This window comes from Camelimonas lactis (assembly GCF_004342915.1).
In the GTDB taxonomy this organism is placed as follows: domain Bacteria; phylum Pseudomonadota; class Alphaproteobacteria; order Rhizobiales; family Beijerinckiaceae; genus Camelimonas; species Camelimonas lactis.
In genome coordinates, this window is record NZ_SLWL01000010.1 from 56843 (window position 1) to 172185 (window position 115343).

Sequence of the window (115343 nt, forward strand, 5' to 3'; positions counted from 1 at the left end):
TGCGGCGGCCCTGACGAAATTCTGGTTGAGCGCGACCGAATTTCGCTCGGGGCGCTGGCAAGCGCCGCCAGATGCGCTAACAGGTGTGGCGAAGCACAGTTTTCCAGCGGACGCATCGCGCCCGCCGCCATCACGTTCAACAGGAGTAGTTTTCCATGAAGCTTGAAGGCATCACCGCCCTCGTCACCGGCGGCGCGTCCGGTCTTGGCCGCGCCACGGCGGAGAAGCTGATCGCCGGCGGCGCCAATGTCGTCATCGTTGACCTGCCGACCTCCGACGGCGCCAACACGGCGAAGGAGCTGGGTCCCAGGGCGCAGTTTGCGGCCGGCGACGTCACCAGCGAAGCCGACATGCAGGCGGCGATGGATCTCGCCAACGCCAGCAACAACCTGCGCGCGGTTGTGCACTGCGCCGGTCGCGGCGGCGCCCTGCGCATCCTCGACAAGGCCGGCAACCCCGGCGCGCTCGATCACTATGAAATGGTGGTGCGCATCAACCTGATCGGCACCTTCAACGTGCTGCGTCTGGCCGCCGCCGCCATGGCGAAGAACGAGCCGGTGGGCGAAGAGCGCGGCGTGGTGGTCAACACTGCTTCGGTGGCGGGTTATGAGGGCCAGATCGGTCAGATCCCGTACGCCTCCGCCAAGGCCGGCATCATCGGCATGACCATTGTCGCCGCCCGCGACCTGGCTAACCGCGGCATCCGCGTCAACACCATCGCGCCTGGCATCTTCGACACGCCGCTGCTCGGCCGTCTGCCGGAGCCGGTGCGCCAGTCGCTGGGCGCCAGCGTGCCGTTCCCGCAGCGTCTCGGCACGCCGCAGGAATTCGCCCTGCTGGCCTCGCACATCATCGAAAACCCGATGCTCAACGGCGAAACCATCCGCCTCGACGGCGCCATCCGCATGGCCCCGCGCTGAGCGCCACGGCTGACAGCGCAGGCTGACAGGGCAGGGCGTACCGGCGAACCATACGTTGCCAGGAAACGCCCCGACCGCCGGAAACCGGAAACGCCGCCTTGCGCGGCGTTTCTTTTTGTCCGCCCCCAAAAAGCGTTCCGCCGCCCCTGGTCCCGCCTGCAGCCGGTGGCCGGCGCCAGCCTGGCCATGACGCGGGGTGGAACGGGCGGCGCGCCTGGCGGCGGGGCGCCTCCTGCCTGGCGGAGCCAGCCGCTACAGGCTGGCGGCAATCTCGTAGGAGCGCAGCCGGGCGGCGGGGTCATAAATCGCCGCCGCCACAATCAGTTCATCGGCCCCGGTGCGGCTTACGATGCTTTCCAGCTGCTGGCGCACGCTATCGGCGGCGCCGACCGCCGCGCATGACAGCATGGCGGTTACATGCGCTTTTTCATGCGGCTGCCAGTAGCTTTCGATGTCGTCGATGGGGGGGCGCAGCTTGCCGCGCGTGCCCCGGATGAGGTTGACGAACTGCTGCTGCGGCGAGGTGAACAGGCGCACGGCCTCCGCGTCCGTATCCGCGGCGATGACATTGACGCCTACCATGACATGCGGGCGATCGAGCTGGGCCGAAGGTTTGAAACGCTCCCGGTAGATCGCGACCGCCTCTTCCAGCGCCGCCGGGGCGAAATGCGAGGCGAAGGCGTAGGGCAGGCCCAGCACGGCCGCCAGCTGCGCGCCATAAAGGCTGGAGCCCAAAATCCACAGGGGCACGTTGGTGTCCGTGCCCGGCACGGCCTGGATCACCTGGTTTTCCTGCAACGGTCCCAGCAGCGCCTGCAACTCCAGCACGTCCTGGGGAAACTGGTCGGAGCTGCTGGCGTTGCGGCGCAGCGCCTGCAAGGTGCGCTGGTCAGTGCCGGGCGCCCGCCCCAGCCCAAGGTCGATGCGGCCAGGAAACAGCGTCTCCAGCGTGCCGAACTGCTCGGCGATCACCATCGGCGAATGGTTGGGCAGCATGACGCCGCCGGCGCCGACCCGAATCGTTTGCGTGTGCGCCGCCACATGTCCGATCACCACGGAGGTGGCGGCGCTGGCGATGCCGACCATGTTGTGGTGCTCGGCCAGCCAGAAGCGCCTGTAGCCCCATTTTTCTGTGTGCTGCGCCAGTGAAACCGTGTTGCGCAGCGCGTCGGCGGCCGTCGATCCCTCGGGAATGAAGGCCAGGTCCAGAACGGACAGGGGAGGCAAGGGCAAGGCGTTCTCCTGCGGGCGTCTTCGCCGGAAAGCAGCATGGACCTGGTCGTCGACCCGGGCATGCGCTGGAGAAGAATTGGTTCAATGGAACCGGATGGTTCCCGGTCTTTTGAAACTGAAACGCGTTCATCAGGAGGGCGAGGGCCGCTCCGTGAACGCGCTCCAGCCCGTTCGCGGAGCCGGTCACGTCAAACAGGCGCCACCAACATCGGTTGGACAGGCTTCCTTAACAAGAGTGGTCCTGAAAATAACTGCCCTGATGACGGGAGGCGCGCCCCGGCCCGCCGGGCGTATTGCGCCGGCCGGAAAACGGTTGTTCCATGGGCAAAATGATTGCCAGCGCACGGCGGTCCGGATGCCGCGCGCGCTTTTCAGGAAGCGGATGCGCCGGCGGCGGCTTCGCGCCTGACACACGGGATGGGATGGATGCGCAGAAGGCAGTGGATTGGCGTCGACCTGGATGGAACCCTGGCGCACTTTGACGAGTGGCGCGGCGTGGAGCACATCGGCGAGCCGGTGGGGCCCATGGTGGAGCGGGTGCGGCGCTGGCTGGCGGAAGATCGCCTGGTGAAAATCTTCACCGCCCGCGCCTCGGTCGATGAACCGCTGCGCGGCGAGATCATCGCCCATATCCACGCCTGGCTGGAGCGGCAGGACCTGCCCCGTCTTGAGGTGACCTGCGTCAAGGACCTGTGGATGCGCGAACTGTGGGACGATCGCGCCGTGCAGGTCATCCCCAACACGGGCGTGTCAGTCGCCGATGAGCTTGAAGCCGAGCGCCTGGCCCGCACCGGCAAGCCCTGAGCAGGCGCGCGCTCTGGCCAGACGGCGGCGCCTGGGCAGAATTCGCTTCAAACAGGAAACTGAGGCGGTTTCCAGTCTATGGTGACCGGCGCCAGTCATCGCGCCTCGCGGAATTGTGGGAGAACAGCACATGCAGGACAAATCCCGTCTCGACCGGAAAGTCGCGCTCATCACCGGCGCCAACGGCGCGATCGGCCGGGCCACGGCGGCGGTTCTCGCCAGCCGCGGCGCCGCCATCGCCGCGGTTGATATCCCGGGAACGGATTTCAGCGGTTACGCCGGTCTGTTGCCCACCGGCGCGCGCCTGTTCACCGCGACGGCCGACGTGACCGACGAGGCGGCGGTGGCGGCCATGGTCGCGGCGACCACGGCGGAGTTCGGCCGCATCGACATCTTCTTCAATAACGCCGGCATCGAGGGGCCGGTGAAACCGGTCGATGGGCTCTCGCTCGCCGAGTTTCGCAAGGTGATCGACGTCAACGTCATTGGCGTCTTTCTTGGCCTGAAATACGTGCTGCCGGTCATGTACGGGCAGGGCGCCGGCAGCGTCATCAACACCTCCAGCGTCGCCGGCCTGACGGGCTCGCCTGGCCTGTCCGCCTACACCACCTCCAAGCACGCGGTCATCGGCCTCACCCGTTCGGCGGCGGCCGAGGCCGGCCCCAGGGGCGTGCGCGTCAACAGCGTCAATCCCGGCCCCATCGAAAGCCGGATGATGGCGTCGATCAACGCCGGCCAGGCCGCCGACGCGGCCGCCGCCCACGAGCGCACGGCGCGGGCAATCCCCGCTGGCCGCTATGGAACGCCGGAAGAGGTCGCCGAGCTTGTCGCCTTCCTGGCGTCCGATGGGGCGGCCTTCTGCAACGGCAGCGTCTACAGCGTCGACGGCGGCCTCAACGCGGTGTGACCCGGCCGGCTTCCGGCCCGGCTCCGCGGCGCCCTGACCGCCGCGACGCCAAAAAAATCTGGGCGCTCCAGTTGATGGAGCGCCCGGTTTCCGTTCTGGCGCGTCGTGCGCTTGCGGGTTTCCCGCGCTTCAGGCGGGGCTGGTCTGGCTTGGCCTGACCGGCCCCGACCTGGGCGCCAGACGCTCCGGCCGGGCTTATTGCCCCTGCTTCACCGCGTTGGCCGACAGCAGCGGTCCTTCCGGCTGCCAGCCGTCGCCCCGGAACACCATGACCTGCATGTCCTCGATCGGCAGGTGGTCGGTGGGGGAGGTGTTCATGACGACGCCAGGCAGCAATACATCCGGGCGGAAGTCCTTCAGGTTGCTGGCGACCTGCATGATGTTCTCGCGGCTCAGGTTATCGCCAGCCGCGCGCAGCACGTGCTCCAGGGTCTGGGCCGCGGCGTAGGCGTAGATCGGCAGGGTGCTGTCCCGGTCGAGATCAGGGAGATATTTCTCCATGAACGCCTTGAACTTCTTCATGCCGGGCTCGCCCTGCCACTTCGGGTCAGACGCATCCATGATGTAATTGGCGGTGATGGCGCCCTGGGCGTTGTCCAGCCCGGCGGGAACCAGCACGGTCTTCTTGGTGGAGGCCACGTTGTTGAGGATGTGGACCGGCTTCCAGTTCAGTTCACCCATCTTGCGAATGGCCTGGGCGGCGAACTTCGGCGTCGACAGGTTGACGAAGAGGTCCGCTCCCGAAGCCTTGAGCTTCACCATCTGCGAGTCGACCGTCGCGTCCGACAGGTCGTAGGGCGCCTCGGCGACGATCATCGAAACCTTGTCGCCCAGCCCTTCACGGAAGCCCTTGTAAATGTCCTTGCCGTATTCGTCGTTCTGCACCAGCACGGCGATTTTGGCGTTCGGGTGTTTTTCCTTGATCAGCCGGGCGTAAATCCGGCCTTCGGTGGCGAACGCGGGGTTGAACGGGATGGTCCACGGGTAAGTTTTGGGATCATCGCCAAATTTGGTGCCGCCGGATGACAGCATCAGGTGCGGGACCTTTTTGGCGTTGACGTATTTCAGGATGGCCGTGTTCGAGGCCGTGCCGAGCGTCTGCCAAAGAAACAGCACTTCGTCCTTTTCAAGCAGCTTGCGGGTCTGCTCGACCGCCTTCGGCGGGCTGTAGTGATCGTCGTAGGAAATGAAGCTGATCTTGCGGCCGTTAACGCCGCCATTGTCATTGAGCATGCGGGCGTAGGCGTCATGCACCTTGCCCACAATGCTGAACGATGAGGCCGGACCGCTGTACGGCACGAAATTGCCCACCTTCACCTCGGTGTCCGAGGCGCCGGGGCCATACGTCTTCTCCGCCTGGGCGTGAAGAGTCGCGGCGAGGGCGAAAACGCCGGAAAGGGCGATGGTGGCGAAGCGGCGCGAAAGCTGCGCGCGGGTCGTCATGCTGGTCACCTGGTTCCTCTGGTAGCGGCGCGATTTTTTTTGTTCGGAATGGCCGTGGGTCCCCCTGTTCGCGCCGGGAGCATGGATAGCAATGTTCGCCGCCGGTCGCGACCACGCGCCCGGATGCACGTTGTCGCGCGCAGGCCCGGCGCAGAGCACAGCGGCCGACGCCAGACGTTGCGGGAGCCTGCCGACATCGCGCGAAAGGCTTGCGCTGGCCGTCCTGGCTGTCAAAATGCCGCCGGCCGGGCCAGCGTTCGCCCGGCGCCGTCAGCAGGCGCGGGGCCGCGCCGGTTTGAACGGACAACAATATTTGCCTGGCCGCGCCAGGTGATCCGGGTGCGCCGCATCCGGCTTCAGGGGGGAAGCAGTCGCATGTTCAGCCATCTCACGGTCGGCAGCAACGACCTGGAAAGGTCGCGGAAGTTCTACGACGCGGTGCTGGCGCCCATCGGCGTGGCGCCGGGCGTGGTCGGCCATCTGCACACCACCCGGGTGTTCTACAACCACAACGGCGCCATGCTGATCCTCACCGGGCCGCTGAATGGCGAGCCCGCCACCGTCAGCAACGGCGCCACCATCGGCTTCGCCGCCGCCAGCCCGGAGCAGGTCGACGCCTGGCACGCCGCCGGCGTCGCCAACGGCGGCGTGACCTGCGAGGATCCGCCTGGCCTGCGGGAAACGCCGCTGGGCGCCTTCTATCTGGCCTACCTGCGCGATCCGGACGGCAACAAGCTGTGTGGCTTCCACGCGGTTGGAAAATGAGCCGGCGGCTGGCCGCGTTTTGAAAGAACAGCCATGAACGAAGATGCGACGATCGGGAACAGCGCTTCCCGGAACGCTGCTTTGGCGGGCCCGGGTGGCCGGCCGCTGGTGAACCCGCCGGCGGCGCAGTTGCTGGGTCGTCGCGTCATCTCCTACGATCCGGAAGCCGGGCGCGGCGCCTATGTCTATGTGGCGCGGCCGGAATTCTGCAATCGCCACGGCACGGTGCAGGGCGGCGTCCTGGCCGCCATGCTGGATTCCGCCACGGGCTTCACGCTGATCGAGAGCCTGCCCGACGGGCTCACCGCCGTGACCCGCGACCTCAACACCCGCTTTTTGAAGCCCGCCTCTCCGGGAGAGATTTTCGCAGAGGCGCGGGTAACCCAACGCGACGAACGCGGCGCTCAGGTGGAAGGCGAGCTGCGCAGCCCCGAAGGGGTGACGCTCGCCACCGCCGTCGCCGTCATGCGTTTTGTCCGGCGCGGCTGATCGCTCTCACGCCGCCAGGCGCGGATGCCCGTTCTCCGCCTGCGGCGGGCGTTGAGGGCTGGCCGCCTTCCGGCCGCCGGAACAGCATTTCCCCAAAATGCCCGCACGCAGAAAATCCTGCCGCCATCCGGCATGGAAAGCGCAATTATTCCAAACTGTTCCTCCTGTGCCAATAGCGGTTGACCAGGCGCCGCCGGCGTTTTCTCATGGCGTTGGTCATCACGATCCGCGGGCATTTGACATCAGCAGCTTGCGCCGCGTCACCAAACGCTAAAGCTCCGCTTTTCCGCATCGCGGCAGGGCGGATCGAGCTGGAGCAGTTCCATGCGCCATCATTTTGCTTCCCGCAGCCACGCGCTGCCCCTGCGGTCTCCCTGTCGTCGCCCACTGGCGATGTGCTGTTGTTGACGGTGTTTTGCCGGCCTGATCCTGCCGCCGCCTCACCGGGCGGCCCGCGCAGGCCCATGACGGTCCGGCTGCCGTAACAGCCCTCTGGCGTGCGCGGCCGAAGGCGCCCCACGCCTGTCCCTTCCCATCTCTGCAGATCCGCCGCGTCGGTCGCTCCGGCGCAGGGAGGCTTCATGTCTGTTTCATTTCCATCTTCCGGGGCGGCCATCGCCAGTCCCGGCGCCGGGCCAGCGGCGTTCATCATCGAAGTTGGCGGCGCGGCCGCCGGCATCGTCGCCGCCGATGGCGTCCGGTTTCGTTTTCACGCCGCCGGACCACGTTTCCAGCCGCTTGACGGCCAGATTTTTCGTACGCCGGGCGACGCCGAACGGGCGGCCCGGCGCGTCATCAACAGCCGCCAGCCCGTTCGGGGTCACGCGGCGCCTGCAAGGGAGGCGCGCCGATGAGCGCTCTGCGACTGGTCGCATTCAGCGGCAACACCCATCGCCCTTCGAAGACCCGCGCGCTGGCGGAGGCGGCGATCGCCGCCGTCGCCCGCCGTCAGGCGGTCGATCCCGAATTGTATGACCTGGTGGATATCGGCCCCGGCGTCGGCGCCTTCAGCCGCGGCAAGCTGCCGCTCGCCGGCCAGGAGGTTCTGGAAGCCATCGAAGGCGCAGACGCGCTGATCATTGGCACGCCGGTCTACAAGGGCTCGTTCATCGGCCTGCTCAAGCACCTGATCGACTTCGTCGATCCGGCGGCCCTCGCCGGCAAGCCGGTGCTGCTCGCCGCCACCGGCGGCGGCCACCGCCACGCGCTGGTGGTGGAGCACCAGTTGCGGCCGCTGTTCGGCTTCTTCAGCGCCCTCAGCGTGCCCACGGCCGTCTACGCCGCCGACGCTGACTTCACCGACGGCGCCCTTACCGCGCCGGACGTGCGCGCCCGGCTGGAGCAGGCCGCCGGCGAATTGGCTGCTTTGGCCAGTCGCCCCACGAGCTTTGCCGCCCCACAGCCGGTGGCCAACGGCCATCTCACGCCGCCCCGCGCTGCCGGCGCACGCCTCACCGCCCTTTCATGAGCAGGCCTGGAGACAGCATCATGTTGAACAAACGCCGTTTTCTCGCCGCCGTCCTGGGCGCGACCGCCCTTGTCGCCTCTGGCCCGGTCTTCGCCGCCGAAAAGGCCGCCGATGAGGTGCGCATCGGCTTCCAGAAGGCCTCGGTTTCCATCGTCGCCCGCCAGTCCGGCGCCATCGAGAAGCGCCTGAAGGCGCTGGGCGTCCAGAACGTCAAATGGGTCGAGTTCCAGTTCGGGCCGCCCCTGCTGGAGGCGCTGGGCGCCGGCGCCATCGACTTCGGCGCCGTTGGCGACACACCGCCGGTCTTCGCCCAGGCCGCCGGCGCCAAAGTCGTCTACGCGGCGGTCAGCCCGGCGTCGAAGCACGCCATCCTGGTGAAGAATGACTCCCCCATCAAAAGCGTCGCCGACCTCCGGGGCAAGCGCGTCGGCATTCCCAAGGGCTCCAGCGCCCACAATCTGACCGTGCAGGCGCTGGCCGCCAATGGTCTGAAATTCAGCGACATCCAGCCGGTGTACCTGTCGCCGTCCGATGGCGTCGCCGCCTTCGCCCGCGGCTCCATCGACGCCTTCGCCGTCTGGGACCCGTTCTTTGCGCTGGTGGAGCTGAAGCAGGGCGGTCGCCCGCTGACCGGCCTCGAAAAGCTGCCGCCGACCAACGCCTTTTACCTCGCCAACCGGGAGTTCGCCGAAAAACACCCGCAGCAGCTGCAGGCGGCTCTGGAGGAGATCGGCAAGATCACCGACTGGGCCGGCGCCAACCGTCAGGCCGTGGCCGAGGCTTCGCAGAAAGCCACCGGCATCGATGCGGAAGGCAACCGGCGCGCCATCGACCGGGCGGAATATTCGCTACGGCCGCTCACCGAGGTGGAGGTGAAGCAGCAACAGAAGGTGGCGGACGCCTTCTTTGAACTGGGTCTGATCCCCCGGCAGATCACCATCAGCGACGCGGTCTGGACGCCGCCGCAGCAAAAGGCTGGCCGCTGAGCGGCGCGTGAAAACGGAGCAAAGCCATGTCTGACAAATCCGTCATCTCCCCCGCCGTTCCGCTGTCTGGCCATGACCCGCTGAACTTCTTCTGGTTCATTCCCACCCACGGCGACGGCTCCTATCTCGGTTCCGAAACCCAGCAGCGCCCGTCGGATTTCGGTTATTTCCGTCAGGTCGCCCAGGCCGTGGACCGTCTCGGCTACCAGGGCGTGCTGCTGCCGACCGGCCAGAACTGCGTCGATTCATGGATCACCGCCGCCGGCCTCGCCGAGGCGACGGAGCGGTTAAAGTTCCTTGTCGCCCTGCGGCCGGGCGTCACCAGCCCGTCCTTCGCCGCCCGCCAGACGGCGGCGCTGGACCGCCAGAGCAACGGCCGGCTGCTGCTGAACGTGGTGGTGGGCGGCGTGCCGCTGGAGCTGGGCGGCGACGGCATTTTTCTCAATCACGATGAGCGGTATGAGCAGGCGGCCGAATTCCTGACCATCTGGCGGCGTCTGGTTGCCGGCGAGACGGTGAATTTCTCTGGCAAATACTACCGGGTGGAGAACAGCCGGCTCGATTTCCCGCCGGCGCAGGAGCCGCATCCGCCCCTGTATATTGGCGGCTCGTCCGACGCCGGCGTCGAACTGGCGGCGGATCAGACCGAGCTGTATCTGACATGGGGCGAACCGCCGGCGCAGGTGGCGGAGAAGATCGCCCGGGTTCGCGCCGCCGCGGCGCGGCGCGGCCGCAGCATCCGCTTCGGCATCCGCCTGCATTTCGTCGTGCGCGAAACCACAGAGGAGGCCTGGGAGGCGGCGAACCGGCTGATCAGCAAGGTTTCCGACGAACAGATCGCCTTCGCCCAGGAGCGTCTGCGCACGGTCACCGATTCCGTTGGCCAGACCCGCATGCTCGACCTGCACCAGGGCCGGCGCGACCGGCTGGAAGTGTCGCCCAATCTGTGGGCCGGCGTTGGCCTGGTGCGCGGCGGCGCCGGCACCGCTTTGGTCGGCGACGCCAGAACCGTGGCCGAGCGGCTGCGTGAATACCAGGCGCTGGGTGTCGATACGGTGATCGGCTCCGGCTATCCGCATCTCGAAGAATCGTACCGGGTGGCCGAACTGCTGTTTCCCGAACTGGGAATCCAGCGGCCCGGCGCGACCTGGCGCCGGGGCCTGGCCAACGAGTTCGCCGCCGGCGCCGGCGTCGGCCCTGTCGATCTGCGGGCGGCGGCGTCATGAGCGACGCGACCCTCAAACCAGTGGCGACGGCGGCGGCCGGCGCCGTCGCATTTCCACCGGAAGCCGCCCTCGCTCCAGCCGCGGGCGAGCCGGCGGCCGCGGTGAAAACCACCCGGTCCCGCGCCACCCTGACCGGACGCATCGCCAACGGCAACCTGATCGGCTGGGTCGTGCCCGCGCTCATCGTCGTGATCTGGGAGACCCTGGCTCGCGCTGGCTATCTGCAACCCAATGTCCTGCCAGCGCCTTCGGCGATCGTCGCGGCGGCGATCCGGCTGACCGCCTCCGGGCAACTGCCGGAGAGCATCGGCGTCAGCACCCTGCGCGCCCTGGCCGGCTTCGTGGTCGGCGGCGGCATTGGTCTTGCCCTCGGCCTCGCCAATGGCCTGTCGCGGCTGAGCGAAAAGCTCACCGATACCAGCCTGCAAATGGTGCGGAACGTGCCGCATCTGGCGCTGATCCCGCTGGTCATTTTGTGGTTCGGCATTGATGAGGGCGCCAAGCTGTTCCTGGTGGCGCTGGGGGTGTTTTTCCCCATGTACATCAACACGCTGCACGGCATTCGCAATGTCGATCCGCAACTGGTGGAGATGGGCCGCATCTACGGCATGAAACAGGGCGAACTGTTCTGGCGGGTCATCCTGCCGGGGGCGCTGCCGTCGATCTTCGTCGGCCTGCGCTATGCGCTTGGCATCATGTGGCTGACGCTGATCGTCGCCGAAACCATCGCCGCTGAATCCGGCATCGGCCACATGGCGATGCAGGCGCGCGAGTTCCTGCTGGTCGACGTGGTGATGCTGTCGATCATTATCTACGCGCTGCTCGGCAAGGCCGCCGACAGCATCGCCCGGCTGCTGGAGCGCCTGTCGCTGCAATGGCACCCGGCATACCGGAAGTAAGGAGGGCTCCAATGGCCATTCACACCGCGACCTCGCGGCGTCAGGCAGCGGCTGCTCCTGTCTATGCTGGCGCAGCCGCCAGGCCGCAGGGCGGCGCGTCCGTCACCCTGCGCGGCCTCGCCCGCGCCTTCGGCGACAAACAGGTGCTGCGCCACGTCGATCTGCATATCCCCGCCGGCCAGTTCGTCGCCATTGTCGGCAAGAGCGGCTGCGGCAAGAGCACGCTGCTGCGCCTGATCGTCGGCCTCGACCAGCCGACAGGCGGTCACATCGCCCTGTCAGGCGCCCCCGGTGGCGAGGAAGAACCGGGCTCCAGCGGCGTGCGCATCATGTTTCAGGAACCGCGCCTGCTGCCGTGGGAGCGCGTGCGGGGCAATGTCGAGGTGGGGCTGGGGCGCGATCTGCCAAAGGCGGAGCGCCAGGCCATCGCCACCCGGACCCTCGAAGCCGTGGCTCTTGGCGACAGGGGCGGGGAGTGGCCCTCGGTGCTGTCCGGCGGCCAGAAGCAGCGCGTCGCTTTGGCCCGCGCCCTCGCCAGCGGCCCGCGCCTGCTGGCGCTGGACGAGCCGCTCGGCGCCCTCGACGCCCTGACCCGCATCGACATGCAGCGCCTGATTGAGAAGGTGTGGCGCGAGCAGGGTTTCACCGCCATTCTCGTCACCCATGACGTGGGCGAGGCCATCGCGCTGGCCGACCGTATCCTCGTCATCGATCAGGGAACCATCGCCGCCGACCTGGTGGTCGCCAGCCCGCGCCCGCGCCACCGGGGCGATCCCGAACTCGCCGCGCTGGAAGGCCGCATCATCGACGCGCTGTTCAACGACCAGGCGGCGGGGATCTGAGCCGGGCCGGGGGCAGGGCGGCCAAAGTGGGTCAGGACAGGCGGCGTGGACCAGGCGTGGGTGGGGACAGGCGGCGGCCAGAACAGCGGAAACCGCGCCGGCCCAGGGGGCGCCTGTCGTCGGCGCCGCTGTCGCCGGCCCGGCGAGGCTTTACACCGCGCGCCGGGTAACTATCGTGCCGTGGCAACGACCGGCGCGCCCATAACATTGCGCCGGCGGAGGAAACCGGAGCGCATCATGAACACCACCCGCCGTTCATTCCAGACCGGTCTGCTCGCCCTTGCCGCCGGCGCATTCGCGCCATCGATTCCGTCGGCTTTCGCCGCCGGCAAATCTGGCCCGGGCGTCACGGCGACCGAGATCAAGCTGGGCCAGACCATGCCCTACAGCGGCCCCGCGTCCGCCTACGGCAATATCGGCAAGGCCGAAGCCGCCTATTTCAAAATGGTCAACGATAATGGCGGCGTGAATGGCCGCAAGATCAACCTGATCAGCCTTGACGACGGCTATTCGCCGCCCAAGACCGTGGAGGCGACCCGTCGCCTGGTGGAGCAGGAGGAAGTCTTCGCCATCGTCGGCGCCCTTGGCACCGCGCCCAACGCCGCCATTCATAAATATCTCAACAGCAAGGGCGTGCCGCAACTGCTGATTTCCAGCGGCATCAGCAAGTTCAACGATCCTAAGAACTTCCCGTGGACCATGGCGGCGCTGCCGAATTATCTGAACGAGGCGCGCATCCTCGCCGTATACGCCATGCAGCAGAAGCCAGGCAAGAAAATCGGCTTGCTGATGGCCAATGACGATCTGGGCCGCGACGCCCAGGCCGGCATTCGCCAGGCGCTCGGCAAGGACGCCGCCGGCCTGCTCACGGTTGAAAGCTACGAGCTGACCGACACCAATGTGGATTCGCAGATCCTGAAGTTGAAGGCTGCGGGCGTGGAGACGCTGATCACCTACGCCTCGCCCAAGTTCGCGGCCCAGACCATCCGCAAGCTGAAGGAAATGGGCTGGCAGCCGACCCATCTGCTGTCGAGCATCGCCGCGTCCGTCGCCGGCGTGCTGGAGCCGGCGGGACTGGACAACAGCGTGGGCGTCATCTCGGTGACCTACGCCAAGGACCCCACTGATCCGGCCTGGGACAACGATCCGGGCATGAAACGCTGGAATGCGTTCATGGACAAATACATGCCCGGCGCCAACAAGGGCGATCTCAATTACACCACCGGCTATTACATCGCCGATTTCGCCACCCGGCTGCTGAAAGCCTGCGGCGACGAACTGACCCGCGAGAACCTGATGAAACAGGCCGCCAATGTGCCAGGCTGGGAGTTCGACACCCTGATCCCAGGCGTCAGGGCGCAGACCTCGCCCACCGATTTCGCGCCGCTGAAGCAGATGCAGATGATGGTGTTCGACGGCAAACGCTGGAAGCTGACCGGCGGCCTGCTCGGATAAAGACAGGCCATCGCCGCGCGGTAAAATCCACACATGGCGCGCGCCTGGGCTCCGCAAGCCGGACCAGCCCGGGAGCGCGCCAGGCCCCGATCCCGACGCGCGGCGGTCGGGGCTGGCCAGTTGAAGGATCCCAGCCGCAGTTCCGCCGCATGGACCCGCGCCCTTACAAATCCACCACCGGCGCCAGCGGGGCGTTTTTCTTCACCGATTCGATGCCTTTCTCGCGGCTGGCGGCGCTTTCGTAGGTTTCGCTGGTGCCGATGATCTGCCCGTTGGCTGCTTTCAGGTTAAAAATGTGCTTGCCGCTGGTGGTTTGCTTGCGTTCATAACGGTTGTCGTCCGGCGCATTGGTCTGCACGGACTGGATGCCGTTAATGGCGCTGGCGCGCTGTTTGTAGCCTTCGCTGGCGAGGATGTTTTGTCCATTGGCCGCTTTCAGCCGGAAACGGTATTCGCCAGCCTTGTCGACGTAGACTTCAAATTTGGCCGCCATCGTCGTATCTCCGGTTTTTGCCGGGCGTGCGTCGCAGCTTCATGCTTTTCGGCGCAACGCCCTTGCCGTTTCCAGATCATCGTCAATTGCAGGGCGTCATGACAAGGGCGCTATACCGTCGAATGCGGAAAATTCGCGTGCGAACGGCGCTTTGTTGCTTCACATAAAGCTGAGGTCAAAAGTCAGGCGGAATAATTTTCGCGAACAACGCCAGCAGGCCAGCGCCTACCGGTTCGTCATCGCCACGACATGGGCGGCGATGGCGAGGCAGGCGGTGAGGCCAGGGCTCTCAATGCCGAACAGGTTCACCAGACCGGGCGCGCCATGTTGTGCGGGGCCATCAATGCGGAAATCCGGCGCCGGCGCGCCGGGTCCGTGCAGCTTGGGCCGCACGCCGGCCCAGGCCGGCGCCAGCGCGCCCTCCGGCAGCCCTGGCCACCAGACGCGGATGGCGGTTTCGAACAGCGCCGCGCGCGCCGGATCCACCGGCGCCTCGTCCGCCGATTGCGCCCATTCCACATCCGGCCCGAAGCGGAGCTGGCCGCCGAGATCCAGCGTGGCGTGCACGCCAAGGCCGGCGGCGACGCCGGTGGTCGCCGCGCCGGTGGGGTAGATCAGCCGCGAAAACGGATTGCGACCGGTAAGGGCGAAATAATTGCCCCTGGCGAACCATTGCCGGGGCTGGTTGCACGCCGCGAGCCCGGCCGTCCGCTGCGCCAGCGCCGGCGCCCCATGGCCGGCGGCGTTGATGACGATGGGCGCGGCCAGCTCCGTCTCCGCGCCCCCGGCGTCCCGGGTCCTGACCCGCAGGTTCTCCCCGTCACGGGCAATGCCAATGGCTTCGGCGCCGAGGGCGATGGCCCCGCCAGCGGCGGTCAGATCACCGGCCAGCGCCTGCATCAGGCCGTGTGCGTCAACAATGCCGGTGTCGCCGCACAGGAGCGCCGCCACGCAGGCGACCTCCGGCTCCAGCCGGCGCACGGCGGCGGCGTCGAGCAGGGCGATGTCGCGAACGCCATTGGCCCTGGCCCGCGCCAGCAACGCCGGCAGGGCGGCGGCTTCATCGTTATTGCTGGCCAGCAGCAGCTTGCCGCAAAACCGCGTCTCCACGCCGGCGTCGGCGCAATAGCGCGCGAGCAGCGCCCGGCCCGGCGCGCAGAACCGCGCCTTCAATGAACCGGGCTGGTAATAGACGCCCGCGTGCAGCACGCCGGAATTGCGCGATGACGTCTCGCGGCCGATGCCCGCGTGGCGTTCGAGCACGATGGTTTCATGGCCGGCCAGAGCCAGCTGGCGGGCGATGGCCAAGCCAACCACGCCGCCGCCGATGACCACCGCGTCCGTACGATATGCGCTCATGTCGCCTTCATGTGGTTTTCAGGCGCCGCCCGGTGTATGCAGCAGCGCGCGCTCAAAGCGCATTCTTGTCAAAGCGTATTCCTGCAGGAGACAGGCGTGACCGCCACGACCATTTATGGCATCCGCAATTGCGACACCATGAAGAAGGCGCGGGCCTGGCTCGACGCCCACGGAGTCGCTTACGCCTTTCATGATTACAAGACCGCCGGCGTTGACGCGGCGACCGTGAGCGGCTGGGCGCAGCAGGTCGGCTGGGAAAAACTGCTGAACCGGGCGGGCGCGACCTTTCGCAAGCTGCCGGAAAGCGACCGCGCCGATATCGACGCTAACCGGGCCATCGCCCTGATGCTGGCCCAGCCGTCGATGATCAGGCGCCCGGTGCTGGTTCAGGACGGGCGCATCATCGTTGGCTTCAAACCCGAACTCTATCAGGAATTCTTTGGCGCATGACCGGGACAGGCTCCGCCACGCAGCACACTGGGGAAGCGCCCGTCCGTGTCGCGGCGCTGTATCATTTCACCCGCTTCGCCGATCACGCGGCGCTGCGCGAGCCGCTGGCGCGCCTGTGCTGCGGCCTTGGCGTCAAGGGCACGCTGCTGCTGGCGCGTGAGGGCATCAACGGCACGATCGCCGGCTCCGACGCCGCCATCGCCCAGGTCATCGACCACGTGCGGGCCCTGCCAGGCTGCGCCGGGCTGGAGGTCAAATATGCACGCGCCGGGGTCATGCCTTTCTGGCGCATGAAGGTGCGGCTCAAGAGCGAAATCGTCACCATGGGCCAGCCGGACATCGACCCGCTGCAGGACGTCGGCGCCTATGTGGAGCCAGAAGACTGGAACGCGCTGATCGCTGATCCGGAAACCATCGTGATCGACACCCGCAATGATTACGAGGTGGCGGTGGGCGCGTTTCGCGGCGCCATCGACCCGAAAACCCGGACGTTTCGCGAATTCCCGGCGTGGTTCCGCGCCGAACGTGAACGCCTGCTGGGCGCGGGCAGGCAGCCCAAAGTGGCGATGTATTGCACCGGCGGCATCCGCTGCGAAAAGGCCACCGCCTTCCTCAGGGCCGAAGGCGTGGAACAGGTTTTTCACCTGAAGGGCGGCGTCCTGAAATATCTGGAAACCGTGCCGGAGGCCGACAGCCTGTGGGAGGGCGACTGCTTCGTCTTCGACCAGCGCGTCACCGTGCGCCATGGTCTGGCCCCCGGCGACTACACCTTGTGTCACGCCTGCCGCCGGCCCCTGTCGGCCGCGGATCGCGCCACGCCGCAATATGTGGAGGGCGTCAGCTGCGCCGCCTGCCATGATGAACTGGACGACGCCCGCCGGGCGGCCCTGGCGGAGCGCCAGCGCCAGGAACTGCTGGCGCGCAAGCGGGGCGCTGCGCACCTGGGCGCCGTGCAAGAACAGCAGCCAAAGCAGCAACAGCCAAAGCAGCAGGACCCAAAGCAGGACGCGAAGGCCGAGCCCGGCGAAAGCTGAACCAACCTATTCGGGTTGGCGCCGGCCAATGCGCGCCAGCACGATCACCGGCGCCATGCCGACCAGCACGATGAGCAAGGCGGCGAGGGCGGCGTCCTCATAGGAGCCGCGCGCCGCTTCGCCATAGAGGTGCGTGGCCAGCGTCTCCATGTTCAGCGGCCGCAGCAGCAGCGTCGCCGGCAGTTCCTTCATGCAATCCACGAACACCAGCAGGCCGGCGGAGGCGAGAGCGCTGGTCGACAGCGGCAGGTGCACGCGCCGGAATACCCCGGTGACGTTTTCGCCGAGGCTGCGGGCGGCGTGGTCGAGCGAGCGCGGGATGCGGCTGAAGCCGGCGTCAACCGAGCCGGTCGGGATGGCGAGAAACCGCACCGTATAGGCGTAGCACAGCGCCGCGCCCGAGCCGATCAGCGCCAGCCCCGTGGCGACGCCGAGCCAGGTCTGCGCCGACTGGTCGATCCAGCGGTCCAGCGCCGCCAGCGGAACCAGCACGCCAATGGCGACCACCGTGCCTGGCATGGCGTAGCCGATGGTGGACAGGCGTTGCAGCAACGCCGTGAGGCGCCCTGGCGCGGCGCGGGCCGCTGAGGCCACCGCCAGGCCCAGCGCCAGGGTCGTCAGCGTGGCGACAGCGGCGAGCGCCACCGTCGTTACGGCCTCGGTGAGAATGTTCGCCGACAGGCCGGCGAAGCGGAAGCGCTTCCATGCTTCAGCGGCCAGATAGCTGGCCGGCGCCAGAAAGCCGACGACGACCGGCAGGGCGCAGAAGGCGGCGGCGGCGAGGCCAGCCCCGGTTCCAAGCCGGCCGGGAGCCAGGCTGCGGGCGCGCTGCGGGCTGGTCCAGTAGCGCTGGCGTCGCCGCGCATGGCGCTCCGCCATCACCAGCACCAGCACGAAGGCCAGCATCACCAGGGCGATCTGCGCCGCGCCGGCCAGATCCGAGCGGGTGACCCAGGTGGTGTAGATGGAAATGGTCAGCGTGTTGACGCCGAGAAACTCCGAGGCGCCGATGTCGTTCAGCGTCTCCATCAGCGCCAGGCTGACGCCCACGGCGATGGCGGGGCGGGCCAGCGGCAGCGCCACCCGCCAGAACACCTGGCCGCGCCGCGTCCCCAGGGTGCGCGACGCCTCGACCAGATTGGCGGCCTGGGTCAGGAACATCGCCCGGCTCGTCAGATAGACGTAAGGATACAGCACGAAGCCGAGCAGGATGATGCAGCCGGTCATCGAGCGGATATCCGGCAGGCGGAAGTCGCGCGGGCTGGCGTAGCCGAGCAGCCAGCGGATGCTTCCCTGCACCGCGCCGAGCGGATGCAGCAGGTCGAGATAGGCGTAGGCGACGATATAGGTCGGCGTCGCCAGCGGCAGCAGCAGCGCCCACTCAAAGATGCGCCGCCCTGGAAATTCATGCGCGGTGACCAGCCAGGCCGTGACGCAGCCAAGCACGGTGACCATGACGCCGACGCCGGTCAGCAGGATCGCGGTTTGCAGCGCCGCGTCGGGAATGACGTGCGCCAGCAGGTGCGGCCACAGGCCGGCCGAACCCCGCGCCGCCTCCCGGACCAGCGCCAGCGCCGGAATGGCGACCAGCAGCGCGGTGAGGGCCGCGCCCACAATCCAGATGCGCCCGGGCGCCCCGGCAACGCGCCGCAGTCGCAGGGCCATGGGGCTACGCAGGCGCGCCTGGCTGGCGGGCGCCGGCGGCGCGGCGCGGGTGAGAACGTCTGTCATGGCTAAATGCAGCGGCCGCGGCCGTCGTCGCGTCCTTCTGGTGGTCCAGGGGCCGGATTATTTGTCGAAACCGATTTCCTCGGCCATCTGGCTCGCCTGCTTGCGGCGTTTGACCACCTCGGTCAGCGGGATGGGGTCGACCTTCAGCTCGCCGAAGGTGGCGACGATCGGGTCGAGCTTCGCGCCCGCCTTCACCGGGTATTCGAAATTGGCCTCGGCGTAGATTTTCTGGGCGTCGTCGGAGACCAGATATTCCATCAGCCGGATGGCGGCTTCCTTGTTCGGCGCGCGCCTGGCGAGGGCCGCGCCGCTGACGTTCACCTGCGTGCCGCCGTTTTCAAAGGTCGGCAGGATCACCTTGATGGCCTCGCCCCAGGTCTTCTGGTCCGGTCCGCCCTTTCCGGAGCGCATCAGGCCGACATAATAGGAATTGCCGATCCCGATCTCGCAGACGCCGCCAAGAATGTCCTTGGCCACCTCGCGGTCGCCGCCGCCCGCCTTGCGCGCCAGATTGTTGCGCAGGCCGGTTAGCCAGGTCTTCGTCGCTTCCGGCCCGTGATGCGCCATGTAAGCGGCGAACAGCGCCGTGTTGTAGGGATGCTGGCCGGAGCGGATGCAGATTTTGCCCTTCCATTTCGGGTCGGCCAGATCCTCATAGCGGATGGCCTTCAGGTCGAGATCCTTAGCCGCATAGAGCACGCGGCCGCGCGCCGAGAAGGCGAACCAGTTGTTGTCGGGATCACGCAGGGCGGCCGGCACGGCGGCGTCCAGCACCGCCGATTTCACCGGCTGGGTCAGGCCCTTCTGCGCCAGGTCGGCGAGCCGGCCGGCGTCAACGGTCATCAGGATGTCGGCGGGCGAACTGGCGCCTTCGGACGCCACGCGCTCGGCCAGCCCGTCCTTCAGGAAGACGGTGTTGACCTTCACGCCGGTGGACGCGGTGAAAGCCTCCAGCAGCGGCTTGATCAGGCCCGGCTCACGGGTGGTGTAGATGTTGACCTCGGCGGCCATGGCGCCGGCGACGCCGCCCAGCAGCATGACGCCGCCCAGCAGGACGGAGCGGATCGAAACACTCTTCTTCATGTTGCCGTCTTCCCGACCGTTTCCAGTAAAAGCATGTCAGTTTCAAATGTAGAATCATTCAAAACTGGCCAATGTTCTCGCGTTGCGCGCAACATCGACGCCCATCCTTCCTGAAACACATGACGGCGCTGCTTTCAACGCATATCTATTCCACCATGGTCAAATCGCGGGGAAGACCATGGCGCCATCGGGCGAAACAGCGACGGAAAGCGTGTCGCCTGGCCGCGCCGGCGCATGGCCCATGACCCGCATGACCAGGGGTTCGCTGACGCCGGCGACCCGCAGGGCCAGTTCCTCCACGTCGCCGAGGAATACGCTGCCGGTGACCTGCGCCGCCGCGCCGGCCCCTGGCGCCGCGACCTGGAGCGCGTGGCGGCGGATGCAGACGACGGCGCCCTGGCCGTCAGCCAGCGTGGTGGGGAAGGCGCCCAGCGGCGTCGCGACCTGGCCGCCGCGCGCCTGGCCCGCGAGCCTGTTGCAGGGCCGGAAGAACTCGGCGACGTAAAGCGAGCAGGGCCGGTCGTGGATGTCGCGGCCGGTTCCGGTTTGCGCCACCCGCCCATCCTGCATCAGCGCCACCCGGTCGCCGGCCGCCAGCGCCTCTTCGGGATCATGGGTGACGATGATCGCGGCGGTCCCAAGATCGCGCAGGATCGCCAGGGTTTCGGCCCGCACCCGGTCGCTCAGGCCCCGGTCCAGGTTGGAGAATGGCTCGTCCATCAGCAGCAGCACCGGCTGCGGGGCCAGGGCGCGCGCCAGGGCGACGCGCTGCTGCTCGCCGCCGGACAGCGTGTGCGGATACCGCCCGGCCATGCCGGCGACGCCAATGCGCGCCATCACCTCCGCCGTGCGCCGCCGGGCCTCGGCCTTTGGCAGCCGCCGCAGGCCGAACCCGATGTTGTCCGCCACCGTCAGATGCGGAAACAGCGCGTAATCCTGGAACATGAAGCCGATATGGCGGTCTTCCGGCTCGACGAAAACGCCAGGGCCGGCGATCTCCGCGCCATTCAGCACGATCGAGCCGGCGTCCGGCGCATCGACGCCGGCGATCAGGCGCAGCAACGAGGATTTGCCGCAGCCCGACTGGCCAACCAGGCAGATGATCTCGCCGGGGGCCAGGGTCAGGGAAACCGCATCCAGCGCCTGCCTGCCGCCGAAGCGGCGCGACACGCCGCGCACCGCCAGCATGGGCGGGGCTTCAGACAGTTCCATTGCTGGCGGATTGGCCTCTGGCACGTGGTGCTTCCTGAAATTCGGGTGACCTGCGCCGGATAGGGCAGCGCGTCCGCCGGGGCAAGAGCGGGCTGGCAAGACATGAGCCATTCCGGCCAGCGGCGTCCGGTTCCATGGGGCGAAGGCGTGGATGCCCGCAACACCGCCAGCCTACGCCTGAAACGCCGCGTCGACCGGAATTTGCATGCCATTGGCCAGGGCGTTGGTCTGGGAGGCGAGGCCGATGATCGCCAGCAACTCGCCGTGCTGCGCGTCGCTCATTCCTTTGGCTCTGGCGGCGGCGGTGTGGGAGTGGACGCAATAGGCGCAATTGTTCGCGGTGGAGACAGCGATATAGATCATCTCCCGCGTCAGCGGATCGAGGGCGCCAGGCGCCGTCATGATCTGTTTGACGTCGCCCCAGATGCGCGCCAGCAGCGGCGGATTGTTGGCCAGCGCCAGCCAGAAATTGTTGATGAACGATGACTGGCGGACAGCGCGGATATCGTCGAGCACCGCCCGCGCCTCGGGAATGCCGTCAGCTTCTTCGACGGTGAGCAGCCGGATCGTCGCCATGGTTGTCGTCCTTGCGGGTTCTGAAGGGGGCGGGCAAGGGCGCCCGCTCCGGGCCTTACCTTATGCTGGCGCCGCGCCGTGTGAACCTCCGCCTGGCTAATGGGCGAAAATGTCCGCGTCGGCGTCCTCGCCGCCGGCCAGGGCGGCGCGGACAAGCTCTGCGCCGATGCGCGAGAAGGTGACGCCGTTGCCGCCGTAACCCATCAGCGAGAAAATCCGCGGCGTTCCCGGCAGGGGGCCTATCAGCGGCAGGCCGGTGGTGGTGTCGCCAAAGCTGCCGGCCCAGCGAAATTCCGGCGTCGGATCAATGTCCGGCAGCAGCTTCGCCAGTTTCTCGCTGATCCGGCGGGTTTTTTCGCCGGTCAGCGCGTCGCGTCGCGCCTCGTCGGCGAAATCCGCGTCCTCTCCGCCGCAGATGACGCGCCCGTCGCTGGTGGCGCGCAGATACAGATACGGGTCGGACGCCTCCCAGATCAGCGCCTCCCCAGGCCACAGGGCGCTTCGGGGCTGCGGCCGCGTGGCGATGGCCCAGGTGGAAATGATCCGATGCCGGTCCTTCGGCGCCATGTCCGGCAGTTCGTAACCGGTGGCGAGAACCACGTGTTTCGCCGTGATGGTGCGGCCGGATTCCAGCGCCACCTCGACACGGTCGCGGTGGCTGGCGGCGGCGTTCATCTGCTCCGGGGCGAAGAAGCGTGCGCCGCGCTGGCGCGCCGCGCGCAGCAGGCCGGCGGTCAGCCGCAGCGGATCAAGCGCTAGATTGCCTGTCGAGAGGATGGCCCCGGCGCGCGCCATGCCAAAGCCCGCCTGCAATTCCGATGCGGTGAGGTAGCGGGCCGGCAGGCCGGCGGAGGCGCGCGCTTCCGCTTCGGCGCGCAGGGCGGCGCCGGTGAGCGCGTTGCCAGCAAGATACAGCGTCTGGCGCGGCTGCATGCGGCAGGCCAGCCCGAGCGTCCCGATATGGTCGCGCAGATTGCCCACGGCGAGACGGGCGCGACGCCAGGCGCGCACGGCTTTTTCCTGGCCGATCATCCGGGTCAGCCTGGTCAGCGGCGTATCAATCTCGAACTGGATCAGGGCGGTGGTGGCCGGCGTCGACCCCAGCATGGGTCCGCGCCGGTCGATCATCGCCACCTCGTGGCCGGCCTCCGTCAACGCCTCGGCGACCATCGCCCCGGAAATACCCATGCCGACGACGAGCACTTCCGTTTTCATGTCGCGCCGCAACCGCCGGCAGGCCGGCCGTGGCGGCGGGTCGGCCAGCCACACCGGATCGCCAGAACGCAGGTCAAGTTTACGCATCAACGCCCCCCATGGCGCGACCCGGCCCGAGACGCGGTGACGCCGGATCACGCGCCGTTCCAGGCTGGTTCGCGTTTGTCCCAGGCGGCCCGCCGGCGCATTTTCCGGGCGGGCGCCTCATTTCCAACGCGCCGGCCCCGGCGCGGTTCCGCCTGGAACCTCCCGTCTCGCCGGACATTTCCCAACTGGATGGGCAGGGACAGGGGGAGCAGGACGTGGAGCGGACCGGTCTCAAATTTGGCCCCCTGGCGCCGGACAGCCTGCATGTCTGCGTCGACATGCAGACCCTGTTCAGCGACGGCTACCCGTGGGCCCTGCCCTGGTTCGGGCGCATCCTGCCGGGGCTTGAGGCCTTGTGCGCCCATCGCCCGGCGCAAACCATTTTCACCCGCTTCATTCCGGCGTCCAGGCCTGGCGAGGGACGCGGCGCCTGGGCGCGCTATTACCAGCGCTGGGCCGCCGTCACGCTGGCGGAAATCGGCGCCGGAGCCATCGACCTGGCCCCGGCGCTGCGCCGTTTTGTTCCCCCAGCCCGGGTGGTGGACAAGCATGTCTATTCGCCGTGGCTGGAAGGCGGGCTGGACGCGCTGCTGCGCGACAGTGGCGGCGACACGCTGATTATCTCTGGCGGCGAAACGGATATCTGCGTCATGGCGACGGTGATCGGCGCCATCGACCGGGGCTACCGGGTCGTGCTCGTGGCGGATGGCGTCTGCAGTTTTTCCGACGAGACGCACGACGCCATGCTGAAAATGTTCGCCCGGCGCTTTTCCGAACAGCTTGAGGTCTGCCGGATCGCTGATGTGCTGGACGCCTGGCGCCGGTGACGCCGCCGCTCGCGCCAACCAGGAAGGCCATGCTAACGATGCGGATATCCCTCCGGCTGCGGTGTCCCCATGCGAGCGTTCCGGTGTCTCCCCGCGTTTTCTTCCCTGGCGTCGCAGAGGTGGCTGCGCCTGTGGCCGACGCTTGCCGCCAGCCTTGCGCTGCTGCTTGCCGCAAACCCGGCGGCCCAGGCGCAGACCCAGGCCAAGGCCCAGACCCAAGCCCAGGCCCAGGGCTTTTCTGGCGTCTGGCAGGCTGAACTGGTCGATGATTTTGGCCGGCCACAGCGCTGCGTGGTGGAGCTGTCCGCCACCGGCAGCATCATGGGTGGGTTCATGGCCTCCGCACGCGGCTGCGCGGGAGATTTGATGAGCCTGTCCCGCTGGCGGGGTCGTGGGCGGGAGCTGGTGCTCGTCGACATCTCCGGCGCCACGCTGGCGGTGCTGCGCGATCGGGGCGAGGTCCTGTCCGGCCGCATGACCTCGGGGCGGCCGCTCAGGCTGTACGCAGGGGCGGGGCGAGCGCAGGCCGTGGCGCCGCGGCCCGGTTGCGCCGTCTATTATGGCCAGTCATCGCGTTGCGCCGACGCGCGCGATCTGACAGCGCCGGCTTTGGCTCCAGGACAGCAGACCAGCCTGCGGATCGTCTCGCTTGCCAATGTTCGGGTTGCGCCGTCATTTTCCGCCGCCCTGGTCGGCCAGGCTCCGGTCAACGCCTGCCTGCAGACCGACGCTTGCCTGCGCCAGCCCGACGGATCGCAATGGTGTCGCGTCCAGCTTGATGGACGCACCGGCTACATCACCAAGCTGTTTGAGCGCGACGGCCGCCGTTTCATCCTGTTTTCCAACGGTTGCGTCCCCGGTCGGCGGGAGTAACCTCGGCGCCCACATCTGAGGCGCTGACTGGCGGGCTCTATCCGAAGGTCGGGCTCTATCCGAAGGTGAAGGCGTAGGCTTCCACGCCCGGATCCAGAAAGCGGATTTCGAAGGTGTGCGGCGTTACATCGCCCTTCTGGCGCACCAGCTGGTAGAGCCGGTTTTCCGTCACCGTTCCGGCTCCGGCGGCGTCGATGTCGACGCCATGGCTGTCGCCGGGGGGCTTGCCGTCGATGGTCACCACGAAGCGCACCGGTTTGCCAGCCGGGCCCGGCCCCAGCACCAGATGCAGGTCGCGGGCGCTGAAACGGTAGCGGATGGCGCCGCCGCTGGCGTCGAGCCGGGCGTGTTCGGCGCCGACAGTCCATGCCCCGTCCAGGCCCCACTGGTTGGTCTGCGGCTGCGGCGCCTCGTAGACGCGTGAGGCGTCGGCGGTGAGGCCGCCGGCCGGGGCAAAGTTCTCCGCCCGTTTGTAGCCCAGATAAGTCTCCTGGGAGCGCAGATTGCCGACATCCGGCGCCGCCTCGGCCCCCGCGCCCGTGGCCGTGACCGGCGCGCCGGCCATGACGACGCCGCTGGCGCCGGCCTCGCGCAGCAGGTCCTGGATGGCCTGCTCGGTTTCGGCGTACTGGCCTTCGCCAAAATGCCGGTAACGGATGTGGCCGCTGGCGTCGATCAGGTAATGCGCTGGCCAGTATTCATTCGAGAACGCCCGCCAGATGGCGTAGTCATTGTCCACCGCCACCGGATAGACGACGCCGAAATCGCCGATGGCCTTGCGGACGTTGGCGAGGTTCTTCTCGAAAGCGAACTCTGGCGTGTGCACGCCGAGGACCACCAGCCCCTGATCGCGGTATTTCGCCGCCCAGGCCCGGAGATAGGGCATGGTGCGGATGCAGTTGATGCAGGAATAGGTCCAGAAATCCACCAGCACGACCTTGCCGCGCAGCTGTTCGTTGGTCAGCGGCGGCGCGTTCAGCCAGTCGGTCGCGCCAGCAATGGCCGGCGCCGGGCCCAGGTCGGGCAGGGCGCTCCTGAAGGGCTGCGTGGCGCCAGGCGCGGGGGCGGGCGTAGGGGGGGAGGTGGTTTTGCCGGTGTTCTTGTCCGGATAGGTGGTGCGCACCACGCTGTCCGATGGCTTCGGGCGGAAGCGGTCCACCACCGCCTGTTCCAGTGTGGCGGTGCTGGTGTAGGAGAGGCGCGACAGCAGCCCCGTGTCGAGGCCCAGGGCGATGGCGGCGACGCCCGCCAGCACCGCGACGCCCAACCCCTGGCGGACGCGTTCGCCAATCGCCGGCGCGCGCTTCAGCCGGTCGAATATCCGGCCGCCGGCCAGCAGGGCGAGGGCGATGGAGGTGGCGGCGCCGGCCGCATAGGCCAGCAGCAGCAGGGTCGTGCCGGCGTTGGCGCCGTTGAGCGCCGCCCCCGTCAGCAGCAGCCCAAGGATTGGCCCGGCGCACGGGGCCCAGAGCAGGCCGGTGGCGACGCCCAGCGCCAGGGACGCGGCGACGCCTGATCCCCCGCCAGCTCCAGACCTGTTGAGCAGGCGCTCGCCCAGCCGCACCACGGGGCGCGTCGCAACGGCGGCGAGGCGCGGCGACAGCAGGCTGAGGCCAAAAACCGCCAGCAGCGCCATGGCGACAATGCGGCCATATTCGTTGGCTCGCACCGCCCAGCCGCCGCCAATCGCCGCCAGCGACGCAACGAGGGCGAAGGTGATGGCCATGCCGGCGAGCATGGGCAATGTGCTGCGCAGGAACGGCTGCCCGGCGCGGGCGAACACAAAGGGCAAAATTGGCAGGATGCAGGGGCTGATGATCGTCAGCACGCCGCCGAGAAAAGCGATGACCAGCAGCGTCGTCATGAGTGTTCCCCCCAGGAGCCGCAAAGGGCGCGCCGCCGGCCGGCCGCGCCGGCCCATGACGGAATGCCCGCAATCTTGCGCGGGAGCAATCTTGCGCGGGATTGGGGTAAAAATTGGCTGTTCCAGGCGCGTCGCGCCCCCGGGGCGGTGGTTTTCGTTCAGGACCGCGCCTGTCGCCAGGCCGCTGGGTGACAACGGCGCGTCCCGCCTTGGGGCGGTCTGGAATGCAGCGCCAACCCGAATGCAGCGTCATGTCGCGGGGCCGGAAGCCGGCTTTCGCGCCGCCGGGTTTTGTTTCCCGCCGCGGATCAGGCATATTGGGGAAGTGATGACGTTAGCAACAGCTGGCCCACGGGGGCGAGCCACGCCCCTGCGTGGCGCTGCGGCGCATTCCCTGCGTGGGGCGCCGGCGGCTGGTCATGCGCTTTCGCTTCTGTGCGACGCCTGCTCCCCGCGCGCCTTGCTGGAAACCCTCCTGAAGGCGGGTGCAACGGCTGGGCGGGGCGCGGTTTTCACCCTGGTTGGCCTTGTCTGTCTGGCGCTCATGGTGACGCCCGCCGCCGCGCTTGACGCCTATGATGGAAGCGCTGGTCAGGGCGCCGCGCTGCTTGAGATGGCCAGCGACGGCTCGGGACGTCCTGACATCATCCATGCCGGTCATGATCACGCCAGCCCCGACGTCAACAGCCCTGACCTGCATGGGGCGCACCATTGCTGCCATAGCCATGTGACGCCGGCCCAGTCATGTCGCAGCGTCGCCCCGATCGCCATGCGGCATTTGACCTGGCGCGTCGGCGACAGCGACGGCCCGCCGCCGCGTGGTCCGGCCCCGCCGCTGCGTCCGCCCCGCGCCTGAATTCCTGAACAGACCGTCGCAAGCGCCCCGGGAGTGATCGGGCGCCTGCGCTGTCGCGCGTCGCCTTTGTCGCGCGCTCCCCGGAGTACGTCCGGAGATGCGAACGTATATTGGCTTAAAATCGCGTTATTTCAGTAGGATATGGCAAGTTCCTGATCACGTTTCGAGCTTGCCTGAGGCTGCGCCCGCCGCCGGCCGTCAGGAATTTCCGGATGAACCGCCGAATTTTGTTTGCGTCCAGCGCCGTGCTTGCGGCCGGCGCGCTTGCATTCACGCTCCCCAGCGTCCTGCCCCCGGCCTGGCGCGCCGCGCCTGCATGGCCCGCCGCCGCGGCCTGGGCGAGCCCTGGCCATGACCATGGTCCACCCCGGACGCAGGGGGCGGGCAAGGGTGAGGCGGCGGGCGGCCAGGCCGCCGGCCACGATCATGACGACGAGGGGCTGGTGCACATGACGCCCGGGCAGGCGGCCGCGCACGGCGTCGGGGTCGTCGTCGCCGGCCCGGGCGTTCTGACCATGGCGCTGACCGCCCCAGGGGTGATCGCGCCGGACAGCGACCGCATCGCCCGCATCGCCGCGCGGGTCGTTGGCACGGTCGCCGTGCTGAACAAACGGTTGGGCGATGCGGTGGAAAAAAACGAAATCGTCGCCGAACTCGACAGCCGCGAGGTGGCCGAGGCGCGCAGCGAATATTTCGCCGCCCTGACCAATCTGGAGTTGCAGAAGACCCTGTTTGCCCGTGAGCAGGAATTGTGGAGCCGGCGCGTCTCCGCCGAGCAGCAATATCTGCGCGCCCGCAATGCGTTGCGGGAGGTGGAGCTGCGCGTCGAGCTGGCGGCCCAGAAGCTGACGGCGCTGGGGCTCGCGCCAGACGATGTGGCGGCCTCGCGCAACGCCGGCCCCGACGCGGCCCAGTCTTTCCAGCGCTATCCATTACGCTCGCCGATCAGCGGCCGGGTGGTTGAGCGGCGCGTTGACCTGGGAGCGCCTGTGGGCGGCGAGGGGCAGGAGAAGGAGCTGTACGTCATCGCCGACCTGTCGAAGGTCTGGATCGACCTGGCGATTCCGGCCGATGAACTGTCCCGCATCCATGAAGGGCAGCAGGTGCGCGTCGCCGCGCAGGACGGCGCGGCGAGCACCGGACGGGTGATCTTCGTCAGCCCCATGCTGACGCCCGACACCCGCTCCGCCCGCGTCATCGCCGAACTGGACAACGCAGGGCTGCGCTGGCGTCCCGGCGCCTTCGTCACCGCCCGGGTGACCATCGGCGAGGAGCCTGTCGGGCTGCGCATTCCGCGCGCCGCCGCGCAAACCATCAATGGTCGCCCGGCGGTGTTCGTCCAGACCCCGGAGGGTTTCCGCATCAGGAATGTCGCCCTGGGGCGGGACGACGGCGTCCATGTCGCCGTGACGTCGGGGCTGGCGGCGGGCGAGCGGGTCGCCGCGCAAAACGCCTTCCTGCTGAAAGCCGAGCTCGGCAAGGCCGAAGCCGAACACGCCCACTGAGGAGATCACGCATGATCGCGCGCATCCTCGCGTTCTCCGTCCGGCGTCGCTGGCTGGTGGCGCTGCTGACGCTGCTGGTCGCCGCCTTCGGCGCCTGGTCGGCGTTGAAGCTGCCCATCGACGCCACCCCTGACATCACGAACAACCAGGTGCAGATCAACGCCCTCGCGCCGGCCCTGTCGCCGGAGGACGTGGAGCGGCAGGTGACGTTCCCCCTGGAAACCGCCCTGTCCGGCATTCCCGGGCTCGCCAGCACCCGCTCCCTGTCCCGCAACGGCTTCGCCCAGATCACCGCCGTGTTCAGCGACGCCACCGATCTGTATTTCGCCCGCGCCCAGGTCAACGAACGCCTCGGCGAGGCGCGCGGCTCCCTGCCGCCCGGCGTCGAGGTCCAGATGGGGCCTGTCACCACCGGCCTCGGCGAAATCTTCATGTGGACGCTGCACATGAGCAAGCCGGACGGCCGGCCGGAAACCGACGGCAAGCCCGGCTGGCAGGCGGATGGGAGCTTTCTCACGCCTGAAGGTGAGCGGCTGGCCAGCGACCTGGACCGCGCCGCCTGGCTGCGAACCCTGCAGGACTGGGTGATCCGGCCGCAGATGCGCGCCGTGCGCGGCGTCGCCGGCGTTGACTCCATCGGCGGTTATGTCCGGCAATATCAGGTGCGGCCCGATCCGGCGCGCCTGGCGGGGCTTGGCCTGTCCTTCAGCGATATCGCCGCGGCGCTCGCCGCCAGCAACCAGAACCGGGGCGCCGGCTATGTAGAGCGGGGCGGTGAAGGCTATGTGGTGCGCTCCAGCGGCCGTTTGACCAGCATCGCGGACATCGGCGCCGTGGTGGTGACCACCCGCGCCGGCGTGCCGGTGCGCATTCGCGATGTGGCGACGGTTGGCGCGGGGCAGGAGCTGCGGGTGGGCGCCGCCTCGGAAAATGGCCGCGAGGCGGTGGTGGGCACGGCGCTGATGCTCATCGGCGGCAACAGCCGCGATGTGGCCGCCGCCGCTGGCGAGAAGTTGCGCGAGATCGCCAGGCTGCTGCCGCCGGGCGTGGAGGTGAAGCCGGTGCTGGACCGCACCACTTTGGTGGACGCCACCATCCGCACCGTCGCCAGAAACCTCACGGAAGGGGCGCTGCTGGTGATCGCCGTGCTGTTCCTGATGCTCGGCAATATCCGCGCCGCCGTGATCACGGCGCTGGTGATTCCGCTGGCCATGCTGATGACCATGACCGGCATGGTCCGCGCCGGCGTCAGCGCCAATCTCATGAGCCTCGGCGCGCTGGACTTCGGCCTGATCGTCGATGGCGCGGTGATCATCACCGAGAACGCCCTGCGGCGGCTCGGCCTGCGCCAGCACGAACTGGGCCGCGGGCTGGGGCTGGAGGAACGTCTCGCGGTGGTGCGCCAGTCAGCGGAGGAGATGATCCGGCCCACGGTTTACGGCCAGGCGATCATCATCCTCGTCTATGTGCCCATGCTGTCGTTCAGCGGCGTCGAGGGGCGCATGTTCACGCCCATGGCGCTCACGGTGATCATGGCGCTGGCCAGCGCCTTCGTGCTGTCGCTCACCTTCGTTCCGGCAATGATCGCCATCGTCATCTCCGGCAGGGTTCTGGAGAAGGACGTGGCGATTGTGCGCTGGCTGAAGGCGCTGTACCAGCCAGCCCTGGGCGCCAGCCTGCGCCGCCCGGTCATCACCCTGCTTGCCGGCGTCCTGCTGGCGGTGGCGGCCGGCGGCATGTTCCTGCGTCTTGGCCAGGAGTTCATCCCCCAGCTGGATGAGAAGAACCTCGCCATGCACGCCATGCGCATTCCCTCGACCTCGCTCAGCCAGTCGCTGGCGATGCAGCTGTCGGTGGAGCGCGAGATCAGCGCCCTGCCGGAGGTGGCGCTGGTGTTCTCCAAGACCGGCACGGCGGAGGTCGCCTCCGACCCCATGCCGGTGAACGTTTCCGACACTTTCATCATGCTGAAGCCGGAAGCGGAGTGGCCGGATCCGGAACTCGGCAAGGAGGCGCTGATCGCGAAAATCCGCGCCGCGGCTGAGACAGCGCCCGGCAACAACCTGGAGTTCACCCAGCCGATCCAGATGCGCTTCAACGAACTGCTGGCGGGCGCGCGCGGTGATCTGGCGGTGAAGGTGTTTGGCGATGATTTCGCCCGGCTGGCGCCGGCGGCCGAAGCGATCGCCGCGCAACTGCGGGCCACCCCGGGCGCGGTCGACGTGAAGGTCGAGCAGATTTCCGGTCTGCCGTTCCTCAACATTGACGTCGACCGGCAGGAAATCGGCCGGCTGGGTCTCAGCCTCGCGACGGTTCAGGATGTGATTGGCGCGGCGATCGGCGGCCAGCACGTGGGCCAGATTTTCGAGGGCGACCGGCGCTTCGACATTGTCATCCGGCTCGACGACGCCCTGCGCGCCGATCTGGAGGCGTTGAAGAACCTGCCGGTGGCCTTGCCCGCCGGACCGCCAACGCCAGCGGGCGCCTCCGGCGGGTCAGCCGGGTTGCGCTCCGTGCCGCTGCGCCAGGTGGCGCGGATCTCGGTTGAGGAAGGGCCCAACCAGATCAGCCGCGAAAACGGCAAGCGCCGCATTGTCGTCACCGCCAATGTGCGCGGTCGCGACATCGCCTCGGTGGTGGAGGACGCCCGTCAGCGCATCGCCGCCCATGTCGCCTTGCCCTCCGGCGCGTGGCTGGCGTGGGGCGGCCAGTTCGAGAACCTGGCCGCGGCCCGCCAGCGGCTGATGATCGTCACGCCCGCCTGCTTCCTGCTGATCTTCATCCTGCTGTTCCAGGCGCTTGGCTCGACGCGCGACGCCCTGCTGGTGTTCAGCGCCGTACCCTTCGCGCTCACGGGCGGCGTCATCGCCCTGTGGCTGCGCGGCATGCCGTTCTCGGTGTCCGCCGCCGTGGGTTTCATCGCCCTGTCGGGCGTGGCGGTGCTGAACGGCCTGGTGATGATCAGCCGCATCCGCCAGCTGGCGGAGGAGGGCGCGCCCATGCGCGAGGCGGTGTGGGAGGGGGCGCTCACCCGTTTCCGGCCGGTGGTGATGACGGCGCTCGTCGCCTCTCTGGGCTTTCTGCCCATGGCGCTGGCGACCGGGGCGGGAGCCGAGGTGCAGAAGCCGCTGGCCACCGTGGTGATCGGCGGCCTGGTCAGCGCCACCCTGCTGACCCTGCTGGCGCTGCCGACGCTCTACGTCCTGTTGGGCGCGGCCGGACGCAAGGCCGAAGCGCCGGCCACGGGCTGAGGCATACTCCGGGCGGGCGACAGCGCCGGCCCGGAGTGTTTCTGGCGTTCAGGTCTGGAGCGCTTTTCCAACCAGGCGGCGCCGTCTGGTTCGCTCAAAACAAGGAAAACAGGAGCAATTCCCGATCCATGCGGATCGGGAATTGCCCTAACGTCCCAGCAGATTGGTTTTGACCAGATCAACCACCTCATCGCCGCGCCCGCTCATCACCGCGCGCAGCATCCACAGGCCAAAGCCCTTCGCCTGCTCCAGCGCGATGGTCGGCGGAATCGACAGCTCCTGCTTCGCCGTCACCACATCCAGCAGCGCCGGGCCCTCGTGGGCGAGGATTTTCGCCAGGGCTTCGGGCAGGTCGCCGGGGTCTTCGACGCGCAACGCCATGATGCCCATGGCCCGGGCCATCGCGGCGAAGTCCGGGTTTTCCAGATCAACGCCTGTCTCGACGAAGCCGGCCGCCTTCATCTCCATGGCGACGAAGCCGAGCACGCCATTGTTGAAGATGACGACCTTCACCGGCAGTTTCTCCTGGGCCAGCGTGATCAGGTCGCCCATCAGCATGGTGAAGCCGCCATCGCCCGAGAGCGAGATCACCTGCCGCCCCGGCTGCGCCGCCTGGGCGCCGATGGCCTGGGGCAGGGCGTTGGCCATGGAGCCGTGAACGAGCGAGCCCAGCAGCCGGCGCTGGCCATTCATCTTCAGATAGCGCGCCGCCCAGATCGTCGGCGTGCCCACGTCGAAACTGAACGCCGCGTCGTCCGCCGCCAGTTCGCTGACCAGCCGCGCCACATATTGCGGATGGATCGGTTTGCGGCCCGGCGTTCCTTCGGCCAGGGCGTCGAGCCCGGCGCGGGATTTCACATAACGGGCGAGGCTGTCGTCCAGATGCTGGCGATCCTGCTTCGCCGCCAGGCGCGGCGACAGGGCGGCGATCGTCGCCTTCACGTCGCCGACCACGCCGAGATCCAGCTTGCAGCGGCGGCCGAGATTGGCCGGGCGGATGTCCACCTGGGCGATCACCGCGTCGTCGGGCAGAAACTGCTTGTAGGGAAAATCCGTCCCCAGCATCAGCAGCATGTCGCAGGTCTGCATCGCCTCATAACCGGAGGCGAAGCCGATCAGCCCGGTCATGCCGACGTCATACGGATTGTCGTATTCCACGTGTTCCTTGCCGCCCAGCGCATGGACGATGGGGCTCTTCAGCGTTTCGGCCAGCGCCATCAGTTCGGCGTGGGCGCCGGCGCAGCCGCGCCCGCAGAACAGCGTCACGCGTCTCGCGTCGTTCAGCAGGCCCGCCAGCCGGTCGAGCTCCGCCGGCGCAGGGGTGACGACGGGCGCGGGCGGCCGCAATCCGGCCTTAGGCGACACGGCGCGCGCTGGCGCCTCCTGCAGGGCGACGTCGCCGGGGATGACCACGACGGCGACGCCGCGTTGGCCAATGGCGGCGCGCACGGCGTTTTCCATGACATAAGGCATCTGCCTGGGATCGGAGACCAGCTCGCAATAGACGCTGCATGCGCGGAACAGGTCCTGGGGATGCGTCTCCTGAAAATAGCCGCCGCCAATTTCCTGGGAGGGGATTTGCGCCGCGATGGCCAGCACCGGCGTGCGGCTGCGCTGGGCGTCGAACAGGCCGTTAATCAGGTGCAGGTTGCCCGGCCCGCACGAGCCGGCGCAAACGGCAAGCTGGCCGGTGATCTGGGCTTCGCCCGACGCCGCAAAGGCCGCGACCTCCTCGTGTCGCACATGCACCCAGCGGATGCGCGCCCTGCGGCGCAGGGTCTCGGTGAGCCCGTTGAGGCTGTCGCCGACCACGCCATAGATGCGCGCGACGCCTGCCTGTTCGAGAGTTTCCACCATGAGGTCGGCGATGTTTCGGGTGGCCATCCGTATCAGTCCAGCAGGTTGGTGGGCGGATTGGCCCGTCAGGGGCCTTGCGGTTCCACAGACGTGGCCGCGCCCCGGGGGCAAAGGCGCGCCTGAAGGGGCCAGTGCGCCACCGCCGCGCGGCCGTGGCGCGTCCGCAGAAGGCTGCCGGGCCAGTCAAACCCATTTCCACGTCTCCGTCACGTCACGAAGCCGACGGAAGGTCCGCCGCCCGCGGGGCCGGCGTTGCATCGCATAAATATGATCGAACGGACTTTAACTGTCCGATCGGTAACTTTAAGCTGCCTGAACGAAGCCGTGGCGATCCGCCAGGCGGGACGCCAACAGATCTGGGAGAGAGGCGCATGACCGGGCAGGCCGCATTGACGCGGGCGGATAACGACCAGTTCCAGCAACTGGCCGTCCGCGTGCAGGACATGATCCGGCGCGCCATGAACGCGGACGTGAGCATCAGTGATTTCGGCGTGATGGAGGATGGTCACGCCGGCCTGACCTACGGGTTTGACGTGCGCGACTCTGACGGCGCCATGCGCGGCGGCCATATCCTGAAAATGGCGCCGGCCGGCGTCACCCGGCGCGGCAACACCGACGTCTACCGCCAGTACCCGCTGCTCCAGGCTTTGAAAGCGGAGGGGCTTCTGGTTCCTGAGGTTCCGTGGGCTTCGGCGGGCGAGGATTTGCTGGGCGCGCCGTTCATCGTCATGGAAAAGCTGCCAGGCCGCGTCTTCGTCGTCTGGGAGCCGCACGCCTCGTTCGCGGATGACCCGGCGACGGCGCGCTCAGTCTGGCTGCAGACCGCGACGCTGCTGGCCAGCGTCCACCGGATCGACTGGCGCACGGCGCTGCCGGACTGGGAGGCGCCGCGCCTGCTGCTGGAGGAGATCGACCGCTGGAAATCGGTGCTGCGCCATGCGGACAATCCGGCCTGGGCGGCGGCCGGGCAGGCGCTCGACGCCGCCCTGCGCGCCAGCCTGCCGGACCCGGCGCCCATCGGCCTGGTGCACGGCGACTACCAGCCGGGCAACATCCTGTTCGACAACGGCCAGGCGACCGGCATTATCGACTGGGAGCTGGCCTCCATCGGCGCCCAGGGGCTCGATGTGGGCTGGATGCTGATGATGTCGGACGGGCGGGCCTGGGACGCGGGCTGGCAGCCGGTGGCGCCGGTTTCCGGCGAGGACATCGTCGCCGCCTACGCCGCGGCCGGGGGGCCGGCGCTGGCCAATCTGGCCTGGCATCAGGCGCTCGCCCAGTATCGCCTCGGCGCCATCGCCTGCCTCAATGTCAAGCTGCATCGCACCGGCAGGCGCCGCGATGACCTGTGGGAGCGCTTCGCCCCCTCCATCGCAACCCTGTTCGGCCATGGCCTTCGCCTTGCGGAAGGCGCGGCGAGGTGAGCCCTCCCGTTCGCGATCATGGGATCGCCCACGCATCCTGAACAAAAGCCCCGGCGTCGCCGCCGGGGCTCCCGATAGCAGGCTTTGAACGTCAGCCTCAGGCGACGTTGCGCTCGCGATTGTCCCAATAGGGCTTGCGCAGGTCGCGCTTCAGGATCTTGCCCGCGCCGGACATTGGCAGTTCCGTGCGGATTTCAACGCTGCGCGGGCATTTGTAGCCGGCGATCCGCGCCTTGCAGAAGGCAATGACGTCGTCCTGGGTGGTTTCGGCGCCTGGCTTCAGCACGATCACCGCGTGCACCGTCTCGCCCCAGTGCTCATGCGGAATGCCGATGACGGCGCATTGCAGCACGGCGGGGTGCTGGGCGACGGTATTCTCCACCTCGGTGGAATAGATGTTCTCGCCGCCGGAGATGATCATGTCCTTGATGCGGTCGACGACGAAGACGAAGCCGTCCGCATCCATGTAGCCGCCGTCGCCGGTGTGCATCCAGCCGTCGATCACCGCCTTGGCGGTTTCCTCGGGCCGCTGCCAGTAGCCCATCATCACCGTGTCGCCGCGCACGACGATCTCGCCGATCTCGCCGCGCGGCAGTTCCCTGTTGCTGTCATCGACGATGCGTACGTCAACGCCGAAGGTGGCGCGGCCGGCCGAGCGGTGGCGGCCGATGTCGCGCGCCGCGCCCACATGATTGGCGGCGGAATTGCAGGTGGCGATGGGCGACAGCTCGGTCATGCCGTAGAGTTGCACGAAGCCGGCGCCGGGCAGGCGCGCCGCCGCCCTGTCCAGCACCGCCTCACTGATCGGCGAGGCGCCATAGACGATGCGGCGCACGCTGGAGAGATCGAACCCGGCGATGGCCGGGCTGTCGACCAGCATCTGGATCATGGTGGGCACCAGCAGCATCTCGGTCGCCTTGTGGCGCTGGATGAGGTCAGCCAGACCCTCCGGGCTGAACGACTTCAGAATGACGTTGCAGCCGCCGCTGATCAGCAGCGAATACATGGCGGCGCCATTGGCCAGGTGGAACATCGGCGCGGCGTGGATATACACCGTGTCCGACGCGAACAGGCCCTCGGCCAGGGCGTTCATGGCGTTGGCCACCAGATTGCCGTGGCTGAGCATGACGCCCTTGGAGCGGCCAGTGGTGCCGCCGGTATAGAAAATGCCGGCCAGCGCATCGCGATCGCACATGGCGTCGTCCACCGCCGTGGCCCCGGCCAGCAGGGCTTCATAGCCCGGGATGTCGGCCGGGGCGGGCGCGTCGTCGGCCCAGACCAGCGCCACGCCGGGAACCTGCGCCGCCAGTTCGCGCGCCGGCTGCTCGAACGCCGCGTCGATGAACATGATCTTCGCGCCGCAATCCTCCAGCGCATCGCGGTTCTCGGCGACGCTCCAGCGGATATTGAGCGGCACGATCACCGCGCCAGCCCAGGCGGTGGCGAGGTAAAGCTCAAGGTAGCGGCTGCTGTTCAGCGACAGCACGGCGACGCGGTCGCCCCGCTGCACACCCTGTTGCTGCAACACGCCTGCGAGTCTTGCGACGCGATCGCCGACCTCGCCCCAGGTGAGGGACCGGTCGCCGTCGATGACGGCGGTCCCGTTGCGATTGACCTGAAGCGCCCGGCGCAGGCCGTGGGTGATGTTCATGGTGCCTTCTCCCTCTGGCGTCCCAAACTGTTTTTGCGGGCCGTTATTGTTGCTGGTCGCTGGCTGGCCGCAGGCCGCGACCTTGTCAGGCGGTGTTGGCGATGCCCTCCGTCAGGCGCAACGCCATTTCGTCGGCGATCTGCTCCGGCGAGCGGTCGCCGTCTGGCTGGATCCAGTGTCCGATCCAGTTCAGCGCGCCGGCGATGGCGAAGGCGGTGAGCTTGACGTCGCAGGGGCGGATCGAGCCATCGGCGATGCCCTCGCTGATGAAGGCGCGGAAACCGGCGTCGATCAGCCGCTTGCCGGCGCGCACCTCACGCCGCGCCTCGGGCGACAGCACCCGGTCGTCGATGCGCACCAGGCACTGGCCGAAGTCCTGGGCCATGGTCAGGGCGTGACCGCGGATCAGCCCGCGCAGGCGGAACAGGCCATCGCCGTCCTGCTCCCGCATCCGGGTCAGCGCGCCCTCGGACAGTTCCTGACCGAGGCTGTAACACTCGACGAGGATTTCTTCCTTGTTGGCGAAATAGTTATAGAGCGCCGGCTTGGTGATGTTCAGCCGCTCCGCCACCTCGTTCAGCGAGGTGCGGTCATATCCCTGCTCCAGGAACAGATGCACCGCGACGCGCAGCACAGCCTCGCGTTTGATGTCCCGGGCGCGACGCCGGTCCTCGAAAGGCTCCCATGGCGACGTGATGTCTGGGACTTTCCTGCTCTTGGACCTGGTCATGTCAAGCGCCCGTTTCCTCTCTGCTGAATGGCGGGTCGACCGGAGGCCGCCGGTGGCAGAGTCAATATATTACCATTCGGTCATGTCAAGACTTGGCGATAACGCGGCCGCCGGGATGGGCCATGCGATCTGCCGTCTGCCGCAGCGGCATATCTGGACTTCGTAACGGCATCCTTGCCATGTTTGCTCCAGCGCCAGTTTTCCTGGCCATCTGCCGCAAGGCAGGGCGTGGATGACGGCGGGCGCATGAAGTGGGGGCGCCGGCGCGGCGCCCCAGAAAGACTTGGGGGAGGGCTGACAATGAAACGGCTGTTGCAGATCATTCCTGCGGTTGTGCTCGGGCTTGGACTGGCCGCCGCCCCGGCTGACGCCCGGAACTATCCCTGCTCGAAGGGCAAGGGCGGCGTCTCGCATTGCAGGAACGGCAAATTCATCTGCAAGGATGGCTCCATCAGCCAGTCGAAGCGCACATGCAGCCGCTAGATCCGCTTTGGCCGCCAAATGCGTGCGCCAGGCAAAACGCCAACGCCAGGCAAAACGCAGCGCCAGGCAAAACGCAGCGCCAGGATAGAAACAGCAAACAGCCGACGGAGCACGGGAGCCGGGCCGGCCCGCCGGCCCGATCTGCCCGGACTGGCTACTGTCAAAGCGGGTCTGCCAGTTGCAAGGATCGCCTGCTGCGTCTGCGCTCCTGGCGTGGGAACGGAGGACGTCAGGTCGTTGACGCCTGAGCGACCAAGCCCCGCCTGCGCCGCTGGCTCGGGCCTGGATGGAAACAGGCCGGAAACGGAAGAGAGTTTGCCGGACGGCCCTGCCGGACTGGCTGCTTTCAAAGCGGGTCTGTCAGCCGCAAGGATGCCTCAACGTCGCTGGTGCAGGAGCGGGAGCGGGACAAAGGCGTCAGGTTGCTGACGCCGGGGGCCGGCCAGCCAGGCTCTGCCCTTGCCTCGCGCCAGGATGGGCCCGGCCCCCAAAGCACCGGCGCCGGGTCCATTCGCCGGGCCGGCTGCTGTCAGGCCAGCCTGCCATTTGTGGGGAGCGCGACAGCGGTGACGCCTGCGCCCGTGATGCAGGAACCGGTCGCCCGGTTATGGTTGCGCCACCGCTTTTGCCGATCATGAATGGTGATGGAGGAGCTAAGCTTTAAGGCGGGCCATGCTCTCAATCCTGAAGCGCCCTGCGCCGCCCGGCAAAACGGCCCCGCGCGCGACCCACCTGTTGATTTCATCCTCAATGTTTACGCCGAGTTTCAGCAAAACGGTCCCGCGCGCGCGACCCACCTGACCCCGCGCGAACCCCAAGCTGGCCCGTCACCCCCGCCAGGTTCGCGCCTCTGCCAAGCCCATGATTTACAATTCATTTCCAGCGCATAACCCGCGCAAGGGTCGCGTCCCGGATCCACCCCGGCGTTGTTCGCGCAACCGGAAACAATTGCAACCTGCGCCCAGCAGAATAGTACTGGAGCCGTCGTCCCCCACGCGGGGGCGTGGATCGAAACTTCTGGGCGCCGGTCCAGATCATGGCCGGCGCAAGTCGTCCCCCACGCGGGGGCGTGGATCGAAACTTTTTCGGGCGCTGCGCTAAGTGGCACAACTACGGTCGTCCCCCACGCGGGGGCGTGGATCGAAACGACAAGCTCAAGCGTCCCGGACTGCAAAAGACTTTGTCGTCCCCCACGCGGGGGCGTGGATCGAAACTCGTCGAAGATGTCGCGCAGGTCGCCGAATGCGATGGTCGTCCCCCACGCGGGGGCGTGGATCGAAACTATTAGAGTTATCTGTGCGTTGAGTTGAGATGCGGTCGTCCCCCACGCGGGGGCGTGGATCGAAACTTGGATATGATAGCTCTTCTTGACGCTAACAACGGTCGTCCCCCACGCGGGGGCGTGGATCGAAACTCCGCGAGAATTTCGGAGAGCGGCGGTGGTTGATTGTCGTCCCCCACGCGGGGGCGTGGATCGAAACCACTGCCAAACGAAACTGTTCGTGCATGCTGCCGCGTCGTCCCCCACGCGGGGGCGTGGATCGAAACAGGCAAGCCGGGAAGCGTGCTTGCACCCAGTCAGGGAGTCGTCCCCCACGCGGGGGCGTGGATCGAAACGCGCCCAGCGCGCCTGTCGATGATGTCGAGATGGTCGCCCCCCACGCGGGGGCGTGGATCGAAACATCCCTGAGGAGATGGTGTCGGGCGCGACGCGCAAGTCGCCCCCACGCGGGGGCGTGGATCGAAACGCGTAAGTTGCGGATCGCCCTGTGTCGCCGGGCAGGTCGCCCCCACGCGGGGGCGTGGATCGAAACACCCAGCCCCGGCCGTCAATCGCCGGGACGGCGCGTCGCCCCCCACGCGGGGGCGTGGATCGAAACAGCGGTGGCGCCGTGCCGTTAAGCCGTCCCGCCAGTCGCCCCCCACGCGGGGGCGTGGATCGAAACAGGTTCGGATTGAGCCCGCTTTCCATCGTGGCCTGGTCGCCCCCCACGCGGGGGCGTGGATCGAAACAGGAATCCCCGCCGTATCTGATCGCCTATCCGGTCGTCGCCCCCCACGCGGGGGCGTGGATCGAAACGGGCTCAAGCAGCCGGCCGAGGGCGCGAAACTCTGTCGCCCCCACGCGGGGGCGTGGATCGAAACCAGCATGGCCAGCCTGCGGCCGATCTCGCCGGTGGTCGCCCCCACGCGGGGGCGTGGATCGAAACGCCATGAACACGGACATGGACGCGGCGTCGGCGAAGTCGCCCCCACGCGGGGGCGTGGATCGAAACAGCCGGATTGGAAGCGTCATCAGCGCGATGCCATGTCGCCCCCACGCGGGGGCGTGGATCGAAACCTCCGCCGCGCCCCTGTTGATCTCGCGACGTGCGGTCGCCCCCTTGGGGTGTGGATCGAAACGAGCAACTTGCGCAGGCATTCGCGCGGGTCATCGGTCGCCCCCCACGCGGGGGGCGTGGCTCATCCTGGCGGCGATCCTCAGGTCATTTCGAGGCGGTCATGGTTCAGGCTGGATTCGGCGCAGTCTGGCTGCCCAGGCCAGGGCCAGGCCCGCCAGGGCAATCGGGATGAACGACAGCCAGAGCACCGTGTTCCAGCCATAGGTCGTCAGCAACCCACCGGAAAGAAATGAGCCAAACGCCATCGTGCCGAAGACCAGGAAGTCGTTGAGGGACTGGACCCGGGTTTTTTCTTCCGGGCGGTGGCATTCAAGCACAAGCGCCGAGGCGCCGACGAAACCGAAGTTCCAGCCAACGCCAAGCAGCACCAGGGTGAGCCAGAAGTGGCCGACGTCAACGCCCGTCAGGCCGGCGGCCGCGGCGGCCGCTATCAGCAGCATGCCGGCGGCGACAACCCGTGCGACGCCAAATCGCGTGATGAGCTGGCCGGTGAAAAAGCTTGGCCCATACATGGCGATGACGTGCCACTGCAGGCCCAGATTGGCGTCTGTCTGGGAGAGGCCGCACATCTGCATCGCCAGCGGCGCCGCCGTCATGAGAAAATTCATCAGCAGATAGGAAACAACCCCGCAAACGACGGCGACAATGAAGCGCGGTTGCCGGGCGATGACGGCGAGCGGCCGTCCGCCTGAAGCTTCCTCCGTGGTTGACGCCGGCAGCCGGACGCTGGACAGCAGAAGCGCTGACAGGGCCGCCACAAGCGCCTGCGCCAGGTAGGTGGCCGCGAACATGTAGGGCGCCCAGATATCCATCGTGTAGGTGACGAGTTGCGGGCCGATCACGCCGGCGAACACGCCCCCGGCCATGACGGTGGACAGGGCGCGCGGCCGACGCGCGGGCGGGGCGCAGTCGGCGGCCGCGAAGCGGAACGACAGCACGACAGCGGCGTAGCCGCCGCCCAGGAATGTGGCGACGCAAAACAGCCAGAACGATCCATAGGCCACCGCCAGCGCGGCGATGAGGCCGGCGAGGACGCCGCATCCCGTCCCCGTCAGGAACGCCGTGATGCGGCCGTGCCGGCGGGCAATGACGCCGGCCGGCAGGGTGCAGATCGCCATGCCCACGACGAAAATGGAAATTGGCAGCGTCGCCAGCAGCGGGCTGGGCGCCAGCGTATGGCCGACAATCGCGCCGGTCGCATAGACGACGATGGCGTTGGCCCCGGCCAGCGCCTGGGCGATCGCCAGCTTCAGAACATTGCTTCGCTCGAAGCGATATGGGGAGGCTTCCGGCAGATCGGCGAGGGGGCTGGTTTTCGCGTGTGTCATGGGATCCCGGACAATGACCAGTTAACAAGGGCCTCTCGTGGGCATCGCGACACGGGGAGGCGCTGGCCGCATGGGGCGTTGCGCGATAATAGCCGCTGACGGCGGTGACTGTATTTCGACGGGGCGTCATTCTATATCGGGAATCCGCCAACAAGGAACGTCCATGTCCTGGGAGACAATAGCGCCACCGCCAGAAGCGCTGCCGCCGGACCCGATAACGGTTCGTGCCCAGACCATCCCGCCCCGTCATTATTTTCCCGAGCATTCCCACCTCTGGCATCAGCTGGTCTATGCGATAGACGGCGTGCTCGCGGTGCATGCGGAGGAGCGATCGTTTGTGATTTCGCCGGAGCAGGCGGTCTGGCTGCCGGCCGGCGTTGTGCACCGGGTTGGTTCGCTTCAAGGCGCCGAGTTCCGCAGCCTGTGGATTGCCGGGCGCGCTGGCGCCGATCTGCCGGCGGCGCCCGTGCTTTTTGGCGTATCGCCGTTGCTGCGGGCGCTGATTGTCGAGGCGGCGGCCATCGCCGCCCATGCGGATGAAGACGGTTACGTGGGCAGGGTGGCGCGGCTGATTCTCGACCAGCTGCGCCGCGCCACGCCGCTGCTGACCGCGCTGCCCTGGCCGCGCAGCAGGGCGTTGGGCGCACTGTGCGAGGTCCTGCACGCCAACCCCGCCGACGCCCGCTCCCCCGAAGCGTGGGGAAAAATGTTGGGTATGTCGTCGCGGACGCTGGCCCGCCGTTTCGAGACGGAACTCGGCATGAGCCTGCGCGCCTGGCGGCGACGCCTGCGCCTGTTCAGGTCGATCGAGCTGATGGGCGGCGGCTTGACGGTGACCCGCACCGCAATGGCGCTTGGATACAGCTCCACATCCGCGTTCGTCCATGCCTTTCGCATGGAGATGGGAAGCAGCCCCCAGTCATACATGTCCCGGCGCGGCATGGAAGCGTAGCGATGCCCCCCAATGCGGCTGGCTTTCCAGGCGGGCGCCGTCCACATGCCTGAAGGCAACGGCGTTCCACCGGCTGCTGTGCTGGGGGGCGTGCGCAGCAGCAGGGGATGTCATGCGCGGGGCGACGCACTCCCGGATGTCGACCACGATGATTTACAATCGTGGCGGCGTGGAGCAGTCGTCCCAGGTGGCGGAACCGCGGCGGGCGAGGAGAAACGCCTCAAGAGCGAAGCCGTCACAAGGGTGGTAATAACGCCTATTTTCTGGAAGATGAATTGACCGCAACCACTTGAAAAGTAAGTGGTGCCCAGGGACGGACCGGGCATCTGACGAAAAAAAATCAATAAAATCAATGGCTCTGTGCCCCGATCTTCCTCAGCTTTGTACCACCATGTTGGACCATCTGTCGACCGACAGGCTCCACAGTTTGGTTCCGCTTTTGGGAACCGCATCATTGCCGCTGAGCCGCGCGCCCTCCGATTTGCTGGCGCTGACTTCCCAATTCCGGTATTTCGCTATGAGTTCCTTGACTCAAGATAGAGTGTGGCAATAGCCTGTTATTGGGTGCGCGCGAGGGGACGTTTCAGTTGAGTGCTGCGTTTGACGAAGTCATCCTAGCTTTAGGCGATCCAGACACTGCAGAAAGTGGCGGCGCTCATAATCAGAAGGGAATCGAGTTTCAGAAGAATTGGGCGATCGTGAAAATGTTCGCTTTGAAGGAAGAGTCTGCTATCGATTTCCTTTTCCTGTTTGAGGCTATCCAAGACGTCGCGATACTAGATTCGACCTCAGATCCTACCAGAATAGAAGTATTTCAAATCAAAAAGAAAGATCGCATGGAATGGACGTGGTCGGCGCTTACTAATCTGCATACCCCCGACGATCCTTCCAAAAAGTCGACGGGCAAGGCCAAGAAGACGAAGCCGCTGGATGGAGTAGCCGATAGCCCACTCGGAAAGCTTGCTGCCTCACTCGCCAGTTTCAAGACCTTGGAACATACGGGGAATTTTATTTCCAACGCAGGATGCAATCTTGCGCTAGCTTCTGGCGGCAACGTAGCAACATCCCTCCCGAGTGCGCTATGCGAGCTACCCGCGCACTTTACTGATCTGCTTCAGGCCGCGCTCGACACTGTGTACAAGCGTGGCGGCGTGAAAGCTGACTTGTCGAAGATTAAGCTCGAAAAGGTCGATGTGCCTGTGGATGACGCGCAGACCTATACGATAGGCATTGTACACAAATACCTAGACAGGGTGAGTCCCTTGCACGCTGGACAGGCTCGGGCTTTCGTCGAGAGCTTGCTGGCTAAGTTGGGCCCGCTTGGAGCGAAGACGGCTAAGGCCAGAACAATAGAGGAAATGAGCGCGCGGCACGGCTATAGCTTGGAGCAGCTGAACGCTGCCTTGGGGGACCTCCAGCGGACCCCCGACATGGATTTCCATCTTAAGCAATGGCTTGACCGCCTTTCGAAGGAAAGGCTTGTATTCTGGGAGATTTCGCAGATACGCGCGGCAGCCGCCGCCATATTAAGCCGGAAGCTATTCGGGGGGTCTTTGCCTGCCGACGACGCGATCTCAGCGTGCTGCGATGAGTGGCTAGCAGTTAACAAACTTGAACCAAATCTCATGCCCTTTTTCGAAAGGGGGACTACGCATCTACGCGCGCGATTTCCCACGGCCAAGAAGGCCGAACTTCAAGCTCATTTTTTGTTGAAAGCGATCGAGCAATGCGTAGACCAGAGCTAGCGCGCCTCGTCAGGAGCCTGCGGACAAAGTCATATGAAAAACTTCAAATTCAAAAGTATATGGTTGCTCTCAGAAAGCGAGCAGCGGGCGAGGGAGGAGAGCTTCAGCCCGAAAAAGACGTTGCTGGTGGGGATGAATCACACCGGAAAATCGAGCCTAGTTAAGTCGCTTTTCACTGCACTCGGAGCGATTCCCACCGGCGAACTCGATCGATGGAGCAAAGACGCGGCGATTCTGGTCGAGTTTTCCATTGATGAGACAGGTTATTATGTTGTCCAGCAACGCAATCACCGTGGACTTTTCGACGCCGCCGGAAATCTGTGTTTCGCTTCCGCTAATGCGACCGACTGGGGCCGTAGATTTGCTGACCTCATTGGGTTCAACTTGGTTCTTGCCGACCAGCAATCAAATTCTGTGAGAGGAGATGCAAGAGCGTTCTTCCTACCCTTTTACATAAATCAGGATGGAAGTTGGCTCGCAAATTGGTCGACGTTTACTGCATTGCAGCAGTACAGGAAGCCGGTCGACTCCGTGCTTGAGTATTTCACAGGCGTCAAGCCGCCGGTGTATTATGAACTCAATTCGCAGAAGTTGGCCCGACAGAAAGAACTCGCCGAACTCAGAGGCGAAGAGAATGTCATCAAAAGCATTAGGGATCGGTTCTGCAAGATCGTGCCTGTTGATGGCCCAAAAACGATGCCGGACATCTTCAAGCAGGACATCGCACGGCTGACAGAAGAGATCACGGCGCTGAACGTAGAGCAGGAGAAGCTCAGGTATACCCTCGTACGGGAAAAGGAAGCTGCCGAAAGCCTTGACCTGCAAGTCCAAATGGCAGAGCAGGCTTTGGCTCATTATGACAGTGATGCCGTGTTTCTGCAAAGAGAGCCGCACGAGGTGCTGGTCTGCCCTATCTGTCATGCCGAGCATGACAAGAGCTTTCTGGACATTTTGCGCTATTCCGAGGATGCCCGTGTTCTTCGAAGTCTCGCTGTTCAATTAAAATCTGATTCTCGAAAAGCGGTTGAGATTTTGCAGAGTTCGAAGGGTCGTCTAAGGTTACTTGACGACAACTACAGCCGGATTTCGGCCATTCTTGAGACGCGACGGGGCGATCTGCGGTTGGACGATGTTGTTCGAGCCATGGGTGCCGAATCTGCGTTTACTGCCTTCGATGCCGAACTGGGTGAACTCGAAGCAAAGATAAATCCCTTGGTGACGGCGATCGATAGGTTAATGGCACAGCTTGACGAACTGGCCAGCCCAAAAAGGTCCAAGAATATCCTCTCTATTTTCCGGGCCTCTTATGCCACCGCATTGCATGCGCTTAATATGCCACCTGTTGAAACCAAGAAAATGAGGCTTAACAGTCGACCAAAGATTTCCGGGAGCGGCGGGCCAAGATCCATATTAGCGTACTATGCTGCCCTTTGGTTTACTTCTCGAAGTGAATACGGTTCGTTTTACATGCCTGTGGTCATAGATTCTCCGCAGCAGCAAGGGCAAGACACCGCGAACTTACCGATCATGATCGAGTACATCGCCAAGAAATTGCCAGATGATATGCAGATCATACTAGCCTCGGAAACGACGACGACGTCGAGTTTCGATAAGGTTATCCAACTCGATGAGGCCTATCATCTTCTCAAGGTAGATCAATACGACCATATCTACCGGTTCATGCGCCCATTCATTGATGCCATGTACGAAAATTTGCTCGGTAGTGAAGACCCAGACGATGAGACTCTAGAGTCGTAGCAGCCGTTTCGCTCCGGCGCCCTTCTCAAGGGGGAGCGGCTTTCCAGAGGTTCTCAGGAATGTTTTGGACCGTTGCCATGGACTGCCTTGCCTCAGGGTCAGAGGTGAGAGGCAATCCCGGAGTGGTCCCCCACGGCGCAAACCGCAGGGGACCCGCGTCTTAGGTCAGAGACGAACCCAGAGGGTCAGGCGATACCAGCGCTTGGCCCTCTTTTTTGTCCATGCCAGCCGTCGAAGGCCTCGATTGGCTAGCCGCTGTCTTCAACAAGGTCGCCATTGGGGCCAGGTTCAGTTGGACGGGGTCCGGTCCCATAGTCAGGCCGGCTTTTTCAAACGCTTGATGCTGTTCCCGGCCTGTGCCTGCCCCGAGGCCCAGCGACATAGCTGGTCCACGGTCTCGTTCTCTTGGACACCACTGTGCCCTCGGACCCACTCAAGGCGAACCCCTGGCCGCACGTCCAGCGCCGCCCAGAGTTCCTTAACCAGGTCATCGTTCGCCACGGGCTCCCGCTTGGAGGTCTTCATCCCGTTCTTTTCCCACTTGGCTCTCCAGGTGGTCGCTGCCCCAATGACATATTGGTTGTCGGAATAGACCGTGCCCGGCTCGTCGCCCTCGGGTATCTCCTTGATTGCCTTGAGAAGTCCGAACATCTCGGCGCGGCTGTTGGTCCGGGTCTCGCTGCCGCTGTTCCCAAGGACCGTGTAGCTCGTACCGTCCGGTCGCCTGACCAGGATTGCCCAGCCTGAGGGGCCGGGATTGCCAAGGCTGGATTGCGCCGCAAAGAGTTGGCTGCGTTAGGATTGGACGAAGGCGATCTCTGGTGATTTTGACCCAGGGGCTCCTCAGGAGACCGGTAGGGCTCACCATGTTCAGGGAGAGGGGCTGAGGCCTTATCGTTCTTAGTTAACCCCCCCGGTCCCCCAGCAGGCAGGAGGTGGCCCTGTGAGCGTTGATCGGGCCTATGATTATTGATCCTTATTCCTGATTTCCCTTCACAGCAGCGCGGAGAAGGATGCAGACATGGGAGCATGGCCATAGGGCATGAGCTACCTGGCGCTGTGATGCTGTAGGGGGCTCTACAGCTTGGCTGGTCTTGGATGGCTAATCCATCCCTGGCACAAGGTTCCACGGCCACTCACGGCCTTCTCCAGGTCACCACAGGACACCGCCCAGTGGCTTATGGTGCCAGTGGGGGTCTTCCTGATTGCACAGGTCGCCGCTGCCGTGCTGTTGTCGATCCCTTGGGGTAACCAAAGGGGCACACGATGAAGACTATTGCGCTGGCAACCTTGGGCCTGCTGGCCTTTACCGGGGCAGCTTCCGCCGCCTGCGACAGGTACGGCAACTGCTACAGTGGTGGGATCGGCTACAATGCCCGCACCGGGTCCCAGTGGAACTCCCACAGTTCCGGGTCCACCACCTACGGAACCGATAGTCGCGGCGACTCGTGGTCGTACAGCCGCGCTCGTGTCGTGGCGTCCACATGGAGCGCCTTCCGCCTGAGCAGGGTGTCGACCATGGCCCCGTTCCATTCTTCCAGCTTTCCCGCTTGGCGGAACTCCTGGTCGATCCTCAGAACATGGTCCCAGGTCGATGGGCTGCCGGGCTCGCCAGCAAATTGCGCGACCATCTCCGCATAGACGGTGCCAGCCAGAGCAACTATTTCACGATTGTTGAGCGTCAGGGCCGGGGAGCGCAAAGCCGCCCAGTGCGCTTCCACCTCGGCGGCGACAGCGGAGTGAGCTTCGCGGGCCTTGGCTGGGTCTTTGGTGCGGAGTGAGCGGCGCTCTTCACGCTTCCCCACGAGGGCTTGAAGGTCCTTTGGGACCACCCTGCGGAACCAGTACATGCCTGTCTTGGGATGTTTGAAAGGACGAGCCATCGAAAGGACCATTTGGACCACCCGGTTGTACCACTCGGGAGTCCTCAAGTCACTGATTTAGATGATTTCTTTGGTCCTTCAACCCCTTAGGGAAGTGGTGGTGCCCAGGGACGGAATCGAACCGCCGACACTGCGATTTTCAGTCGCATGCTCTACCAACTGAGCTACCTGGGCAACCGGTCCGCGGAGTGTTCGTCCGCGTTGGTGAGGCGCTTATAGGCGGGGGCGGTCCGGGTGTCCAGTGGGGCTGGGGTCGGAAACCACCACGCTATCCACAGAATGTCGTGCGTCTGCTGCGCTGCTGCGACATGGAAAACACGCCAGATTCCGTCTTTTGTCGGATGGACAGGTTCTAAGCCGTTCAGTTTCTTGACTTGTCGCCGCCTCGCCGGTAGCCGTCCACGCAGGTGGGCGGCAGTCGCAGGCCATGTGGACGGTCGCCTGGATCGGGCGCGCGCCGCAGGACCAAGGTGGCGCGCGTTCGCGGCGCAATCCGCGCCTGGCGCCGCGAAAATGTGGTTGCGATCGCGGGTATGCCTGTCCGGGCCGCCCGGTCGCGGGCAGGTTTCCGGTCCGGGCCGGATTGGGGCGTTCTTCACCCGGTGCGGTTGCCGCGTCGCGTGGAGGGGTGCGATGAAGTGGGGATCAGGGCCGGCCCGGCCAGTGCGGGCCGGAGCTCCCTGACGGGGCAAGGCTGAGGCCAGGGGTAAAGCATGAAGAAGGCATTCCGGATTGCGGCGTTCACCGCCGCTGTGACCATCAGCGTCAGCGCGCTTGGGCTCATTGCGTCGGGCAGCGTCGCCCGCGCCGCCGACCCGGTGCGCATTGGCGTCACCGTGTCCAGCACGGGCCCGGCGGCTTCCCTCGGCATCCCTGAGGCCAACGCCGTGGCGTTGCTGGCGAAGGAAGTGGCGGGTCATCCGGTGGAATACATCGTGCTGGACGACAGCACCGACACCACCAAGGGCGTCGCCAACATGCGCAAGTTCATCTCCGAGGAGAAGGTGGACGCGGTGGTGGGCTCGTCAGTGACGCCGGTCACCCTGGCCATGGTCGAGGTCGGGGCCGAGAACAAGGTGCCGGTCGTGTCGCTGGCCGCCAACGCCAAGATCGTCGAGCCGGTTGACGAGAAGCGCAAGTGGGCCTTCAAGACCCCGCAGAACGACCGTCTGATGGCGAAGGGCATCGCTGACCACATGGCCGCAAATGGCGTGAAGTCGGTGGGCTTCATCGGCTTCACCGACGCCTACGGCGAGGGCTGGCTGGAAGAAATCAAGCCGGCGCTGGAAGCCAAGGGCATCAGGCTGGTGGCCGTGGAGCGCTACAACCGCCCCGACACCTCGGTGACCGGCCAGGCGCTGAAGCTGATGGCGGCGAAGCCCGACGCCATCATGATCGCCGGCGCCGGCACCCCGGCGGCGCTGCCCGCCCGCACCCTGAAGGAGCGCGGCTTCAAGGGACCGATCTACCAGACCCACGGCGCCGCCAATAACGACTTCCTCCGCGTTGGCGGCAAGGATGTGGAAGGCTCGGTGCTGCCCGCCGGCCCGGTGCTGGTGGCCGACCAGCTGCCGGACAACCACCCGTCGAAGAAGATCGCCCAGAAGTTCATCAGCGACTATGAGGCCAAATACGGCAAGGGCTCGGTGTCAACCTTCGGCGCCCACATGTATGACGCCGGCCTGCTGCTGCAGGCGGCGATTCCGGCGGCCCTGAAGGTGGCGAAGCCTGGCACGCCGGAGTTCCGCGCCGCCCTGCGCGACGCCATCGAGAACGCGAAGGATGTGGTCTACACCCAGGGCGTCGTCAACATGACGCCCACCGACCACGTCGGTCAGGACGATCGCGCCCGCGTCATGGTGCAGATCAAGGACGGCGCCTGGAAGCTGCTGCCCGCCAGCAAGTAAGGCGCTGGCGCGAAACCGGCGGCGATATCGCCGCCGGCGGGCCCGGCAGGCGGGCCCCGGCGCGGCCGGGGCCTGATCGCGCTGAAGCGCCCGCCCGCCAGGGCATGGCGGCGTTTTCCCCTCGGGCCGCTCCGCCTGAGGGGAAAATGCTTTTGCCTGGCGTCACATGAAAGAGATCGAGCGCAGGACCCGGCCGGGCTTTGCGCTTCCCGCCGAGGTCCTGGTCCCCGCGACCTTCGGCCCCACAAGGAACGCGACGTGGACCTGTCGATTTTCCTGATCCTGCTTCAGGACGGCGTCATCAATGGCGCCATTTACGCCCTGCTGGGGCTTTCGCTCGTGCTGGTGTTCACGGTCACCCGCGTCATCTTCATTCCCCAGGGCGAGTTCGTCAGCTTCGGGGCCCTGACCCTGGCGCTGCTGGAACGCGGCCAGACGCCGGCGACCATCTGGCTGCTGCTGGCGCTCGGCGTCGTTTCGGCCGTGGCGCAGGTGTGGCAGGGTAGGCGCACGCTGTCAGCCCGCCGCGTGCTGGCCATCGCCGGCACGGATCTGGCGCTGCCTGCCGCCGTCGCCGCGGTCACCATGCTGCTGGCGCCCATGAAGCCGCCGGTCGTCGTGCAGATCGCCCTGACGCTGGCCATCATCACCCCGATGGGCCCTTACATCTACCGCATGGCGTTCCAGCCGCTGGCTGAAGCCTCCACCCTGGTGCTGCTCATCGCCGCCATCGGCGTGCACCTGGCGCTCACCGGCCTCGGCCTGGTGTTTTTTGGCGCCGAGGGCTCGCGCACCGAGCCGTTCTCCAGCGCCATGTTCGAAATCGGCTCGCTGCTGGTTTCCGGCCAGTCCCTGTGGATCATGGGCGTGACGGCGGCGCTGGTCGCCGCGCTGGGGGCCTTCTTCGAGCTGACGCTCACCGGCAAGGCCCTGCGCGCCACGGCGGTCAACCGCCTCGGCGCGCGCCTGGTCGGCATCGCCCCGTCCATGTCGTCGACCATCGCTTTCACGCTGGCCGGCTTCATCGGCGCCCTGTCGGGCGTGCTCGTCTCGCCGCTGACCACGATCTATTACGACACCGGCTTCCTTATTGGCCTCAAGGGCTTCGTCGCCGCCATCATCGCTGGCCTCGCCAGCTACCCCATCGCCGGGGCGGCGGCGATTCTCGTCGGCGTGGTCGAGGCGCTGGCCTCGTTCTGGGCGTCGTCGTTCAAGGAAGTGATCGTCTTCCTGATCATCATCCCGGTCCTGTTGTGGCGCACCTGGGGCGCGCCGGTCGTCGAGGAGGATGACCATTGAGCACGCCGGCTTCCACCGACAACGCCGCCGGTAGCGTTTCTGGCGCTGGCGTTGAAACCGCCCCGCGCGGGCGCGGCGCCCGCCTTGTCGCGCCGCTGGCCGCTCTTGCGGTCTCAGCGCTCATTCCGCTGGTCCCGGGCCTGCCGCAGTTCTGGATCACCCTGCTCAATTACATCGGCCTTTACGCCCTTGTGGCGATCGGCCTTGTGGTGCTGACCGGCGTTGGCGGCATGACCTCGTTCGGCCAGGCCATGTTCGTCGGCGCCGGCGCCTACACCACCGCCATCCTCACCACCCGTTATGGCGTCAATCCGTGGCTGGCCCTGCCGGCGGCGCTGGCGGTCACTGGCGTCTTCGCGTGGGGGGTGGGGGCGGTGACCCTGCGCCTCTCCGGCCATTACCTGCCGCTGGCGACCATCGCCTGGAACATCAGCTTCTTCTACATCGTCGGCAATCTGGACCTGTTCGCCAAATTCGACGGCATTTCCGGCATTCCGCCGATCGCCATCGGCGGCTTCGCCTTCAGCGACGGGCCGTCGCTGTATTATCTGATCTGGGGCGCGGTGGCGCTGGCGGTGATCGCCACGCTGAACCTGCTGGACTCGCGCGTTGGCCGCGCCATCCGGGCGCTGCGCGGCGGCGTGGTGGCGGCCGAGTCCTTCGGCGTCGACACCGGCCGGGCCCGCATTCTCGCCTTCGTCTACGCCGCGCTGCTCGCCGGCCTGTCCGGCTGGCTCTACGCCCATCTGCAACGGGCGGTGAACCCGTCGCCCTTCGGCCTCAACGCCAGCATCGAATACCTGCTGATGGCGGTGGTCGGCGGCGCCGGCTCCGTCTGGGGCGCGATTCTTGGCGCTGGCCTCGTCACCATCATTCGTGACCAGTTGCAGGACTGGCTGCCGTGGCTGATCGGGGCGCGGGGCAATTTTGAGGCGATCGCCTTTGGCGTCATCCTCGTGCTGCTGCTGCAAAACGCCCGCGACGGCCTGTGGCCGCACGTGCTGCGCCTGTGCAAGGCCCGCCCGGCGACCCGCTGCCACCACGCGGAAGCCGGCGAACTGGCGCCGCGCGCCCGTTCAGCCGGCGAGCAGCGCGCCGATGCGCCGGTGCTGGCCGTCAGAGATTTGCGCAAGCAGTTCGGCGGCCTGGTGGCGGTCAACGACCTGTCGTTCGCGGTAGGGCGTCGCGAGATCGTCGGCCTCATTGGCCCCAACGGCGCCGGCAAATCCACCACTTTCGATCTGGTCACCGGCGTCACGCCGCCTACCTCCGGCGACATCCGCTATTTTGGTGAGGAAGCGACCGGCGAGCGCGCCCGGGTCATCGCCCGGCGCGGCGTGGCGCGCACGTTCCAGCATGTGCGCCTGGCCGCTGGCATGAGCGTCATCGAGAACGTCGCCCTGGGCGCGCATCTGCGCGGCCATGCCGGGGCGGTGGGGGCGGTCCTGCGTCTCGACCGCGCCGAGGAAGCCCGCATCTTCGCCGAGGCGCACCGGCAGCTAGGCCGCGTCGGCCTCGCCGATCTGGCTGATCGTCCCGCCGTCAGCCTCGCCCTTGGCCAGCAGCGCATCGTCGAGATCGCCCGCGCCCTGTGCCTCGACCCGTCGATGCTGTTGCTCGACGAGCCGGCGGCCGGCCTGCGACACCGTGAGAAGAAGCAGCTGGCGGCGCTGTTGCGCCAGTTGCGCGACGAGGGCCTGTCGATCCTGCTGGTTGAGCACGACATGGACTTCGTCATGGGCCTGACCGACCGGCTGGTGGTGATGGAGTTCGGCTCCCGCCTGGCCGAGGGAACGCCGGAAGAGATCCGCAACAACCCCGCCGTGCTCGAGGCATATCTGGGAGGCGTGGCGTGAGCGCGTTGCTTCAGCTGGAAAAGCTTTCCGTGGCCTATCACGGCGTTGACGCCGTGCGCGGCGTATCCCTGTCGGCGCCGCGCGGCGCCATTGTCTCGGTGATCGGCGCCAACGGCGCCGGCAAATCCACCATGCTCAACGCCGCCATGGGCATCCTGCCGGCGCGCGGCCAGATCATGTTCGACGGCGCGCCCATCCACGGGCTGTCGGTGGAGGAGCGCTTCGCCCGGGGCATCGCGCTGGTGGCGGAAAAGCGCGAACTGTTCGCGACCTTGCCGGTGGAGGACAATCTGGCCCTCGGCCGTTTCCGCTTCCGCCGCGAGGGCCGGGCGGCGGCCCATGCGGCGCTGGAGGAGGTCTATGATCTGTTTCCGCGCCTGCGTGAGCGGCGGCGGCAACTGGCCGGCACGCTTTCCGGCGGCGAGCGGCAGATGCTGGCCATGGGGCGCGCCCTCATGGGCAAGCCGCGCCTGCTGATGCTCGATGAGCCAAGCCTCGGCCTCGCGCCGCTGATCGTGCGCGAGATTTTCCGCATCGTGGTGTCGTTGCGCGAGCGCGGCGTCTCCATCCTGCTGGTGGAGCAGAACGCGCGCGCCGCGCTGCAAATCTCCGACTACGGCTATGTGCTGGAAAACGGCCGCGTCTCGCTGGAAGGCCCCAGCGCCGCCCTGCAGGAGGACGCCCGCGTCGCCGCCACCTATCTCGGCTTCGGCGCCCAAGAGGATGGGGATGAGGATGAGAATGGGGAGGGGGACGACGACGACGGGGAGGCGTGAGCGCGCGCCCCAATGCGTCATGCCTGCGCGCGTCGCGGGCGACCACGTCTTACCCGTTTCCGTACATGGCGCGTTGCGGCCGCCGCTTGCTTGGACGGCCAGGACAGGCCCGACCAGGGCAGGCCCGACCAGGACAAGCCCTGTCAGAACAGGCCTTGCCATGACGGGGCGGGGTGTGACGGGTGGGCGTCCAACTGGCGTCCGGCATGCCAGGGCCCGGCTTCCATGCCCCAACGCGTCATACCCGCGCTTGTCGCGGGCATCCACGCATGGCGCCGGTCTGGAAACATCATTGAATCAACACATGAACTGTAACAGGAAATGTCCTGTATTTCATATGGTTGATGTAATATCCTAATCCAGTTTACCCGTCGACGACCTGTCGGACAGCGCTGTCTCCAGGGCCGGACGGTCCGGCGCGCCGACCATCCGCAGGGCGGAGCGGGCCATGGAATCGGCGATCTGCTCCGGCGTCAGCCGCCCGCTGCCGCGATACCAGGCGTGAATCCAGATGATCATCCCGGCGATGCCGAGGCACACGATGGCCGGGTCTTCCACGTCGAACACGCCTTCGCGCAGGCCATCCTTGATAATGTCGCGGACGATGCGGTCGAAGTCGCCCTGCATGTCGCGGATGCGCTGGTCCACGTCGGCGGGCAGATGGGCGACTTCCCGGCTGGAGATGGCGATCCACTCGTGCCGCTCGATCACCACCAGGGTGAAATCGTGCAGCAGGCGGAACAGCCGCTCGTCAGCCCGGCCCGGCAGGGCGGCGGCGTCGATCGCCACCTGCACCGATTCGCTGATGCCGCGCTCACAGATGGTCGCCAGCATGTCCTGTTTGCTGCGGAAGTGCTGGTAAATAAGGGTCTTTGAAACGGACAGGCGCTCGGTCAGCGCGTCCGTGGTGGTCGCGGTGTAACCATTGCGGAAGAACAGTTCGCCGGCGGCGCGCAGGATCAACTCCCGCTTGTAGAGCGCTACGTCGTCCTTCATCGCCGATGGCGTCGCCATGTCGTTGTCCCCTCCGGTCCTCACCACCTGCGCCAGGGCGTACCCGATGGTTCCTGCCTGCGCCTATCACGCTTTTTGTCGGAATCCTCAATGGCCCGCATTGCCATTGATGCTTTTTTCGCAGGCGCCGTCGACGGAAATCATCCGCCGGCCGTCGCCGGCCGTTTCGCCCGCCGCCGCCTCATTGGGCGCCGGCGACCGCCGGTCGTTGTTGCGGGCGGTTTTTGCCCGAAGGCTCTTGACCGCTCTTTGTACTGAGTAGTACCACTAACGGAACGATCCGTCCCGCATTTTGTTCGCCTGAACGAAAATAGCGGAAGCGGCCCGCCGGTGGGGCGTGTGCTGGCGGAAGAATTTTCGAAAACAGCAGGCGGGGTGGATTCTGGCTGGTCTTGCCGGGCGTCCGTCTGGCTGGCGACGCCCGGGATCAACCTGTGGCGGCGATTGAACGGGGAGGACGGCGTATGCCGGCATTCGAGTCGCGTGTGGTGGCGGCAGGGCCTGCCTATGAAGAAAACCGGGCGTTCATGCTCGACGCCATCGCGGAGATGCACGGGCTGCAAAAGCGCGCCCGCGACGCCTCTGCCGCCTCCGGCCCGCGCTTCGTCAAACGCGGCCAGTTGCTGCCGCGCGAGCGCCTGACCCTGGCGCTGGATGAGGGCGCGCCCTGGCTGGAGCTGTGCTCGCTGGCCGGCTATCTGCGCGATGTCAGCAACCCGGCCAAAACCGTGCCAGGCTGCTCCAGCATCGCCGGCATCGGCTACGTCTCCGGCGTGCGCTGCATGGTGGTGGTGGATGACGCCGGCATCGCCGCCGGCTCCGCCCAGCCCATGGGCGGCGACAAGATGCTGCGGCTTGAGGCCATCGCCATCAAGAACCGGCTGCCGTTCATCCATCTGGTCGAATCCGCCGGCGCCAACCTGCTTGGCTACAAGGTCGAGGACTTCGTCATCGGCGGCGGCCTGTTCGCCAACCTGGCCCGCCTGTCCGCCGCCGGCATCCCGGTCATCGCCTTGACCCATGGCTCATCCACCGCCGGCGGCGCCTACATGACCGGCCTTGCCGATTACGTCATCATGGTGCGCGATCGCGCCAAGGCGTTCCTGGCCGGCCCGCCGTTGCTCAAGGCGGCCACGGGCGAGGTTGCCACCGACGAGGAGCTGGGCGGCGCGGTGATGCACGCCACCGTCTCTGGCCTCGCCGAATATCTGGCCGAGGACGACGTCGACGGCGTGCGCATCCTGCGCGAACTGGTCGGCAATCTGGGCTGGACCCAGGGCAACGAACTGCCGGAAGGGCCGGCCCCCGCGCTCGATCCCGAGGAATTGCTCGGCCTGTTCCCAAGGGATCACAAGAAGCCGGTCGACATGCGCGAGGTGATCGCCCGCCTCGTCGATGGCTCGGAGATGATGGAGTACAAGCCGCTCTACGGCCCACAGACCGTCTGTGTCCAGGCGAAGCTGTTCGGCATGCAGATCGGGATCATCACCAACAACGGCCCGCTTGATCCCGCCGGCGCCAACAAGGCCACCCAGTTCATCCACGCCTGCTGCCAGAACGGCTCGCCGCTGATCTACCTGCACAACACCACCGGCTACATCGTCGGCACGGAGTCGGAGCGGGCCGGCATGATCAAGATCGGCGCCAAGATGATCCAGGCCGTGGCCAACGCCACCGTGCCGCAACTCACCGTGATGTGCGGCGCCTCCTACGGCGCCGGCAATTACGGCATGTGCGGCCGCGGCTTCACGCCGGATTTCGCCTTCTCCTGGCCGACGGCGCGCACCGCCGTCATGGGCGCGGAGCAGGCGGCGCTGACCATGGCCATCGTCATGGAGGACGGCGCGAAGGCGCGCGGCCTGCCGGTGGACGTGGAGGGCATCGAGACGATGAAGCAGAAGATCATCCAGACCTTCGAGAGCCAGATGTCGGCCTTCTACACCTCCGGCGCGGTGCTCGACGACGGTGTGATCGATCCGCGCGACACCCGCAACGTGCTGGGCATGGCGCTGTCCGTTTGCCTCTCGGGCCGTGCGCGTCAGGTGCGTCCGCTGACCTTTGGCGTGGGGCGCATGTAGGCCGGGTTCCTGTAATCCGCCTGTCCGCCGCGCCCGCTCCATGCGCGGCGGCGATCACAGGGCGGGCGCCGCGCGGCCAGATGGGCCCCGGCGTCCCGCCTGACCCTGGCGCTGGCGCGCCCCGAATTCGAGCCTGCTGAGGCCTCTGATGACGTCGATCACCACCCTTCTCATCGCCAACCGCGGCGAGATCGCCATCCGCGTCGCCCGCACGGCGCGCCAGATGGGCGTCGCCACGGTCGCCGTTTATTCCGACGCGGACCGCGACAGCCCGCACGTCAGGGCCTGCGACATGGCCATCGGCATCGGCGGCCTGACGCCGGCCGACAGCTACCTGGTCGCCGACAAGATCATCGAGGCCGCCCGCCGCGCCGGCGCCCAGGCGATTCATCCAGGCTACGGCTTCCTTTCCGAGAACGCCGGTTTCGCCGCCCGCGTCGCGGCCGAGGGGCTGGTGTTCGTCGGCCCGCCGGCCGCCGCCATCGAGGCCATGGGCGACAAGGCCCGCGCCCGCCGCCGCATGGCCGCCGCCGGCATTCCGGTGGTGCCCGGTTATGACGGCGAGGACCAGTCGCACGATCTGCTGCTTGGCGAGGCGGAGCGCATCGGCTTCCCGATCATGATCAAAGCGTCCGCCGGCGGTGGCGGCCGCGGCATGCGCCGCATTGACAGCGCCGCCGCCATGCCCGACGTCCTGAAGGGCGCCGCCTCGGAAGCGCAAAAGGCCTTCGGCGATGGCCGGCTGATCCTTGAGCGCGCGGTGATCGAGCCGCGCCACGTCGAAATCCAGGTCTTCGCCGATCGTCATGGCAATGTCGTCCACCTCGGCGAGCGCGACTGCTCGGTGCAGCGCCGCCACCAGAAGGTGATCGAGGAGGCGCCGTCGCCGGCGTTGAACCCGGAGCTGCGCGCCCGCATGGGCGAGGCCGCCGCCGCCGTGGCGCGGGAGATCGGCTATGTCGGCGCGGGCACCGTTGAGTTCCTGCTCGACCGTTCCGGTGAATTCTACTTCATGGAGATGAACACCCGCCTGCAGGTGGAGCACCCTGTCACTGAACTGGTCACCGGCTTCGACCTGGTGGAGTGGCAGCTTAACGTCGCCAATGGCGAACCGCTGCCGGTGGCCCAGGACGACATCCGCCTGAAGGGCCACGCCATCGAGGTGCGCCTGTGCGCCGAGGACCCGGCCGACGACTTCCTGCCGCGCACCGGCGAGGTCGCCCTGTGGGACCCGTCCCGCACCGTGCGCGCCGACGCCGCCCTCGCCAACGGCCTGACCATCAGCCCGTATTACGACTCCATGCTCGGCAAGCTGATCGTTCACGGCGCCACGCGCGAGGAGGCGATCGAGAAGCTGGCCCATGGCCTGGAGGCGACGGCGCTGCTCGGCGTCGCCAGCAATCGCGACTTCCTGATCCGCGCCCTGCGTCATCCGGCTTTCATCGCCGGCGACAAGGTTTCCACCGGCTTCATCGCCGCGCACTTCCCCGACAACCGCTCGCGCGCCGCCATCCCCGACGCTGCCGCCTGGGCGCTCGCCGCCTGGCTGGCCACGGCCGCCACGCCGCGCGCCGCCAGCTGGAGCAGCGCGTCTGGCGATAATTCCTGGCGCGGCTGGAGCAACGTGCTGCCGCTTGACCAGCCGTGGCGGCTGACCTGGAATGGCCCCGCCGGTCTCATTGACGACGCGACCCCGGGCGAGCGCCGCGGCCATATCGCGGCCGGTCGTGACGGCGCGACAGTGACCCTCGACGGCGCCGCCATCGTCATCACCGCCCGCCCGCCCGCGGCAGGCGAGGAGGCGACGGTGCTGGTGGACGGCGCGCCGGTGGCGCTGCGCTTCGCCTGGGCCGGCGACGACCTCTGGCTCAAATTGGGCGGGAGCGATTTCGCCTTCACGCCGAAGAGCCGCGTCAGCGCCGCGAAGGCGGCGGCGGAGTCCGGCGCCGACGGCATGTTGCGCGCGCCGATGAACGGCCGCGTCGTCGCCATTGCGGTGGCTGAAGGCGCGAAGGTGGAGCGCGGCCAGATGCTGCTGGCGCTGGAGGCGATGAAGATGGAGCACGCCATTGTCGCGCCGCGCGACGGAGTGCTGACCTCCGTGTCGGTTGCTGTCGGCGATCAGGTCTCCCCTGGCCAGATCATGGCCGAGATCGGCGACTGATCCGGCGCCTGAATACCCCTGGGGCCGATGGCCCGGGAACCAGAAGCACATGCCGGGCGACCCGGCGGGAGAGGGACCATGGCGGACAGTTTGCAGGCCGGGGAGCGGATGATTATCGAGCCAATCCCCAATCCCCATCTGACGCCGGAGCATCTCGCCTTTCGCGACGTGATGCGCCGTTTCGTCCAGACGGAGATCGAGCCCTACGCCAATGAATGGGACGAGGCTGGCGAATTCCCGCGCGAGCTGTACAAAAAGGCGTCAGCTGTCGGCCTGCTGCAGCTGGGCTTCCCCGAGGAATACGGCGGCGTCGAACTCGACCAGTTCTACGGCAATATCGCCAGCGCCGAGATGGCGCGGGCCGGGGTGGGCGGCGTCGGCGCCTCGCTGATGAGCCATACCATCGGCCTGCCGCCGGTGGCGATCGCCGGCTCTCCCGAACTGAAGGCGAAGCTGATCCCGCCGACCCTGGCTGGCGAGAAGATTTTCGCCCTCGCCATCACCGAGCCCTCCGGCGGTTCCGATGTCGCCAACCTGCGCACCACGGCGCGCCGTGACGGCGACCATTACGTGCTGAACGGCGAGAAAACCTTCATTACCTCCGGCATGCGCGCCGATTACATCACCGTGGCGGTGCGCACCGGCGAGGGCGGGCGCGGCGGCGTCTCGCTGATCGTCGTCGACACGGCGACGCCCGGCTTCTCGCGCACGCCCCTGCGCAAGATGGGCTGGTGGGCCTCCGACACCGCGACCCTGTATTTCGATAATTGCCGCGTGCCGGCCGAAAACCTGCTCGGCGAGGAGCACCACGGCTTCCGCATCATCATGCGCAATTTCAACAGTGAGCGCCTGTTCATGGCGGCCGGCTGCATCGGCCAGGCCCGCACCTGTCTTGAGGAGACGGTGAATTACGCCCGCGAGCGTCACACCTTCGGCAAGCCGCTGATCCAGCATCAGGTGATCCGTCACAAGCTGGCGGACATGACCATGCGCATCAACGCCTCGCAGGCTTATCTGGACCATTTGAGCTGGCGGGTGATGAACGGCGAGAGCCCGGTGGCGGATATCTGCCTGCTGAAGAACCAGGCCACCCAGACCATGGAGTTCTGCGCCCGTGAGGCGGTGCAGACCTTCGGCGGCGCCGGCTTCATGCGCGGTTGCAAGGTCGAGCGCATCTACCGTGAGGTCCGCGTCAACGCCATCGGCGGCGGCGCCGAGGAAATCATGCGCGATCTCGCCGCCCGCCAGCTTGGTTACTGAACTGGAGGCGGGCGCTGCGCTGCGCCCGCGACTGCGCCCGCGAACGATTGAGGAAACGGCATGACGGCAACCCTTCCCGCCACGACAGTCATCCAGGTCGAACGCAAGGGCTCGCGCCTCTATGCGACGATCAACGACCCGTCGACCCGCAACGCCATGACCCAGGGGTTGACCAATGACCTCAACGCCATTCTGGCCCTGGCGGAGCAGGACCGCAGCCTGCGCACGCTGATCCTGCAGGGGGCCAACGGCGCTTTCTGCGCCGGCGCTGATCTCAAGGGAACCAACAAGCAGCAGGGCGCGGCGGTGGGCGCTGGCGACGAGGACCCGCTTGAGGCCTCGAACCGGGCCGGCGGCGAGCTGTTCGCCCGCCTCAACGAATGCCCGCTCACGGTGATCGCCGTGGTTGATGGCCCGGCGTTTGGCGGCGGCTTCGGCATGGCTTGCTGCGCTGATATCGTCATCACCACGCCGCGCGCCCGCTTCGCCCTGTCGGAGACTGGCCTTGGCATCGCGCCGGCGCAGATCGCCCCGTTCGTGGTCAACCGCATTGGCCCGCGCCATGCCCGCCGGCTCGGCCTGGCGGGCACGCGGCTGAACGGCGCGCAGGCGGCGGAAATCGGCCTGGCTGATTTTTACTGCCCGGACGAGGCGTCGCTGAACGAAACGCTGACGTCGCTGCTCAATGATATCGGCCGCTGCGCCCCAGGGGCGAACGCCGAAACCAAGCGGCTGTTCCGCATCTGCCACGCCATGCCGCTGGAGGAATACCGCAAGGTGGCGGCGAAATCCTTCGCGACCTGCGCCCGTGGCGCCGAAGGTCAGGAGGGCGTGCGCGCCTTCGCCGAGAAGCGCCCGGCCGCCTGGGTGGAAAAAGTTTGAGATCCGCCGCCCGCGCCCCCTGAGGGCGCCGGCGGATCATGTGGATGGCCAGGCGATCGATCGGCCGTGGCGCGTGCGCACGGCGGCGTCCGCGGCTCGCATGGGTCGCCAGGGCGCATTCATTCTGGACAAGGGGCGTGATCCGCCTGAGCTTCAGGGAAAGCCAGGCCGGGTGAGCAGCCTGATGCAAGGTCAAGGGAGCAGGGACGATGTCCGGTAAAACGATCAGGATTGGCGGCGCCTCCGGGTTCTGGGGCGACACCAGCATCTCCACGCCGCAACTGCTGCGCGGCGGCGACCTCGACTATCTGGTGTTCGACTATCTGGCCGAGATCACCATGTCGATCATGGCCAGAGCCCGGGCCAAGGACCCAAACATGGGCTACGCCCACGACTTTGTCGGCGCCATCGCCCGCGAACTGCCGACCCTGTCCCAGAAAAAGATCAGGGTGATCGCCAACGCTGGCGGCGTGAATCCGGTGGCCTGCGCCCGGGCGCTCGAGGCGAAGATCGCCGAAGCCGGCTACGACCTGAAGGTCGGCGTCGTCACCGGCGACGACCTGCTTGAGCGCGCCAGCGAATTTTCAGACACCCGCGAGATGTTCTCCGGCGAGCCGATGCCGCCGAAGCTGTGGAGCATGAACGCCTATCTCGGCGCCTTCCCGGTGGCCGCCGCCCTGGCCGCTGGCGCCGACATCGTCGTCACCGGGCGCGGCGTTGACAGCGCGGTGACGCTCGGCGCCTGCATCCATGCCTTCGGCTGGACCCAGCAGGATCTCGACAAACTCTCCGGCGGCTCGCTGGCCGGCCATATCGTCGAATGCGGCGCCCAGGCCACTGGCGGCCTGCACACCGATTGGGAAGAGACGGGCGACTGGTCCAATATCGGCTATCCCATCGTTGAGGTGGCGGAAGACGGCTCCTTTGTCGTCTCCAAGCCGGAAGGCACCGGCGGCCTGGTGTCGGAAGCCACCGTCACCGAGCAGATGCTGTACGAGATTGGCGATCCGCGCGCCTATCTGCTGCCCGACGTCACCTGCGACTTCACCCAGGTGAAGATCGAACAGGCGGGCAGGGACCAGGTGCGCGTCTCCAACGCCAAAGGGCTGCCGCCGACCAATTATTACAAGGTGTCGGCCACCTGGCAGGACGGTTTCCGCGTCGGCATGTACCTGACCATCGGCGGCCTCGACGCCGCCCGCAAGGCCGAGAAGGTGGCCGACTCCGTGCTGCGGCGCGCTGAATCCATGTTCCGGGCGATGAACCTGCCGCCATTCACGGAAACCAGCGTCGAGGTGATCGGCGCAGAAGCGGCCTATGGCCCGCACTCGCGCGCCCGCGCCGCCCGTGAGGTGGTGCTCAAGCTCGCCGCCAAACACGAAAGCCCGAAGGCGCTGGAGATCATGGTGCGCGAGCTGACCTCATCCGGCACCTCGATGTCGCCGGGCATTACCGGCATGGGCGGCAACCGGCCCAAGGTGATGCCGGTGGTGCGCCTGTTCTCCTGCCTGGTCGACAAGGCGTCGGTGACCACCCGCGTCGAGGTGGCCGGGCAGGTGGTTCCGGCGCCGGAGGCGCTGCGCGGCGGCTTCGATCCGACGTCCCTGGGGCTCGACCCGTCGGGCCCGGAGAGCGCGCCAGGCCCTGACGCGCCGGTTGTGCCGCTGATCGCCCTGGCGTGGGGCCGCAGCGGCGACAAGGGCAACAAGGCCAATATCGGCGTCATCGCCCGCAAGCCTGAATATCTGCCCTATATCCGCGCCGCGCTGACGGCCGGGGCGGTCGGCGCCTTCTTCGGCCACTTTCTGAAGGGCTCAGTGGAGCGCTTCGAGCTGCCGGGAGCCCATTCCCTGAACTTCCTGCTGCACGACGTGCTGGGCGGCGGCGGCGTCGCCTCGTTGCGCAATGATCCGCAGGCCAAGGCCTACGCCCAGATGATTCTTGACTATCCGGTGCCGGTGACGCCGGAGATCGCCGCCAGCGTGCGGGCGGTGACGGAAAAGTTCCCGCCGGCGGTCATTGCCGCCTGAGGCGGCGCAAACAGGCCTGGCAAACACGCTTGCAGGAATGGATCGCGCCGGCACAATGGCTGGCGAAAACAGGCGCCCCGGGCTTCCGGGGCGTTCTCACAAATGACAATGACCGGGAGAACGCCCATGGCGACGCCACAGAACACCCTGACGCTCTGGCACTGCATGAGCGCGCGCTCGTTCAGGCCCCTGTGGACCCTTGAGGAAATGGGGCTGCCTTACGAGCTGAAGATGCTGCCGTTCCCGCCGCGCGTCTTCCAGAAGGACTACCTGGGGATCAACCCGCTCGGCACCATTCCGTTTTTCCATGACGGCGAGACGAAGATGACCGAATCCTCGGCCATCTCCCAGTATCTGGTGACGAAGTATGGCCCGACGCCGCTCAACGTCGGCATTGACGAGCCGGCTTACGGCGCCTTCCTCAACGCGCTGCATTTTTCCGAGGCGACCTTGACGTTCCCGCAGACCATCTTCCTGCGCTACACCCTGCAGGAGCCGAACGCCGGCCTCGGCAAGGCGGCGGAAGATTACGCCAAATGGTTCGGCGGCCGTCTGCGCGGCGTCACCGCCGTTGTGTCGGAAAATGAATTCTGGTGCGCCGGCCGCTTCACCGCCGCTGACATCTGCGTGGGTTATGCGCTGATGCTGGCCGAACGGTTGCAGCTCGACCATTTGTTCACCGATCCGGTGCGCGACTACTGGAAGCGTTTGCAGGACCGCGACGGCTTCCGCCGCGCCCTGGCGTCGCAGGAGAAGGCGGCCCAGGAGCAGAACGTCTTCAATCCGCCCAGCATGGAGGCGCCGGCGAAACAGGCGCAGGCCTGAAAACGACGTCATGGTCGGGCGAGCGCTTCGCAGGCGCAGGGGTAAGAGAACAGGCTGCCCCAGCGTCCCGAAGGCGAACAGGCCGGGTGAATGCACCACCGTCTGACGCCAGGCGGGTCGTGAAGATGATGACGCATCCGCGACCCGCAAGGCTCAAATCAGCATGACGCCTGTCCTGCAGGAAATGCCTTGCGCCGCCCGGGCTTCAGCAAAACCCCATGAGTTCAGACGTATTGGGGTTTCGTCAGCCCCCTGTCATGAAGTCCGTTCTGTTATGCACATGAACGGTTGATAACGGCTGCCGTTCTTGCAATAGATGCCGCCAACGGCAACCTATCAATCGACCGTTAGACGCCGGACCGGACAGCGCGCGCGCCTTTTGCGCGCCTTCGGCCAGACCGGCGCCTCGTCAAAGCGTTGGGAAACCTGTCGGCGCGTCCTCCGGGGCGCCGGTTTTCCGGGATAGCGAAGGGATCGACATGTCTGAGGCATGGATTATTGACGCGGCCCGCACGCCGCGTGGCGTCGGCAAGTTTGGCAAGGGCGCGCTGTCGGATGTGCATCCCCAGCGCATTCTCTCGACGGTGCTGAAGGCGCTGGCCGGGCGCAACAGCCTGAACACCGCCGAGCTCGACGACGTTATCGCCGGCTGCGGCACCCAGTTCGGCAAGCAGGGCTCGTGCATCGCCCGCATGGCCGCGCTCGACGCCGGCTTCGACAACGCCGCCACCGGTTTCTCGCTGGACCGCTTCTGCGGTTCGGGCATGACCGCCGTGAACCTGGCCGCCATGGGCATCATGTCCGGCGCCCAGGACCTCGTGCTGGCCGGCGGCGTTGAGTCGATGTCCTATGGCTCGACCCTGAAGCGCCCCACCGACGGCATCATCGACTCCGGCAACATGCACCTGCGTTCGATTCACCCGCAGCCCCACCAGGGCATCTGCGGCGACCTGATCGCCACGCTGGAAGGCTTCAGCCGCGAGGACGTCGACAGCCTGGCCCTTGAGAGCCAGAAGCGCGCCGATCACGCCATCCGCAACGGCTATTTCGCCAAGAGCACCATCCCGGTCTACAAGGACGACGGCTCTCTGGCCCTCGACCGCGAAGAGTTCCCGCGCCCGCAGACCACCATGGAAGGCCTGAGCCAGCTCAAGCCCGCCTTCGAGGTGATGTATGACGCGCCGCTGAACGAGGACGGCCTGACCTTCCGTCAGCTGGTCGAGCGCACCTATCCGGGCGTCAAGGTCAACCACGTTCACCACGCCGGCAACTCGTCGGGCGTCGTCGACGGCGCTGGCGCCGTGCTGCTGGCCTCGCCAGAGTACGCCCGCGCGCACGGCCTGAAGCCGCGCGCGAAGATCCGCGCCGTCGCCACCGCCGGCGACTCGCCGGAACTGATGCTGAACGCGCCGGCCCCGGCCGCCCGCAAGGCGCTGGCCAAGGCTGGCATGACCATCAACGACATCGACCTCATCGAGATCAATGAAGCCTTCGCGGTCGTGCCGCTGAAGTTCATGCGCGAGATGGGCATCGACAATTCGAGGGTGAACGTCAACGGCGGCGCCATCGCCCTCGGCCATCCGATCGGCGCCACCGGCGCGATCATCGTTGGCGCCCTGCTCGACGAAATGGAGCGCCGCGACCTCAACACCGGCCTGGCCACCCTGTGCGCCGCCGGCGGCATGGCCCCGGCCATCATCATCGAGCGCATGTAATCATCGCATTCGGGGCCTCCATGCCCCGTTCCAGCGCAAAAACGAACGCCCGGGCTTTGGCCCGGGCGTTTTTGTTTTATAAATCAAAGCGAGGCTTACGCCGGCGCGCCGCCTCCATGTCCTCCCGTCGCCTGAATGGGGGCCTGATGCCGTCCACGTTGCGTGATGCGAACCCTTTCCCCTCCATGTGCAGAACCAGGGGTACGGGTGGCGTCGCGGCGCTGCTGGCCGCCTGCTGTCTGGCCATCATGCACGCGCGCGCCCAGTCCATGAACGCCCAGTTCATGAACGTTCAGTCCAAGAACGCCCGGCACACGCGCGCCGGCGACCCCGGGACCCGTCATGGCGTTGTCGGGGACGCGTTGACCCGGATCAGACGGGCGGGGGTGCTCAGGATTGGCCTCACCGGCGACTTACCGGCCCTTCAATTTCAGAACGCCCGGCGGCCCTCTGGAAGGCGCCGACGTGGCCATGGCGAGGGATTTCGCCAGAACCATTGGCGTCCGGCCGGCGTTCGTCATGACGACCTGGGCCTCGTTGTCCGACGATTTTTCCGCCAGCAGATTTGACATCGCCGTTGGCGGCGTCAGCGTCGACCCCGCCCGCGCCCGGCTGGGGGTGTTCTCGCAATCTTATGCGCGCGATGGCAAAAGGCCGGTGGTCCGGTGCGCCGACGCCCGACGTTTCACGGGGATCGACGCGATGGACCGGCCGGATGTGCGCGTTATCGTCAATCCGGGCGGAACACACGAGCGTTTTGCTCGCGAACGGCTGGCGCGCGCCGCCATCACCGTTTTTCCCGACAACACCCGGATTTTCGACCAGATCATCGCCGGCAAGGCCGACGTCATGGTCACCGACGGGGTCGAGGTTGATCTTCAATCCCGCCCGCATCCCGGCGTGCTCTGCCCGGCAGAGGTCGGCTCGCCATTCACGCATTTTGATAAGGCCTGGTTGCTGCCTCGCGATGCACGGTTCGCAGCCGTGGCCAACCGCTTCATCGCGGCGGAAATACGCAACGGCGGATGGGCCGCCTGATTGCGCCAGGCCATGTGAGCCGATGGCGACGCGCGCCTCCAGCCCGGTGCTCGCCGGCAAGGGCAGGCGCGTGCAGTTGGCGGAAGTCCGGCAGTTTTGCCGGAATTTTGCCATGATTGCCGCAAGCCGTTAAAACAGACGCCATCATCATCCCTGCACACCATGGCGCCGGTTGATGGGGAGGCTGGCGGCGACCGTCCTGCTCCTCCCGCACCGCCTTCCGCACATGCCGGCGCCTCAATGCCAGCCGCTTTCGGTCATCAGGGCGGCGTTTGCAGAACTGGAGGCGTTTTGTCGGGTTTTGTTGTGAAGCCGCCTGTGTTTTTTGGCGCGGTGGCGATTATCGTCGTCTTCCTGCTCATCGGGGCGCTGCTGCCCGGTCAGGCGGAAACGGCGTTCAGCGCGATGCAGGCGTGGGTGCTGTCGCGCTTTGGCTGGTTCTATCTGCTTTCCGTCGCCATATTCGTCGGCGCCGCCATCATTCTTGCGGCCGGGCGCACCGGCGACCTCAAGCTGGGCCCCGATGACGCGGAGCCTGATTTTCCCTATCTCTCCTGGCTGGCGATGCTGTTCGCCGCCGGCATGGGCATCGGCCTGATGTATTTTGCCGTCGGCGAGCCGCTGATGCACGCCGCCGCGCCGCCGGATGTTCCGCCGGGCGGGCCGGCCGCGCGTCGCGCCGCCATGAGCATCACCTTCTTCCATTGGGGCATTCACGCCTGGGCGATCTACGCCATCGTCGGCCTGTCGCTGGCCTATTTCGGCTTCCGCTACAACCTGCCGCTCACCATCCGCTCCGGGCTTTATCCGCTGCTGAAAAACCGCATCAACGGCGGCCTTGGCCATGCGGTCGACATCTTCGCCATCTGCGGCACGGTGTTCGGCATCGCCGCCTCGCTTGGCTTCGGCGTGATGCAGATGAGCGCCGGCCTGCATTATCTCACCGGCATTGAAGCCTCGACCCGCCTCAACCTTGTCCTGGTTGTCGCCGTCACTGCCGTCGCCACCCTGTCCGCCGTCAGCGGCGTCGAGAAGGGCGTGCGGCGGCTCAGCGAACTCAACCTGGTGGTCGCCATCCTGCTGATGCTGTTCGTGCTCATCGTCGGCCCGACGGAGCTGCTGATGCGCGACTTCGTCCAGAACATCGGCGCCTGGCTGGATACGCTGCTGCTGCGCACCTTCAACATCTACGCCTACGATCCCAAACCCTGGATCGACAAATGGACCCTGTTCTACTGGGCGTGGTGGATTTCCTGGTCGCCGTTCGTCGGCATGTTCATCGCCCGCATCTCGCGCGGCCGCACGGTGCGCGAGTTCGTCATCGGCGTGCTGCTGGCCCCCACCGCCTTCACCTTCTTCTGGATGACCGTGTTCGGCAACACGGCGATGTTCGTTGACCAGACGGCGGCGCACGGCGCGTTGTCCGCCGCCGTGCAGGCGGACCTGTCGGTGGCCCTGTTCCAGTTCTTCACCTATCTGCCGTGGCCGGCGATCACCTCGACGGTGGCGGTGATCCTCGTGGCGATCTTCTTCGTCACGTCGGCCGATTCCGGTTCGCTGGTGGTCGATACCCTGGCCTCGGGCGGCGAAACCCGCACGCCGTGGCTGCAACGGGTGTTCTGGTGCGCGCTTGAGGGGGGCGCGGCGGCGGTGCTGCTGCTCACCGGAGGGCTCGCCGCCCTGCAGGCCGCAACCGTGGCGACGGCGCTGCCGTTCTGCGTCATCATGCTGGTGCTGGTCTGGGGCCTGTTTCGCGGCATGCGCGCCGATCTCGTGCAGGCCAGCGCCCGCGGCGCCCTGGCCGCCACGCCGGCCGCCCCGGTTCCGTGGCAGCGCCGTCTGTCCCTGATCATCAACACGCCGGACGCGGATGACGTCGCTGCGTTCATCGAACGTCAGGCGACGCCCGCGCTGGAAAGCGTCGCCGGGGAGCTGACCCGGCGCGGCCGGCCGGCGCGCGTCGCGCGCGGTGAGGGTGGGGCAATATCCCTGGTCGCCGCCGTCGAGGGCGTGCGCGACTTCATCTACGGCGTGCAGGTGGCCGAACACCGCCTGCCGGGCGTCACCATGCTCGACACCCGCGACGCCGACGTGCGCCATGAGGCGCGGACCTTTTTCAGCGATGGTTCGCGCGGCTACGACATCATGGGGCTGACGCGGGAGCAGATCATTTTCGATGTGCTCAGCCAGTATGAAGCCTGGCAGGCGGTCACCCAGACGCCGGAAGCGGCCCTGGTGGTCAGCGCGCCCGAGCACGCGCCGCCGGAGCCCGCATCAAATGGCGAGCCCCCGGCCGCGACGAAGGCGTGACCGGAGGGCAGGGCGTGTGGTCGGGGTGGAGGCCGGGGGCGTCCCGCCTCGGTCACACCGGCGTAAGGCCAGTCTCTCATCAGGCCGCCGGCGCCGGCGTCTCCCGGCCGCCCCCCAGCGGCGGCCGGCGGCCGCAGACGCGGTCCACCGCCGCTTCATGGGCGGCGGCGAACTCCAGCAGCAGCTTTTCGCCGTGATCCGGTCCGATCAGTTGCAGGCCGGTCGGCCGTCCAGCCAAGTCGAAACCGGCGGGAACCGACATGCAGGGCAGGCCGGACATGGTCCAGATGCTCGTCGATTCCATCCAGCGATGATAGGTGTCCATGGCGCGCCCGCCCACCTCGCGCGGCCACGTCACGCTCTTGTCAAACGGGAACACCTGCACCGCCGGCGCGGCGATGACGTCGTAGCTGGCGAACAGGCCCTGCAAATATGCGTGCCATTGTGAGCGCACGACGCTGGCGGCGTGAATGTCGTAGCCGGTGACGGCGAGGCCCTGCTCGATCTCCCACTGCAATTCCGGCTTCAGCAAGTCCCGCCGCGCCGGATCGCGCCAGATCTCCAGATGCCGCGCCCCGGCCCAGACATGGCGCAGATGCAGCCAGGCCCGCCACAGCCGCGCCAGGTCGAAGTGGATGTCCACGGGCGTCACGGCGCAGCCGAGCGCCGCGAACTCCTCCAAAGCGGATTCGCACAGCGCCAGCACCCCCGGCTCCGTGGCCAGATAGCCGCCAAAATCGCCAACCCAGGCGATGCGCCTGCCGGCGAGGCTGGCGTTGCGCTCCGGCAGCACCGCGTCGCCGGGCGCGCGAATGGCCAGCGGCGCGCCGGGGTGCGGCCCGGCCTGCACCGACAGCAGCAACGCCAGATCGCGCACGCTGCGCGCCATGGGCCCCTCGACAGCGAGTTGGGCGAAGAACACGTCCTCCGCCGGCGCCATCGGCACCCGGCCGAAGCAGGGGCGCAGGCCGTAGATGTTGTTGAACGCCGCCGGATTGCGCAGCGAGCCCATCATGTCGCTGCCATCCGCCGCCGGGATCATGCCCAGCGCCACCGCCACGGCCGCGCCGCCGCTGGAGCCGCCGCAGGTCAGCGCCGGATCGTAGGCGTTGCCGGTGACGCCATGCACCGGATTGTAGGTCTGCGAGCCGAGGCCGAATTCCGGCACATTGGTCTTGCCGATGAAAATCGCCCCGGCGGCGCGCAGGCGGGCGACAGCGAGGCCGTCTTCCTCCGGCGTGAAATCCGCGAACAGCGGCGAGCCAAAGCTGGTGACGATGCCCGCTGTCAGCGCCAGGTCCTTCACCGCCCACGGCAGCCCGTGCAGCGGCCCGCGCAAATGGCCGACCGCCAGCTCCGCGTCGGCGGCGCGCGCCTCATCGAGCAGCGTCTCGCGCTGGCGCGCCGAGACGATGGCGTTGACCAGCGGGTTGAGCCGGTCGATGCGGTCGAGACAGGCTTCCATCACCGCGACGCAGGACACGGCGCGGCTGCGGATCGCCGCCGCCGTCGACCAGGCGTCCCATCCGGTGATGTCATCGGGGTCAATGGCGCCAGCGGGCAATCCGCCGACCCGTGGCGCGGCCGTTCCGGTCATGGCGTTTCCTCCAGGCGATCGGGCGAGAGCTTGTCCGGTTCACGCAAGGGCTTGTCCGGTCAGGCAAGAGCTTTTCCGCTGACAAACAGTTCACGGAAAGTCGGCTCCGCGTTTCACCAGACGCCCTGGCGGCTGTCGCCGTTTTCGCGCGCCGCCTTCGTTCATTGTCCTGGCAGGCGAGGGTGGGCGCGAACGCGCCCCATGTCACCACCTTTCACGGACCTGTGTAGCGGGTTTTTATGCGCCATAGCGCTTCAGCAGGCCGCGACCGAGCTGCGCCAGGTGCACCTGATCCGGGCCGTCGCCGATGCGCATGAAACGGGCGTAGGCGTAAGCGTCGGCCAGGAAGGTGTCCTGCGAGACGCCGGCGCCGCCGTGCACCTGGATGGCCCGGTCGATCACCGCCGCCGCCATGCGCGGCGTCGCCACCTTGGCGGCGGCGATCAGATCGCGCGCCGCCTTGTTGCCTTCCGTGTCCATCTTGTGCGCCGCCCGCAGGGTCAGCAGCCGCGCCTGCTCAATCTCCACCCAGGAGTTGGCGATGTCCTCGCGCACCGAGCCCTGCTCGCCAAGCGGCTTGCCAAAGGCCACGCGCCGTTCGGCGCGCTGGCACATCAGTTCGAGCGCCCGCTGGGCGCAACCGATCAGCCGCATGCAGTGGTGGATGCGGCCCGGTCCCAGCCGTCCCTGGGCGATCTCGAAACCGCGGCCTTCGCCCAGCAGCATGTTGGCCGCCGGCACGCGCACGTTCTCGTAGACGATCTCCGGGTGGCCGACCGGCGCATGGTCATAGCCGAACACCTTCATGTCGCGGACAATGCGCACGCCGGGCGTATCGCGCGGCACGAGGATCATCGACTGCTGGACATGCCTGTTGGGGTTGTCCGGGTCGGTCTTACCCATGACAATCAGCAGCTTGCAGTCCTCGCTCATGGCCCCGGAGGTGAACCACTTGCGGCCGTTGATGACGTATTCGTCGCCATCCCGGACAATGCTGCAGCGAATATTGGTGGCGTCGGAGGAGGCGACCTCCGGCTCGGTCATCGAGAAGGCCGAGCGGATTTCGCCGGCGAGCAGCGGCTCCAGCCACTGTTTCTTCTGCTCCGGCGAGCCATACAGCGCCAGCACCTCCATGTTGCCGGTGTCGGGGGCGGAGCAGTTGAACACCTCCGACGCCCACGAGATCCGGCCCATGATTTCCGCCAGCGGCGCATAATCGAGATTGCTGAGGCCGGCGCCGTGATCGCCGGGCAGGAACAGGTTCCACAACCCTTCCGCCTTCGCCAGCGCCTTCAGTTCGGCGATGACCGGCGGCCGCCGGTTATGGAAGCCGTTCTCCACCTGTTCGTCATACAGATGTTCAGCCGGATAGACGTGGCGATCCATGAAGGCGCTGAGCCGGGCGATGAGATCGCGCGCCTTTTCGCTGTGCTCGAACATGGGCTGTTCCCGGAAAGAGGCCAGGCGACCTGGTCGCCCGGGCGGAGGGCAGGGAATGACCGGCGGCCGGCCCGGGCCGCCGCCGGCGCGATGGTCAGGCCGACGCCTTGTAGTCCTGAAACTGCTGGCGCAGGGTCAGCTTGTGCACCTTGCCGGTGCCGGTCATCGGGAAGCTCTCCAGAAACTCCACGGCGTCCGGCATCCACCATTTGGCGATCTTCGGCGCGATGTGATCGAGGATGTCCTGGGCCGAGACGTCCGCGCCCTGGCGCGGGACGATCAGCAGCAGCGGCCGCTCCTGCCATTTTGGGTGCGGAATGGCGATCACCGCCGCCTGCAATACCGCCGGATGGCTCAGCGCCGCATCCTCGATCTGGATCGAGCTGATCCACTCGCCGCCGGATTTGATGACGTCCTTCGAACGGTCGGTGAGGGTGACGTAACCGTCCGGATCGATCATCGCCATGTCGCCGGTCATCAGGTAGCCGTCGGCGTCCTGGGCCTCGACGCCCTTGTGATAGGCGCTGGCGATCCACGGCGCGCGCACGCCGAAATGGCCCACGGCCTTGCCGTCGCGCGGCAGCTCGTTGCCGGCGTCGTCGACGATGCGGGCCTTGACGCCGCACACCAGCCGGCCGGATTTCATCCGGTCGTCGATGATCTCCTCGAAGGTGGCGTCGCGGTCGCGGAATTTCTGCATGGGCATCGAGGCCATCAACGCCTCGGTCATGCCCCAGGCCTGCACATAGGCCACGCCATATTCCCGCTCCAGCAACTCCACCATGGCGCGGGCCGGGGCCGTGCCGCTGGAGAGCGTGCGCTTCAGGGTCGAGAACTTCTTGCCGTTGCGGCCCAGCCAGTCGAGCAGGATCAGCCAGAAGCTGGGCACGCCGGCCGACAGGGTGACGCCTTCGCCCTCGAAAAGCTCATACAGCTTGTCCGGCTCGTAGTTGCGGCCCGGGAACACAAGCTTGGAGCCGGTGAAGGGGGCCATGAAAGGCATGTTCCAGGCGTTGCCGTGGAACATTGGCGCCATCGGCATGATCACCTGGCGTTGGCCGGGGTGAAAATCCGGCATGTAAAGGAAATTCGCCCCCATCAGGGTCTGCAGTACGAGCGCCCGGTGCGAATAGACGACGCCCTTCGGGTTGCCGGTGGTGCCGGAGGTGTAGCAGATCGTCGCCGCGTTGGTTTCCGGGAATTCCGGCCAGGCGAAGCCCGTGTCGTGCTCCGCCGCCAGCAGCGTCTCGTAGCAATGGACGTTCGGCAGGCTGGTCTGCGGCATCCGCTCTTCGGTGGCCATGATGACGAAGCCCTTGACCGTGGTCAGGCGCGGCGCGATCTCCTCGACGATCGGCAGCGTCAGGGCGTCGATGAACAGATAGTCGTCCTCGGCGTGATTGATGATGTAGATGATCTGCTCGGCGAACAGGCGCGGATTGACCGTATGCAGCACCGCGCCAATGCCCGGCGCGGCGTAGAACATCTCGAAATGCCGGTGGGTGTTCCAGGCGAGCGTGCCGATTACCGAACCTTCCCTCGCCCCCAGCCGGCGCAGCGCCAGGCCCATGCGCCGGATGCGCCGGCGGGCTTCGGCGTAATTGTAGCGGAACAGGTCGCCTTCGATCTCCCGGGCGACGACCTCGGCCTCGCCATGTTGCAGGCCGGCGTATTCGATGAAGTTGGACAGCTGCAACGGCATGTCCATCATGAGCCCACGCATGCATTTCCCCCTTTGAGCGCGTTTCCCGCGAATCTGGATGGCCCGCAGCGTCTGCCGCGCTGCTGATGTCGACGTGCAGGTCCCGGCGCGCCACAGGAAAAGCGGGCGGCCCGCGCCGGATCTCAGGCTAGTGTGGAGCATCCTTGCGAGGCAACTGCTCCATTGGTCGGGTATCCAGGGTATGCGCAAAAAAACGCCCGGACCGATTGCCGGCCCGGGCGTGCAAACATCTTTACTTTTCTTTCTTCGATCCGGGCAGGATGCCCATGTATTTGGAAATGATCTGCAGCATCACCTCGTCGGCGCCGCCGCCGATGGAGGTGAGGCGGGTGTCGCGATACATGCGGGTGATGTCGCTCTCGTTCATGAAGCCCATGCCGCCCCAATACTGCAGGCAGCTGTCGGAGACTTCGCGCACCAGGCGGCCGCCGATCAGCTTGGCCATGGAGGCCAGCATGGTGACGTCCTCGCCATCGATATAGTTCTGCGCCGCCCGGTAGCAGAGCGAGCGCAGCGCCTCCACCTTTGCCTGCAACTCGGCCATCTTGAAGTGGATGATCTGGTTGTCGAGCAGCGGCTTGCCGAACACCATGCGGCCGCGCGTGTAGTCAATGGTGTCGTTGATGGCGGTTTCCATGGCGACGAGGCCGCCAGCCGCGCCCCACAGCCGCTCGATCTGGAACTGCTCCATCTGATAGATGAAGCCCTTGCCTTCCTCGCCGATGCGGTAGCGCTGCGGCACCCGCACCTCATCGAAGAAGATCTGCGCCGTGTCGGAGGCCCGCATGCCCATCTTGTCGAGCTTGCGGGCGACCTCCACGCCTTTGGTATTCATCGGCACGCAGATCAGCGACTTGTTGCGGTGCACCTGACCGTCCGACGTGTTGGCCAGCAGGCACATCCAGTCGGCCTGCGTGCCGTTGGTGGTCCACATCTTGCCGCCGTTGATGACGTAGTCGTCGCCATCCTTGCGGGCGGTGGTTTTAAGGGAGGCCACGTCGGAGCCGGCGCCCACCTCGGAAACGCCAAGGCAGGCCACATAGTCGCCGGCGATCGACGGGGCCAGAAACTCCGCCCGCAGTTCGTCGGAGCCATGCTTGGCGAGGGCGGGGGTGGCCATGTCGGTCTGCACGCCGATGGCCATGCCGATGGAACCGCCGCGAATCGACCCGATGGCTTCACAGAACGCCAGCTCATAAGTGTAATCGAGGCCAAGGCCGCCAAACTCAACCGGCTTGTTGATGCCGAGAAAGCCCTGCTGGCCCATTTTTTTGAACAGCTCATGCGCCGGAAACGCGCCGGCGGCCTCCCATTCCTCGATGTGCGGATTGATCTCGGACTGGCAGAATTTGGTGACGGAGCGCATCAGCTCCTTGTGCTGCTCGGTGTAGATCATGCTTCCTCCCGGCCGTCCTGTGCGGCGCCGCGTATCGGCCTGCCCCTGGCGCTCGCGAGGCCAATGCGCGCGTGGCGCGGCGCCGGAAAGCCGGCGCGCCTCTGGCGTCCGTCGGGGTGGTACTGATTTGATTGTGTTTGGTACGCGCTGGTACTTGACGCGCATTATAATCGCCTTCATCGCGCTGGGAAGCCCCCGCGCGCGAAGTCGCCCGCCGTTTGCGACAGGCGTCGTCGCCGGATCGACCGGCGGACGCCGGAGGTTTACCGGCAGACCTGGCGGCCGGAGCCGCGATTGCGCAGGTCCAGATGCAGGTGATCGTTGTGGAAGCGGTCGCCGCCGGGGCCAATCACCGTATCGAAAATCCGGCAGGCGTTCTTGCGGATGAAGGCCTGGAACAGGTTCTCGCCGGAAGTCGTATGGCTGGGTCTCACCATGAAGTTGCCGCGCTGGTCGAAGGCGAAGCCGGCGATGTCGATGGCGTTGGCGTAAGCATGTTCGCTCAGCTTGGCCCCGCGCTGGTGGTTCATGGTGCGGCAGGCGTAGGTGGGGCCAATGAGGACGGCGGTGATATTGGCCTGCAACCGCTGGCGCGCCGCCGGCTGGGCGACGCCGCGCAACCACTCCGCCGTAGCCTCTGCCATGGCGCAGGTCATCGTGCCGGGTTTCGACAGCGGAATGCCGCCGGGCAGGGCGGTCAGGCGCACGCCGTTGCGCACGCCGCAACTGCCGTTGGCGATGGGGGCGATGCGCTCCACCACCGCGCCGGCCTTGCGCAGGCGGGCGACGCAGGCGTTGACCTCCGCGTCGGTGACGGTGCGGCGCATGACGCGGCGGCCATCGGGGGCCTCTTCCAGCGGCGCCTCGGTTTCATCCTTTTTCCGGCCAAAGGGCCACCACGATGGAACGCTGGGCTGCTGCGGCTGCGGCGGCGCGACCTGTGGCTGGGGCTGGGGCGCCTCCCCGGCGTCGAGCGGAAACTGCGGCCGCACGGGCGGCAGCGGCGCGACCGCGGGCAGGCCGTTCGTTGCGGTTTCTGGCGCCATTGGCGCTCCCGGCGGCGGAATGGAAGGCGTCTCGCGCGGCTGTTGCCCGGCGTCCGCCTGCGGCTCGTCGGGTTTTGTCTCCCCGGGTTTTGTCTCGCCGAAATCCGGGCGTTCCGGGGGCAGCGGCGCGGTGCGCGGCAGATCGCGGGCGGGCCGGCCCGCCGGCGGCGATGCGGACGGCTGCGCGGCTTCGGCGGCTGGCGGCGGGGTGGCGGGGCGCGTGGCGGCGGGAGCGGCTGGCGCGACCGGGGCCTCGGCGGGCGGCTCTGCCGGCGCTGGCGAGGCGCCGCCGCGTGGCTGCGATGACGGCGGCTGGAGCGCCTCGGGCCATGGCGAACCGGTCATGCCGGACATGCCCGGCGACTGGGCGCCGGCGCTGCCTGGCGTGGCCAGGATAAAGGCGCCGGCAAGGCCAGCGGCAAGAGCAGCGCTTGCAACGGTGAACGCCAGCGACGATCTGCGTCTGGCGGCGGACCTCTCGGGGGCGTATTCCGTCATCACGCGCCCATTAACCTAAATGGGGGGCGCGGTCACCTGTTAATGACCTTGGGTCATGTTGGGGTCATGTTGGGGGCGTGTTGGCGACCGCCGCTCTGGACAGGGGCGGGCGCTTCCGGTTGAAAGGCGCTGGAACCGCCGCCCGCCCTGACGCGCCTCATGGGAGGCTGCGCCGCGCGGCGTGGGGAAATAGTGAAGACAGGGCAAACGTGACCCGCGCGACGATCCACACAAAGACCGTTGATGAAGATGAGATGCAGCTGCGCGCGCGTCGCTGCGAGGCGCTGCTGGAGGCCCTGCGCGCCGCGTCCAGCGCCACGGCGGCGCTCTCGGCCTGGGCGCGATCGCGGGGGTGGGACGAGCGCATTCTGGCCCGCAAACTGGAGACGGCGACCCGGCCGGCGCCCGATGACGTTGCTGGTCTGCTTGGGGTGACGCCCGGCGCGCCCACCGGCTTTCGCCTGGTTGAGCTGACCAGCGGCGCCCGGGTGCTGTCGCGCGCCGACAACTGGTTCGCGTCGGCCCGTCTGCCGGAGCCGGTGAACGCCGGTCTTCGCGATGGTTTGACGCCGTTTGGCGCGCTGATCGCCCCGCTGGAGCCGCGCCGCGAGTTGCTGGGCGTCACCCGCCTGTGGCGCCCGGTGGAAAAATCAGCCCACGGCATGCCGCAGGAGCTGTTCCGGCTGTCGGCGGTGGTCACCGGCCTGTACGCTGGCGCGCGGGCGCCGCTGGCGGTAGTGCACGAGACTTATCTGGCGGCGCTGGCGCTCTGATCCGGGACAGGCAGGGGCGTCTTCCGCTGTTGGACGTCTTTTTTCGCGACAGGAAGCGTACGCGGCGTGGAAGACGCGCCGGATTGCCGGCTTTAAAATTTAAAATAAGAGGCCCAGGCGCCGATCCGGCGTGAATGGAACTCGCTCCGGCGTGTCCGGGCCCCAGGAAACCTCACGCGAGGCGCCATGACAGTCACGACCGGTATGCCCACCCGCCGCGCTTTTGGCCGTCTGCTGGCCGGCGTTCTTGCGACTGGCGGCGCTGCGCCGTTTCTGACGCCGGCGCTCGCCCGCGAGCCGCCGGCGACGGAGAGTTGGGCGCGCTATGAAGCGCTGGTCGCCGCGCTGCTGGAAACCAGCAGCGCCACCGCAACCCTGGCGGCCTGGTCGCGTCAACGCGGCTGGGATGACCGGATCGTCGCCCACAAGCTGGAGGCGGACATGCGGCCGGCGCCGGGCAGGATTGCTGCGCTGCTCGATATCCCGGAAGGCGAGATTGTGGGCTATCGCAAGGTGGCGCTGGCCTCTGGCGACCGCGTGCTGTCGCGCGCCGATAACTGGTTTACGCCCGGCCGGCTGTTCTCCGGCGTTAACGCCGGCCTCGACGCCAGCCAGACGCCATTCGGTCGGCTGGTCAGCCGAATGTCGCCGACCCGCAGGGTTATTTCCGCCGACCGGCTCTGGGCGATCCCGCATGAAGCGGCGCCTGCGGAGGTGTTCCGGCTGTTTGCCGTGGTCAGCGGCGCCACGGATGCCGGTCTGAAGCCGCTGGCCGTGGTGAACGAGACTTATCAGGCGGTGATGGTGACGTGAGCCGGATATAATTCGCGAAATAATTTGTGAATTATATAATTTTGTCATTCATAATCGTGAAATCAATTGACGCGCCCGCGCCGCAATGTAGTTTCCAGGGAAACCATTGCCGCAGGGGGGCATCGTGTCCAGCATCCGTTCATTCAGCCGTTTTGGCGTCAACCGTCGCGCCTTTGGCGGGCTGCTCGCCGGCGCCGCGCTGCTGGCGCTGTCCGGCGCCGCCGCCGTCGCCAGTGACCTGAAGGAAGTCGCCATCGACTTCGCCACCTACAATCCGGTGAGCCTGGTGCTTAAAAAGCAGGGGCTGCTGGAAAAGGCGCTGGAGCAGGACGGGATCAAGGTGCGTTGGGTGCAGTCCGCCGGCTCCAACAAGGCGCTGGAGTTTCTGAACGCCGGCTCCATCGATTTCGGCTCCACCGCCGGCTCGGCGGCGCTGGTCGCCCGCATCAACGGCAACCCCATCAAGTCGATTTATGTCTATTCACGCCCGGAATGGACCGCCCTGGTCGCCGGCAAGGACAGCCCCATCAGCAAGGTCGCCGATCTGAAGGGCAAGCGCGTTGCCGTCACCCGCGGCACCGATCCGCATATCTTCCTGGTGCGCGCCCTGGCCGAAGCCGGCCTCACCGACAAGGACGTCAAATTCGTGCTGCTGCAGCACGCCGATGGCCGCCTCGCTTTGTCGCGCGGCGACGTGGACGCCTGGGCGGGCCTCGACCCGATGATGGCCGCCGCCGAGGTGGAGGAGGGCGCGAAGCTGTTCTACCGCAAGCCCGAGGCCAACACCTGGGGCATCCTCAACGTCCGCGAGGACTTTGCCAAGGAGCACCCCGAGGTGGTGAAGAAGGTGCTCGCCGCCTACGAGGAGGCGCGCAAATGGGCCCTGGCCAACCCCGATGGCCTGAAGGAAGAGTTCATCGCCGTCACCAAATTGCCGAAGGTCGTCGTTGACCGGCAGATCGACCAGCGCACCGAGCTGACCCACAGCGTCATCGGCGCGCCGCAGCGCCAGTCGATCCAGGCCGCCGGCGACGCCCTCGTGGCCGCGGGCGTGTTGCCGGCCGGCGCGAAGGTGAAGGAAACGCTCGACGTGCTGATCGATCCCCAATACCTGCCTGCTGGCCGCTGAAAGCCTGAGGTCTGATCCCCGGCGGGACAGGCCAGATAATAATGTCAGGGGAAGGAAACGGACAGGCCATGACGGTCCAGGCGTCAACAGCCCGCGCTGTCGCGGATATGGAGAGCGTCGCGCCGCAGGACGCGGACGGCCGGGCGCGCGTGGCCCGCGCGCTTGCCGGCCGCATCGGCGGCGTCTGGCTGGTGGGCGTCATCCTGCCCGTGCTCCTGGCCGCTGGCTGGGAGCTGGCCGTGGCCGGCGGCTTCGCCAACGGTCGCCTGATGCCGCCGCCCAGCCAGATCTGGGGCGAGCTGGTTCGCCTTGCCGCCACCGGCGAGCTGTGGACGCATCTGCTCACCACCTTGTGGCGGGTGCTCGCCGGTTTCGCCATCGGCGCCATTGCCGGCACGCTTGCCGGCCTGCTCACCGGCGCCTCCGGCCTCGCCCGTCAGGCGCTGGACCCGACCATCCAGGCCCTGCGCGCCATTCCTTCCATCGCCTGGGTGCCGCTGTTCATTCTCTGGCTCGGCATTTTCGAGGCGTCGAAGGTGGCGCTGATCGCCGTCGGCGTGTTCTTCCCGGTGTATCTCGGCGTCATGGGCGCCATCGGCTCCATCGACCGCAAGCTGGTCGAGGTCGGCCGGGTTTTCCGGTTGGGCCGGTTGCAGATGGCGACGCGGGTGCTGCTGCCCGCCGTGCTGCCGGAGTGGGTGATTTCCCTGCGCTCCGGCCTTGGGCTCGGCTTCATGTTCGTGGTCGCGGCCGAGTTCATGGGCGCCTCGGAGGGCCTCGGCTATTTGCTGGTCGATGGCCAGCAGCTGGGCAAGCCGGCGCAGATTCTCGCCGCCATCATCACCTTCGCCATCCTCGGCAAATTGTGCGACCAGGCCCTTGTTCTCGCCACCCGCCCGCTGCTGGCGTGGCGCGACACCGTGCGCGCGAGGCTGTGACGCCATGCTGACCTTCGCCAATCTCACCAAGACCTACGCCGGCGGCGGCGCGGCGGCCCTGTCGCAGGTCGATCTCGCCGTGCAGGCCGGCGAGATCGCCGCCATCGTTGGCGGCTCCGGCTGCGGCAAGACCACATTGCTGCGTCTCACCGCAGGGCTTGACCAGGCGTCGTCCGGCTTCATCGAGATCGACGGCGACCGGGTGACGGCGCCGCACCCGGCCATCGGCATCGTGTTTCAGGAGCCGCGCCTGCTGCCGTGGCTGACGGTGCGCGACAACGTCGCCTTCGGCCTCGGCGACCAGCCGCGGGCCGCCCGCCGCCAGCGCGCCGACGAGGCGCTGGAGCGCGTCGGCCTTGCCGGTTATGGCGATCGCTGGCCGCGCGAACTCTCCGGCGGCCAGCAGCAGCGCGTCGCCATCGCCCGCGCCCTTGCGCCCCGGCCCAAGGCGCTGCTGCTTGACGAGCCGTTTTCCGCCCTCGACGCCTTCACCCGCGCCAGCCTGCACGACCACCTGCTGGCCCTGTGGGAGGAAAGCCGCCCGACGGTGGTGATCGTCACCCACGACGTGGAGGAGGCGGTGACGCTGGGCGACCGCATCATCGTCATGCAGCCGCGCCCCGGCCGCATCTATGAGGAAATCCCCGTCGATCTGCCGCGCCCGCGCGACCGCATGTCGCCCAATTTCGACGCGGCCAAGCGGCGCGTGCTGAAGGCGCTGGACAATTCGCTCAACCCGCAGCATCCGCCCGGGCAGACCGCGCCCGCCGGCGGCGCGCTGTGGTGGTGAGCGCAATCATTGCTTCATCCAGAGGAAACAACGTCATGGACTCCCAGGAACTGCGGGCGATGCAGGCCCCGATCAAGGCGCGCTACAAGGAAACCCCGGACGCCGCCGTCATCACCCTGAAGGCGCAGGGCGCCATCGACGACCAGTCGATCTCCTGCAAGGTCGAGACCGGTCGCGCCATCGCCGCCGCCGGCCTGCACCCGCTTTCCGGCGGCTCCGGGCTGGAGCTGTGCTCCGGCGACATGCTGCTGGAATCGCTGGTGGCCTGCGCCGGCGTCACCCTGAAGGCCGTCTCCACCGCGCTGGAAATTCCGCTGCGCGCCGGCGTGGTCCGGGCTGAGGGCGACCTCGATTTTCGCGGCACCCTCGGCGTCGACAAGGAAGCGCCGGTGGGCTTCAGCGCCATCCGCCTGAGCTTTGACCTGGACACCGACGCGCCGCAGGAGAAGATCGACCAGCTCATCAAGCTAACCGAACGCTATTGCGTGGTGTTCCAGACCCTCAACAACAAGCCGCAGCTGTCGGTGGCCACCAACCGCGCCTGAGACGTCAGAACAGCACGCCGTTCACGCTGACCGGGATGTTGTTCCATCTGTCTGGCCTCCTTGCGCCTGCCTCCTTGCGCGGGCCTTCTTGCGCCATGCGGGGTCGATGACGCGGGACCGCCTCAGGCGTCTTCCTGCGAAAACCGTTGCCGGCGCCGCGAAAAATCCAGCGCTGCCGGCGCGCCGGCGATCAGCTGGCGCGCCGATTGCCACACCATGGCGGCGGCCGGTCGCTGCTCGCCGTGGAAGCGCACCAGCGTCAGGCTGGTGCGCAGGTCGAGTCCGTCGATCGGCCGCACGATGACATCGTCGCCATCGTCATCGTGGTGAATGTCGAACCAGCCCAGCGAAACGGCGATATTGCGCGACAGCCGGCCATAGCGCTCCACGGCGATGGGATGCCCCTCCGGCGGCCGGATCGTCAGGGCCCCGGCCTCGCGAACCGCCCGGCCAATGGCCACCGACAGCGGCGCGCCCAGCGAACGGTTGGGCAGGACGATACGCAAACCATCCAGCGCCGCGGCCGGAACCGTATCCTGCTGCGCCAGCGGGTGTTCGCGCGGAATTTGCAGGCACAGGCGCCGCTCCGCCAGCGATTGCCGCTCCATGCCGCCTGGCCAGTCCGCTTCCGTCACCGCATTGTCCGCCGCCGCCGTCACGTCCGCCGGCTCCACCAGCAGCGCCAGATCCAGTTCCCGCCGCGACAGGTCGAGGTAATGCCGCTCGTGCGTCTTGTCGAAGATGCGCAGACGGATGTCGGCGTGGCTGGAAACCAGGGTGTCCATCATCCGTCGCCGTTCGGGAATGTGCAGCGTGTAGAACGGCGCGCCGATGCGCAGTTCGTTGTCGCGGATCTCCCGCGCCGCCTGATTGGCCCACGACGCTTCCGCCACCATGCGCCGGGCGTTGCCGAGAAACAGCCGCCCCTCCGCCGTCAATTCCACCCGCCGGCTGGTGCGCTGGAACAATGCGAAGCCCAGCCGCCGCTCGAACTCGCGAATCTGCGCCGACAGGGCCGGCTGCGACACATGCAGCAATTGCGCCGCCCGGGTGAACGAGCGTTCCTCGGCGACGGTCAGGAAATAGCGGAAGGGCGTGGCGTCGAGGTCCATGACGAAATGTCCGTGCAGCGCCGGCATGACGCGGCGCATGATCTGGTCGTGTGTCAATGATCGATAACAGATCTGGATCGTCGGCGCGATAAATCAAAATTGGACGTAAGGTTCGCGCTATCCAATCATAGGAATGAAGCATTGATTGCAGACAGCGAGGAAACGCCCGAATGGCATGGGATTTTGAAACCGATCCGGAATTTCAGCTTGAGCTGGACTGGATTGACGGGTTCATGACCGAGGAGGTCGAGCCGCTCGATTACCTCGACCTTGAGCCCTATGACGTGCGCTGCCCGAAGCGCAATGCGCTGGTGAAGCCGCTGCAGCAGATCGTCAAGGAGCGCGGCCTGTGGGCCTGTCACCTCGGGCCTGAACTGGGCGGCCCAGGCTACGGGCAGGTCAAGCTGGCGCTGATGAACGAAATCCTCGGCCGCTCCAAATTCGGCCCGATCGTGTTCGGCTGCCAGGCGCCGGATTCCGGCAACTCCGAGATTCTCGCCCACTACGGAACGGCGGCGCAGAAGGAGCGTTACCTCAAGCCGCTGCTGAACAACGACATCGTTTCCTGCTTCTCCATGACGGAAGTACAGGGCGGCGCCGACCCCAAGGTGTTCACCACCAGCGCCGTGCTGGATGGCGATGAATGGGTCATCAATGGCGAAAAGTGGTTCTCGTCCCACGCCCACGTCGCCAGCTTCCTGCTGCTGATGGCGGTGACTGATCCTGACGCCGGCGAATACCGCCGCCTGTCAACCTTCATCATCCCGGCCGATACCCCCGGCATCGAGATGGTGCGCAACATGCCGGTTGGTCATCACGGCAAGCCTGGCCACGCCTGGCTGCGCCTGACCAATGTGCGCGTGCCGAAGGATCACCTGCTTGGCGAGCGCGGCGGCGGCTTCGTCGTCGCCCAGACACGCCTCGGCGGCGGCCGCATCCACCACGCCATGCGCACCATCGGCCAGGTGCGCCGCGCCTTCGACATGATGTGCGAGCGCGTTCTCAGCCGCACCACCCAGGGCACGCTGCTGGCTGAAAAGCAGATGGTGCAGGAGAAGATCGCCGACAGCTGGGCCGAGATCGAGCAGTTCCGCCTGCTGGTGCTGCGCACCGCCTGGAAGATCGACAAGTACAAGGACTATCTGGCTGTCCGCAAGGATATCGGCGCCATCAAGGCGCTGATGCCGAAGGTGTTCCACGACGTCGCCGCCCGCGCCCTGCACATCCACGGTTCGCTGGGCGTGACCCCGGACATGCCGTTCGCCGAGCAGGTGATCGAGAGCTTCCACATGGGTCTGGCCGACGGCCCGGCCGAGGTGCACAAGGTCACCGTCGCCCGCCAGGTCTTGCGCGACTACGAAGCGACCAGCGGCAAGTTCCCGACCCGCTACATCCCGCACCTGCGCGAGGCGGCCATCGCCAAATACGGCAGGCTGCTCGCCGAAATCGAAGCGAAGGCGGCCTGACCGGCCGGTCCGCCCCGGGACATGGCGCGGCGTCGGCTCACGACGCCGCGCGGTTTGCCAGACGATTGGCAGACAGTCACAATCATCACCATCAGCATCATCCGCAGCGCCGGCCGGCGTCTCCAGCCGGCTGGCGCTGCGCGGCAAAACGGGCGGACGCTGACCGCCGCAACGTGAGGAACGCCATGAACGCCGCTTCGCGCCATGCCCCGCTCATGAGCCGCCGCCGCGCCCTGCTCGTCGCAGGCGCCGCGACGTGGATCGCCGCCGGCCTGGGCGGCGCCGCTGCCGCCGAAACGGGCGAAATCCGCATTGGCCAGACCATGCCGTTCAGCGGCGTCGCCTCGGCGTACGGCATCATTGGTCAGGTCGAAGGCGCGTATCTGCGCAAGATCAATGCGGAGCAGGGCGGCGTGAACGGCCGCAAGGTCAACCTCATCAGCCTCGACGACGCCTATTCGCCGCCCAAGACCGTGGAGCAGACCCGCAAGCTGGTGGAGCAGGAGAATGTGCTGGCGGTTTTCGGCAGCGTCGGCACGCCGACCAACCTGGCGGTGCACAAATATCTGAACAGCCGCAAGGTTCCACACCTCTTCGTCTCCAGCGGCGCGAGTTTCTGGAACCAGCCGGAGAAATATCCATGGACCATCGGCTGGCAGATTGATTACGAGAGTGAGGGCAAGGTCTACGGCAAATATGTGCTGAAGGAAAAACCGGACGCGAAGGTCGCCATTCTTTACCAGCACGATGATTCCGGCCGCGATTACATTCGCGGCTTCAAGGAGGGGCTGGGCGAGAACGCCAAGAAGATGATCGTCGCTGAGGCGAGCTACCAGATCACCGATCCCACGGTGGATTCCCAGGTCATCGCCCTGCGCAATTCAGGCGCCGACGTGCTGTTTACCCACGCCACGCCCAAATTCGGCGCCCAGGCCATTCGCAAGATTTACGAGATCGGCTGGAAGCCGCTGCACATTCTTTCCAGCACCACCAACACCATCGCCGGCACCCTGAAGCCAGCCGGTTTCGAGAAATCCCAGGGCGTCGTCTCCGGCTTCCTCATCAAGGATCCGGGCGATCCCACATGGAAAGACGATCCGGAAGTGCGTGATTATCTGACGTTCATGAAGACCTATGCTCCCAATCTCGACGCCTATGACACCTGGGCGGTCTGGGGCTACACCATGGCCCAGGGGCTGGTGCAGACGCTGCGCCAGGCGGGCCAGGACGTGACGCCGGAAAACATCATGAAGCAGGCGCGCAATCTCAACTTCAAGCCGGCCATGACGCTCCCCGGCATCGTCGCCAAAACCGGGCCGAACCGGAATGTACCCATTCAGGCCATGCAGCTGGCGCGTTTCGAGGGCGATCGCTGGAAATTGTCCGGTGAAGTCATCGCCGTCGCGGAATAGGCGCCGCTTCCGGCATGGGAGTGGGCGAATACCGCTCCGGTCGCAAAAATAACGTCAACAATCGAAAATATCCGGGAGGACAAGCCATGAAGGATCTGGCCGGCAAGGTCGCGGTGATTACCGGCGGTGCCAGTGGCATTGGTTTCGCGACGGCGGAATCGCTCGCCCGGAAGGGCGTCCGGCTGGTGCTGGCCGACATTGAACAGGGCGCGCTCGACAGCGCCGTCGCCCGGCTGGCGGCCGCGGGCGCGGAGGTGATTGGCGTGCGCACGGACGTGGCCGACCGCGCGGCGGTGGCAGCCCTGGCTGACGCCGCATGGAAGCGGTTCGGCGCCGTCCACATCGTCTTCAACAACGCTGGCGTCGGCGTGTTTGGCCCCGTGCATGAAATGAGCCACGCCGACTGGCAGTGGACGGTGAACGTCAATCTTTGGGGACCGGTGCATGGGGTGGAAGTGTTCATGCCGCGCATGATCGCCCAGAATCAGGGCGGCCACTTCCTGTTCACCGCATCGTTCGCCGGCCTGGTCAGCAACCGCAATCTGGCGCCCTATTCGGTGACCAAGGCGGCGGTGGTGTCCCTTGCCGAATGTGTCGCCAGGGACGGCAAGCCGTTCAACATTGGCGCGTCCGTGCTGTGCCCCATGCGCGTCGCCACCGCCATCGACGAGAGCCACCGCAACCGCCCGGCCGAGTTCGGCGGCCCCGGGGCGGTCAAGCCTTATGTCGACAGGGACGCCGGCGCCCTCGAGGGCCGCACGCTTGACGTAAAGGCGGTGGGCGATCTGGTGATCGCGGCCATGCAACGCGGCGATCTTTACATCATCACCCACAAGGAAACGGAAACGTTCCTCAACCGCCGGTCCGCGCGGCTTCAGCAGGCCATGGCCCACGCCGTGTGACGCCAGGGCGAAACCTGATCTCTTTCACCGCCGGTGAGGGCCGGGTGCGCCCACGCGCCCCCGAACCCGGGCCGGAGGCGCCTGGCCAGCGGAGACGATCGCCCATGCCGACGGGCGCGCCGTCCCGTCCGTGGAGCCTGCGCGTCTGGCGCGGCCTGCTGGAAAGTAGATGACCCCAAACTGAAATAGTGCGAATGGCTATTATTCCCATTCACAGACGCAAGCCGGAAGCAGCGCGTTTGCCGGCAGACTTTTGACCGTCCGCCCGGCGGGCGCGGCGCCAACAGCCCCATGCAACAGCCTCAGGGGCATTCATGAAGGAGGTCGTGATTGCCGGAGGATGGGTGAGGGAAAACGTCCGTTCCCGCAAGCTTGTCAGCTCCTGGCGTTGTCAGCCAGAAGTCATGGCGGCGATAATCCGGCGGAAAGCGCCAATATATATGTCGCTGGCGCCTGTAATTAAGGCGACCGGGGGCGGTGATTACTGCCCTTCGGTCTCGTTGATCAGCTGTTCAACCGCGCCGATGGCGAGTTCCAGCTCGCCAATGCGCTGGATTGCCGAGCGCGCTGGCGTTGCCTTGGACCGGGCGGCGCGCTCGATAATGTCGCGCTGCTCTGCTTTCAGGCGTTCGAGGAGTTCTTCAAGTTCAGCCATGTGTTGCGTTTAATACGATACCATTTGTAATTCAAGGCGTTCCTGCGCATGAGCGCCAGACTTTTGTCGGATTTGTTCACAGAGCAATGACGCCGCATTGGCCATGTTCGCGCCCTCGCAAGACAGGATGTCCGGCCGACATGGTCACGTCATATTCCGAATAATTGGTGGAAATTTTATTAAATATGCTTTTATCATTTATTGCATTTCATGTTTATATGCAAGTGTAATTAGATTTATCGTATTTTTATGGGTTGTCTATAATATTTTTCTGAAAAATCGCTCGAAATTGGACGCAATGTCTGCGCGCTGCCTGGCGCGCAGCCGGGGTTATCCTGTGCGCAAGAACATTGTTGGAAGCATGGGTGGCGGCTGGACATGGACGGGCGGCTGGTTCATGCTGCGTATAACATATAACAGCGATAGATCTGGCGAGCAGGGAAGGTTGACGTCCATGACGCTTGATATGGCGCCGGAGCCGGGGGATGCGCAGCGCGTCGCCGTGGAGGAATTGGCTGCGAGCGGGAATGCGGCCCGCATGGGCGAAAGCGCGGCGGATCATGTGGACGTGCTGGTCGTTGGGGCGGGAATTTCGGGGGTCGGGGCCGCCTGGCATCTGGCCCATCAATGTCCGGATCTGCGCTTCATGGTGGTGGAGCGCGCCGAAAGTTTCGGCGGCACCTGGCTCACCCACAAATACCCCGGCATCCGCTCAGACAGCGACCTCTACACCTTTGGCTATCGCTTCAAACCCTGGACCGGGACGCCGATCGCGACGGCGGAAGAAATCCTGCGCTACATGCGCGAGGTGATCGCGGATAATAATCTTGACCAGCGCATCCATTATCGCACCGCCGTGGAAAGCGCGGCCTGGGACAGCGCCGCCAGCCGCTGGACGGTGACGGTGCGCGACCTGGCCACGGACGAGGCGCGGACGGTTCGCGCCAGCTTCCTCTGGATGTGCCAGGGATATTACCGGCACGACAGGGGGTACACGCCCGAATGGCCCGGAATGGACGATTTCAGGGGGCGAATCGTTCATCCCCAGGAGTGGCCCGGCGATCTCGACATGACCGGCAAGAAGGTCGTGGTGATCGGTTCCGGCGCGACGGCCGCGACGCTGGTGCCGGCGCTGGCTGGCAAATGCGCCAGCGTCACCATGCTGCAGCGCTCGCCCACCTATTTCATGACCGGGCGCAACGCCAACGAGCTGGCCGATACGCTGCGTCAGCTTGAGGTGAAAGAGGAGTGGATTCACGAGATCGTCCGCCGCAAGATTCTGTTCGACCAGAAGGCTTTCGCCGACCGGGCGGCGGCGGAGCCCGAGGCGGTGCGCGCCGATCTGCTCGCCAATGTGCGCCTTCACCTGGGAGACGCCGCGCCCGTGGAGCCGCATTTCGCGCCGACCTACCGGCCATGGCGGCAGCGCATCGCTTTTGTGCCGGACGGAAATCTGTTCACGGCCATCCGGGAGGGCAAGGCCAGCGTTGTCACGGACCAGATCCGCAACTTCACGCCGGAAGGCATCGCGCTTCAGTCAGGCGAAACCCTGGAAGCGGACGTGATCGTCACCGCCACCGGCTTCAATCTGAATGTGCTGGGCGACGTGGCGTTCACCATCGACGGCAAGCCGCTGGATTTTGCTGATACGGTGACCTGGCGCGGGCTGATGTTCACCGGCATGCCCAACATGGTCTGGGTGTTCGGCTATTTCCGCGCCAGCTGGACCCTGCGCGTCGACATCATCGCCGATTTTGTCTGCCGCCTGCTGCGTCATATGCAGGAGAGGGGGGCGAAAAGCGTCGTGCCGGCGCTGCGTCCCGAAGACGGCGACATGCGCCTGTCGCCGTGGGTGGATACGGAAGATTTCAATCCCGGCTACCTGACGCGCGGCCTGCACCTGCTGCCAAAGCAGGGCGATCGCGCGGAATGGCGGCATACCCAGGACTATTGGCTGGACAAGGATATCCTGCCGGCGGTCGACCTGGACGAACCCACCCTGCGCTACGGCTGAGGCCGGTCAGCAACCGCGCCGGAAAATCTGGGGGGCGGCCCGCGCAGCAGCCGGATCGCACGGAAAATCGGGGCGGGCGGCAGGCCAGGACGGACGGGGTCAGCACCTGCCCCTGGGCGCCGGCCGCCTTTTCGAAAAGGCGGATACCCTTTTCGTGAATAACGCGCCTGTCGAAAAGATTATGATGTCCGCCGCGCCGGATCCCGGCGGAGCCGCGTTGGCCAACCCGATTCGCCGGGCTGCTGGCCTGCGTCATCAGCTGCTTCGGGCGGCGCTGGACCAGCCCTGGGGTCAGCCATGGGGAAAGGGCGCGTTCATGCGGGCCCGCACAACGGCGCGCTCCGTGTCGATGACCATGGACAGCAGCACGAGGCCGAAGCCATAGCTGAACTGGTGATGCAGCTGGGCCAGTGAAGCGCGCCCTTCTACCCAGAAATACAGGGCGCCGCGGGCGATGGCGGCGAGGGCGCCGCCAGCTGCCTCGTGATCGAGATCGGGCATGAGCGCGCCGGCGGCGTGCGCCTCGCGCACCAGGCGGGTCCAGAAGGCATGGCGGGGGCGGCTGAAGCTGACATAGAGCGGGCCATCGCGTTCGCTCAGCCGCATCAGCGCCTTGTAATAGTCAGGCTGCCGGGCGTAGAGGCCGGTGGCCACATCAATGGCGTCGAAGAACAGCCCGACCGGCCCCGCTCCGGTGTGCGCCGCCACCAGCGCTTCGTACTGGGCCATGTCCGCGTCGAAGATATGGTCGAAGATCGCCGCCCGGTTGCCAAACAGGTTGTAAACCGTCGCCGGGCTGACGCCGGCGCGCCGCGCGATCGCCTCGACGGTGACGCCGTCGATCCCCGCTTCACGGATAATGTCTGACGCCGCCGCGACGATGCGGCTGCGGCGCTCCTGCTTGCCGGTTTCGTGGCCTGAAGGCGCGTCTGGCGCCGGAGCATTGGTGGAAGGCGGGGCCATTACGTCTGGGTCCGGAACTGGCGGGGCAGGGCCTGCGGCGGCGTTGCCGCAGCGGGCGGCCGCCGGGGCGGATATCCGCTCCACGACGGCGGAGATCGTTCGCGCATATAAGGCCATCCCACGCCCATTGACAAATTTAGAGTGCTCTCTAAATTTGTCGGAAAGTCGCCGCTGACAGGCATCGGGAAACGCAATCCAGGATCATGGGCTGTCTCGCGCGCCGTTCCGCGCGCACGCCTTCTCCCGTTTCCTGCGTCTGGCGCGCGGCGCGTCTGGGCCCGCTGCGGGCAGGAGGAAAAAATATGGCGGAGATCAATGGCGGCGTCGCCCTTGCGCGCTCGTTGCGGGCGCTGGGCGTTTCAGAAGTATTCACGCTGCATGGCGGACACCTCGATTCGTTCCTCGTGGCTTGCCAGGACAATGACATCCGCCTCACCGACACCCGCCACGAAGCCTCCGCCGGCCATGCCGCCGAGGCCTACGCCCGCGCCACCGGCCAGGTTGGCGTCTGCGTCATCACCGCCGGTCCTGGTTTCGCCAATGCGCTGACCTCCTTCGTCAACGCCTGGCTCGACGCCACGCCGGTGCTGTTCATCGCCGGCGCGCCGCCGCTGCGCGAGGTCGCCACCAATCCGCTGCAGGGCGGCTTCGATCAGGTGGCCATGGCTGCGCCGGTGACCAAATGGGCGCATCGCATCACCCATGTGGAGCGCATCCCGGATCTGGTGGAAAAGGCCGTGCGCCTGGCGACCTCCGGCCGTCCCGGCCCGGTGTTCCTTGAAATGCCGATCGACATCATGTTCGGCTTGGCTGACGAAGCCGATCTGGCCATGCCGCGCCTGCCGGCCATGGCGGCGCGACCGGCCCCGGCGCCGGCCGCCGTCGATCGCCTGGTTGAGCTGCTGCAGCAGGCTGAACGCCCGGCGATCATCGCCGGCGGCGGCGCCGCCAACGCGAAAGCGGCGGAACTGCTGCGCCAGTTCGCCGAACTGTCCACGATCCCGGTGCTGGAGAGCAACAAGGCCGCCGGCATCCTGCCGTCCGATCACCCGCAGGCCGGCGGCGGCTCCGGCAATCTCGCCATCGCCGCCATGGCCCACAAGGCGCCGGCCGATCTGGTGGTGCTGCTGGGCGCCCGCACCGGCCTGTTCCTCGGCGGCCGTTCCGGCGCCGTCATCCCCCATGCGGCGAAGCTGGTGCAGATCGACATCGACGAGGCCGAAATTGGCCGCCTGCGCGCCCCCGATCTGGCGATCACCGCCGATGTGGCCGAAACCCTCAGCGCCCTGCTGGCGCGCGGCGCCGATGCGCCATGGCGGAACCGCGCCGACTGGTGCGGCATGCTGCAAAGCTGCCCGCAGCTGTTCCGCGCCGCTTTCGACAAGGCGCCGGTGGAGAACGCCGCCGGCGTCATCCATCCCTATCACGCCGCCCGCGCCGTCGCGGAGGCGCTGAGCCCCGACACCGCCATCGCCTGGGACGGCGGCGAGGCGCCGGCCTGGTTCCGGCCGTTCGCCCGCACCCCCGCCGTCGGCCTCAGCGCCGGCACCGGCTATCTGGGCTGCCTCGGCATCGGCCAGGGCTTCTCCATCGGCCTCTCCCGCGCCCGGCCGCGCGCCCCGGTCGCCCTGTTCCTTGGCGATGGCGCCGCCGGCTTCCACATCGCCGAGTTCGACACCATGGTGCGCCACCGCCTGCCGGTGACCACCATCGTCTTCAATAACGCCTGCTGGGGCATGTCGCAGCACGGCCAGGAGCTGGTGTTCGGCCGCCAGCACCTCGCCGCCGTCAAGCTGGCGCAGACGGATTATCAGGACGTGGCGAGGGCTTTCGGCGGCCACGGCGAGAAGGTGACGCGGTTTGCGGACATCGGCCCGGCCATCCGCCGCGCCCAGGCCCAGGAACTGCCGTCCTGCATCAACATCATCGTTGATCCGGACGTGATGCACCCGGTCACGGCCGCCATGGTTGGCGATCTGGAGGCCGAGGGCCAGATTCCGGTGCCGTATTACGAGAACATCCCGATCCCGGGCTATCGCAAGAAGGGCTGAGGCCTTCCACGGCCCCGCGTAACGGCGTGGGGCTACTTTTGCGACCAGACAACAGACCACAAGGGAGCAGACGCATGCGCGCGATCGTGCGGCGGGCGGGGAAACTCGAATTGAATGGGAACTGGCCGGAGCCCACGCCGGGCCCGGGCCAGACGCTGGTGAAGGTGCTGGCCTGCGGCGTGTGCGGCTCTGATCTGCACGCCCTGGATCATCTGGAGCGGATGTCTGAGTTCAGCCGCCGCTGCGGCTCCGCTTCCGGCCTTGACGCCAGCCAGGGCGTTGTTTTCGGCCATGAATTCTGCGGCGAGATCATTGCCCACGGGCCAGGCTCCACCAGCACGCTGGCCCCGGGGACCCGCGTGGTGGCGATGCCGTTCACCGCCGGACCCAACGGCATGGAGCTGATCGGATTCTCCAACCGCTTCAACGGCGGTTTCGCCGAGCGCATGCTGTTGAGCGAGGCGCTGCTGCTGCCGGCGCCGGATCACCTGCCGCCGGCTGTCGCCGCCATGACCGAGCCCTTCGCCGTTGGCGAGCACGCGGTGGCCATGGCGAAGGCGCCGCAGGATGCGGTGGCGCTGGTTCTTGGTTGCGGTCCGGTGGGGCTGGCAGTCATCGCGGCGGCGAGGGCGCGCGGTCTTTCCCCGATCATCGCCAGCGATTTCTCACCGGTGCGTCGCGCCGCCGCCCTGAAGCTGGGGGCCGACATCGTCATCGATCCGGCCGTTGAGAATCCTTATGGCCGCTGGTCGGAGTTCGATGTTCCGGCCGATCTCGCCGGGCGCGGCGTCGCTGTTGCGACCGGCCGTCCCATGCGGCCGGCGGTGATTTTCGAATGCGTCGGCGCGCCGGGCATGTTGCAGGCGGTGATCGAGGGCGCGCCGCCGCTGGGGCGCATCGTCGTGGTGGGGGCCTGCATGGAAGCCGACCACATCGAGCCGCTGATGGCCATCAACAAGCAGCTCAGCATGGAATTCGTCTTCGCCTACACGCCGGATGAGTTCGCCCTGACCCTGAAACGTCTCGCCAACGGCGACATCGACGGCGCCGCGGCCCTGACCATGGAGGCGGCGCTCGCCGACACGCCCCAGGCCTTCGAGCTGGCCAAACAGGCGGGCCAGCACGTCAAGATCGTCATCAATCCGCAGCGTTAGAGCGCATCCCCACCAGCCAGAACCGGCTGATTGATCAGAAGTCGCTCAGAACAGGAACAGCTGGGGCGTTTCCGGCCCGGGATTGATCGGAAACTGCGCCAGCGGGGCGTCAGACCCCGTGATGGGAGGATAACAGCATGAGATTTTCCGGTCAGGTTGCGGTGGTGACCGGCGGCGCGTCGGGCATCGGCGCCGCCGCGGCGCGCCGTTTTCACAGTGAGGGCGCGGCGGTGGTGATCGCCGATCTCAACGCGGAGCTGGGCGAGGCGCTCGCCGCGGAACTGGGGGCGGAGCGGGCCCGCTTCGTCGCAACCGACGTGGCCGATGAAGCGGCGGTGAAGGCGATGATCGACGCCGCCGTCGTCGCTTTTGGCCGCCTCGACATCCTGTTCAACAACGCCGGCGTTGGCAGCCGCGTCCACACGCCAGACCTGGCGACGGAAGACTGGCGGCGCGTGCTGGCCATCAATCTGGACGCGGTGTTCTTCGCCTGCCGCGTCGCCATTCCGCTGATGAAGGCGCAAGGCGGCGGCGCCATCGTCAACACCGCCTCCATTTCAGGCATGGCCGGCGACTATGGCTTTGACGCCTACAACGCCGCCAAGGGCGCGGTGATCAACTACACGCGCTCGCTGGGCATCAGCCACGCCCGCGACGGCGTGCGCGTCAATGCGGTTTGTCCCGGCCCGGTGGACACGCCAATCATCGCCGGCATCAAGGAGGTCCCTGGTCTGTGGGAGCGCTGGTCCGACGCCGTGCCCATGGGCCGTTTCTCCCGGCCGGAGGAGATCGCCGCCGCGGTGGCCTTCCTCGCTTCCGGCGACGCCTCCTACATCACCGGCGTCGCCCTGGCGGTTGACGGCGGCCTGATGGCCGCCACCGGCCAGCCCAACCTCGACCTCTACCTTCCGAAAAGCTGAGGCTGACCGAACCCTGCCCACCACCACGCGGCGCCATGTTCGCGCCGTGTGACGGGGGAAGGGGACCGCCGTCTTGCAAAAAACCTCCAACAACAAAACTTCCAGGAAGATACCGATGAACACTCCCACCCGGCGCGCCCTGCTGGCGGGCGCGATGACGGCTGCCTGCGTCACCGCCGCATTCTCCGCCGCTAATGCCGCCGACACACCCGGCGTCACCGCCACCGAGATCCGCATTGGCGCCACCGCCTCGCTCAGCGGCCCGGTTTCGGCGCTCGGCACGCAGACCCGCACCCAGGAGGCGTTCTTCAAAATGATCAACGACCGGGGCGGGATCGCCGGTCGCAAGATCAACTTTATCTTCTATGACGACGGTTTCAGCCCGCCGCGCACGGTTGAGCAGACGCGCCGCCTGCTGGAGAGCGACCAGGTCGCCTTCCTGTTCAGCAATATTGGCACGGCGCCCAATTCCGCCATCGTCAAATACGTCAACGCCCGCAAGGTTCCGCACCTGTTCATCACCGTGAACGGCGACAAATGGGGCGACCACAAGGCCCATCCCTGGACCATGGGTTTCCCGCCGAGCGGCCGGGCCGAGGCGCGGATTTTCACCCGCGACGCCCTGAAGCGCCACCCGGACGGCAAGATCGCCGTGCTTTACCAGAACGACGACTACGGCAAGGACTACCTGGCCGGCGTCCGCGACGTGCTGGGCGATGATTTCGACAAAAAGACCGTGATCGCGCCTTACGAAGTAGCGGACGCCACGGTGGATTCGCAGATCATCAACCTGCGCCAGTCCGGCGCCGCCAGCCTGATCTCTGGCGCCACCGCCAAATTCGCCGCCCAGGCGATCCGCAAGCTGCACGACATCAACTGGAAGCCGACGCACTACATCTCCAACGGCTCGGCCTCCATCGCCGGCGTTCTGCTGCCAGCCGGCGTCGAAGCCTCGAAGGACGTCATCGCCACCGCTTACCTGAAGGATCCCACCGATCCGGAATGGGCTGACGACGCGGCGGTGAAGGACTACCTGGCCTTCATGAAGCAGTATTACCCCGCCGCCAATCTGCAGGACGCATTCAACACCTACGCCTATACGGTGTCCCAGGTGCTGATGAAGGTGCTGGCGCAGTGCAACGGTGACTTCTCCCGCGAAAACATCATGAAGCAGGCAACCAGCCTCGATGGCGTCGCCATTCCCATGCTGCTGCCCGGGATCACCGTGCGCACCAGCCCGGGCGACTACCACCCGATCGAGCAGCTGCAATTGCAAAGCTTCGACGGCAAGGGCTGGAAGCGCTTCGGCGAGATTATCGATGGCTCCGGGAAGTAAGCCGCGTCATCAAACGCGCCGGGCCGGCGTCACGGCGCCCCTTCGGGACGCCGCCACCTGCCGAGCCCGGCCTCGTCCAGATAGTTGATGACCAGCCCCTTCGCCTGGCCGCCCTGGATGTCGAAGCGGACCGAGGAGCGCGAGCCTTCGGGCTCGTTCTCGCCGGAAGGCGGGGCCATGGCGAATGTATCGCCGCTCCAGTGCGTCAGCGACGCCGTCCTGTGCTTGGGGCCGATCTGCAATTGCAGGCCGCCATCCTGTACGCTGATCGTGACGGGACCATAATAGCTGTTGTCGAAAACCCCGGCGTAGGCGGCGAGCGGCCTGGCCGGGGCTGGGTTGGCCGGCGGCGCCGCGCCCGCCAGGTCGCCAACCGGCGCGAACATCGGCTGCATCATCTGGTGATAGCCGGCGTACCAGTCCCGGGTCGAAACGCCGTACTGGGCGATGTCCATGAACTGGCTGACGATCGCCTCGGCGGCGCCTACCGGCGCGCCATTGGTGAGCACGACGACGCCAAGACCGGCGGAGGGCAGGATCTGGAAGCTGGTTCCCGCGCCGAGCAGAAACGCGCCGGAATGGCCAAAGTTCGTGCGCCCGTTGGCGTGAACGCCGACATTGAACCCGTAACCATAGAACGCGCCGCGTTCATCCGGGGAGGACGGCGCATGGGGCGTGGCCTGGGCGGTCAGGGCCGGCATGAACTTGTCCGCGTCGAACAGACGCTTGCCGTCGTGCACGCCGCCAGCCAGCAGCAGCTTCAGCCATTCCGCGACGTCGCGCACATTCGATGACACGCCGCCAGCCGGCGACTGGGCGTCCGGGTCGCGGTCATACAGCGGCTGGAAGCGCCCGCTCACAAACGCGTGCAGCGAGGCCCGGTTCGGGCGGGCGAGAAAATCGGCGTGGCGGGCGCTGGTGGCGTTCATGCCCAATGGTCTGAACAGCAGGCGCGCGGCGAGGTCTTCCCATTCCTCGCCCATGGCCGCCGCCACCGCCTCAGCCCCGACCGTGATGCCAAAATTGGCGTAATTGTACGACGCCCGGAATGGATCAAGCGGCCACTGGTTGAGGCGCGACAAAATCTCCTTGCGGGAGAACCCCAAGTCTTCAAGGTCATCGCCCGCCGCGTGCGGCAGGCCGCTGCGATGGGCGAAAAAGTCGCCGATCGTCGCATGGTCGCTCACCCACGGATCCTTGAGGCGGAACCACGGCAGATGGCTGCTCACCGGGTCGTTCCAGCTCACCTTGCCCTGGCTCGCGGCGATGGCCGTGATCGTCGCCGACATCGGCTTTGACATGGAGGCGATCTGGAACACGGTTTCCGGCGTGATGGCGCCAGCCTCGCCAAGCCGGCGCACGCCGAAGCCCCCCACGTAAACCGTCTTGCCGTTCTGCACCACGGCGACGGCGACGCCTGGCGTCTGGCTGCGCGCCATCACGGCGCGAACCATGTCCGGCAACTCCCGGACCGCTTTGGCGACGCCCCCTTCGTTGAGGGCGATGACATCGAAACCGGGCGACTTGCCCGCCACCACGGTCGGCGACCGGGCGCTTGCGGGCAGGGCGGCGAGAATCACGCCAACGCCAAGCAGGGCCAGGGTGATCATGGGAGGCATGCGGCGAACAACCATCTTCTGCACCCGGCTGGCGGCAAAACGCCCTGAATCCGCAGATATGCTGAATCCACACGCATGCTGCTGTGACGCGACAGCAAGCGCAACAGGAAAGCTGCGCCCCATCAGGCTGGCGCCAGAACCGCCTGGCCACGAGCGGCCGGCCCCGATGGCGCGAAGCCATGCGTGCGGTGAGGGGAGCCATGACTTTCCAGGACGGTGACTTTCCAGGCAGTGACTTTCCAGGGCGGTCGCGCGCTGGTACGCTCCGGTATCAAAAACAAAAAATATCGTATCAACGCGTATCAGCGACGATCCGGCGGCATTGCAGGCATCGCCATGGCGACGGCTGCCACAGATAGTCGCGCCTGACGGGAGAAACGCCATGGCGAAGAGAACACACCGCACCCCGTTTCACTTGCGCCGGTGGGCGGCGGGCCTTGCCCTGCTGGCCGGCGCCGCGTCGCCGGCGCTGGCCGAACCCGCCATATCCGACGGGGTGGTGAAATTCGGCGTGCTGACCGATCTGAGCGGGCCGAGCGCCGACGGCACGGGCAAGGGCTCCGTCGTCGCCGCCGAAATGGCCATCGCCGATTTCGGCGGCAAGGTGCTGGGCAAGCCCATCGAACTGGTCTTCGCCGATCACCAGAGCAAGACCGACATTGGCATGGCCACGGCGCGCCGCTGGTATGACGCCGAAAAGGTTGACGTGATTCTCGACGTGCCGGTGTCGTCGATCGCCCTTGGCGTGCAGCAACTGACCAGGGAGCGCAATCGCGTCTTCCTGATGATGGGGCCAGGCTCGTCGGAGCTGACCGGCGCCGCCTGCTCCCCCAACGGCGTGCAATGGGTCTACAACACCTATGCGCTGGCCAATGTGGCCGGCAAGGCGCTGGTGGAGCGCGGCGACAACAGCTGGTTCTTCATCACCGCCGATTACACCTTCGGCCACATGCTGGAGAAGGACGCCTCCGCCGTGGTGAAGGCCCATGGCGGCAAGGTGCTGGGCAGCGCCAGGCACCCCTTCAACAACAATGATTTCGCCTCCCAGGTGGTGCAGGCGAAGACCTCCGGCGCCAAGGTCGTCGCGTTGGCCGATTCCGGCCAGGACACCCAGAACGTGCTGAAGCAGGCGGCGGAATTTGGCCTTGCCGCCGGCGGCCAGAAGCTGATCGCCCTGCTGTTCGGCATCACCGACGTGCCAGGCGTTGGCCTCGACATCGCCCAGGGCATGATGCTCACCGATGCGTTTTACTGGGACAGGGACGATGAAACCCGCGCCTTCGCCAAACGGTTTTACGAGAAGGTGGGCCGCATGCCGACCATGATGCAGGCGGGCGTGTATTCGGCGGTGAGCCACTACCTGAAAGCCGTCGCCGCGGCTGGAACCGATGAGGCGAAGGCAGCCGTCGCCCAGATGAAGAAGACGAAGATCAACGATATTTTCGCCAAAGACGGCTACATCCGCGACGACGGCCAGATGATCCACGACATGTATCTGGTGCAGGTAAAAACCCCTGAACAGTCGAAGTCGAAATGGGATGTCTACAATATCGTCGCCACCGTGCCCGGCGAGCAGGCGTTCCAGTCGCTCGACAAATCCGCCTGTCCGCTGGTGAAAAAGACCCGGTGACCGCGCCGGCGGTCGCCCGCGCGGATTTCACTTCAACCGGGGCGCATTCTGCTTTAAAGCTGGCGCATCTGCATGGGGCTTCGCCCCTGCACGTAAGCGTTAACGTCACTCAACGCGCATGATCGCGAGGCCTCTGGCCCCCGGTCTGCGCGGCTGTGTCCGGCGGATCGGGGTCAGGGCCTGCAAGCGGACGCCGCTGCGCCCCGAAAGGACCCGGATGACTTCCCCAGACACCCAGATCGACAGTTCCGCCCCCCGCATAACGCGCGTGCGACACGACCTGAAACGCCGGCGGCTCCAGGTGACGCGGGTCGAGCGCCTGACCCCCGCCATGCTGCGCATTCACTTCACCGGCGACGCTTTGGCGGATTTCGTCAGCCTGGGCGCCGACGACCACGTGAAACTCTTTGTCCCGGGACCGGGCGGCGAGATGGTGAGCCGCGATTACACGCCCCGCGCCTTCGACGCGGCGGCCCAAACCCTGGTGATTGATTTCGCCGTGCATGACGCTGGCCCGGCGACGCTCTGGGCGCTGGAGGCGCGCCCTGGCGACCAGCTGGAGATCGGCGGCCCGCGCGGCTCCATGGTCATCGGGCCGGATATCGGCTGGTGGCTGCTGATCGGTGATGAAACGGCGCTGCCAGCCATCGGCCGCCGCATCGAGGAGATGCCGGCCGGCGCAAGGGTCATCAGCCTCGTCGCCGTTCCCGGCAGGGACGACGAACAGACGTTCGTCACCCCAGCCGACCACCGGGCGCTTTGGGTGCACCGGTCGCCCGGCCAGGCCGACGACCCGGAGCCGGTGCTGCGCGCCCTTGCGGCGCTGGAGCTGCCGGCGGGCGACGGCTTCATCTGGATCGCCGCCGAGGCCCGCGTGGCCCGGGCGGCGCGCCAGTTCCTCGTTGAACAGCGGGGCCATCCGCTGCCCTGGCTGAAGGCCTCCGGCTATTGGGTCAACGGGATGGCCGATGCGTCGGACAAGCTCATCGAATAACGGGGCGGAGCGGGGGGATTGGCGCCGCCAGCGCCAGGCAGGCGCCTGGCGCGTGTCCGGCGAACGGGTATTCGCCGGATATGCGCGGCCTGGGGCCCGCTCAGTTCACCTGCCGGTCCCGTCCCTCCCAATAGGGGGCGCGCAACTCCCGGCGCAGGATTTTTCCTGACGGATTGCGCGGCAGCGCGTCTATGAAGTCGATGGATTTCGGCGTTTTGTAGCCGGCGATGCGCGTGCGTGTGAAGGCGATGATGTCGTCCGCCGTGGCCTCGCCGCCCGGCCGCAGCACCACGACCGCCTTGACGCTCTCGCCCCATTTGTCATCCGGCACGCCGATCACCGCTGTTTCGGCCACGTCCGGGTGATCGCAGACGACGCTTTCCACCTCGGCCGGATAGACGTTCTCGCCTCCGGAAATGATCATGTCCTTGATGCGGTCCTGGATGAACAGATAGCCGTCCTCATCCAGATAGCCGGCGTCGCCGGTCGCCAGCCAGCCGTCGCTGTCGACGGTTCTGGCGGTGGCCTCGGGCAGGTTCCAGTAGCCAACCATATTGGCGCCGGAGCGGATGGCGACTTCGCCGATCTCACCGGCCGGCAGGGGCTTGCCATCGCCGCCGCGCACCATCAGTTCGACGCCGGGCATCGCCTTGCCGGCCGCGCGCATCCGCGCGCCGCCCTCAAGGTGATCGGCCGGCGGCAGGGCGACGACCGAACCCGTCGTCTCGGTCATGCCGTACACCTGCACGAATTCGCAGCCGAAGGTGTCGATGCACTCCCGCAGCAGCGCGGCGGGGATCGGCGATGCGCCATAGAAGATGGTTTTCAGCCGCGAATAATCCGCCTGCGCCGCCCGGGGCAGCCGCACGACGATCTGCAGCGCGGCGGGCGCCATGAAAATCCGGCTGACGCCCGCCTGCTCGAAATAATCCAGCACCTTGCCCGGATCGAACTCACGCGCCACCAGGCCTTTGGCGCCGAAACACAGGCTGTTGACGCCCCATTGCGTGCCGCCGATGTGGAAGCAGGGCATGGCCAGCAGCGCCACGTCCCCGTCGGACCAGTCGTTCCACGAGGCCGGGTTGTCGCGATCCTCCGCCTGCACCATGTGCAGCAGATTGCCGTGCGACAGCATCGCGCCCTTGGGCTTGCCGGTGGTGCCGGAGGTATAGAGCTGGATGACCACGTCATCACGGCCCACCGGCGTCGCCGGCGCGGCGCTGCTTTGGGCGTCGCGCCAGGCGACGTAATCCGGCCACTCCGCCGCGCCGCCTTCCGTGGTCAGGATGGTGCGGACGTGGGGAAGGTCGCCCTGGATTTTCCGCGCCAGATCGACGAATTCCGGCCCCACGAACAGCACCGGCGCCATGCAGTCGTTGATGATGAAGGCGCTTTCCGGCGGCGCCAGCCGCCAGTTCACCGGGGTCATCACCACGCCCGCCTTGCCGGCGCCCATCAGCAGTTCGAAATAGACGTCGCTGTTCTTGCCGATGTAGGCGATGCGGCCGCCCTTGCCGAGGCCGAGGGTGACAAGGCCGTTGGCGACGCGATTGGTGTTGTCGTCCAGTTCCGCGAATGTTGTTTGCCGGCCCTCAAATTCATAGGCGACCATTCCGGCCCGGTCCCGGGCCTGCGCCCGCACCACGTCCGCAAGCGTCGGCAATATCTCTGGCGATGCCATTCCCGTGTTTCCTCCCCCTTGTCCCTGTTGTCTTTATGCCGTCCATGGACGGACGCGCGGCGCCGAAGGGGACCGGCGCCGCGCTGTTGATCATATACCAGACCGGCGCGCGGTCTGTCCGTGGGAGGTCGCGCCCGCGCCCCCATTTTTCACCACTTCCATGACGTGACGCGCAGACGCGAAGTCAGGCGGGGCTTTCGGGAGGGGTTACAGGGGCGCGCAGGAGAGAATGGCTTTCGGCGCGCAGTTACACTGGTAGTTGCTGCTGTTGCAGACGCGAATGTCGACGCTGAAGTCGGCGCAATTGCACTCCACCCGATAGGTCGAATTGACGAAACTGGTGAAGAGCGAAAAACCGCGGCCGCTATTTGCCGGTTTCGATCCAACCTGGAATCTGCTGCTTGCCGTGTCGGCCGCCGGCCGTGTGTTCGCCGCAGCGATCGGGGAGACGAGCAGGCTGACGACGAGGAGACAGGCAACAGGCGCCACGATGCGCATCCGGCGGAACTCCGTGTCTGGTGAATGCTGGCGGAGCATGAAGCATAAACGCGCTGGCGAATAAAGTCGCGCAGAAACCGGGGGCCAGGGGCGTCATCCTGCGCTGACGCTGCGGACCAGACGTCGGGCAGGGCGCGCGCGCCGGGCCATCACGATCGCCGGAACGTTAATTGTCCGGGCCGTGGCCTGACCATACAACCGTGGTGAAAACAACAATCCGGTGAAGGTGATGCCGTTTAGCAAGGGGAGTGGGCGCGTCCATCTGCCGAGCGCGGAGCTAAGGGTGGTGAGCGCCCACGATGATGGTCTTCACATAGAGATCCGGCCATCGGACGGACCGATCGGCGGCATCTTGATTTTTCTGAGTTCCGCTTCGTTTCCAGCCTTGCTGCGCGGCATCGCCGACAGCATGCACAACAGCGACGCCAATGCGGCGGACGCCTCTGCGCCGGGCGCGGGGGACGCGTCAGATGAGCCGCACGCCGCTCCCGGGGCCGGGGACGGCGAGGTTTCCGCCGCCGAAACCGCCGCCGCCGAGATATGGCTGCGGGCCGGGCAGCCGGGGCAGGCGACGGACCAGGCCGATGATGTGCTCGACGCTCCGTCGTTCTGGCAGAGATTTCGCGCCCGTCGCCACAACGAATAATTGCCTGGATTAATTGCCCGCCCATAATTGCCTGCCACGACGGCGGACGGGCGATATTGCATCACCTCCACCGCGATATCGCGCCGCCGCCAGCCTTACCGGCGCCAGTCGCCGCTGGCGTCAGACCTGTAGCCCAGCGCCCGGTAGGCGGCGTCAACCAGGCTTTGGCCCCGGTCGTTGAGCAGGATGCCAGGTCCCATCCGGTTCATGGCGTAACCAAAGCTCATGCCGGCCTCAGGATCAGCGAAGCCGATCGAGCCGCCGGCCCCCACGTGGCCAAAGGCAGCCTCCGACAGGATCACCGAACAATCAGTGGCGTTGTCGAGGCGGCGGTTGTCCATTGATTTCATGAAGCCCAGCGAGAAACGCGTCGGGATTGCCAGCGTGGCGTCCTCATGGGTGGCCACTGATACGCGCGCCATGCGCGCCAGGGCGTCCGGGCTGACAAGCCTGACGCCATCCAGCGCGCCGCCGTTGGCCAGCGGCGCGTACAGGCCGGCCAGCCCCCGCGCATTGGTGACGCCCGTGGCCGAGCCAATCTCCGCCGCCCGCGCTTCACGGGAGTTCGGGTTGAAGTGGCCATTGTTGAACAGGAACAGCGCCGACGGGCTCATCGGATCCGCCAGGGCGGCGCGCACGATCCGGCTGCCGCGCGTCGTCTCGTCGGGAATGAACGGCAGCACCGGGGCGACGCGATCTTCCATGACCTCCGGCAGCCCCATCCAGAACTCGACGCCAAGCGGCGCCGCCACTTCCTGCTGGAAAAAGGCGCCCATGCGCATGCCGGTGGAGCGCCGCACCATTTCGCCCACGGTCCAGGCGCTGGTGACGGCGTGATAGCCGTTGCGGGTTCCGGGGCGCCAGAACGGCGTCTCCTTTTCAAGAAGTTCGACCATGTGCGCGTAGTCGTAATAGGCGCCCGGCCTGAGCTCCTCCCGCAGGGCGGGAACGCCGGCCGAATGGTCGAGCATCATCGAAACCAGCGTATCCTCTTTTCCGGCCTGCCCATATTCGGGCCAGTAGCGCGTGACGGGCGCATCAAGATCGAGCAGGCCGCGATCCGCCGCCATATGGGCGCACAGGGCTGAGGCGCCCTTGGTGCAGGAAAACACCACCGACAGGGTGTCCTGCTCCCAGGCAGGACCATCCGGCGTCTTGCGCCCGCCCCACAGATCCACCACGGTTCTCCCGCCGACGGATATGGCGACGCTGGCGCCGATCTCGCCGCGCGTGTTGAAGTTTTCAATAAAAGCTTCCAGCACGCCGACGTATTGCGGGTCGCAAAAACCGGATACGCCGCCCTGCGCCGTCGGCCGTTCCTGAATGTCCATTGTTTCCCCCGGGATGGTTTATCGGGCGACAGGCTGTCAGCTTGCCGGCGCCTTGCCAACCCACATCTGCGCCGGGCCAGGTATTGCAGGGCATGGCGGGACAGGGCAGGGCGACGCCGAACCGGCCTGGCCGCCGGCGCGGCGTCGGCAAGGGACGACGCGCGCCTGCCTGCCAAAACGCGCCTGTCTCACGCGCGCCTGTCTCAAGCGCGTCTTTCTCAAAGCGCGGCGGCTGGCGGCCGGTAGGGAGTCTTTTGCGTCAAAGGCTGTGCTCCGCAAGACGACCGCCTTATGAACCCAACGGCGCTGGCCCGATGGTCGTCGCAGGCGTGACATGAACCGCCGGTTCGGCCCGCCCGGCATGTCCGGCCAGACGCTGGGGCCCCACGGCGCGCACGGAAAACGCCAGTGCGATTTGAAACCGTCAGCAGCCGCAATGCGCTCGGGTTCCGAAACCGTTTCGGTCGACCCTCCGCAATATCCCCACCGATTTTCAGCCCAGTCCCCGCTTTTCCGTTGACCTCCCACGCGTCTGTGACTATCCCTTGCCGCAGCTGGAGACGTGGCCGAGAGGCTGAAGGCACTCGTTTGCTAAATGAGCAAGCCTGGAAACGGGCTTCGAGGGTTCGAATCCCTCCGTCTCCGCCACCTGCCTCTTTCCCATACAGCAATGTGTTGCCGCCTCCCATCACAGGGGAGCCTTGATTTTCAAGGGGTTGCTTCGCCAGCCGCCGTTGATCGGGCCGACATATTCACGGTGCGATCACCGACATTGATCCGGCCGGGGCGATCATTTTCCCGGGTGAAAAGGGCAGCCGCGCGGGGCCCGTGCAGCCAGGAGGCCCGTGTAGCCAGGAGGCCAGTGCGACGTCAGGAGGTGAGGGCGACGCCAGGAAGCCTGGCGCCGCTCCGTGGATTGCTGTCCATTCAGCGCGCGTCGGTCGGCGCGCTTAGAACGTCAGCACGATTTTTCCAAAGTGGCTCCCGCTCGCCATTTCATCAATCGCCCGGGGCGCCTCTGTCCATGGGAGCGTGCGATCAATGACGGGCCGGATTTGATGCAGCGTCATGGCGCGGCACATCGCCTCAAACATTTCCCGCGATCCGACCGAAACGCCCTGAACCCTTGCCGATGTGCCAATCATCACCGAGGGGGAGAGGGTGGCCGGCGGCGCGCTGGCGTCCGTCAGTACGCCGATGACCGCTATATGGCCGCCCATGCGCACGGATTTCAGGCTCTCAATCAGCGTTCCCGCGCCGCCAACCTCCATGATGAAGTCGGCGCCCCGGCCGTTGGTGGCTTCCCGCACCGGGCGATGCCAGTTGGGCTCGGACCTGTAGTTGATGAGATGGGTCGCGCCGAGCGCCCGGGCGCGCTCCAGCTTCTCATCCGATGAAGACGTGACAATGGTCCGGTATCCGGCGGCATGGGCGAACTGGAGCCCGAAGATGGAGACGCCGCCGGTTCCCTGGAGCACCACAGTGTCGCCAGGCTCAAGCCGGGCGTCGACGAACATGGCCCGCCACGCCGTGAGCGCCGCGCACGGAAGGGTCGAAACCTCCACATCGGTGAGATAGTCCGGCACGCGGCAAACGGCGCTTTCGGGAAACAGGGCAAGGTCACGCCCGGCGCCTGGCGCCCCTGGCGAGCCAAGCGCTCCAGCCGCTTTTTCTGGCGCCGGGTGACCCGAAACCCAATTTGGAAAGAACAGCGTCGAGACGCGGTCGCCCGGGGCGACGCGCGTCACGCCTTCGCCCACGGCCTCAACAATACCGCAGCCATCAGAAAACGGGACCACCGGCGGAGAGCTCTCATTGCCTTTCGCATAGCCGCCCCTGGCCGTGATGAGGGTGTCGCGAAAGTTCAGTGAAACCGCCCGCATCCGCACGGTGACCTGGCCCGCTCCTGGCGTCGGGTCGGGATGGTCGGCAATCCTGAGATTGGATGTCCCCCATGGATAGGACAGTTCAAGGGCGCGCATTGATTTCCTCCTGGGCGGCGCTGTTTGGCCGCGCAATGTCCCCAGTGATGGCAGAAAGCGGCTGCGCCATGCAACAGGGGCCGTTACGCCGTCGCTTCATCCAGAAAGAAAGCTCAGGCCAGCCAGGCCCGCCCATGCTCTTGCAATGGCGGCCCTGAATGCGCCTGCCCTGACTGCGCCCATGACGCTTTGGCGGTCCGGCGCCGCGCCAGCAGCGAGCGCCCCGCCGGGTCATGGAAAACGCCGCGATTGTCCGTGAATTGCCCACGCGCGGCCGCGGCGATGATATCGCCAAACGACGTCGCCAGGTTCGGCGACGGCGAGCGTCCGGTCACGACCGGTTTCCCCGCGCCGGGGCGGCGGCGTTGCTGCAATATTTCACCTTGCCCTGGCGGTATATCGCCCGGCGCTCATCCCACCCGCTGTATCAGCGCCATGGCAGCGGCCGGGTTGCTCACCTTGTGCCCGCTGATGACATAGAGGAATACGTCGCGAGGGTCGCCGGCTTCGGGCTTTTCCACGTAGTCCAGCCCCTCTGGCGCGCCGCCCGCCGCCCACGCGCGGGCGCGTTCGGCCCAGCGATCAAGGTCGGCGGCGTCATATCCGGCGGGGCCGGCGCGCTCGTCCGTGCCCATGGCTCGGACGTAGACGAACGGCGCCGTTATATCGGCGATCTGCGGATATTCGCTGTCGCCGGCGATCACGGCGGCCACGCCGTACTGGCGCAGCAGGCTGGTGAAGGCGGGTGTCCGGAAGCTGTCGTGGCGTACTTCAACCACGTGACGCAGGTCGCGCCCCTGAAGTGTCCGTGGCAACAGTTTCAGAAACGCCTCGAAATCATCCGGGTCGAATTTCTTGGTGGCCATGAACTGCCAGTTAACCGGCCCAAGCTTGTCGCCCAGTTCCGTGACCCCGCTTCCGAAAAAACGTTCGATGGTTTCGCCGGCCTCCGCCAGCACCCGGCGATTGGTGGCGAAGCGCGGCGCCTTCAGCGAAAAAACGAAGCCGTCCGGCGTTTCATCGCGCCATTTGGCGAAGCTCTCGGGCTTTTGTGAGCCGTAATAGGTGCCGTTGATCTCGATGGAGGTCAGGTGTCCGGCGGAATATTCCAGCTCGCGCTTCTGCGGCAGCTTTTCCGGATAGAACACGCCCCGCCACGGCGCGTAGGTCCAGCCGCCGACGCCGATCCTGATTCTGCCTGCCTTCTTGTCCGTCAATGTCGTGGTCCCGTCGCGTTTCCGGTGCGCAACGGTAACGCATTCCAGCGCCGCTGCGCTCCGGATTCTGCTTTCAAACTGGCGTGAGGCCAACAGATGGGAAGGCCAACGGATGGGAGGGCCAATAGATCAAAGGAGACAGACCAGGAAGCCGGCTGGCCTCCTGGCGCCCAGGCTCAGGTTCTCAAAATGGCTCGATGATCCGCTTGCGGCTGGCGCGTGGCGGCGCGGGCGGCAGATTATCCAGCGTGCGCAGCAGGATGGCGCGGGTTTCGGCGGGATCGATGACGTCGTCGTAGATGAAGCGCGCCGCGCATTCCACGGCGGTGTTGGCTTCCTTCATCTCCGCCGTCAGCGCGGCGTGGCGCGCCGCCCGTTCGGCTGGATCGGCGATGGCCGCGAGTTCCTTGCCGTGGATGATGGTGACGGCGCCCTCCAGCCCCATGCCGCCGTACTCGGCGGTGGGCCAGGCCAGCAGGATTTCCGGATCGAGCGGCCGCGATCCCATGATGTAATAGCCAAGGCCATAAGCCTTGCGCATCACCACGGTCATCACCGGAATGGTGGCGTTGGCCAGCGCCGTCAGCACGCGGGCGCTGTGGCGCATCAGTCCGGTGCGCTCGACCTCCGGCCCCACCATCAGGCCGGGCGTGTCGCACAGCACCAGTAGCGGAATGTCGAAGGCGTCGCAGATCTGCACGAAGCGCGCCATCTTCAGGCAGGCGGGCGTGTCCATGGCCCCGGCCAGGAACATCGGCTGGTTGGCGATGACCCCGACCGGCCGGCCGTTCAGCCGGATGAAAGAGGTCACCGCCGCCTTGCCGTAACCGGCCTTGATTTCCAGCACGCTGCCTTCGTCGGCCAAAGTCTCGATGACCTTGCGCACATTGTAGGCGCGGCGCGGGTTCTCCGGCACGATGTCGCGCAACGGGGCCTGATCGCGCGCCTTGCCTGGCGCGGCGGATGGCGATCCCGGCGGGTCGAAATAGGCCAGATATTTTTTGGCGACGGCGATCGCCTCTTCTTCATTGTCCACCAGCACGTCGATAACGCCGGAGGCCCAGTGCGCCTCGGCCGGGCCAATTTCCTCCGGCGTGAAGCGCTTGCCCAGCGCCGCTTCCACCAGCGGCGGCCCGGCGAGGCCCATGGCCGAATCGCGCGTCGCCACCAGCAGGTCGCACATGCCGGCGAGGTTGGCGTGGCCGGCGAAGGCGCGACCCGGCACGATGCCGATGGTCGGGACCAGGCCGGACAGGCGGGCGAACACCACGAAGGTGGGCGTTGAGGGCCGCGCGACCACATGCATGTCGTGCGGCCGGGCGCCGCCGCCGTCCAGCCAGCAGATCACCGGCAGCCGGCGCTTTTCCGCATGTTCGAACATGCGGGTGATCTTGGTGTGGTTGAGGGCGCTCTGCGCTCCGCCATAGACCGTGAAATCATAGCCGACGAAATCGACGGCGCGTCCGCCGACCCGGGCCGCGCCCATCACCAGGCCGTCGGCGGCGCCTTCCATGCCGTCGATCGCCGGCCGGACGAGACCGCCATATTCGGTGAAGCTGTCCGCGTCGGCCAGGGCGGCGAGGGCCTCGCGCACGGTCCATTTGCCGCGTTTGCGTTGTCTGGCGACCGCGGCGGGGCGGGCGTCGTCGAGACGTCCGGCCTGCATGGAGACAAGGTTTTCGAGATCCTGACGCACACTGTTGCTCCGTCGGATATGGCGGCCGGATCGCGGCGCGGCCATGAGGTTTTCGGGCGAAACAGCCGCTGCTTCGCGCATGACATGCCGGGGCTGGGCCGGAAGCCCGGTTCCCCCGGGCTGGCGTGGTTCAGGCGATGTTGAGCCTGGCGCTGCCCAGTTTCTCGCGCTTCAGGCGGATGCCGGCGGCCTCCCGGTCCCAGGCGTCGTCGGTCAGGCCCTGTTCGCGCAGGATGTATTTCTCCACCTTCTGCGTCGGCGTGCGCGGCAGTTCGGACATCACGCGGATGTAGCGCGGCGTCATGAAGTGCGGCAGCCGCCGGGTCAGGAACGCGGTCAACTCCTCCATGTCGATCTGCGCCCCCTCCACCGGGGCGATGATCGCCATCACCTCGTCCTCGCCGAATTCGGACGGTACGCCGATGACCGCCGCCTCGCGGATCTGCGGATGGGCCAGCAGTTCCGACTCCACCTCGAAGGACGAGATGTTCTCGCCGCGCCGGCGCAGGGCGTCCTTCTTGCGGTCGACGAAGAAATAATTGCCGTCGGCGTCGCGGCGGAAGGCGTCGCCGGTGTGGAACCAGCCGTTGCGCCAGGCCTTCGCCGTCGCCTCGGGGTTGCGGTTGTAGCCGTGATTGAGCGCCCACGGGATGTCGGAGCGCACCAGCAGTTCGCCGACCTCGCCGACAGCGACCTCCACGTCATGGTCGTCAACGATGCGGGCATGAAAGCCAGTGCGCACGCGGCCGCAGGTTTTGGCGACGGTCGGGTTGGCCTCCGAGACGATGGGGCAGGAAATCTCCGTCATGTTGAACACGGTGTAGATGTCGACGCCGAAGCGGCGGGTGAACTCCGGCGCGTCCTCGCTCAGGGGCACCATCACCGCCTGGCGCAGGGAGTGGTCGCGGTCGCGCGGGGAGGGCGGCTCCTTCAGCAGGAACGGCACCATGGCGCCCAGCAGCGTCATGGTGGTGCAGCCGGTGCGGCGGATCGTGTCCCAGAAGGTGCGGGTGTCGAACGCCTCGACAATGGCCACCGAGCCGCCATTCAGCAGCATGCGGTTAACCGCATTGGTTCCGCCCACATGGAACAGCGGCAGGTTGACCATGGCCCGGTCGTCGCGGGTGACATTGTCCAGCGCCTCGCACATGCAGGCGGCGTGGCGATAGGACGACAGCACCCCCTTGGATGGCCCCGTGGTGCCGGAGGTGTAGATGATCGACTGGGTGTCCCACGGCATGATCGGCCGCGATGGTTCGCCGGGTTCGCCTTCAGCGCGGGAGAGGGCCGTTTCCGGCAGGATTCCGAGGCCAGGAACATTCACCGGCCGGTCGCCGATGGTCACCAGCGTCTTCAGGTCGGCCAGATCCACATCAGCCAGCCGTTCCGCCAGCTGGCTGTCGGCCACCATCAGTCGCGCGCCGGAATTGGCGATGACATGGGCCAGCACGCCGCCGCGATAGCTGATGTTGACGGGCACATAGACGGCGCCGAGGTAGTTCAGCGCGAACCACACGGCGATGGCGTGCGGGCCGTTGGGCAGCCACGACAGCACGTGATCGCCCTGGGAGACGCCGAGCGCCGTGAAGCCGGCGGCGAAGCGCCGGGCGATCTGGCGGGTTTCGCCCCATGTCCAGCTGCTGTCATCGGCGAACAGGGCGAATGTCCGCTCCGGCTGGGTGTCCGCATGCCGGTCGAGCACATAGCGCAGCACGCAATTGCCCGGGTCCCGCTGGGTCGCGATGTCCATGGTCCGTTTCCTCAAACGATGCTTCTGTGGGCCAGGGCGCAGGTTCGCCCCGCGGCTGGCCCGGTTAAGGCGCCGCCAGTATTCTGGTCGGCGGAAAAAGTGGGGCTCAGGGGCGCGGCGTCTCCTTGCAGCGGCTGGCCGCGTTGCCCGCGCGGGCGATCGCCGCCGTCGCCATCTCCTGCATCAGCGGCGAGAGTGCGCGCAGATCGGTCGCCCCCTCGGTCAGCACCCATTCGACGAACACGCCGCGCACCATGGCGACGATCACCGCCGCCAGCTTTTCACAGTCCGCGTCCGGGGCGATTTCGCCGGCGTCGCGCGCCTCCTCCAGATGCTTCTGAAAGCCGGCGGCGAAGGCGCCCATCAGCGCCTGCATGCGCGGGCGCAGCTCGGTCACGCCGTAGGCGGCGTCCACATACATGTAGTGCACGAACCGGGCGCCGATGGGGCTCTTCAGGCCGCCCTCGACGTGGGCGGCGATGCGCGCCCGCACCGCCGCAAGACCGCGCAGGCTTCCCACCTGCATCGGCGCCTGTTCGGCGAACCAGGCGTCGGCCGAATCGATCATGGCGTTGAGCAGGCCAAGCTTGCTGCCAAAGCGCTCCACCGGCAGGCCGCGGCTGTAGCCGGCGGCGACGCCCACATCCGCCAGCGTGGTGCGCGCGACGCCTTTTTCCGCGATCAGCCCCATGGCCGCGACGATCATCCGCCGGTCGGAAATCTGGCGACGTTCGGCGCGGCTTCGGGGCGGTCTGGCTGTAACAGGCGGGCGATGCAATGGAATTCCGTTCCCGAAAAATTTTCCGAACGCCAGTTTCTAACACTTGCTGGCTGACTAGCAAGTGTTACCATGCCGCCAATAACGACAGGGAGCCGGATGCAGGCGCGGGACGCGCCAGGCCCCCGGATACAACGGGAAACGCCATGGACGACCACGGTGGACCCGCGGGCCTGACAGGGCGCGGCGCCGCCGGATCGTCTCCAGAAAAAAACCAGAGGGCGCGATTGTCCGGGCAGGACCCGTCGTCGTGCTTCGGAGGGATCGCCAATGAGTCGCGCAGACCGGACCATCCTCACCGCCGCCGGGTCCATCGACCGGCGCAGCTTTCTTCAACTCGCCGGGCTGACGGCCGGCGCCTCGGCGCTGGGGGCGGGGCTGGCCGGCGGCGCGGCGGCCGCCGAACCGTTCAGGATCGGCTGGGTGCGGCCAACCACGGGGCGCCTGGTCACCTCGTTCAACCCGCTCTACATGGGCGGCGTCATGGCGGTGGAGGAAATCAACGCCGCCGGCGGCATTCTCGGCCGCCAGATCGAGCGGGTGGAGGAGGACGACGAGGCCCTGCCGTCGAAGGAGCCTGGCATCGTCCGCAAGCTGCGCGGCGCCGGCATTCACTATGTCGTCGGGCCTACCGGCTCGTCCCAGTCCCTGTCCTCCATCGCCGCCACCACGGCGGCGAAGATGATCCAGGCGACCTATGCGGCGGCGGCCGAGGCGGGCGACGGCAAGCGCTACCCTTATCATTACCAGCTGCTGTTCAATACCGACCAGCAGGCCGAGATCTGCGTCGACTACATGCTGAAGAACCAGGGGCTGAAGAAGATCGGCGTCCTGCAGGAGAACACCGCCTTCGGCGAGCAGGCGACCGCCTCAACCGTGAAATATCTGAAAAAAGCCGGCGTCGAGCCTGCCTCTGTTCAGGTCTATCCGATCAATGCGCCTGATCTCGCCGCTTACGTGTCGAACCTGCAAAAAGCTGGCGTCGACGGGGTGATTGCCTGGATCGCCAACATCCCCAACGCGGCGATGATCTTCAACACCATGAAATCACTGAACTGGTTCCCGCCGGTCACCGGCCACAGCGGCCTGTTCCTGCCGTCGCTGTTTGAACTGGTGTCGCCGGAGGCGGTGAAGAACGTTTACGGCACCTACTACAAATCCTTTACCTGGAACGCGACCGAACAACCGGGCGAGCGCCAGGTAGCCTTCGCTAAAAAGCTGGCTGAAATACCCGGCGCGAAGAATAATGAAGTCAATATCGCCGCCAGCCCCTATTACGACTTTGTCTATCTGCTGAAGCACGCCATCGAGCAGACGAAGAGCTTCGAGGTCGCGGACATCAAAAAGGCCCTCGACAGCACGAAGGATTTTCCCGGCCTGCTCGGCAAGGTGTCGTTCACGCCAGAAAACCACAGCGGCATTGCCCTTGCCGACATCACCCTGGCCTCGGTCAGCTCCGGCGTCGACAAGCGCGCCATGGGCTGCATGCGCGAGCGCGCGCCCGGGCTCTGACCGCCGCTTCACGACGCAACGCCAACCGGCCCCGGGGCGCTTTCGCTGGCCGCCGTCAGGACGGCGGGCCGTCATCGCGCCAGCCCGTCCCCGCCAGGCGCCCGCGGCAAAGTCTGGCGCCCGCGGCAAAGTCAGGAGCCTGCGGCAAAGCAGGCGCCCGCGGCAACGCTTGAGGCCCGCGGCAACGCGTACAGGGCCCAACGCACAGGTGCTGAATCCATGGACATCGACATCCTCGCGAGAGGTCTGGTCGCGGGCAGCCTTTATGCGCTGGTGGCGGTCAGCTTCAACATTCTCTACCGGCCGACCAACGTCTTCAATTTCGCCCAGGGCGAACTGGTGATGCTGGGCGCCATGGTCTTCGCCAGCCTGGCCACCGTGCTCGGCTGGCCCTGGTACGCGGCGCTGATCGTCACCCTGCTGGGCGTTGGCCTGCTGACGCTGCTGATCGATGTGGTGGCCGTGGCGCCGGTGCTGGCCCGCTCGCAGCATGGCACGGGCTGGGTCATCACCACCCTGGCCGCCTCGCTGATCATCGCCAATGGCGTCAACCGCATCTGGGGGCCGGATCCGATCGTGGTGCGCCCGCCGGCGCCGCTGACCACGGACACCTTCAGCCTCGCCGGCATGACCGTGAGCGCTTACCAGATTTTTCTGGTGCTGCTGACCGTCATATTGGTGCTGGCCATCGAGCAGGTTTACCGCACCCGCCAGGGCAAGGCTGTTCTGGCGGTGGCTGAAGACCGGGAGGCGGCGCTGTTGCGCGGCGTCAATCCGCTGCGCCTCAGCCGCTGGTCGTTCTTTCTTGGCGGCGCCTTTGCCGGCCTCACCGGCGTGCTCGCCGCGCCGGTGCTCTACGCCTCCACCGGCCTTGGTCCGGCGCTCCTGCTGAAGGGCTTCGCCGCCGCGGCCGTCGGCTCCATCGGCAACAATCGCGGCGCGTTGATCGCCGGCTATCTGATTGGCGTCACCGAAGCCCTGGGCGCAGCGCTGCTGTCGCCAGGCTACCAGGAGGCGGTGGTGTTCCTGCTGGTGCTGTGCGTGTTGCTGGTCTGGCCGCACGGTCTGTTCGGCCGTCCCTTCGCGAGGACGGTGTGACCATGGCGGCTTCCGTTGCAAAATCTCGCGGCCTGGCGGGTCTGCTGGTCCAGGCGGCGCTGGTCGTCATCGTGCTGGCCCTGCCGCTGGCGCTCGATCCCTACGGCTACCCGCTGTTCGTCGCCACCCAGCTCGGCGTCTATGTCATCGCCGCCATCGGCCTGAACCTGCTCGCCGGCTATGCCGGTCAGGTGTCGCTGGGCCATGGCGCCTTCATCGCCATCGGCGCCTACGCCACGGCGCTGCTCACGGTGGACCAGGGCTGGTCGTTCTGGCTGGCGGCGCTGGCCGGGGTGGCGCTGTCGGCGTTGATGGGCGTGCTGATGGCGCTGCCGTCGTTCCGCCTCTCCACCTGGTACTTCGCCTTCATCACCCTGGCCTTCGCCCAGGTGTTCGAGAAGATGATCGTGGAGTGGCGCGGCCTCACCAAAGGCTTCGCCGGCGTCGTCGGCGTGCAGCCGCCATCCGTGTTCGGCCATGTGCTGGAGCCGGCCGGCGTTTACTGGCTGGTGGCGATCATCGCCATCATCGGCTTCTGGCTGGTGAACAATCTCGTCCGCTCGCGCTTCGGTCGCGGCTTCGTCGCCGTGCGCGACGCGCCCGCCGCCGCCCAGGCCGCCGGCGCCTCGCCGGCGCGGCTGAAGCTGCTCGCCTTTGTCATCGCCGCCTGCTTCGCCGGCGTCGCCGGCGCCTTCTTCGCCGTGCAAAAGACGGTGGTGACGCCGGACGATTTCACCGCCGAGTTCTCCATTTTCTTCCTGCTGACCGTGGTGCTCGGCGGCCTTGGCACGCGCTGGGGGCCGGTGGTCGGCGCCCTTGTGTTCTTCCTCGTCCCGGAGTTGCTCACTGGCCTGGAAAGCTGGCGCATGATGGTCTACGGCGCGGCGCTGCTGGCGCTGATGCTGTTCGCCCCCCATGGTCTTGTCGGCGCCGCCCGCAGCCTGTTCGACCGCCTGCGACCGAAGCAGGCCGGGCAGACGACGCAGCCGGCTGAGACTGTTCAGCCCCAGGGCGCCCA

At 66.8% G+C, this 115343-nt stretch carries 90 protein-coding genes, 2 tRNA genes and 2 pseudogenes (1 of these 94 cut by a window edge); 58 read left to right on the plus strand and 36 right to left on the minus strand.

Features of this window, described 5'->3' with window-relative positions:
• The first annotated feature begins 155 nt into the window (after positions 1–155).
• Positions 156–920 carry an SDR family NAD(P)-dependent oxidoreductase gene (locus tag EV666_RS11900; RefSeq protein ID WP_132008036.1) on the plus strand — a complete coding sequence of 255 codons (765 nt, stop codon included), beginning with the start codon at positions 156–158 and terminating at the stop codon, positions 918–920.
• A 252-nt stretch (positions 921–1172) separates the two neighbouring features.
• Here the strand turns inward: EV666_RS11900 and EV666_RS11905 are convergent, their stop codons facing one another.
• On the minus strand, positions 1173–2147 hold the full coding sequence (locus EV666_RS11905; protein WP_132008311.1) for an LLM class flavin-dependent oxidoreductase: 975 nt from the start codon (positions 2145–2147) through the stop codon (positions 1173–1175).
• 432 nt (positions 2148–2579) lie between these two features.
• Here EV666_RS11905 and EV666_RS11910 point away from each other — a divergent pair, with 432 nt between their 5' ends.
• Positions 2580–2957: a hypothetical protein gene (locus EV666_RS11910; protein ID WP_132008039.1), complete on the plus strand. Its 378-nt coding sequence runs from the start codon at positions 2580–2582 to the stop codon at positions 2955–2957.
• Between the two features lie 130 nt (positions 2958–3087).
• Positions 3088–3864: an SDR family NAD(P)-dependent oxidoreductase gene (locus EV666_RS11915; protein WP_132008042.1), complete on the plus strand. Its 777-nt coding sequence runs from the start codon at positions 3088–3090 to the stop codon at positions 3862–3864.
• Between the two features lie 195 nt (positions 3865–4059).
• Here the strand turns inward: EV666_RS11915 and EV666_RS11920 are convergent, their stop codons facing one another.
• The gene (locus EV666_RS11920) at positions 4060–5307 is read right to left on the minus strand and encodes an ABC transporter substrate-binding protein (protein WP_132008045.1); all 1248 of its coding nucleotides are present in this window, start codon (positions 5305–5307) and stop codon (positions 4060–4062) included.
• A 375-nt stretch (positions 5308–5682) separates the two neighbouring features.
• Here EV666_RS11920 and EV666_RS11925 point away from each other — a divergent pair, with 375 nt between their 5' ends.
• The 9 genes from EV666_RS11925 to EV666_RS11965 all read left to right on the plus strand — a co-directional run bounded on the left by EV666_RS11925 (position 5683) and on the right by EV666_RS11965 (position 13437).
• A complete protein-coding gene (locus tag EV666_RS11925; RefSeq protein WP_132008048.1) occupies positions 5683–6072 on the plus strand; it encodes a VOC family protein in 390 nt (129 codons plus the stop codon).
• Between the two features lie 81 nt (positions 6073–6153).
• Positions 6154–6561 (plus strand): PaaI family thioesterase, encoded by a 408-nt coding sequence (locus EV666_RS11930; RefSeq protein ID WP_245514380.1) that lies wholly within the window; start codon positions 6154–6156, stop codon positions 6559–6561.
• A 581-nt stretch (positions 6562–7142) separates the two neighbouring features.
• On the plus strand, positions 7143–7415 hold the full coding sequence (locus EV666_RS11935) for a hypothetical protein (protein ID WP_245514381.1): 273 nt from the start codon (positions 7143–7145) through the stop codon (positions 7413–7415).
• The gene (msuE, locus tag EV666_RS11940) at positions 7412–8029 is read left to right on the plus strand and encodes an FMN reductase (protein WP_132008054.1); all 618 of its coding nucleotides are present in this window, start codon (positions 7412–7414) and stop codon (positions 8027–8029) included. Before EV666_RS11935 ends, msuE begins: the two co-directional genes overlap by 4 nt.
• 20 nt (positions 8030–8049) lie before the next feature.
• On the plus strand, positions 8050–9015 hold the full coding sequence (locus EV666_RS11945; protein ID WP_132008057.1) for an aliphatic sulfonate ABC transporter substrate-binding protein: 966 nt from the start codon (positions 8050–8052) through the stop codon (positions 9013–9015).
• 26 nt (positions 9016–9041) lie between these two features.
• Entirely contained in the window at positions 9042–10241 is a 1200-nt protein-coding gene (gene ssuD / locus EV666_RS11950) for an FMNH2-dependent alkanesulfonate monooxygenase (protein ID WP_132008060.1), read from the plus strand.
• The gene (locus EV666_RS11955; protein ID WP_132008063.1) at positions 10238–11140 is read left to right on the plus strand and encodes an ABC transporter permease subunit; all 903 of its coding nucleotides are present in this window, start codon (positions 10238–10240) and stop codon (positions 11138–11140) included. Before ssuD ends, EV666_RS11955 begins: the two co-directional genes overlap by 4 nt.
• An 11-nt stretch (positions 11141–11151) precedes the next feature.
• Positions 11152–11982 (plus strand): ATP-binding cassette domain-containing protein, encoded by an 831-nt coding sequence (locus EV666_RS11960; protein WP_132008066.1) that lies wholly within the window; start codon positions 11152–11154, stop codon positions 11980–11982.
• Positions 11983–12219: 237 nt separating this feature from the next.
• Positions 12220–13437 (plus strand): ABC transporter substrate-binding protein, encoded by a 1218-nt coding sequence (locus tag EV666_RS11965; RefSeq protein WP_132008069.1) that lies wholly within the window; start codon positions 12220–12222, stop codon positions 13435–13437.
• 163 nt (positions 13438–13600) lie between these two features.
• Here EV666_RS11965 and EV666_RS18675 read toward each other — a convergent pair whose 3' ends face one another.
• The 3 genes and pseudogenes from EV666_RS18675 to EV666_RS11975 all read right to left on the minus strand — a co-directional run bounded on the left by EV666_RS18675 (position 13601) and on the right by EV666_RS11975 (position 15289).
• The gene (locus EV666_RS18675; RefSeq protein ID WP_425359572.1) at positions 13601–13732 is read right to left on the minus strand and encodes a YegP family protein; all 132 of its coding nucleotides are present in this window, start codon (positions 13730–13732) and stop codon (positions 13601–13603) included.
• Positions 13733–13741: 9 nt separating this feature from the next.
• Positions 13742–13930: pseudogene (locus EV666_RS18680) on the minus strand (YegP family protein); the annotation flags it as partial.
• Positions 13931–14155: 225 nt separating this feature from the next.
• Positions 14156–15289, minus strand: a complete 1134-nt coding sequence (locus tag EV666_RS11975) for an NAD(P)/FAD-dependent oxidoreductase (protein ID WP_132008075.1) — start codon at positions 15287–15289, stop codon at positions 14156–14158.
• Between the two features lie 96 nt (positions 15290–15385).
• On the opposite strand from EV666_RS11975, the gene EV666_RS11980 reads away from it, so the two are divergent.
• Positions 15386–15739, plus strand: a complete 354-nt coding sequence (locus EV666_RS11980; RefSeq protein ID WP_280990838.1) for an ArsC family reductase — start codon at positions 15386–15388, stop codon at positions 15737–15739.
• Entirely contained in the window at positions 15736–16773 is a 1038-nt protein-coding gene (trhO, locus tag EV666_RS11985) for an oxygen-dependent tRNA uridine(34) hydroxylase TrhO (protein ID WP_132008081.1), read from the plus strand. The genes EV666_RS11980 and trhO overlap by 4 nt, the downstream gene beginning before the upstream one ends.
• A 6-nt stretch (positions 16774–16779) precedes the next feature.
• Here the strand turns inward: trhO and EV666_RS11990 are convergent, their stop codons facing one another.
• The 5 genes from EV666_RS11990 to EV666_RS12010 all read right to left on the minus strand — a co-directional run bounded on the left by EV666_RS11990 (position 16780) and on the right by EV666_RS12010 (position 22677).
• Positions 16780–18438 (minus strand): ABC transporter permease, encoded by a 1659-nt coding sequence (locus tag EV666_RS11990; protein ID WP_376886296.1) that lies wholly within the window; start codon positions 18436–18438, stop codon positions 16780–16782.
• 123 nt (positions 18439–18561) lie between these two features.
• Entirely contained in the window at positions 18562–19542 is a 981-nt protein-coding gene (locus tag EV666_RS11995; RefSeq protein WP_245514392.1) for a Fe(3+) ABC transporter substrate-binding protein, read from the minus strand.
• Positions 19543–19746: 204 nt separating this feature from the next.
• Positions 19747–20775: an ABC transporter ATP-binding protein gene (locus EV666_RS12000; protein ID WP_132008317.1), complete on the minus strand. Its 1029-nt coding sequence runs from the start codon at positions 20773–20775 to the stop codon at positions 19747–19749.
• Positions 20776–20970: 195 nt separating this feature from the next.
• The gene (locus EV666_RS12005) at positions 20971–21375 is read right to left on the minus strand and encodes a carboxymuconolactone decarboxylase family protein (protein WP_132008090.1); all 405 of its coding nucleotides are present in this window, start codon (positions 21373–21375) and stop codon (positions 20971–20973) included.
• A gap of 96 nt (positions 21376–21471) precedes the next feature.
• Positions 21472–22677 (minus strand): NAD(P)/FAD-dependent oxidoreductase, encoded by a 1206-nt coding sequence (locus EV666_RS12010; protein ID WP_342635662.1) that lies wholly within the window; start codon positions 22675–22677, stop codon positions 21472–21474.
• A gap of 215 nt (positions 22678–22892) precedes the next feature.
• On the opposite strand from EV666_RS12010, the gene EV666_RS12015 reads away from it, so the two are divergent.
• Entirely contained in the window at positions 22893–23504 is a 612-nt protein-coding gene (locus EV666_RS12015) for a cysteine hydrolase family protein (protein ID WP_245514382.1), read from the plus strand.
• A 69-nt stretch (positions 23505–23573) separates the two neighbouring features.
• On the plus strand, positions 23574–24377 hold the full coding sequence (locus tag EV666_RS12020) for an AprI/Inh family metalloprotease inhibitor (protein WP_132008099.1): 804 nt from the start codon (positions 23574–23576) through the stop codon (positions 24375–24377).
• 55 nt (positions 24378–24432) lie between these two features.
• Here EV666_RS12020 and EV666_RS12025 read toward each other — a convergent pair whose 3' ends face one another.
• On the minus strand, positions 24433–26241 hold the full coding sequence (locus EV666_RS12025) for a cytochrome c biogenesis protein DipZ (protein ID WP_132008102.1): 1809 nt from the start codon (positions 26239–26241) through the stop codon (positions 24433–24435).
• Between the two features lie 328 nt (positions 26242–26569).
• Between EV666_RS12025 and EV666_RS12030 the strand changes: the two genes are divergently transcribed.
• From EV666_RS12030 to EV666_RS12040, 3 genes are all read left to right on the plus strand, one after another.
• Complete coding sequence (locus EV666_RS12030) at positions 26570–27097, plus strand: hypothetical protein (RefSeq protein WP_132008105.1); 528 nt, start codon at positions 26570–26572, stop codon at positions 27095–27097.
• Positions 27098–27309: 212 nt separating this feature from the next.
• Entirely contained in the window at positions 27310–28602 is a 1293-nt protein-coding gene (locus tag EV666_RS12035; protein WP_132008108.1) for an efflux RND transporter periplasmic adaptor subunit, read from the plus strand.
• A gap of 11 nt (positions 28603–28613) precedes the next feature.
• Entirely contained in the window at positions 28614–31853 is a 3240-nt protein-coding gene (locus EV666_RS12040; RefSeq protein ID WP_132008111.1) for an efflux RND transporter permease subunit, read from the plus strand.
• 147 nt (positions 31854–32000) lie between these two features.
• On the opposite strand, the gene poxB is transcribed toward EV666_RS12040, so the two are convergent.
• Positions 32001–33737, minus strand: a complete 1737-nt coding sequence (gene poxB, locus EV666_RS12045) for a ubiquinone-dependent pyruvate dehydrogenase (protein WP_132008114.1) — start codon at positions 33735–33737, stop codon at positions 32001–32003.
• Between the two features lie 344 nt (positions 33738–34081).
• Here poxB and EV666_RS12050 point away from each other — a divergent pair, with 344 nt between their 5' ends.
• Positions 34082–35134 (plus strand): phosphotransferase family protein, encoded by a 1053-nt coding sequence (locus EV666_RS12050; RefSeq protein WP_132008117.1) that lies wholly within the window; start codon positions 34082–34084, stop codon positions 35132–35134.
• A 97-nt stretch (positions 35135–35231) separates the two neighbouring features.
• Here the strand turns inward: EV666_RS12050 and EV666_RS12055 are convergent, their stop codons facing one another.
• The gene (locus EV666_RS12055) at positions 35232–36785 is read right to left on the minus strand and encodes an acyl-CoA synthetase (protein WP_132008120.1); all 1554 of its coding nucleotides are present in this window, start codon (positions 36783–36785) and stop codon (positions 35232–35234) included.
• 85 nt (positions 36786–36870) lie between these two features.
• The gene (locus EV666_RS12060; protein WP_132008123.1) at positions 36871–37515 is read right to left on the minus strand and encodes a TetR/AcrR family transcriptional regulator; all 645 of its coding nucleotides are present in this window, start codon (positions 37513–37515) and stop codon (positions 36871–36873) included.
• A gap of 300 nt (positions 37516–37815) precedes the next feature.
• Between EV666_RS12060 and EV666_RS12065 the strand changes: the two genes are divergently transcribed.
• Positions 37816–37998: a YdcA family protein gene (locus EV666_RS12065; RefSeq protein ID WP_132008126.1), complete on the plus strand. Its 183-nt coding sequence runs from the start codon at positions 37816–37818 to the stop codon at positions 37996–37998.
• 2500 nt (positions 37999–40498) lie between these two features.
• Here EV666_RS12065 and EV666_RS12070 read toward each other — a convergent pair.
• Entirely contained in the window at positions 40499–41728 is a 1230-nt protein-coding gene (locus EV666_RS12070; protein ID WP_132008129.1) for an MFS transporter, read from the minus strand.
• Between the two features lie 163 nt (positions 41729–41891).
• Between EV666_RS12070 and EV666_RS12075 the strand changes: the two genes are divergently transcribed.
• The 3 genes from EV666_RS12075 to EV666_RS12090 all read left to right on the plus strand — a co-directional run bounded on the left by EV666_RS12075 (position 41892) and on the right by EV666_RS12090 (position 46183).
• On the plus strand, positions 41892–42680 hold the full coding sequence (locus EV666_RS12075; protein ID WP_132008132.1) for an AraC family transcriptional regulator: 789 nt from the start codon (positions 41892–41894) through the stop codon (positions 42678–42680).
• A 587-nt stretch (positions 42681–43267) separates the two neighbouring features.
• Complete coding sequence (locus tag EV666_RS12085; protein WP_165909998.1) at positions 43268–44425, plus strand: dsDNA nuclease domain-containing protein; 1158 nt, start codon at positions 43268–43270, stop codon at positions 44423–44425.
• 33 nt (positions 44426–44458) lie between these two features.
• Complete coding sequence (locus EV666_RS12090; protein ID WP_132008141.1) at positions 44459–46183, plus strand: hypothetical protein; 1725 nt, start codon at positions 44459–44461, stop codon at positions 46181–46183.
• Positions 46184–46498: 315 nt separating this feature from the next.
• On the opposite strand, the pseudogene EV666_RS12095 reads toward EV666_RS12090, so the two are convergent.
• The 3 genes and pseudogenes from EV666_RS12095 to EV666_RS12105 all read right to left on the minus strand — a co-directional run.
• A pseudogene (locus EV666_RS12095) lies at positions 46499–46954 on the minus strand (ribonuclease H family protein); the annotation flags it as partial.
• Between the two features lie 650 nt (positions 46955–47604).
• A complete protein-coding gene (locus EV666_RS12100) occupies positions 47605–48078 on the minus strand; it encodes a DUF6538 domain-containing protein (protein ID WP_165909999.1) in 474 nt (157 codons plus the stop codon).
• Between the two features lie 86 nt (positions 48079–48164).
• Positions 48165–48240: transfer RNA gene (locus EV666_RS12105), tRNA-Phe, on the minus strand.
• Positions 48241–48779: 539 nt separating this feature from the next.
• Between EV666_RS12105 and EV666_RS12110 the strand changes: the two genes are divergently transcribed.
• The 4 genes from EV666_RS12110 to EV666_RS12125 all read left to right on the plus strand — a co-directional run bounded on the left by EV666_RS12110 (position 48780) and on the right by EV666_RS12125 (position 53904).
• Positions 48780–49973 (plus strand): ABC transporter substrate-binding protein, encoded by a 1194-nt coding sequence (locus EV666_RS12110; RefSeq protein ID WP_132008150.1) that lies wholly within the window; start codon positions 48780–48782, stop codon positions 49971–49973.
• A 258-nt stretch (positions 49974–50231) separates the two neighbouring features.
• A complete protein-coding gene (locus EV666_RS12115) occupies positions 50232–51272 on the plus strand; it encodes a branched-chain amino acid ABC transporter permease (protein ID WP_132008153.1) in 1041 nt (346 codons plus the stop codon).
• 95 nt (positions 51273–51367) lie between these two features.
• Positions 51368–53128: a branched-chain amino acid ABC transporter ATP-binding protein/permease gene (locus EV666_RS12120; RefSeq protein WP_207906407.1), complete on the plus strand. Its 1761-nt coding sequence runs from the start codon at positions 51368–51370 to the stop codon at positions 53126–53128.
• Positions 53125–53904 carry an ABC transporter ATP-binding protein gene (locus EV666_RS12125; protein WP_132008159.1) on the plus strand — a complete coding sequence of 260 codons (780 nt, stop codon included), beginning with the start codon at positions 53125–53127 and terminating at the stop codon, positions 53902–53904. Before EV666_RS12120 ends, EV666_RS12125 begins: the two co-directional genes overlap by 4 nt.
• Positions 53905–54258: 354 nt before the next feature.
• On the opposite strand, the gene EV666_RS12130 is transcribed toward EV666_RS12125, so the two are convergent.
• A complete protein-coding gene (locus tag EV666_RS12130) occupies positions 54259–54918 on the minus strand; it encodes a TetR/AcrR family transcriptional regulator (protein ID WP_132008162.1) in 660 nt (219 codons plus the stop codon).
• A 464-nt stretch (positions 54919–55382) separates the two neighbouring features.
• Here EV666_RS12130 and EV666_RS12135 point away from each other — a divergent pair, with 464 nt between their 5' ends.
• The 9 genes from EV666_RS12135 to EV666_RS12175 all read left to right on the plus strand — a co-directional run bounded on the left by EV666_RS12135 (position 55383) and on the right by EV666_RS12175 (position 69220).
• On the plus strand, positions 55383–56996 hold the full coding sequence (locus tag EV666_RS12135) for an acyl-CoA carboxylase subunit beta (protein ID WP_132008165.1): 1614 nt from the start codon (positions 55383–55385) through the stop codon (positions 56994–56996).
• A gap of 148 nt (positions 56997–57144) precedes the next feature.
• A complete protein-coding gene (locus tag EV666_RS12140) occupies positions 57145–59160 on the plus strand; it encodes an ATP-binding protein (RefSeq protein WP_132008168.1) in 2016 nt (671 codons plus the stop codon).
• Between the two features lie 108 nt (positions 59161–59268).
• A complete protein-coding gene (locus tag EV666_RS12145) occupies positions 59269–60420 on the plus strand; it encodes an acyl-CoA dehydrogenase family protein (protein ID WP_165910004.1) in 1152 nt (383 codons plus the stop codon).
• Between the two features lie 60 nt (positions 60421–60480).
• Positions 60481–61302: an enoyl-CoA hydratase/isomerase family protein gene (locus EV666_RS12150; protein WP_132008174.1), complete on the plus strand. Its 822-nt coding sequence runs from the start codon at positions 60481–60483 to the stop codon at positions 61300–61302.
• 209 nt (positions 61303–61511) lie between these two features.
• A complete protein-coding gene (locus EV666_RS12155) occupies positions 61512–63332 on the plus strand; it encodes an acyclic terpene utilization AtuA family protein (protein WP_132008177.1) in 1821 nt (606 codons plus the stop codon).
• A gap of 126 nt (positions 63333–63458) precedes the next feature.
• Positions 63459–64157 carry a glutathione S-transferase family protein gene (locus tag EV666_RS12160; protein ID WP_132008180.1) on the plus strand — a complete coding sequence of 233 codons (699 nt, stop codon included), beginning with the start codon at positions 63459–63461 and terminating at the stop codon, positions 64155–64157.
• A gap of 479 nt (positions 64158–64636) precedes the next feature.
• Positions 64637–65872, plus strand: coding sequence for an acetyl-CoA C-acetyltransferase (locus EV666_RS12165; protein WP_132008183.1), 1236 nt, complete (start codon positions 64637–64639; stop codon positions 65870–65872).
• A gap of 396 nt (positions 65873–66268) precedes the next feature.
• A complete protein-coding gene (locus EV666_RS12170) occupies positions 66269–66910 on the plus strand; it encodes a transporter substrate-binding domain-containing protein (RefSeq protein WP_132008186.1) in 642 nt (213 codons plus the stop codon).
• A gap of 291 nt (positions 66911–67201) precedes the next feature.
• Positions 67202–69220: a BCCT family transporter gene (locus EV666_RS12175; RefSeq protein ID WP_245514383.1), complete on the plus strand. Its 2019-nt coding sequence runs from the start codon at positions 67202–67204 to the stop codon at positions 69218–69220.
• A gap of 79 nt (positions 69221–69299) precedes the next feature.
• Here the strand turns inward: EV666_RS12175 and EV666_RS12180 are convergent, their stop codons facing one another.
• The 5 genes from EV666_RS12180 to EV666_RS12200 form a co-directional block, all read right to left on the minus strand.
• Positions 69300–70817: an amidase gene (locus EV666_RS12180; protein WP_132008192.1), complete on the minus strand. Its 1518-nt coding sequence runs from the start codon at positions 70815–70817 to the stop codon at positions 69300–69302.
• Between the two features lie 237 nt (positions 70818–71054).
• Positions 71055–72257, minus strand: coding sequence for an acyl-CoA dehydrogenase family protein (locus tag EV666_RS12185; protein ID WP_132008195.1), 1203 nt, complete (start codon positions 72255–72257; stop codon positions 71055–71057).
• 94 nt (positions 72258–72351) lie between these two features.
• Entirely contained in the window at positions 72352–73980 is a 1629-nt protein-coding gene (locus tag EV666_RS12190) for a long-chain fatty acid--CoA ligase (RefSeq protein WP_132008198.1), read from the minus strand.
• Positions 73981–74212: 232 nt separating this feature from the next.
• A complete protein-coding gene (locus tag EV666_RS12195; protein WP_132008201.1) occupies positions 74213–75376 on the minus strand; it encodes an acyl-CoA dehydrogenase family protein in 1164 nt (387 codons plus the stop codon).
• A 263-nt stretch (positions 75377–75639) separates the two neighbouring features.
• Positions 75640–76920 carry an extensin family protein gene (locus EV666_RS12200; protein ID WP_132008204.1) on the minus strand — a complete coding sequence of 427 codons (1281 nt, stop codon included), beginning with the start codon at positions 76918–76920 and terminating at the stop codon, positions 75640–75642.
• A gap of 254 nt (positions 76921–77174) precedes the next feature.
• Between EV666_RS12200 and EV666_RS12205 the strand changes: the two genes are divergently transcribed.
• The 6 genes from EV666_RS12205 to EV666_RS12230 all read left to right on the plus strand — a co-directional run bounded on the left by EV666_RS12205 (position 77175) and on the right by EV666_RS12230 (position 81908).
• On the plus strand, positions 77175–77693 hold the full coding sequence (locus tag EV666_RS12205) for a hypothetical protein (RefSeq protein ID WP_132008207.1): 519 nt from the start codon (positions 77175–77177) through the stop codon (positions 77691–77693).
• 186 nt (positions 77694–77879) lie between these two features.
• Positions 77880–78506: a hypothetical protein gene (locus EV666_RS12210; RefSeq protein ID WP_132008210.1), complete on the plus strand. Its 627-nt coding sequence runs from the start codon at positions 77880–77882 to the stop codon at positions 78504–78506.
• Between the two features lie 124 nt (positions 78507–78630).
• Positions 78631–79635 (plus strand): aliphatic sulfonate ABC transporter substrate-binding protein, encoded by a 1005-nt coding sequence (locus EV666_RS12215; RefSeq protein ID WP_245514384.1) that lies wholly within the window; start codon positions 78631–78633, stop codon positions 79633–79635.
• Positions 79636–79703: 68 nt separating this feature from the next.
• Complete coding sequence (locus tag EV666_RS12220; protein WP_132008213.1) at positions 79704–80573, plus strand: ABC transporter permease; 870 nt, start codon at positions 79704–79706, stop codon at positions 80571–80573.
• Positions 80574–80577: 4 nt separating this feature from the next.
• Positions 80578–81363, plus strand: coding sequence for an ABC transporter ATP-binding protein (locus EV666_RS12225; RefSeq protein ID WP_132008216.1), 786 nt, complete (start codon positions 80578–80580; stop codon positions 81361–81363).
• A gap of 35 nt (positions 81364–81398) precedes the next feature.
• Positions 81399–81908, plus strand: a complete 510-nt coding sequence (locus tag EV666_RS12230) for an OsmC family protein (RefSeq protein ID WP_132008219.1) — start codon at positions 81399–81401, stop codon at positions 81906–81908.
• Positions 81909–82030: 122 nt separating this feature from the next.
• Here EV666_RS12230 and EV666_RS12235 read toward each other — a convergent pair whose 3' ends face one another.
• Positions 82031–83059: a LysR family transcriptional regulator gene (locus EV666_RS12235; RefSeq protein WP_132008222.1), complete on the minus strand. Its 1029-nt coding sequence runs from the start codon at positions 83057–83059 to the stop codon at positions 82031–82033.
• A gap of 131 nt (positions 83060–83190) precedes the next feature.
• On the opposite strand from EV666_RS12235, the gene EV666_RS12240 reads away from it, so the two are divergent.
• The 3 genes from EV666_RS12240 to EV666_RS12250 all read left to right on the plus strand — a co-directional run bounded on the left by EV666_RS12240 (position 83191) and on the right by EV666_RS12250 (position 86800).
• Positions 83191–84486, plus strand: a complete 1296-nt coding sequence (locus tag EV666_RS12240; protein WP_132008225.1) for an acyl-CoA dehydrogenase family protein — start codon at positions 83191–83193, stop codon at positions 84484–84486.
• 185 nt (positions 84487–84671) lie between these two features.
• Positions 84672–85898 (plus strand): ABC transporter substrate-binding protein, encoded by a 1227-nt coding sequence (locus EV666_RS12245; RefSeq protein ID WP_245514385.1) that lies wholly within the window; start codon positions 84672–84674, stop codon positions 85896–85898.
• 86 nt (positions 85899–85984) lie between these two features.
• The gene (locus EV666_RS12250; protein ID WP_132008228.1) at positions 85985–86800 is read left to right on the plus strand and encodes an SDR family NAD(P)-dependent oxidoreductase; all 816 of its coding nucleotides are present in this window, start codon (positions 85985–85987) and stop codon (positions 86798–86800) included.
• A 481-nt stretch (positions 86801–87281) separates the two neighbouring features.
• On the opposite strand, the gene EV666_RS18245 is transcribed toward EV666_RS12250, so the two are convergent.
• Positions 87282–87455, minus strand: coding sequence for a hypothetical protein (locus EV666_RS18245; RefSeq protein WP_165910000.1), 174 nt, complete (start codon positions 87453–87455; stop codon positions 87282–87284).
• A gap of 538 nt (positions 87456–87993) precedes the next feature.
• Here EV666_RS18245 and EV666_RS12255 point away from each other — a divergent pair.
• Complete coding sequence (locus EV666_RS12255; protein ID WP_132008326.1) at positions 87994–89469, plus strand: flavin-containing monooxygenase; 1476 nt, start codon at positions 87994–87996, stop codon at positions 89467–89469.
• A gap of 291 nt (positions 89470–89760) precedes the next feature.
• Here the strand turns inward: EV666_RS12255 and EV666_RS12260 are convergent, their stop codons facing one another.
• Complete coding sequence (locus EV666_RS12260) at positions 89761–90432, minus strand: TetR/AcrR family transcriptional regulator (RefSeq protein WP_165910001.1); 672 nt, start codon at positions 90430–90432, stop codon at positions 89761–89763.
• A gap of 302 nt (positions 90433–90734) precedes the next feature.
• Here EV666_RS12260 and EV666_RS12265 point away from each other — a divergent pair, with 302 nt between their 5' ends.
• The 4 genes from EV666_RS12265 (at position 90735) to EV666_RS12280 (ending at position 95893) form a co-directional block, all read left to right on the plus strand.
• Positions 90735–92483 carry a thiamine pyrophosphate-binding protein gene (locus EV666_RS12265; protein ID WP_132008233.1) on the plus strand — a complete coding sequence of 583 codons (1749 nt, stop codon included), beginning with the start codon at positions 90735–90737 and terminating at the stop codon, positions 92481–92483.
• A 74-nt stretch (positions 92484–92557) separates the two neighbouring features.
• Positions 92558–93637, plus strand: coding sequence for a zinc-binding dehydrogenase (locus tag EV666_RS12270; protein ID WP_132008236.1), 1080 nt, complete (start codon positions 92558–92560; stop codon positions 93635–93637).
• A 137-nt stretch (positions 93638–93774) separates the two neighbouring features.
• The gene (gene budC / locus EV666_RS12275; protein WP_132008239.1) at positions 93775–94557 is read left to right on the plus strand and encodes a meso-2,3-butanediol dehydrogenase; all 783 of its coding nucleotides are present in this window, start codon (positions 93775–93777) and stop codon (positions 94555–94557) included.
• Positions 94558–94672: 115 nt separating this feature from the next.
• A complete protein-coding gene (locus EV666_RS12280) occupies positions 94673–95893 on the plus strand; it encodes an ABC transporter substrate-binding protein (protein ID WP_132008242.1) in 1221 nt (406 codons plus the stop codon).
• Between the two features lie 29 nt (positions 95894–95922).
• Here EV666_RS12280 and EV666_RS12285 read toward each other — a convergent pair whose 3' ends face one another.
• Complete coding sequence (locus tag EV666_RS12285) at positions 95923–97503, minus strand: serine hydrolase (protein ID WP_245514386.1); 1581 nt, start codon at positions 97501–97503, stop codon at positions 95923–95925.
• Between the two features lie 391 nt (positions 97504–97894).
• Between EV666_RS12285 and EV666_RS12290 the strand changes: the two genes are divergently transcribed.
• Positions 97895–99142: an ABC transporter substrate-binding protein gene (locus EV666_RS12290; protein WP_132008248.1), complete on the plus strand. Its 1248-nt coding sequence runs from the start codon at positions 97895–97897 to the stop codon at positions 99140–99142.
• A 217-nt stretch (positions 99143–99359) separates the two neighbouring features.
• A complete protein-coding gene (locus tag EV666_RS12295; protein ID WP_132008251.1) occupies positions 99360–100136 on the plus strand; it encodes a siderophore-interacting protein in 777 nt (258 codons plus the stop codon).
• Between the two features lie 100 nt (positions 100137–100236).
• Here EV666_RS12295 and EV666_RS12300 read toward each other — a convergent pair whose 3' ends face one another.
• Together EV666_RS12300 and EV666_RS12305 are read right to left on the minus strand one after the other, a co-directional pair.
• Positions 100237–101817 (minus strand): fatty acid--CoA ligase, encoded by a 1581-nt coding sequence (locus EV666_RS12300; protein WP_132008254.1) that lies wholly within the window; start codon positions 101815–101817, stop codon positions 100237–100239.
• 207 nt (positions 101818–102024) lie between these two features.
• Positions 102025–102315 carry a hypothetical protein gene (locus EV666_RS12305; protein WP_132008257.1) on the minus strand — a complete coding sequence of 97 codons (291 nt, stop codon included), beginning with the start codon at positions 102313–102315 and terminating at the stop codon, positions 102025–102027.
• A gap of 220 nt (positions 102316–102535) precedes the next feature.
• Between EV666_RS12305 and EV666_RS18250 the strand changes: the two genes are divergently transcribed.
• Entirely contained in the window at positions 102536–102961 is a 426-nt protein-coding gene (locus EV666_RS18250; protein WP_165910002.1) for a hypothetical protein, read from the plus strand.
• Positions 102962–103056: 95 nt separating this feature from the next.
• Here the strand turns inward: EV666_RS18250 and EV666_RS12315 are convergent, their stop codons facing one another.
• The gene (locus EV666_RS12315; RefSeq protein WP_132008263.1) at positions 103057–104292 is read right to left on the minus strand and encodes a serine hydrolase domain-containing protein; all 1236 of its coding nucleotides are present in this window, start codon (positions 104290–104292) and stop codon (positions 103057–103059) included.
• A 556-nt stretch (positions 104293–104848) separates the two neighbouring features.
• On the opposite strand from EV666_RS12315, the gene EV666_RS12320 reads away from it, so the two are divergent.
• A tRNA-Ser gene (locus tag EV666_RS12320) sits at positions 104849–104940 on the plus strand.
• A 302-nt stretch (positions 104941–105242) separates the two neighbouring features.
• Here the strand turns inward: EV666_RS12320 and EV666_RS12325 are convergent.
• The 5 genes from EV666_RS12325 to EV666_RS12345 form a co-directional block, all read right to left on the minus strand.
• On the minus strand, positions 105243–106274 hold the full coding sequence (locus tag EV666_RS12325) for a zinc-dependent alcohol dehydrogenase family protein (protein WP_132008266.1): 1032 nt from the start codon (positions 106272–106274) through the stop codon (positions 105243–105245).
• A 410-nt stretch (positions 106275–106684) separates the two neighbouring features.
• Complete coding sequence (locus EV666_RS12330; protein WP_132008269.1) at positions 106685–107491, minus strand: DUF72 domain-containing protein; 807 nt, start codon at positions 107489–107491, stop codon at positions 106685–106687.
• A 184-nt stretch (positions 107492–107675) separates the two neighbouring features.
• Positions 107676–109187 carry an acyl-CoA carboxylase subunit beta gene (locus EV666_RS12335; RefSeq protein WP_165910003.1) on the minus strand — a complete coding sequence of 504 codons (1512 nt, stop codon included), beginning with the start codon at positions 109185–109187 and terminating at the stop codon, positions 107676–107678.
• 130 nt (positions 109188–109317) lie between these two features.
• Entirely contained in the window at positions 109318–110937 is a 1620-nt protein-coding gene (locus tag EV666_RS12340; RefSeq protein ID WP_132008275.1) for an AMP-binding protein, read from the minus strand.
• Between the two features lie 106 nt (positions 110938–111043).
• Positions 111044–111643 (minus strand): TetR/AcrR family transcriptional regulator, encoded by a 600-nt coding sequence (locus EV666_RS12345; protein WP_132008278.1) that lies wholly within the window; start codon positions 111641–111643, stop codon positions 111044–111046.
• 342 nt (positions 111644–111985) lie between these two features.
• Between EV666_RS12345 and EV666_RS12350 the strand changes: the two genes are divergently transcribed.
• The 3 genes from EV666_RS12350 to EV666_RS12360 all read left to right on the plus strand — a co-directional run.
• Entirely contained in the window at positions 111986–113227 is a 1242-nt protein-coding gene (locus EV666_RS12350; RefSeq protein WP_132008281.1) for an ABC transporter substrate-binding protein, read from the plus strand.
• A 219-nt stretch (positions 113228–113446) separates the two neighbouring features.
• Positions 113447–114325 carry a branched-chain amino acid ABC transporter permease gene (locus EV666_RS12355; protein WP_132008284.1) on the plus strand — a complete coding sequence of 293 codons (879 nt, stop codon included), beginning with the start codon at positions 113447–113449 and terminating at the stop codon, positions 114323–114325.
• A 2-nt stretch (positions 114326–114327) separates the two neighbouring features.
• On the plus strand, positions 114328–115343 hold the 5' portion of the coding sequence (locus EV666_RS12360) for a branched-chain amino acid ABC transporter ATP-binding protein/permease (protein WP_132008287.1). 868 nt of this gene lie beyond the right edge of the window; the window shows 1016 of its 1884 coding nt (coding positions 1–1016); its start codon is at positions 114328–114330; the stop codon falls past the right edge of the window.

What these genes read in the sequence shown, in the direction of transcription:
- EV666_RS11900 (WP_132008036.1), top strand. Translation starts at nt 156, where the DNA reads ATGAAGCTTGAAGGCATCACCGCCCTCGTCACCGGCGGCGCGTCCGGT.
- EV666_RS11910 (WP_132008039.1), top strand. Translation starts at nt 2,580, where the DNA reads ATGCGCAGAAGGCAGTGGATTGGCGTCGACCTGGATGGAACCCTGGCG.
- EV666_RS11915 (WP_132008042.1), top strand. Translation starts at nt 3,088, where the DNA reads ATGCAGGACAAATCCCGTCTCGACCGGAAAGTCGCGCTCATCACCGGC.
- EV666_RS11920 (WP_132008045.1), bottom strand. Translation starts at nt 5,307, where the DNA reads ATGACGACCCGCGCGCAGCTTTCGCGCCGCTTCGCCACCATCGCCCTT.
- EV666_RS11925 (WP_132008048.1), top strand. Translation starts at nt 5,683, where the DNA reads ATGTTCAGCCATCTCACGGTCGGCAGCAACGACCTGGAAAGGTCGCGG.
- EV666_RS11935 (WP_245514381.1), top strand. Translation starts at nt 7,143, where the DNA reads ATGTCTGTTTCATTTCCATCTTCCGGGGCGGCCATCGCCAGTCCCGGC.
- msuE (WP_132008054.1), top strand. Translation starts at nt 7,412, where the DNA reads ATGAGCGCTCTGCGACTGGTCGCATTCAGCGGCAACACCCATCGCCCT.
- EV666_RS11945 (WP_132008057.1), top strand. Translation starts at nt 8,050, where the DNA reads ATGTTGAACAAACGCCGTTTTCTCGCCGCCGTCCTGGGCGCGACCGCC.
- ssuD (WP_132008060.1), top strand. Translation starts at nt 9,042, where the DNA reads ATGTCTGACAAATCCGTCATCTCCCCCGCCGTTCCGCTGTCTGGCCAT.
- EV666_RS11955 (WP_132008063.1), top strand. Translation starts at nt 10,238, where the DNA reads ATGAGCGACGCGACCCTCAAACCAGTGGCGACGGCGGCGGCCGGCGCC.
- EV666_RS11960 (WP_132008066.1), top strand. Translation starts at nt 11,152, where the DNA reads ATGGCCATTCACACCGCGACCTCGCGGCGTCAGGCAGCGGCTGCTCCT.
- EV666_RS11965 (WP_132008069.1), top strand. Translation starts at nt 12,220, where the DNA reads ATGAACACCACCCGCCGTTCATTCCAGACCGGTCTGCTCGCCCTTGCC.
- EV666_RS11975 (WP_132008075.1), bottom strand. Translation starts at nt 15,289, where the DNA reads ATGAGCGCATATCGTACGGACGCGGTGGTCATCGGCGGCGGCGTGGTT.
- trhO (WP_132008081.1), top strand. Translation starts at nt 15,736, where the DNA reads ATGACCGGGACAGGCTCCGCCACGCAGCACACTGGGGAAGCGCCCGTC.
- EV666_RS11990 (WP_376886296.1), bottom strand. Translation starts at nt 18,438, where the DNA reads ATGGCCCTGCGACTGCGGCGCGTTGCCGGGGCGCCCGGGCGCATCTGG.
- EV666_RS11995 (WP_245514392.1), bottom strand. Translation starts at nt 19,542, where the DNA reads ATGCTGCTGGGCGGCGTCGCCGGCGCCATGGCCGCCGAGGTCAACATC.
- EV666_RS12000 (WP_132008317.1), bottom strand. Translation starts at nt 20,775, where the DNA reads ATGCTGGCGGTGCGCGGCGTGTCGCGCCGCTTCGGCGGCAGGCAGGCG.
- EV666_RS12005 (WP_132008090.1), bottom strand. Translation starts at nt 21,375, where the DNA reads ATGGCGACGATCCGGCTGCTCACCGTCGAAGAAGCTGACGGCATTCCC.
- EV666_RS12010 (WP_342635662.1), bottom strand. Translation starts at nt 22,677, where the DNA reads ATGCGTAAACTTGACCTGCGTTCTGGCGATCCGGTGTGGCTGGCCGAC.
- EV666_RS12020 (WP_132008099.1), top strand. Translation starts at nt 23,574, where the DNA reads ATGCGAGCGTTCCGGTGTCTCCCCGCGTTTTCTTCCCTGGCGTCGCAG.
- EV666_RS12025 (WP_132008102.1), bottom strand. Translation starts at nt 26,241, where the DNA reads ATGACGACGCTGCTGGTCATCGCTTTTCTCGGCGGCGTGCTGACGATC.
- EV666_RS12030 (WP_132008105.1), top strand. Translation starts at nt 26,570, where the DNA reads ATGACGTTAGCAACAGCTGGCCCACGGGGGCGAGCCACGCCCCTGCGT.
- EV666_RS12035 (WP_132008108.1), top strand. Translation starts at nt 27,310, where the DNA reads ATGAACCGCCGAATTTTGTTTGCGTCCAGCGCCGTGCTTGCGGCCGGC.
- EV666_RS12040 (WP_132008111.1), top strand. Translation starts at nt 28,614, where the DNA reads ATGATCGCGCGCATCCTCGCGTTCTCCGTCCGGCGTCGCTGGCTGGTG.
- poxB (WP_132008114.1), bottom strand. Translation starts at nt 33,737, where the DNA reads ATGGCCACCCGAAACATCGCCGACCTCATGGTGGAAACTCTCGAACAG.
- EV666_RS12050 (WP_132008117.1), top strand. Translation starts at nt 34,082, where the DNA reads ATGACCGGGCAGGCCGCATTGACGCGGGCGGATAACGACCAGTTCCAG.
- EV666_RS12055 (WP_132008120.1), bottom strand. Translation starts at nt 36,785, where the DNA reads ATGAACATCACCCACGGCCTGCGCCGGGCGCTTCAGGTCAATCGCAAC.
- EV666_RS12060 (WP_132008123.1), bottom strand. Translation starts at nt 37,515, where the DNA reads ATGACCAGGTCCAAGAGCAGGAAAGTCCCAGACATCACGTCGCCATGG.
- EV666_RS12065 (WP_132008126.1), top strand. Translation starts at nt 37,816, where the DNA reads ATGAAACGGCTGTTGCAGATCATTCCTGCGGTTGTGCTCGGGCTTGGA.
- EV666_RS12070 (WP_132008129.1), bottom strand. Translation starts at nt 41,728, where the DNA reads ATGACACACGCGAAAACCAGCCCCCTCGCCGATCTGCCGGAAGCCTCC.
- EV666_RS12075 (WP_132008132.1), top strand. Translation starts at nt 41,892, where the DNA reads ATGTCCTGGGAGACAATAGCGCCACCGCCAGAAGCGCTGCCGCCGGAC.
- EV666_RS12090 (WP_132008141.1), top strand. Translation starts at nt 44,459, where the DNA reads ATGAAAAACTTCAAATTCAAAAGTATATGGTTGCTCTCAGAAAGCGAG.
- EV666_RS12100 (WP_165909999.1), bottom strand. Translation starts at nt 48,078, where the DNA reads ATGGTCCTTTCGATGGCTCGTCCTTTCAAACATCCCAAGACAGGCATG.
- EV666_RS12110 (WP_132008150.1), top strand. Translation starts at nt 48,780, where the DNA reads ATGAAGAAGGCATTCCGGATTGCGGCGTTCACCGCCGCTGTGACCATC.
- EV666_RS12130 (WP_132008162.1), bottom strand. Translation starts at nt 54,918, where the DNA reads ATGGCGACGCCATCGGCGATGAAGGACGACGTAGCGCTCTACAAGCGG.
- EV666_RS12135 (WP_132008165.1), top strand. Translation starts at nt 55,383, where the DNA reads ATGCCGGCATTCGAGTCGCGTGTGGTGGCGGCAGGGCCTGCCTATGAA.
- EV666_RS12140 (WP_132008168.1), top strand. Translation starts at nt 57,145, where the DNA reads ATGACGTCGATCACCACCCTTCTCATCGCCAACCGCGGCGAGATCGCC.
- EV666_RS12145 (WP_165910004.1), top strand. Translation starts at nt 59,269, where the DNA reads ATGATTATCGAGCCAATCCCCAATCCCCATCTGACGCCGGAGCATCTC.
- EV666_RS12150 (WP_132008174.1), top strand. Translation starts at nt 60,481, where the DNA reads ATGACGGCAACCCTTCCCGCCACGACAGTCATCCAGGTCGAACGCAAG.
- EV666_RS12155 (WP_132008177.1), top strand. Translation starts at nt 61,512, where the DNA reads ATGTCCGGTAAAACGATCAGGATTGGCGGCGCCTCCGGGTTCTGGGGC.
- EV666_RS12160 (WP_132008180.1), top strand. Translation starts at nt 63,459, where the DNA reads ATGGCGACGCCACAGAACACCCTGACGCTCTGGCACTGCATGAGCGCG.
- EV666_RS12165 (WP_132008183.1), top strand. Translation starts at nt 64,637, where the DNA reads ATGTCTGAGGCATGGATTATTGACGCGGCCCGCACGCCGCGTGGCGTC.
- EV666_RS12180 (WP_132008192.1), bottom strand. Translation starts at nt 70,817, where the DNA reads ATGACCGGAACGGCCGCGCCACGGGTCGGCGGATTGCCCGCTGGCGCC.
- EV666_RS12185 (WP_132008195.1), bottom strand. Translation starts at nt 72,257, where the DNA reads ATGTTCGAGCACAGCGAAAAGGCGCGCGATCTCATCGCCCGGCTCAGC.
- EV666_RS12190 (WP_132008198.1), bottom strand. Translation starts at nt 73,980, where the DNA reads ATGCGTGGGCTCATGATGGACATGCCGTTGCAGCTGTCCAACTTCATC.
- EV666_RS12195 (WP_132008201.1), bottom strand. Translation starts at nt 75,376, where the DNA reads ATGATCTACACCGAGCAGCACAAGGAGCTGATGCGCTCCGTCACCAAA.
- EV666_RS12200 (WP_132008204.1), bottom strand. Translation starts at nt 76,920, where the DNA reads ATGACGGAATACGCCCCCGAGAGGTCCGCCGCCAGACGCAGATCGTCG.
- EV666_RS12205 (WP_132008207.1), top strand. Translation starts at nt 77,175, where the DNA reads ATGCAGCTGCGCGCGCGTCGCTGCGAGGCGCTGCTGGAGGCCCTGCGC.
- EV666_RS12210 (WP_132008210.1), top strand. Translation starts at nt 77,880, where the DNA reads ATGACAGTCACGACCGGTATGCCCACCCGCCGCGCTTTTGGCCGTCTG.
- EV666_RS12220 (WP_132008213.1), top strand. Translation starts at nt 79,704, where the DNA reads ATGACGGTCCAGGCGTCAACAGCCCGCGCTGTCGCGGATATGGAGAGC.
- EV666_RS12225 (WP_132008216.1), top strand. Translation starts at nt 80,578, where the DNA reads ATGCTGACCTTCGCCAATCTCACCAAGACCTACGCCGGCGGCGGCGCG.
- EV666_RS12230 (WP_132008219.1), top strand. Translation starts at nt 81,399, where the DNA reads ATGGACTCCCAGGAACTGCGGGCGATGCAGGCCCCGATCAAGGCGCGC.
- EV666_RS12235 (WP_132008222.1), bottom strand. Translation starts at nt 83,059, where the DNA reads ATGCGCCGCGTCATGCCGGCGCTGCACGGACATTTCGTCATGGACCTC.
- EV666_RS12240 (WP_132008225.1), top strand. Translation starts at nt 83,191, where the DNA reads ATGGCATGGGATTTTGAAACCGATCCGGAATTTCAGCTTGAGCTGGAC.
- EV666_RS12245 (WP_245514385.1), top strand. Translation starts at nt 84,672, where the DNA reads ATGAACGCCGCTTCGCGCCATGCCCCGCTCATGAGCCGCCGCCGCGCC.
- EV666_RS12250 (WP_132008228.1), top strand. Translation starts at nt 85,985, where the DNA reads ATGAAGGATCTGGCCGGCAAGGTCGCGGTGATTACCGGCGGTGCCAGT.
- EV666_RS18245 (WP_165910000.1), bottom strand. Translation starts at nt 87,455, where the DNA reads ATGGCTGAACTTGAAGAACTCCTCGAACGCCTGAAAGCAGAGCAGCGC.
- EV666_RS12255 (WP_132008326.1), top strand. Translation starts at nt 87,994, where the DNA reads ATGGGCGAAAGCGCGGCGGATCATGTGGACGTGCTGGTCGTTGGGGCG.
- EV666_RS12260 (WP_165910001.1), bottom strand. Translation starts at nt 90,432, where the DNA reads ATGGCCCCGCCTTCCACCAATGCTCCGGCGCCAGACGCGCCTTCAGGC.
- EV666_RS12265 (WP_132008233.1), top strand. Translation starts at nt 90,735, where the DNA reads ATGGCGGAGATCAATGGCGGCGTCGCCCTTGCGCGCTCGTTGCGGGCG.
- EV666_RS12270 (WP_132008236.1), top strand. Translation starts at nt 92,558, where the DNA reads ATGCGCGCGATCGTGCGGCGGGCGGGGAAACTCGAATTGAATGGGAAC.
- budC (WP_132008239.1), top strand. Translation starts at nt 93,775, where the DNA reads ATGAGATTTTCCGGTCAGGTTGCGGTGGTGACCGGCGGCGCGTCGGGC.
- EV666_RS12280 (WP_132008242.1), top strand. Translation starts at nt 94,673, where the DNA reads ATGAACACTCCCACCCGGCGCGCCCTGCTGGCGGGCGCGATGACGGCT.
- EV666_RS12285 (WP_245514386.1), bottom strand. Translation starts at nt 97,503, where the DNA reads ATGATCACCCTGGCCCTGCTTGGCGTTGGCGTGATTCTCGCCGCCCTG.
- EV666_RS12290 (WP_132008248.1), top strand. Translation starts at nt 97,895, where the DNA reads ATGGCGAAGAGAACACACCGCACCCCGTTTCACTTGCGCCGGTGGGCG.
- EV666_RS12295 (WP_132008251.1), top strand. Translation starts at nt 99,360, where the DNA reads ATGACTTCCCCAGACACCCAGATCGACAGTTCCGCCCCCCGCATAACG.
- EV666_RS12300 (WP_132008254.1), bottom strand. Translation starts at nt 101,817, where the DNA reads ATGGCATCGCCAGAGATATTGCCGACGCTTGCGGACGTGGTGCGGGCG.
- EV666_RS12305 (WP_132008257.1), bottom strand. Translation starts at nt 102,315, where the DNA reads ATGCGCATCGTGGCGCCTGTTGCCTGTCTCCTCGTCGTCAGCCTGCTC.
- EV666_RS12315 (WP_132008263.1), bottom strand. Translation starts at nt 104,292, where the DNA reads ATGGACATTCAGGAACGGCCGACGGCGCAGGGCGGCGTATCCGGTTTT.
- EV666_RS12325 (WP_132008266.1), bottom strand. Translation starts at nt 106,274, where the DNA reads ATGCGCGCCCTTGAACTGTCCTATCCATGGGGGACATCCAATCTCAGG.
- EV666_RS12340 (WP_132008275.1), bottom strand. Translation starts at nt 110,937, where the DNA reads ATGGACATCGCGACCCAGCGGGACCCGGGCAATTGCGTGCTGCGCTAT.
- EV666_RS12345 (WP_132008278.1), bottom strand. Translation starts at nt 111,643, where the DNA reads ATGATCGTCGCGGCCATGGGGCTGATCGCGGAAAAAGGCGTCGCGCGC.
- EV666_RS12350 (WP_132008281.1), top strand. Translation starts at nt 111,986, where the DNA reads ATGAGTCGCGCAGACCGGACCATCCTCACCGCCGCCGGGTCCATCGAC.
- EV666_RS12355 (WP_132008284.1), top strand. Translation starts at nt 113,447, where the DNA reads ATGGACATCGACATCCTCGCGAGAGGTCTGGTCGCGGGCAGCCTTTAT.